The sequence below is a fragment of the Roseivirga seohaensis genome (assembly GCF_001592945.1).
GTDB lineage: Bacteria > Bacteroidota > Bacteroidia > Cytophagales > Cyclobacteriaceae > Roseivirga > Roseivirga seohaensis.
Window position 1 is genome coordinate 1 of record NZ_LRPB01000001.1, and the last position, 115,343, is coordinate 115,343.

97 protein-coding genes (1 of these 97 running past the window's edge) are annotated in these 115,343 nt (G+C 38.9%); 54 read left to right on the plus strand and 43 right to left on the minus strand.

Annotated elements, in window-relative coordinates:
• The 7 genes from AWW67_RS00005 to rpmH all read right to left on the minus strand — a co-directional run.
• A partial coding sequence (locus AWW67_RS00005) for a DUF2480 family protein (protein ID WP_062299343.1) occupies positions 1-480 on the minus strand: 480 nt, incomplete at its 3' end.
• Positions 480-1,166 (minus strand): tRNA (adenosine(37)-N6)-threonylcarbamoyltransferase complex dimerization subunit type 1 TsaB, encoded by a 687-nt coding sequence (gene tsaB, locus AWW67_RS00010; RefSeq protein ID WP_053222726.1) that lies wholly within the window; start codon positions 1,164-1,166, stop codon positions 480-482. The genes tsaB and AWW67_RS00005, both read right to left, overlap by 1 nt.
• A 33-nt stretch (positions 1,167-1,199) precedes the next feature.
• Complete coding sequence (locus AWW67_RS00015) at positions 1,200-2,003, minus strand: sulfite exporter TauE/SafE family protein (protein ID WP_176699969.1); 804 nt, start codon at positions 2,001-2,003, stop codon at positions 1,200-1,202.
• A gap of 48 nt (positions 2,004-2,051) precedes the next feature.
• A complete protein-coding gene (locus tag AWW67_RS00020; protein WP_062299347.1) occupies positions 2,052-3,707 on the minus strand; it encodes a S41 family peptidase in 1,656 nt (551 codons plus the stop codon).
• Positions 3,708-3,870: 163 nt separating this feature from the next.
• Complete coding sequence (locus AWW67_RS00025; protein ID WP_053222728.1) at positions 3,871-4,167, minus strand: YtxH domain-containing protein; 297 nt, start codon at positions 4,165-4,167, stop codon at positions 3,871-3,873.
• Positions 4,168-4,330: 163 nt separating this feature from the next.
• Positions 4,331-4,708, minus strand: a complete 378-nt coding sequence (rnpA, locus tag AWW67_RS00030) for a ribonuclease P protein component (RefSeq protein WP_062299349.1) — start codon at positions 4,706-4,708, stop codon at positions 4,331-4,333.
• 59 nt (positions 4,709-4,767) lie between these two features.
• Positions 4,768-4,926 (minus strand): 50S ribosomal protein L34, encoded by a 159-nt coding sequence (gene rpmH / locus AWW67_RS00035; protein WP_062299350.1) that lies wholly within the window; start codon positions 4,924-4,926, stop codon positions 4,768-4,770.
• 212 nt (positions 4,927-5,138) lie between these two features.
• Between rpmH and AWW67_RS00040 the strand changes: the two genes are divergently transcribed.
• From AWW67_RS00040 to AWW67_RS00060, 5 genes are all read left to right on the plus strand, one after another.
• Positions 5,139-6,809: a M61 family metallopeptidase gene (locus AWW67_RS00040; protein ID WP_062299352.1), complete on the plus strand. Its 1,671-nt coding sequence runs from the start codon at positions 5,139-5,141 to the stop codon at positions 6,807-6,809.
• 65 nt (positions 6,810-6,874) lie between these two features.
• Positions 6,875-7,741, plus strand: a complete 867-nt coding sequence (locus AWW67_RS00045; protein ID WP_062299353.1) for a cyanophycinase — start codon at positions 6,875-6,877, stop codon at positions 7,739-7,741.
• A gap of 72 nt (positions 7,742-7,813) precedes the next feature.
• On the plus strand, positions 7,814-8,431 hold the full coding sequence (locus AWW67_RS00050) for an IMPACT family protein (protein WP_062299355.1): 618 nt from the start codon (positions 7,814-7,816) through the stop codon (positions 8,429-8,431).
• A 144-nt stretch (positions 8,432-8,575) separates the two neighbouring features.
• Positions 8,576-10,795, plus strand: a complete 2,220-nt coding sequence (locus tag AWW67_RS00055; RefSeq protein WP_141655341.1) for a hypothetical protein — start codon at positions 8,576-8,578, stop codon at positions 10,793-10,795.
• 133 nt (positions 10,796-10,928) lie between these two features.
• Positions 10,929-11,516, plus strand: a complete 588-nt coding sequence (locus AWW67_RS00060; protein ID WP_053222734.1) for a hypothetical protein — start codon at positions 10,929-10,931, stop codon at positions 11,514-11,516.
• A gap of 108 nt (positions 11,517-11,624) precedes the next feature.
• On the opposite strand, the gene AWW67_RS00065 is transcribed toward AWW67_RS00060, so the two are convergent.
• The 7 genes from AWW67_RS00065 to AWW67_RS00095 all read right to left on the minus strand — a co-directional run bounded on the left by AWW67_RS00065 (position 11,625) and on the right by AWW67_RS00095 (position 20,992).
• Positions 11,625-13,991, minus strand: coding sequence for an ABC transporter permease (locus tag AWW67_RS00065; RefSeq protein WP_062299358.1), 2,367 nt, complete (start codon positions 13,989-13,991; stop codon positions 11,625-11,627).
• Positions 13,992-14,153: 162 nt separating this feature from the next.
• Positions 14,154-15,095, minus strand: coding sequence for a DUF4097 family beta strand repeat-containing protein (locus AWW67_RS00070; RefSeq protein WP_062299359.1), 942 nt, complete (start codon positions 15,093-15,095; stop codon positions 14,154-14,156).
• Between the two features lie 135 nt (positions 15,096-15,230).
• Positions 15,231-16,229 carry a hypothetical protein gene (locus AWW67_RS00075; protein WP_062299361.1) on the minus strand — a complete coding sequence of 333 codons (999 nt, stop codon included), beginning with the start codon at positions 16,227-16,229 and terminating at the stop codon, positions 15,231-15,233.
• Positions 16,230-16,341: 112 nt separating this feature from the next.
• Positions 16,342-18,228 (minus strand): AAA domain-containing protein, encoded by a 1,887-nt coding sequence (locus tag AWW67_RS00080; protein ID WP_071387019.1) that lies wholly within the window; start codon positions 18,226-18,228, stop codon positions 16,342-16,344.
• Between the two features lie 607 nt (positions 18,229-18,835).
• On the minus strand, positions 18,836-19,201 hold the full coding sequence (gene folB / locus AWW67_RS00085; RefSeq protein WP_260311176.1) for a dihydroneopterin aldolase: 366 nt from the start codon (positions 19,199-19,201) through the stop codon (positions 18,836-18,838).
• Between the two features lie 3 nt (positions 19,202-19,204).
• A complete protein-coding gene (locus tag AWW67_RS00090) occupies positions 19,205-20,068 on the minus strand; it encodes a DivIVA domain-containing protein (RefSeq protein ID WP_062299362.1) in 864 nt (287 codons plus the stop codon).
• Between the two features lie 12 nt (positions 20,069-20,080).
• Positions 20,081-20,992 carry a WD40 repeat domain-containing protein gene (locus AWW67_RS00095; protein ID WP_062299364.1) on the minus strand — a complete coding sequence of 304 codons (912 nt, stop codon included), beginning with the start codon at positions 20,990-20,992 and terminating at the stop codon, positions 20,081-20,083.
• Between the two features lie 73 nt (positions 20,993-21,065).
• Here AWW67_RS00095 and AWW67_RS00100 point away from each other — a divergent pair, with 73 nt between their 5' ends.
• From AWW67_RS00100 to AWW67_RS00130, 7 genes are all read left to right on the plus strand, one after another.
• On the plus strand, positions 21,066-21,686 hold the full coding sequence (locus AWW67_RS00100) for a 4'-phosphopantetheinyl transferase family protein (protein WP_062299366.1): 621 nt from the start codon (positions 21,066-21,068) through the stop codon (positions 21,684-21,686).
• Between the two features lie 102 nt (positions 21,687-21,788).
• Positions 21,789-22,142, plus strand: a complete 354-nt coding sequence (locus tag AWW67_RS00105; protein ID WP_062299368.1) for a hypothetical protein — start codon at positions 21,789-21,791, stop codon at positions 22,140-22,142.
• 32 nt (positions 22,143-22,174) lie between these two features.
• Positions 22,175-22,747, plus strand: coding sequence for a hypothetical protein (locus AWW67_RS00110; RefSeq protein ID WP_062299370.1), 573 nt, complete (start codon positions 22,175-22,177; stop codon positions 22,745-22,747).
• A 609-nt stretch (positions 22,748-23,356) separates the two neighbouring features.
• A complete protein-coding gene (locus AWW67_RS00115) occupies positions 23,357-23,881 on the plus strand; it encodes a DinB family protein (protein WP_062299371.1) in 525 nt (174 codons plus the stop codon).
• Between the two features lie 9 nt (positions 23,882-23,890).
• Positions 23,891-24,547 carry an HAD family hydrolase gene (locus AWW67_RS00120; protein ID WP_062299373.1) on the plus strand — a complete coding sequence of 219 codons (657 nt, stop codon included), beginning with the start codon at positions 23,891-23,893 and terminating at the stop codon, positions 24,545-24,547.
• A 160-nt stretch (positions 24,548-24,707) separates the two neighbouring features.
• Complete coding sequence (locus tag AWW67_RS00125) at positions 24,708-25,133, plus strand: hypothetical protein (RefSeq protein ID WP_062299375.1); 426 nt, start codon at positions 24,708-24,710, stop codon at positions 25,131-25,133.
• A 79-nt stretch (positions 25,134-25,212) separates the two neighbouring features.
• Positions 25,213-25,716 (plus strand): hypothetical protein, encoded by a 504-nt coding sequence (locus AWW67_RS00130; RefSeq protein ID WP_062299376.1) that lies wholly within the window; start codon positions 25,213-25,215, stop codon positions 25,714-25,716.
• An 80-nt stretch (positions 25,717-25,796) separates the two neighbouring features.
• On the opposite strand, the gene AWW67_RS00135 is transcribed toward AWW67_RS00130, so the two are convergent.
• Positions 25,797-27,248: an NADP-dependent isocitrate dehydrogenase gene (locus tag AWW67_RS00135; protein ID WP_053223836.1), complete on the minus strand. Its 1,452-nt coding sequence runs from the start codon at positions 27,246-27,248 to the stop codon at positions 25,797-25,799.
• A 185-nt stretch (positions 27,249-27,433) separates the two neighbouring features.
• Between AWW67_RS00135 and AWW67_RS00140 the strand changes: the two genes are divergently transcribed.
• The 16 genes from AWW67_RS00140 (at position 27,434) to AWW67_RS00215 (ending at position 48,897) form a co-directional block, all read left to right on the plus strand.
• Positions 27,434-28,219, plus strand: a complete 786-nt coding sequence (locus tag AWW67_RS00140) for an enoyl-CoA hydratase/isomerase family protein (RefSeq protein WP_053223835.1) — start codon at positions 27,434-27,436, stop codon at positions 28,217-28,219.
• Between the two features lie 116 nt (positions 28,220-28,335).
• Complete coding sequence (locus AWW67_RS00145) at positions 28,336-29,829, plus strand: lipopolysaccharide biosynthesis protein (RefSeq protein WP_062299378.1); 1,494 nt, start codon at positions 28,336-28,338, stop codon at positions 29,827-29,829.
• A gap of 138 nt (positions 29,830-29,967) precedes the next feature.
• A complete protein-coding gene (locus tag AWW67_RS00150; RefSeq protein ID WP_062299379.1) occupies positions 29,968-31,680 on the plus strand; it encodes a tetratricopeptide repeat protein in 1,713 nt (570 codons plus the stop codon).
• Entirely contained in the window at positions 31,658-32,431 is a 774-nt protein-coding gene (gene lolB1, locus AWW67_RS00155; RefSeq protein ID WP_053223832.1) for a lipoprotein insertase outer membrane protein LolB1, read from the plus strand. Before AWW67_RS00150 ends, lolB1 begins: the two co-directional genes overlap by 23 nt.
• On the plus strand, positions 32,418-33,602 hold the full coding sequence (locus AWW67_RS00160) for a murein hydrolase activator EnvC family protein (RefSeq protein ID WP_062299381.1): 1,185 nt from the start codon (positions 32,418-32,420) through the stop codon (positions 33,600-33,602). Before lolB1 ends, AWW67_RS00160 begins: the two co-directional genes overlap by 14 nt.
• A 148-nt stretch (positions 33,603-33,750) precedes the next feature.
• The gene (locus AWW67_RS00165) at positions 33,751-33,948 is read left to right on the plus strand and encodes a Sec-independent protein translocase subunit TatA/TatB (RefSeq protein WP_062299383.1); all 198 of its coding nucleotides are present in this window, start codon (positions 33,751-33,753) and stop codon (positions 33,946-33,948) included.
• Positions 33,949-33,960: 12 nt separating this feature from the next.
• On the plus strand, positions 33,961-35,385 hold the full coding sequence (gene gatA / locus AWW67_RS00170; RefSeq protein WP_062299384.1) for an Asp-tRNA(Asn)/Glu-tRNA(Gln) amidotransferase subunit GatA: 1,425 nt from the start codon (positions 33,961-33,963) through the stop codon (positions 35,383-35,385).
• 14 nt (positions 35,386-35,399) lie between these two features.
• Positions 35,400-36,761, plus strand: coding sequence for a lytic transglycosylase domain-containing protein (locus tag AWW67_RS00175; RefSeq protein WP_062299386.1), 1,362 nt, complete (start codon positions 35,400-35,402; stop codon positions 36,759-36,761).
• A gap of 89 nt (positions 36,762-36,850) precedes the next feature.
• Positions 36,851-37,957, plus strand: a complete 1,107-nt coding sequence (locus tag AWW67_RS00180) for a DUF4837 family protein (RefSeq protein WP_062299387.1) — start codon at positions 36,851-36,853, stop codon at positions 37,955-37,957.
• A 107-nt stretch (positions 37,958-38,064) separates the two neighbouring features.
• Positions 38,065-38,658 (plus strand): Holliday junction branch migration protein RuvA, encoded by a 594-nt coding sequence (gene ruvA / locus AWW67_RS00185; RefSeq protein WP_062299389.1) that lies wholly within the window; start codon positions 38,065-38,067, stop codon positions 38,656-38,658.
• A gap of 13 nt (positions 38,659-38,671) precedes the next feature.
• On the plus strand, positions 38,672-45,802 hold the full coding sequence (sov, locus tag AWW67_RS00190) for a T9SS outer membrane translocon Sov/SprA (RefSeq protein WP_089082010.1): 7,131 nt from the start codon (positions 38,672-38,674) through the stop codon (positions 45,800-45,802).
• A 54-nt stretch (positions 45,803-45,856) separates the two neighbouring features.
• Complete coding sequence (gene gcvH / locus AWW67_RS00195) at positions 45,857-46,237, plus strand: glycine cleavage system protein GcvH (protein WP_053223825.1); 381 nt, start codon at positions 45,857-45,859, stop codon at positions 46,235-46,237.
• A 14-nt stretch (positions 46,238-46,251) separates the two neighbouring features.
• On the plus strand, positions 46,252-46,620 hold the full coding sequence (locus AWW67_RS00200; RefSeq protein WP_062299391.1) for a VanZ family protein: 369 nt from the start codon (positions 46,252-46,254) through the stop codon (positions 46,618-46,620).
• Positions 46,621-46,673: 53 nt separating this feature from the next.
• Positions 46,674-47,348, plus strand: a complete 675-nt coding sequence (locus tag AWW67_RS00205; protein WP_053223823.1) for an energy transducer TonB — start codon at positions 46,674-46,676, stop codon at positions 47,346-47,348.
• A 148-nt stretch (positions 47,349-47,496) separates the two neighbouring features.
• Positions 47,497-48,165, plus strand: a complete 669-nt coding sequence (locus AWW67_RS00210; RefSeq protein WP_062299588.1) for an energy transducer TonB — start codon at positions 47,497-47,499, stop codon at positions 48,163-48,165.
• A 69-nt stretch (positions 48,166-48,234) separates the two neighbouring features.
• On the plus strand, positions 48,235-48,897 hold the full coding sequence (locus AWW67_RS00215; protein WP_062299392.1) for an energy transducer TonB: 663 nt from the start codon (positions 48,235-48,237) through the stop codon (positions 48,895-48,897).
• Between the two features lie 73 nt (positions 48,898-48,970).
• On the opposite strand, the gene AWW67_RS00220 is transcribed toward AWW67_RS00215, so the two are convergent.
• Genes AWW67_RS00220 through AWW67_RS00230 form a run of 3 tightly spaced genes read right to left on the minus strand, consistent with a single transcriptional unit; the run spans position 48,971 to position 54,252 of the window.
• Positions 48,971-49,852, minus strand: coding sequence for a YicC/YloC family endoribonuclease (locus tag AWW67_RS00220; RefSeq protein WP_071387014.1), 882 nt, complete (start codon positions 49,850-49,852; stop codon positions 48,971-48,973).
• Positions 49,853-49,911: 59 nt separating this feature from the next.
• Positions 49,912-53,175 carry a hypothetical protein gene (locus AWW67_RS00225; RefSeq protein ID WP_062299395.1) on the minus strand — a complete coding sequence of 1,088 codons (3,264 nt, stop codon included), beginning with the start codon at positions 53,173-53,175 and terminating at the stop codon, positions 49,912-49,914.
• 24 nt (positions 53,176-53,199) lie between these two features.
• Positions 53,200-54,252: an NAD(P)/FAD-dependent oxidoreductase gene (locus AWW67_RS00230; protein ID WP_062299396.1), complete on the minus strand. Its 1,053-nt coding sequence runs from the start codon at positions 54,250-54,252 to the stop codon at positions 53,200-53,202.
• A gap of 71 nt (positions 54,253-54,323) precedes the next feature.
• On the opposite strand from AWW67_RS00230, the gene AWW67_RS00235 reads away from it, so the two are divergent.
• The 5 genes from AWW67_RS00235 to AWW67_RS00255 are packed head-to-tail and all read left to right on the plus strand — an operon-like array spanning position 54,324 to position 61,546.
• Positions 54,324-54,971 carry an MBL fold metallo-hydrolase gene (locus tag AWW67_RS00235; RefSeq protein ID WP_062299398.1) on the plus strand — a complete coding sequence of 216 codons (648 nt, stop codon included), beginning with the start codon at positions 54,324-54,326 and terminating at the stop codon, positions 54,969-54,971.
• Positions 54,972-54,974: 3 nt separating this feature from the next.
• Positions 54,975-55,673 carry a CDP-diacylglycerol--serine O-phosphatidyltransferase gene (gene pssA, locus AWW67_RS00240; RefSeq protein WP_260311179.1) on the plus strand — a complete coding sequence of 233 codons (699 nt, stop codon included), beginning with the start codon at positions 54,975-54,977 and terminating at the stop codon, positions 55,671-55,673.
• A gap of 20 nt (positions 55,674-55,693) precedes the next feature.
• Entirely contained in the window at positions 55,694-59,089 is a 3,396-nt protein-coding gene (gene porU, locus AWW67_RS00245; RefSeq protein ID WP_082793941.1) for a type IX secretion system sortase PorU, read from the plus strand.
• 31 nt (positions 59,090-59,120) lie between these two features.
• Entirely contained in the window at positions 59,121-60,272 is a 1,152-nt protein-coding gene (gene porV / locus AWW67_RS00250; RefSeq protein ID WP_062299401.1) for a type IX secretion system outer membrane channel protein PorV, read from the plus strand.
• Between the two features lie 5 nt (positions 60,273-60,277).
• Positions 60,278-61,546 (plus strand): M16 family metallopeptidase, encoded by a 1,269-nt coding sequence (locus AWW67_RS00255; protein ID WP_062299403.1) that lies wholly within the window; start codon positions 60,278-60,280, stop codon positions 61,544-61,546.
• A gap of 40 nt (positions 61,547-61,586) precedes the next feature.
• Here AWW67_RS00255 and AWW67_RS00260 read toward each other — a convergent pair whose 3' ends face one another.
• Positions 61,587-62,051: a nuclear transport factor 2 family protein gene (locus tag AWW67_RS00260; RefSeq protein ID WP_062299592.1), complete on the minus strand. Its 465-nt coding sequence runs from the start codon at positions 62,049-62,051 to the stop codon at positions 61,587-61,589.
• A gap of 154 nt (positions 62,052-62,205) precedes the next feature.
• On the opposite strand from AWW67_RS00260, the gene gcvT reads away from it, so the two are divergent.
• Positions 62,206-63,300: a glycine cleavage system aminomethyltransferase GcvT gene (gene gcvT, locus AWW67_RS00265; protein ID WP_082793942.1), complete on the plus strand. Its 1,095-nt coding sequence runs from the start codon at positions 62,206-62,208 to the stop codon at positions 63,298-63,300.
• Positions 63,301-63,325: 25 nt separating this feature from the next.
• The gene (locus tag AWW67_RS00270; protein ID WP_062299404.1) at positions 63,326-64,024 is read left to right on the plus strand and encodes a 2-phosphosulfolactate phosphatase; all 699 of its coding nucleotides are present in this window, start codon (positions 63,326-63,328) and stop codon (positions 64,022-64,024) included.
• Between the two features lie 7 nt (positions 64,025-64,031).
• Here AWW67_RS00270 and AWW67_RS00275 read toward each other — a convergent pair whose 3' ends face one another.
• The 3 genes from AWW67_RS00275 to dtd form a co-directional block, all read right to left on the minus strand.
• Positions 64,032-64,832, minus strand: a complete 801-nt coding sequence (locus AWW67_RS00275; protein ID WP_062299406.1) for an aspartyl/asparaginyl beta-hydroxylase domain-containing protein — start codon at positions 64,830-64,832, stop codon at positions 64,032-64,034.
• Between the two features lie 119 nt (positions 64,833-64,951).
• Positions 64,952-65,296, minus strand: a complete 345-nt coding sequence (locus AWW67_RS00280) for a nucleotide pyrophosphohydrolase (protein WP_053223810.1) — start codon at positions 65,294-65,296, stop codon at positions 64,952-64,954.
• Positions 65,296-65,748 carry a D-aminoacyl-tRNA deacylase gene (dtd, locus tag AWW67_RS00285; protein ID WP_062299408.1) on the minus strand — a complete coding sequence of 151 codons (453 nt, stop codon included), beginning with the start codon at positions 65,746-65,748 and terminating at the stop codon, positions 65,296-65,298. The genes AWW67_RS00280 and dtd overlap by 1 nt, the downstream gene beginning before the upstream one ends.
• 61 nt (positions 65,749-65,809) lie before the next feature.
• Between dtd and AWW67_RS00290 the strand changes: the two genes are divergently transcribed.
• Complete coding sequence (locus tag AWW67_RS00290) at positions 65,810-66,997, plus strand: hypothetical protein (RefSeq protein ID WP_062299410.1); 1,188 nt, start codon at positions 65,810-65,812, stop codon at positions 66,995-66,997.
• A 410-nt stretch (positions 66,998-67,407) separates the two neighbouring features.
• Here AWW67_RS00290 and AWW67_RS00295 read toward each other — a convergent pair whose 3' ends face one another.
• From AWW67_RS00295 to AWW67_RS00320, 6 genes are all read right to left on the minus strand, one after another.
• Complete coding sequence (locus tag AWW67_RS00295; protein ID WP_062299411.1) at positions 67,408-67,929, minus strand: hypothetical protein; 522 nt, start codon at positions 67,927-67,929, stop codon at positions 67,408-67,410.
• A gap of 1 nt (position 67,930) precedes the next feature.
• Complete coding sequence (locus tag AWW67_RS00300; RefSeq protein ID WP_062299413.1) at positions 67,931-68,581, minus strand: oxidoreductase; 651 nt, start codon at positions 68,579-68,581, stop codon at positions 67,931-67,933.
• Complete coding sequence (locus AWW67_RS00305; protein WP_062299415.1) at positions 68,539-69,177, minus strand: thioredoxin family protein; 639 nt, start codon at positions 69,175-69,177, stop codon at positions 68,539-68,541. Before AWW67_RS00305 ends, AWW67_RS00300 begins: the two co-directional genes overlap by 43 nt.
• Positions 69,178-69,215: 38 nt before the next feature.
• Positions 69,216-69,638, minus strand: a complete 423-nt coding sequence (locus AWW67_RS00310) for a YkvA family protein (RefSeq protein ID WP_062299416.1) — start codon at positions 69,636-69,638, stop codon at positions 69,216-69,218.
• A 6-nt stretch (positions 69,639-69,644) separates the two neighbouring features.
• Positions 69,645-70,166, minus strand: a complete 522-nt coding sequence (locus AWW67_RS00315; RefSeq protein ID WP_062299595.1) for a DUF7935 family protein — start codon at positions 70,164-70,166, stop codon at positions 69,645-69,647.
• Between the two features lie 129 nt (positions 70,167-70,295).
• Positions 70,296-71,324: a glycosyltransferase family 2 protein gene (locus AWW67_RS00320; protein WP_071387020.1), complete on the minus strand. Its 1,029-nt coding sequence runs from the start codon at positions 71,322-71,324 to the stop codon at positions 70,296-70,298.
• A gap of 222 nt (positions 71,325-71,546) precedes the next feature.
• Here AWW67_RS00320 and AWW67_RS00325 point away from each other — a divergent pair, with 222 nt between their 5' ends.
• From AWW67_RS00325 to AWW67_RS00335, 3 genes are read left to right on the plus strand one after another with little or no spacing between them, the layout of a single operon-like run.
• Positions 71,547-71,852, plus strand: coding sequence for a HesB/IscA family protein (locus tag AWW67_RS00325; protein WP_176699975.1), 306 nt, complete (start codon positions 71,547-71,549; stop codon positions 71,850-71,852).
• Positions 71,853-71,912: 60 nt separating this feature from the next.
• Positions 71,913-72,389, plus strand: coding sequence for a hypothetical protein (locus AWW67_RS00330; protein WP_062299419.1), 477 nt, complete (start codon positions 71,913-71,915; stop codon positions 72,387-72,389).
• Positions 72,390-72,394: 5 nt separating this feature from the next.
• Positions 72,395-74,089 (plus strand): carbamoyltransferase family protein, encoded by a 1,695-nt coding sequence (locus tag AWW67_RS00335; RefSeq protein ID WP_062299421.1) that lies wholly within the window; start codon positions 72,395-72,397, stop codon positions 74,087-74,089.
• Here the strand turns inward: AWW67_RS00335 and AWW67_RS00340 are convergent.
• Positions 74,076-74,651 carry an aspartyl/asparaginyl beta-hydroxylase domain-containing protein gene (locus AWW67_RS00340; RefSeq protein ID WP_062299423.1) on the minus strand — a complete coding sequence of 192 codons (576 nt, stop codon included), beginning with the start codon at positions 74,649-74,651 and terminating at the stop codon, positions 74,076-74,078. The genes AWW67_RS00335 and AWW67_RS00340 overlap by 14 nt on opposite strands.
• A gap of 72 nt (positions 74,652-74,723) precedes the next feature.
• Between AWW67_RS00340 and AWW67_RS00345 the strand changes: the two genes are divergently transcribed.
• The 4 genes from AWW67_RS00345 (at position 74,724) to AWW67_RS00360 (ending at position 77,126) form a co-directional block, all read left to right on the plus strand.
• Positions 74,724-75,605 (plus strand): ATP-grasp domain-containing protein, encoded by an 882-nt coding sequence (locus tag AWW67_RS00345; RefSeq protein ID WP_082793943.1) that lies wholly within the window; start codon positions 74,724-74,726, stop codon positions 75,603-75,605.
• 99 nt (positions 75,606-75,704) lie between these two features.
• A complete protein-coding gene (locus tag AWW67_RS00350) occupies positions 75,705-76,283 on the plus strand; it encodes a peptidylprolyl isomerase (RefSeq protein ID WP_071387015.1) in 579 nt (192 codons plus the stop codon).
• Positions 76,284-76,453: 170 nt separating this feature from the next.
• On the plus strand, positions 76,454-76,954 hold the full coding sequence (locus tag AWW67_RS19130) for an ATPase (RefSeq protein ID WP_260311200.1): 501 nt from the start codon (positions 76,454-76,456) through the stop codon (positions 76,952-76,954).
• Positions 76,944-77,126, plus strand: coding sequence for a DUF8506 family protein (locus AWW67_RS00360; RefSeq protein ID WP_053223797.1), 183 nt, complete (start codon positions 76,944-76,946; stop codon positions 77,124-77,126). The genes AWW67_RS19130 and AWW67_RS00360 overlap by 11 nt, the downstream gene beginning before the upstream one ends.
• Positions 77,127-77,216: 90 nt before the next feature.
• On the opposite strand, the gene AWW67_RS00365 is transcribed toward AWW67_RS00360, so the two are convergent.
• From AWW67_RS00365 to AWW67_RS00380, 4 genes are read right to left on the minus strand one after another with little or no spacing between them, the layout of a single operon-like run.
• Positions 77,217-80,375 (minus strand): efflux RND transporter permease subunit, encoded by a 3,159-nt coding sequence (locus AWW67_RS00365; RefSeq protein ID WP_062299427.1) that lies wholly within the window; start codon positions 80,373-80,375, stop codon positions 77,217-77,219.
• A gap of 30 nt (positions 80,376-80,405) precedes the next feature.
• Positions 80,406-81,527 (minus strand): efflux RND transporter periplasmic adaptor subunit, encoded by a 1,122-nt coding sequence (locus tag AWW67_RS00370; RefSeq protein ID WP_062299429.1) that lies wholly within the window; start codon positions 81,525-81,527, stop codon positions 80,406-80,408.
• A 25-nt stretch (positions 81,528-81,552) separates the two neighbouring features.
• Entirely contained in the window at positions 81,553-82,878 is a 1,326-nt protein-coding gene (locus AWW67_RS00375; protein ID WP_062299430.1) for a TolC family protein, read from the minus strand.
• 51 nt (positions 82,879-82,929) lie between these two features.
• Positions 82,930-83,508 carry a TetR/AcrR family transcriptional regulator gene (locus AWW67_RS00380; RefSeq protein WP_053223793.1) on the minus strand — a complete coding sequence of 193 codons (579 nt, stop codon included), beginning with the start codon at positions 83,506-83,508 and terminating at the stop codon, positions 82,930-82,932.
• A gap of 204 nt (positions 83,509-83,712) precedes the next feature.
• On the opposite strand from AWW67_RS00380, the gene AWW67_RS00385 reads away from it, so the two are divergent.
• Complete coding sequence (locus AWW67_RS00385) at positions 83,713-84,300, plus strand: Crp/Fnr family transcriptional regulator (protein ID WP_062299432.1); 588 nt, start codon at positions 83,713-83,715, stop codon at positions 84,298-84,300.
• Between the two features lie 49 nt (positions 84,301-84,349).
• Positions 84,350-85,096 carry an SDR family oxidoreductase gene (locus AWW67_RS00390; protein WP_062299434.1) on the plus strand — a complete coding sequence of 249 codons (747 nt, stop codon included), beginning with the start codon at positions 84,350-84,352 and terminating at the stop codon, positions 85,094-85,096.
• Positions 85,097-85,131: 35 nt separating this feature from the next.
• On the opposite strand, the gene AWW67_RS00395 is transcribed toward AWW67_RS00390, so the two are convergent.
• From AWW67_RS00395 to AWW67_RS00405, 3 genes are all read right to left on the minus strand, one after another.
• The gene (locus AWW67_RS00395) at positions 85,132-86,052 is read right to left on the minus strand and encodes a proline iminopeptidase-family hydrolase (RefSeq protein ID WP_062299435.1); all 921 of its coding nucleotides are present in this window, start codon (positions 86,050-86,052) and stop codon (positions 85,132-85,134) included.
• Positions 86,053-86,180: 128 nt separating this feature from the next.
• Positions 86,181-86,534, minus strand: a complete 354-nt coding sequence (locus AWW67_RS00400) for a translation initiation factor (protein WP_062299437.1) — start codon at positions 86,532-86,534, stop codon at positions 86,181-86,183.
• A gap of 72 nt (positions 86,535-86,606) precedes the next feature.
• The gene (locus tag AWW67_RS00405) at positions 86,607-87,455 is read right to left on the minus strand and encodes a universal stress protein (RefSeq protein ID WP_062299439.1); all 849 of its coding nucleotides are present in this window, start codon (positions 87,453-87,455) and stop codon (positions 86,607-86,609) included.
• 276 nt (positions 87,456-87,731) lie between these two features.
• Between AWW67_RS00405 and AWW67_RS00410 the strand changes: the two genes are divergently transcribed.
• Together AWW67_RS00410 and AWW67_RS00415 are read left to right on the plus strand one after the other, a co-directional pair.
• Positions 87,732-88,955 carry an NAD(P)-dependent malic enzyme gene (locus AWW67_RS00410; protein WP_053223787.1) on the plus strand — a complete coding sequence of 408 codons (1,224 nt, stop codon included), beginning with the start codon at positions 87,732-87,734 and terminating at the stop codon, positions 88,953-88,955.
• Between the two features lie 139 nt (positions 88,956-89,094).
• A complete protein-coding gene (locus AWW67_RS00415; RefSeq protein WP_053223786.1) occupies positions 89,095-89,376 on the plus strand; it encodes a DUF427 domain-containing protein in 282 nt (93 codons plus the stop codon).
• Between the two features lie 48 nt (positions 89,377-89,424).
• Here AWW67_RS00415 and AWW67_RS00420 read toward each other — a convergent pair whose 3' ends face one another.
• Positions 89,425-90,078: a LytR/AlgR family response regulator transcription factor gene (locus AWW67_RS00420; protein WP_176699971.1), complete on the minus strand. Its 654-nt coding sequence runs from the start codon at positions 90,076-90,078 to the stop codon at positions 89,425-89,427.
• Between the two features lie 276 nt (positions 90,079-90,354).
• Here AWW67_RS00420 and AWW67_RS00425 point away from each other — a divergent pair, with 276 nt between their 5' ends.
• A complete protein-coding gene (locus AWW67_RS00425) occupies positions 90,355-90,732 on the plus strand; it encodes a MotA/TolQ/ExbB proton channel family protein (protein ID WP_062299442.1) in 378 nt (125 codons plus the stop codon).
• Between the two features lie 121 nt (positions 90,733-90,853).
• Complete coding sequence (locus AWW67_RS00430) at positions 90,854-92,005, plus strand: DUF4934 domain-containing protein (protein WP_062299444.1); 1,152 nt, start codon at positions 90,854-90,856, stop codon at positions 92,003-92,005.
• Between the two features lie 94 nt (positions 92,006-92,099).
• On the opposite strand, the gene AWW67_RS00435 is transcribed toward AWW67_RS00430, so the two are convergent.
• The 4 genes from AWW67_RS00435 to AWW67_RS00450 form a co-directional block, all read right to left on the minus strand.
• Positions 92,100-104,264, minus strand: coding sequence for an NHL domain-containing protein (locus AWW67_RS00435; RefSeq protein ID WP_062299445.1), 12,165 nt, complete (start codon positions 104,262-104,264; stop codon positions 92,100-92,102).
• Positions 104,265-104,529: 265 nt separating this feature from the next.
• Positions 104,530-105,285: a succinate dehydrogenase/fumarate reductase iron-sulfur subunit gene (locus AWW67_RS00440; protein ID WP_221404877.1), complete on the minus strand. Its 756-nt coding sequence runs from the start codon at positions 105,283-105,285 to the stop codon at positions 104,530-104,532.
• A 46-nt stretch (positions 105,286-105,331) separates the two neighbouring features.
• Positions 105,332-107,341: a fumarate reductase/succinate dehydrogenase flavoprotein subunit gene (locus AWW67_RS00445; protein WP_053223781.1), complete on the minus strand. Its 2,010-nt coding sequence runs from the start codon at positions 107,339-107,341 to the stop codon at positions 105,332-105,334.
• A 13-nt stretch (positions 107,342-107,354) separates the two neighbouring features.
• Positions 107,355-108,029 carry a succinate dehydrogenase cytochrome b subunit gene (locus tag AWW67_RS00450; RefSeq protein WP_062299447.1) on the minus strand — a complete coding sequence of 225 codons (675 nt, stop codon included), beginning with the start codon at positions 108,027-108,029 and terminating at the stop codon, positions 107,355-107,357.
• 183 nt (positions 108,030-108,212) lie between these two features.
• Here AWW67_RS00450 and AWW67_RS00455 point away from each other — a divergent pair, with 183 nt between their 5' ends.
• From AWW67_RS00455 to AWW67_RS00470, 4 genes are all read left to right on the plus strand, one after another.
• Positions 108,213-111,065, plus strand: coding sequence for a T9SS type B sorting domain-containing protein (locus AWW67_RS00455; RefSeq protein ID WP_062299449.1), 2,853 nt, complete (start codon positions 108,213-108,215; stop codon positions 111,063-111,065).
• A gap of 39 nt (positions 111,066-111,104) precedes the next feature.
• Positions 111,105-111,521, plus strand: a complete 417-nt coding sequence (locus AWW67_RS00460; protein ID WP_053223778.1) for a thiol-disulfide oxidoreductase DCC family protein — start codon at positions 111,105-111,107, stop codon at positions 111,519-111,521.
• Positions 111,522-111,602: 81 nt separating this feature from the next.
• Positions 111,603-112,475, plus strand: a complete 873-nt coding sequence (gene fabD / locus AWW67_RS00465; RefSeq protein ID WP_062299600.1) for an ACP S-malonyltransferase — start codon at positions 111,603-111,605, stop codon at positions 112,473-112,475.
• A gap of 154 nt (positions 112,476-112,629) precedes the next feature.
• On the plus strand, positions 112,630-113,355 hold the full coding sequence (locus AWW67_RS00470) for a hypothetical protein (protein ID WP_141655342.1): 726 nt from the start codon (positions 112,630-112,632) through the stop codon (positions 113,353-113,355).
• A 33-nt stretch (positions 113,356-113,388) separates the two neighbouring features.
• Here the strand turns inward: AWW67_RS00470 and folK are convergent, their stop codons facing one another.
• A complete protein-coding gene (gene folK / locus AWW67_RS00475) occupies positions 113,389-113,880 on the minus strand; it encodes a 2-amino-4-hydroxy-6-hydroxymethyldihydropteridine diphosphokinase (RefSeq protein ID WP_176699972.1) in 492 nt (163 codons plus the stop codon).
• A 75-nt stretch (positions 113,881-113,955) separates the two neighbouring features.
• On the opposite strand from folK, the gene bioB reads away from it, so the two are divergent.
• The gene (bioB, locus tag AWW67_RS00480; protein ID WP_062299453.1) at positions 113,956-115,059 is read left to right on the plus strand and encodes a biotin synthase BioB; all 1,104 of its coding nucleotides are present in this window, start codon (positions 113,956-113,958) and stop codon (positions 115,057-115,059) included.
• A gap of 64 nt (positions 115,060-115,123) precedes the next feature.
• Here bioB and AWW67_RS00485 read toward each other — a convergent pair whose 3' ends face one another.
• Positions 115,124-115,343, minus strand: partial view of an outer membrane beta-barrel protein gene (locus AWW67_RS00485; protein ID WP_062299456.1) — the end only. It continues 365 nt past the right edge of the window; the window shows 220 of its 585 coding nt (coding positions 366-585); its start codon lies off the right edge, out of view; its stop codon occupies positions 115,124-115,126.

Consider the following 115,343-nt stretch of genomic DNA (forward strand, 5'->3'; position numbering starts at 1 on the left):
ACATGCCTCTCCGTACATGAGTGACCTAACTACTGGCTGAAGTAAAGTAGTAAGTTCTATAAAAGCAGATTCTGGGATCGGTAAATCACCACAACCTTTTATCACTACGGGACGACTTTTCAATTCTTCAAGATTAATTTTTGAAAGCGCTTCTTTGAAAAGGGCATACTCAAGTACATCAAGTCCTCCAAATACGACTTTGTTGGCGTATGGCTGAAGTCTTGTTGTCAATAACATGTAGGCCCAAGTAGGTACGATTGCGTCTTCAGAACAAAACAACGCGATATTTTTCCCTTTATATAAAGACCAATCATGATCTTTAACAAAGACTCTAAAATCCTTCTCTTTTAAAATTAATCCTTGAAAGAGGTGTTGGGCAATATCATACCTCACTCTTTCTCCTTTATGATAGTAATCCTCAAGGTCGATGGTGACGATTGAACTATTTGCTACGCGATTAACAATTTCTTTTTCTTCCATTATAAAACTCTTTTTGGTTTGGTTGCCACAAAGTCTTTTAAGTAGAATGGCTCGAAATAAGCCACATCTTCGAAATCACCTTTGAGAAATGCTTGGTTTGCTAACATCCCTACGCTCCAGGCGGAAGGTGTTATGTTCTCTATAAAAACGGCATTCGACACATTATTTTTTAAGTCCTTGAACTTTCCAGCTCCATTTCCGAAGAACAACATTTGATTTTGCATCAGCGTTTCATGAAAAGAGTTTTCTTCAAGAATTTTAGCGGAAGTTTTTTTCAACTCATTGAGTTTCCCATCATACAAAGCCGTGTACACCTCCATTCTTCTGGCGTCAATCATTGGGCATAGCAATGCTCCGCTGTGATTTTGACGATTCACTTCATTGGCCATTGCCAACAATGTATTGACAGCTATAAGCGGTTTATCTAAAGCGTAACAAAGTCCTTTAGCGGTTGAAACTCCAATTCGTAACCCAGTATATGAACCTGGGCCCTTCGAGACGGCTATTGCATCCAACTCGGACATTTCCATTCCGACTTGTTTCATTATTTGCTCAATAACCACTGTTAGTAGAGTGGAGTGAGATTTTTCAAGAAACAGTTTCTGACTCGCCAAAGTGTTTCCATCAGTAGTTAAAGCTACTGAACATACGGTTGTAGACGTTTCTATGCTTAAAATTTTCGGCACGGATTCTTAGATAAAGTGATTATAAAGTGTTTTTCAGGAGAGAAGTTGAATCAACTTATCAATAATTACTACTCCTAAAAACGACACAAAGATATAACTGATGGTTCGATTGGAAAGCTTTCTGGCAATTCTTACTCCATAAGGAGAACCGATGACCACACCAAAAGACAGTACAAGTACCAAAGGCCAAACCACATACCCTATATTTTGCCCTTCAATATTTACGGTTGGTTGTGCTATTAAATTTGAGATCGTCATTACCATCGAAGTAATAAATATCACACCAAGGGAGATAGACTTGGCTTTTCTCATACTTTGCTTCAAGCGTAAGTTAAGAATTGGAATAATTACAACTCCCCCACCAAGCCCCGACAGGGCAGATATACTTCCTGCCAAAGCACCGGTTACTCCAAGTTGCCCGTTTGTTGACTTCTTTTCCTTATTCTCACTATCAGAAGTACGATTGCTCTTTAGTGTTCGGAACACGATAAAAGACATCAGTAGAATAATAACCATATTGAATTTATCGCGCTGATACCAATCCGTTTGAACAATGAACTGTAAAACCAAAAGTGAGATGACTGTACCGAAGAACCCGACTATCAAAACTTCCTTCCAAAAGAATTCCTTCTTTATGATAAGCGCTACATTTCCTGATAACGCAGCAAACATGGTTCCGACTAAAGAATTAGCAATGGTAAACTGAACTATTTCGGAATCTGGATACCCCATATTCACTAAGACATACGGTAACACAAGAATGTACATGACTCCTCCGCCAACTCCGATAAGGCCGGCCAAAAAGCCGCCCAGCAACCCCATTAAAAACAGGAGCATAAATTCAATCATTCAGTGGGGATATAATAAGAGGTGATTTATTTAAAGTTAGTTTCCTGCCAAGGTTCTTTCGTACAAGCTTTGGTTTGAAAGCAACTCAAGTGCCTTACTAAGATCGAGGTCATTTTCAAAAGAAGCGAGAAGACGCCCTTCTTCTAAGTATGTTCTCATGACAAATTCCTCTTTTAGCAATTGTTTAATTTCTGTTTTTGCCAGCTCGATATCGTTGGATCTACTGTGAGCCATTTTAGCCTCTAAAGCCGAAAGTTCAGTACTGATATTTTCCAGTCCTCCTGTTTCTTCAGCTACTTCCTTAAGTTTTCTAAGTTGGATTTCTAAAGGGCTAGAATAATCGAATTCTTGACTAGATGCCCAGTTTTTAAAATCATTAAAGATCTGGTCGGTAATTTTAAAATCTTTAATACTGGTTATGGAATCAAGTTTTACCGCGTAGGCATTTCCAAATTTGAGTAACAAATTTTCTGAAAGAATACCTTTGGTAACTGGAGCGTAGTCCTTTCTATCTACCAAAATATCAGGATCAATCCCTCCGCCATCATACACTGGCCTCCCATTTTTTGTACGAAAAAGAGTTTTTAGCGAGTCTGCTACCTTACCCACGCTTCCGTCTTCATTTCGATGTGTGTAGTCAAGTGCCTGTATACACCTACCGCTAGGTGTGTAGTATTTTGCAATTGTAACTTTCATTTGGGAATTGTATGAAAGCGGTAAGGTTTGCTGAACTAGGCCTTTTCCATAAGATTTTTGACCAATCACCACTCCTCTGTCATAATCTTGCATTACCCCAGCAACAATTTCAGCTGCCGAAGCACTCATGCTTGAAGTTAAAACCACCAAAGGGATTTCTTCATCCGTTGAGGTATTTAGTGTTTTATAGGTTGCGTTAGTTTCCTCGAGTTTACCTTTTGTTGTAACTACCAATTCACCTTTCGGAATGAATATATTAGAAATATTTACCGCTTCGCTTAGTAGACCGCCAGGATTACCTCGCAAGTCCAAGATGATTTTAGAAGCCCCTTGTTTCTTCAATTCCCTTAAGGCAGCTTTAACTTCTTTCGATGCATCAGGAGTAAAGCCTGTTTGTTTAATAAGCCCAACATCGGTACTGACCATTCCAAAATAAGGAACATTTGGCAAGTCTATTTTTTCCAAACCGACAGTAAAACTGAGTTTACCCACATTTTCGCGGAGCACCTCAATAGCTACCTTTTTTGAAGCCTGTCCTTTAATGTATTCACTAGCTCGGTCGAATTTCCCCTTTACATCCAGACCATCGATTGATATGATTTCATCACCACGTTTTAGGCCTGCTTTATCGGCAGAAAAGCCTTTATCTGGCATAACAATCATCACTTTTCCATCTAAAAAAACCACTTGCGCGCCTATACCACCATATTCACCTGTGTTTTCGGTGCGCACATCTTCAATCTCATCTTCAGAATAATAATTAGTATAGGGATCAAGCTTGGACAGCATACCATCAATTCCATTTCTCATAAAAGTATTGGGATTGATGTCATCTACATATTTAGCATTCACCTCCTTAAACATAGTGGCGAAAATGTCGAGGTTTTTAAGAATCTCGAAATACTTATCATTCTGAGGTGCAGTAAATGACCACAGACCGAAAACCATCACTGCTGAAAGTGCCAGATACCTTTTCTTAAACTTGACCTTTGCCATACACTGTTTTTGTTGATTTGCATTACAACGGAGAAATACTACTCTTGTTTATTCTAATTGCTTATTTGGCTGAATGCCTCAATATATGGCTTAGTGACTAGAAAGCATAAAAAAACCCAAGCGAAAGGCTAAGGTTTTATATGTGTATTAAAATCTTGATGGATTAGGCGTGAAGTGCTTTGCTTGCTTTATCTACACCATTTTTTGTTTTCTCCGCAGCAGTTTCTAGAGAAGCGTTATACTTTCCTTTTGCTGTTTCTAAAGTTTCAGCGTACTTCTCTTTTGCTTTATCTACTTGTTCAGATATTGCTTCATTGGCAGAAGAAGCCAGCTCCTTAGTTCCTTTTGCAATTTTTTTACGCGTTTTCTTTCCGCTATCTGGCGCCATCAAAACACCTGTAATTAATCCTGCCGCTGCACCTGCTACTACTCCCGTTATTATTTTTGCTGTATTATTCATGTTCTAAAAATTTAAGTTAAGTGTAATTGATTTTCGCTTAACTATATAGAGAATAACGTACCAATACTTAAAAAGCTCACTCAAGCCGATTAAACACCGATTTTAAATCAAAAAAGAAAATTAAGTGTGTATATACCTCTACACCACTGGGGAGTTTAGCGCACTAAATGTGTATTTTAGCGAGTTGAGCAATCAATTTCCTCATTCTGAAATCGATCATTTTTGAGTCGTGAATTTCTTTGCCCGTATATACTAGCCCAATCAATAACGAAGGAGTTGGCTGATCTTCGGTCTGAAAAAGACGGTGTTTATTTAAACGATAGGCCTCTTTTACCCTGCGTTTAATCAGATTTCTATCAACAGCATTTTTGAATCTTCGCTTAGCTACAGAAACCAAAAATTGATTGACAGGTTTTTCGGGGAGATAAGGCAAGTACATTACCTTAAAAGGGTACAAATAAAAAGAGGAGCCTTTTTCAAAAAGCTCCTGAATTAGTTTTTTGCTATGCAATCTTTCCTCTTTCGGGAAGTTGTATGTCAATTTGGTAGTTTCTATGACTTAGAGGTTCTAAATGAACAAAACCTCAACCTAGGAAAAGATTACCTCTTGCCCTTTTTCTCGTCAGAAACAGTCAGCTTATGTCTGCCTTTAGCTCTTCTGCTAGCTAAAACGCGTCTACCATTAGCCGATTCCATTCTTGCTCTGAAGCCGTGCTTGTTCTTTCTTTTTCTCTGCGAAGGTTGGAATGTTCTTTTCATTATATTTTAAATTCTTTTGATCTGTTCCAAAAAGGAATGCAAAGATAGGTAGCTTTTTTTGATTTGCCAACGTCAGTTTTAAATTGTTTGATATTAATGCTAATTCGCTTGACAAGGGGCAAAAGTAGCGATTCCATCGCTATTCACACCGATGTAGTAAAGTAAATCTAGGTTCAAATTGATATTATATTTAGGTACTTTATATTTCGGACATGCAATATTCAATCTCATACACCAACCCTAATCGGCATATCATTGACATTACACTCAAACTAAGTGAGGTCAACTGCGAAGAACTGAAACTATTCTTACCCTCATGGCGACCTGGGCGCTACACCATTCAAAACTTCGCGAAGCATATTCTTAACCTGAAAACTTATGATGAAAATGGTGTTGAATTAAGATGTGAGAAAGTAAAAAAAGACCAATGGCGTGTTGCAGCAGGTTCTTCAAAAACAGTTGAAGTAAAATACAGCTATTATGCATTTCAGATGGATGCAGGTAATTCATGGCTTGACGATGAGCAACTTTACCTCAACTTTATCAATTGCCTGATTTATGCCGAAGAGCGATTGAATGAAAAATGCGAATTGGAAATTCATGTTCCCATGGGTTACCAATTCGCTACGGGCTTGACGCAAATAGGAGCTCGGAAATTTGAGACTGACAGTTTCTATCATTTAGTGGATAGCCCGCTGGTGGCAGCCAAAAAGATCCGGAAAATTGAATACCAAGTTTCTTCGACTACATTCTATTTATGGATTATTGGCGAGCTGCCAAGAACAGATGATGAAGTGATTCGGGACTTCCGCAAGTTCACAGAGCTTCAAATTGAAGTAATGGGTGAATTCCCTTCTCCTGATTACCATTTCATTTATCAGTGTTTGCCCTACGAACATTACCACGGAGTAGAGCACTGGAATTCTACCATGATTACGATTGGTCCTGCCGCAGAATTAAAACACCGCGCTCTTTATAAAGAGTTTCTAGGCGTAAGCAGCCATGAGCTCTTTCATACATGGAATGTGATTAGGCTTCGACCTAAAGAAATGACGCCTTACGATTTTCAGCATGAAAATTACCATGAAACGGGTTTTATCACCGAAGGAGTGACTACCTACTATGGTGATTTGTTTTTAAAGCGAAGTGGAGTTTTTAGTCTCGAAGAATACCTTGGAGAACTGAACAAACTACTGGAGCGACATTACCTCAATGAAGGCAGAAATAACATGTCCGTAGCAAGCTCATCGTTCGACTTATGGCTAGACGGTTATGAGAAAGGTGTGCCTGGAAGAAAAGTATCTATATATAATGAAGGCGCTCTATTGGCTTTGATTCTCGACTTGAAGATTCGATTGCGTACTGGACACCAAAGGAGTTTGGATGATGTAATGCGTTTGATGTGGCAAAGGTTTGGGAAGAACCAAGCAGGGTACACTTACCAAGATTACCAAAATGTATGTGAGGAAGTTTACGGGGCTTCTCTTAAGGATTACTTTGAAAATTACGTTTCTGGCACCTCCCCTCTTGAAAATGAATTGAAGGAATTGCTTCCTCAGTTTGGATTGAACTTCAAACTAAAGCTTGCTGAAAAACTAGAAGAGAAAATCTACGGATTGAAATTAGTAGAACAAGATAGTCGGTATTTTATTGATGCTATTGCTGTAAATTCTCCGGCAGAGCAGGTTCTGAGTTTGAAAGATGAAGTTTTGAATTACAGCCCCGATTTATTCAAAAGTGAAAATAATATAGAAATTGACGTCAACCGGTTTGGAAGAAAACTGAAGGCAGAACTGAGTCCGAATGGTGCTAATTACTTGTCTGTTTACCAAGTAGAGAATATTAAAAGTAATGGTGAACTAACACGATGGCTGGGGAAATAAGCACAACAAACCGTTGGTAAAGGATTGATTGTTATGCAGCTAGGTTGACCCTACCTTTCATTCTTATGAAAAAAACCTACTCAGTATTACTCTTTAGTTTATTCATTTTTGCGCTTGGCGCTTGCTCCAAAACGGAGACAGCTTCTAAACCTGAAACCACATATTCTGGCGGAAAGCTCTTTATTATAGGTGGCGGCTCTCGACCTGCTTCACTAATTAATAGTATGATTGACGAATCGGGGCTTCGCGAAGGTGGTTATGCTTTGGTTTTGCCAATGGCTACTACATTACCCGACCGCGCTATAGAATCAGGAAAAAAGCAATTTACAGACAATGGTATTTCAGCCGTAGGCGCCATAAACTTTATTGAAGGCGAAACGCCTACTGAAGCTCAATTAGATTCCGTTCGGAACGCAAAACTGATTTATATTCCTGGTGGAAGTCAAAACCGCTTTATGGGTGTAGTGGCCGGTACGGAAATAGAAAAAGCGATTTGGGAAAGCTTTAACAAGGGAAATATGATTGCTGGCACCAGTGCTGGTGCGGCTGTGATGAGCGAAAAAATGATTACGGGCACGCAACTCTTACACCCTGACGATAGCGGATTCAAAGTAATAGAGCAGGGAAATACTGATTTGGCAGCTGGACTTGGCTTTATTAAAAATGCCATCATCGATCAGCACTTTGTAGTACGCAGTCGCTTTAATCGTTTACTGAGTTTGACTATGGAAAACCCGAATCTTAAATGTATTGGCATTGATGAATCCACAGCCATTGTGGTTTCGGGGAATAGCGCTAAAGTAGTTGGTTTGTCTCAAGTATTGGTGTTTGATGCACAAGGCCAAACTGCTCAATTACAAGGAACAAAGCTAGGCGCAAAGAATATCAATTTGAGTATCTATTTAAATGGAGACGAGTTCCGGCTGAACTAATTTTCTTAAGCTGACCAACTCTTTTTAGCCACTTTATTCAAGCAGACCAAAAATCTATTGCTAGTTTTGAGCATGAGTGCCGACTATTACAAAACCATATCTAAAACATCAGAAGCGCTTTATAAAGAAAAAGGCAGCAAGTTCTTGGCATTTGCTTTTCCCGTTCGGAACGAAGAAGAAGTGAAGGAAAACTTGGATGCCCTCCGCAAACAATATTATGATGCACGACACCATTGCTATGCCTATATATATGGTGTAAATGGAGAACATTACCGCGCCAATGACGATGGCGAACCCAACCATTCCGCTGGCGACCCTATTCTGGGCCAAATAAAATCGAAGGAGCTTACTAATACCTTGGTGGTAGTCGTTCGCTATTTTGGTGGCACCAAATTGGGAGTTGGCGGCTTGATTAGTGCTTATAAAATTGCTACTGCCGAAGCGCTAGATCTAAATGAAATCATCGAGAAGCCTATCACTCAAAGTTTCACTCTTTATTTTTCCTATGAAGAAATGAACGAGGTGCAACGTTTGGTTAAAGAGTTGGATTTAGAAATCGCCAAGCAGACCTTTGAAATTGCTTGTAGTATGGAAGTAGACGTACTTTTAAGCAAGGTTGAAATTTTCGAAAGTAAGGTCAAACTACTTCAAGACTTGAGTCATGATATTAAACTGACCTCAATCGATTAAAATCTTATCTGCCAATACCGCTTACAGCTTTTCGCTAAGCACAATAAAGTCAATCACTTATATTAAGTCCTAAGTTCGTTTTAAGCCTATTTTTCAGGTTGCTTAACTCAGAACGCAACAACCTTAGACTTTAAAATTTAGCGAATGGCATCCTTCTTCAATCGATTACGGTCAGTAAATCAATTACCAAAAGGCTCAAACTTATCTCAAACCCAACTCTTTATACGAGGCGCTTTTTACGGATTACTCCTGCTTTCACTGTCGTTCATGGTTATTGGTGGCCTATTTTTCAGAAATGGAATTTCGCCTTACCTGCAAATTCCAGTCTATATCATTGCTGGAATTTTAGGATTCTACCTTTTCCGATGGGTAGGCTCCGCTTTACACTTAATCGTGAAAGGTATTCCTACAATTGCCATTTCTTTGATTTTAGCCACCCTACTTACTTTTCACTTGGCCGATTACATGCGTTTTAGCTGGCCCGGAGCCTTGGTGCAAAATTCATTGATCATTGCCATTTTTGCCATGGTGCTTTTAGCGGGTTCGTTAATGAACCTCGTCCGAGGCAACCGTAACAAAGGTCTATATAGCCTTTTCGTCATAATTGCGCTGGCCATTATTGCTTATCCTGTCTACTTATTAATGGACGAAGGCTCGAACCCTCACCCTATAGACTTTGAGCAAACGAAAGTTCCTTTACTTTCAGAAATGGGAATTACTAACCCGGGAGAAAAAGGCACTTATGATTTCGATTATTTCACTTACGGAAACGGAACAGATGAGCGCAGGCCAGAATATGCGGAAGAAGTAAAATACAAAACAGAGACGGTTGATGCTTCGCTCATAATTCCAGAGTGGAAAGGAAAAAAAGCGAAATGGAGAAAGCGTTATTGGGGTTTTGGAATGAAGGAATTCCCCATCAATGGCCGCACATGGATGCCGAAAAAGAAAGGTAAGCTGCCTCTGGTTTTAATCGTTCACGGAAACCATGGCATGGAACATTACTCAGACCCTGGTTATGCTTATTTGGGTGAATTATTGGCCAGCAAAGGATTTATCACGGTTTCTGTAGATGAGAATTTCATCAACGGCACCTGGTCGGGTGATTTTGGAGGGAAAGAAATGCCAGCCAGGGCATGGTTGCTTTTGAAACACCTCAGCCAATGGAGGGCCTGGAACAGTAACGAAGCTTCTGACTTTTTCGAAAAAATCGACATGGACAACATCGTACTCATGGGCCACTCACGTGGTGGAGAGGCCGTTTCGATTGCTGCGGCTTACAACAAACTGAGTCACTTCCCAGATAACGCTTTGGTTGAATTCGATTTCAATTTTGGCATACAAGGTATTGTTGCCATTGCCCCTACCGATGCCCGCTATTTTAGAAGGTTGGATTTAGAAAACATCAACTTCCTTTCAATTCAAGGCGCTTATGATGCAGATGAAGCCAGTTTCTTTGGACTTCGTCAGTACCAACGCATTAGCTACACGGATTCTATTCATCGTATAAAAGTGGGTTTATATGCCAATCAGGCCAACCACGGTCAGTTCAACTCCATTTGGGGAAGACATGATTTTGGAGGAACTTCCAGCTGGTTTATGAATACGGCACCGCTCATTACGGGTGAAGAACAACGTCAAATTGCTAAAACCTATATTGGCGCGTTCACAGAATATGTTTTCAACCAAAAAACTGAATACGCTCCGCTATTTAATAATAGTGCGACTGCGAAAGACTGGTTGCCCGAAGTCGTTTATGTCAACAATTTTCAGGCTTCGGAAAACCAGATTTTGGTAGACTATGAAGAAGACATTGTTATGACTACGACCAAGAATGATATAGCTACTATTTCGGCTCAAAACTTAGACGTTTGGTACGAGCAAGATTTGAAAATGCGAGACAATGGTTTGCAAGGCACCAACGCAGCCATTATTGGTTGGAACAATGATTCTTGTACTGTTGAAAAGAGCTATACACTTAGCTTCAATGAACCAGTGTCGCTTGACTCCACTTCCACTTTGCTATTCTCATTTGCCCGGGCCGATGATAGCAAAATCAAAATGGAAGATAATGATGAGCTGAATTTCACCATTGAGCTTTTCAGCCAAAATGGAGATATGGTTTCTACTACACTTTCGGAACATAAAAAAATAGCACCAAAGATTAAGGTCAAATACATGAAGTTTAGGGCAATGAACGGCAGCTTTGGTAATAATTGGGAACTGGCCATGGAAACTTTCGAAATTCCTTTCTCAGACTTCTCCAACCTTGGTGATTTTGAATGGAGCAGCTTAAGACTGGTTTTCGATCAATCGTCTAAAGGCGTAATTGCAGTGGATAATATTGGTTACAGGGATAAATGAAAGAATGAATGAATGGTTTAAGGGATAAATGAACTAGGGGATTAAGGAAAGAATGGAGGAATTAATACATCAGGCAGTTAATGAGTTGGGGAAATGAATTAAATTCGCCCAAATAATATAACCTGATTTCAACATGAAATTAATCTTAACCCTAGGGTTTATGCTAATCCTGAATCTAGGCTTTAGTCAAAATGTAATAGAGTGGAGCCCAGAGTATAAGTTGAAGTTAACAGATTTTAAATCGCCAGAAACAGAAATCAATAATCAACTTAGTGGTTACACGTTATTCCCTGGTACGAATATCGATTTTTCTTTTCAGATGAGTTCTTATGCTTTTATGTTTAAGAAGAACTTCAACGATAAAGTGAGTACTACTTTCAATAGAGACTTAGGTGCAATTATAGCTCCCGATTCAACTATTGCAAACCAACTAGTGGAGTTTGGGCAATATAGCTTTGACTTAACCGAACTCTACTCCAGGAAGTTTAGAAAGGAGATTTATGAAAACAAAGGTGCTTTCTCCGATATCAGCTTTTATCAACCTATTCTTAAAAAACTTCAGCTAGAAATGGATGCTGAAAACTCTAGAATGTTAAAATCCACAGAGTTTGGTAAGGATTTAGAATTGTTAAAAATAGAACATAAGAAAGTGTTGCTCGAAATTGAGTCATTCGCTGATTTTTGCAAGGAATGCAAACCTCCAAAAAAGAGAAAGAAATAAAGGAACAGATTCGGTTTTACACCTTAACCCATTCCTTCACTTCTCTTCTCATTCCAACATTAATTCATTATTTCCTTCTTTTATTAATTCACTCATTCTCTCATTAGCTTACTCACTTCTCAATGATTTTACTGGGTTTGCCAAAGCTGCTCTTCTGGCTTGGTTAATGACTACTGCCAAAGCAAACAACAAGGCCACCACTCCGGTCAATACAAAAATCCACCAATCAATTGAAGTTCGAATTGGATAGCGCTGCAAATAACTATCGAGCAAGAAATAAGCAACAGGAGCCGCTACAGCAAAAGCAATAAGCACAAGCTTAGCAAAGTCGATAGACATCAATCCAACTAAATTACCCACCGAAGCACCTAAAACCTTTCTGATTCCAATTTCTTTAATGCGCTGTTCGGCAGTGTAGGAAGCCAATCCGAAAAGGCCAAGGCCTGTGATGAAAATTGTGAGACCCGCAAAAAGCATAGAAAGCTCTCTTGTGAGGTTGATTTCCGTATACTTTCTTTCAAAATCTACATCTACAAAACGTGATTCAAATGGGTAGGCAGGGTTGTGCTTTTCAAAAATCTCTTGCACTGTATTCATCGTTCCTGATAAATCATTGGTGGCACTTAACCGAACAGTTATGGCGCTAATCCATTCAGGATCCATTACCATGAACAATGGCCGCACCTCATCATAAGGTGAACCCATTAATACATTGTCAATTACCCCAATCAAGGTTCTTTTTCCACCCCATAAATCTAATTGTGTTCCAATAGGATCTTCAAGCTCCATCAAATCAAGTGCTGCTTTATTAACGATAATGGCGCTAGAGTCTGACGCAAACTCTCTCGAGAAATCTCTTCCATAAAGCATTTCGGCACCTATGGTTTTTGCATAATCATATTCCGTGGCAATGGTTACAAAAATCACCCTTTGACTTTCTGGTTTTCCCGGCCAACCTAAAAAGTTGTTTGAATTTATACTGGTTACATCACTATTTGAACGTGTAATGGACTCCACAACTCCAGAGGCCAACAAATCATTTTTCAGCACATCATAATTTTCTGCTAGGGCATCGGTATAAGGCACGGTAATTAGCCCTTCTTGATTGTAGCCCAAATCTCTATTCTTTGCCAAGTCAATCTGCTTTACAATTACAATGGTGCTGATGACCAAAATTACCGCAAAACCAAACTGCAGCATTACCAAAACCTTTCGTGGTGTGTTGGCATTCTTCCCAATATTCACTTTCCCTTTTAAGGTTTTAACAGGGTTGAAAGAAGATAAATATAAGGAGGGGTAACTTCCTGAAATCACACCAGTAAGAAATATTATGGCCAATGCAAAAAGCCAAAACTCTGAAGAAGCATAATCGATTGAAAGTTTCAGGTCGACCAAATTATTATAGGCAGGCAAGGCTAATTGCACTAAGAAAAGCGCCAACACGAAGGAGATCAATGAAATAACAAGCGATTCTCCATAAAACTGAAAAATCAGTTGCGATCGGGTGGAACCCAAGCTTTTCCGCACCCCAACTTCTTTTGCTCTTCTTTCGGAACGAGCAGTAGCCAAATTCATGAAGTTAATGCAAGCGATAATAATGATGAACAATGCGATCACCGTAAACAAAGTCACGTATTCGTGCATTCCACCCGATTCTTTCCCATTTTCGAAACTTGTGTGTAGCCTCCAGCGCAACATTGGGTGAAGAAAAAACGCACGGGGCATGTCGTCTTGTCCGTTTTCGGTGAGAATATCTTTAATACTGGCCTCCACTTTATCTTCAGAAGCAGCGTCTGTCAGTTCCACATATACCTGAAAAGAATAGTTTCCCCAGTTGGTTGTATTATTCCTTACCCATTCTTCTATGGCTTCTCTATGTTTCCATGGAATAATGTAATCGAATTGAAAGGAAGAGTTTTGAGGAACATCTTTAAACACCCCAGTTACTTTTAATGTACTGGCATCGTCTAACCGCACTAATTCTCCAATTGGGTCTGCACCTTTAAATAGCAGGTCCGACAGCTTTTCTGAAATTACTATAGAAGCAGGTTCATCCAAAACCTCAGTGCGATCACCCATGACCATTGGGAATTCGAACATTTCTAGAAATTCATTACTAGCGAAATAGCCACGCTGCATTAATCGGGTTTCGCCTACAGTCAAAAGCCTATTGCCTCCCCAGCCAGTAACTGCCGAATTAACAATATTAGCGTCCGCATTTTTCATGGCCTCATAGGTAGGCAATGGCACCGAGTTCCAACTATTGATGGTTCCGTTGAAATCGGCATTGACCCAAACCTGATAAAGGCGATCTGCTTTAGGAATGAATTTATTGAACGAGGTTTGGTTTTTCACCCAAAGTAGAATGAGAATGCTACAGGCAATACCAATTGAAAGACCAGAAATATTAATAAATGAGTAGAGGCTATTCCTACGCAAATTGCGCAGGGTAACCAAAATGAAGTTTTTGAGCATTTTGACCGTTGTTTTGAGGTAATGTTTGTTTAAAGACTTAAAAAGTAAGTGAGCGTTACACTTGGTCTTTATTTTTTTTGAAAATCGCCCAACCAAAGCGATTAAAATAAGAATTGAACCAACAATCCTTATTATCAGATTGTTGATTCAAATAATTTGATATTAGTCCCTCACTGCAGCTCTACCTGAGCCTGAGCTAATTTTAACTAATATGTTTTTGTTTCCTACTTTGGCTTCTTTCACGTAGCGTCTTCCTTTTTCAGAAGTTCTATCGAAGCTAAAAGGTGCTTGAATACTATTTTTGGAAGAAGCTTCCATTATAAATTCACCTGCAATTTGGCTACCATTGAAATCCAGTGTAGCATTTCCCGATCCTGTTCCAAGAGTTAAATCATAATCTAAAGCCGAAGAAAGTTCAACCTCTACATTACCAGAACCTGTGCTAAAGCGAGAAGCACCTTTGATCGCAGCACCTTCTACAATCACATTACCGCTACCCGAACTCATTTTAAATACCCCCGAAACATCTCTTAATCGAACATTTCCAGAACCAGTATTCATATCAGAATCACCTTCAGACCTGTCGACTCTAATGTTTCCAGAGCCTGTATTTCCATTGTGGGTGCCTTTGATATTTGAAAATTCCAGATTGCCAGAACCGGTATTTGAAGAAACTGTACCCTCCAAATCGCTGATGTTTATATTGCCTGAACCAGACTTGGCCGTTACGTTAATGTTCACGCCCGAAACTTCTATGTTTCCAGAGCCTGTTTTGAAATTCAAGTCAATTCCATTCGGAACCTCCAAAGTCCATCTAGCGTACCCTCTGTTCCAACGGCTTCTTTCAAATTTCTCTTCCACTCTTAAAGAAGATCCGTTTTGCTCGAAAATGGGCTTATAAATATCTTCATCGAAAGTGTATTCCACAGTAACGGTAACTTCATTATTGTCGCTTCTTTTTATGGTTCCATTTCCTGAGGCGGTAGAAAGGTTAACATTTTCAATTCCTGAAAAAGTTTTAGTGATTCTTTCTTGACCATAAGCCGCTGTAGTAAATACTAAAGCCAAAAAAGCTAAAATTGAGATTTTAAGTGATTTCATCATGTTTGTTGTTTGAGTTTTCCGAAAGACTACCTACTTATATGTGGGGTTGCACGAGATTAAAAAAATGATTCAAAAAAAATGAGACCACCCTATTGAGCGATCTCATTCTACATTGACCTGTATATTTTGAGTTAATTACTTGGCAGGGGCCGGAGCCACTTGTGAAGGAGCAGGAGTTGGTGGCACCGTTATAATTTGACCTAAGGCCGCGTCCACCTGATCTAAAACACTTTGAGGTACTTTATTAGCGATTAAAGTGGCTTTTAAAGCCAAAAGATTTTGTGCCGAAGTTGTCTTTAGTTGTTGCTCATTGGCCTGATTTTGCAAATCGAACTCTTGCTTTTTTTGAGCGATCATTTGATTGGCTGATCCTGTAAAAATAGATTCAACCGCAGAAATCAATCGGTTTAAAATTCGGTAAACCAAGCTAGCAGAAAAACCACCCAAAATGGCCAAAATTGGTTTCAGTAAATAAGTAGCTGAATCTAATGCCATTGTTGAATCCTTGGTTTGCTCATTTGGCCCAATAAACACTACGAATAACTCTGAAAGTAAAATACCAGCTACAATTCCCAGTACATATCTTGACCAATAAGTTGATGAATACTTGGTATCGAAGGTGCCTGCGCTGATGTAATTGTTCATTTCAAACAAGGCATAAAAGCCTGCCCCTACACTTGCCGCAGACATTAGAAATAAAAATCGTACAGCCTGACTCCAGCCCCCGCCTTGTAACATGCTCATTTGAATGTTATCGATGCTCACTAACCCAGACAAACTAGTGAGAATGAGGGATATCAGCGAAAGAATACAGAGCACCATAAACTGCCTTACAATGGGCAAAGGACCTAAAAACTTAAAGCGGTTGATGGAAGCTTTATTCTTAGCAAACAAAATTAAAGTACCGGGCAAAGCAGGCTTCACCTGTTCGGCCAAATAGTTATAGACTCCTATTAGCGTGGCACTATCTAAAGTCTTCTCATCTTGTTCTAATGGTGCTACCTGTTGCACATCGATTTGCTTGCCATTCTTCAAAACATAGTCGAACATTATTCGGCATTCATGATAAATTGAGCCTTTGAGGGTTTCGTTTTGGGGTACTGGAATGTCAGTAGATGGTTTTTCTGGTTCCATGGTTTTGGTTTTAGATTTGGTTGATTCTATAAATATAGAACATTAAACAATTCTACATATTATTATTCTGACCAAACATTAGAATAAAAAACCAAAATATGTATTTCAACCCTTAATTGTAAAGAAATTCGAAGGCACTTTTGTAGCCACCGATGCTTTGCACGTAATCAAGCACAGCATTATAGAAAGTATCCTTTCCCAAAGTGGCCGAATCGCCTACTACTACCAACTTTGATTTGGCTCGAGTGATGGCTACGTTCATTCTGCGGTACTCCTTCAAAAATCCGATTTCGTTTTTATCATTTGAACGAACCAAACTGATGAAAATCACATCGCGCTCTTGGCCTTGAAAAGCATCTACCGTATTTACCGAAATATCTTCTTTAAATGGATCTAGTAATTCTTCGGCATGAAGTAAATCGCGAAGTAACTCGATTTGTGCTTTATAAGGCGCAATAATTCCGATACGTTGTCCTTCTGTAACCGACTTACTCAAAAGCTGTATGACGAGTTTTGCTTCTTCTTCGTTATAAGTGCTAAGCGTTTCCTTCTTCACTTTTTCCGAAAAACCACAACCAGCGGTATCGATAAACTCAAACCTCGCTCCTTCCAACTCACTGTCTCGAAGCAAAATTTCTGGCGCTACTTCCAATTTGCCTTCATAAAAATAGTCGCTGGAGAATTTCATGATGTGCGGATGCATTCGGTATTGGGTTTCCAACATCACATCACTTTTTGTGCGTTCTATCGCCTTTTTGAAAAGCGTTTCTTCCAAACCATCTTTTCCAGCTTGAAGTGATTTCACTGTGGGAGGCAATTGTAAGTGATCTCCCGCCATAATTACGCGGTAGGATTTCAGAATTGGAATCCAACAGGCCGGCTCTAGCGCTTGACTGGCCTCATCAATGAATACAGATTTAAAAACCCGATCGCGCACTAGAGGGTGCGTAGACCCAACCAAAGTACAAGCCACCACTTCTGCCCGCCCCATCAGGTCTTCTGTAATTTGCGATTCAATTCTATCGGCATCTTGGCGAAGCAAACGTGATTCTTTCATGAGTAAATCACGCTGAAGTTTTTCCTCTCGCCCGAACTGGCGTTTATACTTAGTTCCTAGCTTTCTGTATTCTTCCGACTTCTTTCTTACCTCTCTTAATTCTTTAAAATAGTTGTGTTTGGAAATTTTCACATCCAAACTATTCTCAATTACTTCTGGAGTTAATCGGGCAGGATGCCCTAAGCGCAACACATCTAAACCGAGATTATCGAGTTTCTCTACGATCAAATCCACAGCTGCATTACTTTGTGCGCAAACCAATACTTGCCGCTCGGTTTTCACTACTTCTTTTATGGCATTAACCAAAGTAGTGGTTTTTCCCGTACCTGGAGGGCCGTGAATAATGGCTACATCGCGCGCATGAAAAATATTGGTAAGCGCTTCGTTTTGTTTGGCGTTTAGGTTTACCGACTGATATTCAAAGCCCGATTTGAATTCTGCAGGTTTAGCTCCATACATTACTTCTCGTAAGTCCGCCACTCTACCTGTTTCGGCTTTAAGCACTAACTCCAAAGCACGATTCATCTCGCGGTAAGAGCCTTCATCAAAAAGTAAGTTGACCCCGATTTTCCCTTGCTTCAACCAATCTGGAAGATCGCTTACGTTCAAGGCCACACGCATTTTTTCCCGCCTCAGAAAACTAATTACACCAGAAACCGCTTCGGCTTCATTTCCATGACCTGAAAAAACACTGACTACCGCCCCCACCTGAAAAGAGTGATTTTGATCTAAATGTGTAGTGCGATCAAGTTCTAACGTATAGCGTTCGCCAGTTCCTATGTAGCGATTCATCAACTGCACAGGGTACCAGGTTACGCCTTGTCTTCTACGTTCTTCGATGGATGTATTGAGCATTTTTCGCTCATATTGAGCGTAATCTTCATCTTTTTCAACCTTTAATAATTGTATCAGATGTTGAATGGATTTTTGGGCTTCGGTCAAAAGGATAAGCGTTTTGTTTGGGAGGGTAAAGTTAGCTGATTTAACCACAGAGGGCACAAAGCATAGCAAAGTTTAAGTATAATCGTCACTGCGAGAAACAAGTCAGGCGTTAGCCATGAGTTGTGACGAAGCAGTCTCTCATCTAGAAACTGTGAGATTGCTTCACGTTTATTTATTCACTTCGATAAACATTAGCAGGTTCGCAATGTCGGAGAGGTTTTAACCCCAGAGGGCACGAAGAAACGCAAAACGTAAAATAGGATCGTCACTGCGAAACTCAGGCCATGCGTTAGCAATGGGCTGTAACGAAGCAGTCTCTTCATAAAAAATTGTGAGATTGCTTCACGTTTATTTATTCACTTCGATAAACATTAGCAGGTTTGCAATGTCGGAGAGGTTTTAACCGCAAAGGGCACGAAGAAACGCAAAACGTAAAATAGGATCGTCACTGCGAGACGCAGGCCATGCGTTAGCAATGGGCTGTAACGAAGCAGTCTCTTCATTAAAAACTGTGAGATTGCTTCACGTTTATTTATTCACTTCGATAAACATTAGCAGGTCCGCAATGACGGAAACGAGGGGAATTTACTTCATACTGGCTAAACTACTAGCTTCTTGCTCTTTCCAAAGTAACTTTTGATTTGGCGCAGATACCGCCAAAAGGCGGATTGTGTTTGGCTACGCTTACTTTCACTTCTGAAACTGATGAAAATCGTTCAAAAATGTTCTCAATGATTTCTTGGCCTAGTTTTTCAAGTAGTTTGGCTGGAGTGGCCATCCTGTTTTTGACAATCTCATAAAGCTGAACGTAGTCAACGGTACCAGATAAATCATCTTGCTGAGCCGCCTTCTCAAAGTTGGTAGTCACCTCTATATCCACAGAATAACGATTCCCGATTTTGCGTTCTTCCTCATAAAAACCATGATAGGCATAGAACTCCATGCCCTCTAAGGCTACTTTATCGGTATTCACAGCTTAATCGTTTCGGTCGAAAAATGAGCCTTTCTTATCTTCTGTGGGGGCTGGCGCAGCGGCATTTTTAGGTGTTTCATCTTGATAAACATTAGCACCAAGAAAACCCTCTGCAGATTCGTTGGCCTCTTCTTCAAAATCTTCCGAAACATCAGCCAAATCTAGATTAGACAAATTTTCATCAATCGGTTCTTCTTCAACCTCCTCTATAACTACCTCAGCTGCTTTTTCAGGAGCTTTGGCCGCCATTGTTTCATTTACTGGTTTTTCTTCACCCCCGAAGCTTCGCGGGCTTTCGTTTACCTCTCTGCTAAATTTTTTGGCTTCCTTTAAAATCGGTTTAATGTCTGCCGGAAATTCCTCGTGTCTCTTAATCTTCTCGAGAATATCAGAAGTTAACATTTTTAACTCCGCCATCATTGAATTTTTATTGGCGCTCAGGCTCTTGAACACTTGTTCCAACTGTCGGATTTCATCCTCCATGTCTTCTACAATTTCACTGGCTCTGTTCTCAGCGTCTTCAATAATATTTTTAGCTCTACTTTTGGCTTCGCTCATTAAAGCGTCTGCTTTCATTTCAGTTTCCTTCATGTGTAGTTCAGCCGTTTTGGTGGCATGCTCTATCATGTTGGCGCCTGTGTCTTCTGCCGTTTTTAGGGTTTTGAAGAGTGAATTTTCCACTTCGCGAAGCTTCTGCACTTCTTTTTCAGCAGCCTCCAATTTATATTTTAGTTCCTTAGCTTGGTCTTGAAGTTTCTCCCACTCCACCGACAGGGATGTTAGAAAAGCAGTTACTTCATCTTTATCGTAACCGCGAAAATTCTTTTCGAAAACCTTTTGCCTAATTTCTAAGGGTGTAATGTTCATTGTTTGGAAAAATTAAAATTTGATGTCCCAGATGGAAATACTACGGTCATCACTGGCCGAAATTAATAGGTTGTTATGAGCAGTCCAAAGCAGCTTGTTTACAGAGGTTCCATGACCCGCATGCCGTGCTTTGTCTATAACTTTTAGAAGTTGGTAAGTCGAGGCATCCCAGACCTTTATAGACTTATCCATGCTACAAGTTACAAAATGTTTGTTATCAGGACTAAATTCAATATGGTTTATTGCATACATATGGGCTGCAACGGACTCCTTAAGGGTATAACCGTCTATAACATCCCAAATTTTCAACTTCGCATCCCTACTTCCACTGATTAAGAAACGTTCATCGGGGCTGTATCGTACCGAAAAAACCGAAATTTTGTGTGCATCAATTTCATGCACCAATTTCCAATCTCTTAATGAAAACACCCTTATTTTATTGTCGCTATAACCAACAGCCAAATGACCACTGAGTTCTGAAACGGCTAGCGTTCGTGCGCTTTTTTCTGAATTACGAATGACATGTATGGTCTCAAGAGTTTTGATGTCTAGAATATGCACTTCGCCATTTCCTTGGGCTACAATGATTCTGTCTTTCAATACCTTTATATCGAAAATTGCCGCTGCGGAAAGTTTGATCGAACCCAATTCCTTTTTATTCTCCCAGTCAATAATGTGCAAGCCATCCATATTTTGACCAACGATAAGCGCATTTCTTTCTGGGTAATAACACAACGCATACACCGAATTAGGCACTTTGGCAATCATTCGACCTGTTTCCATATCATTCAAATCCCAGAGCGCTACTACGCCATCTGCTCCAGCTGAGAAAAACTGGTGTGATTCAGGACCAGGCGCCAGTGTATAAACACAGTCTTGGTGTCCGCCTACGGTATTCAGTTTTTTGACGCTTACTTGTGTCATAGGTTTTTAAAACAATTATCTTTCGCGTTGATACAAAACTAAGTATTCAACCTGCTAAGCCAATTAATAATTCATGCCTTTATTTCTAAAAGCAAATATTACAGAAGAAGTTTGCTTCGCGATATGGAAAATTGAAGAATCGGAAGCCGAACTGACCCAGCTTTACCAACCCAGCGTAGCAGAAAGCGAAGTATTGGCCAGTTTCAAAGTAGAGATAAAAAGAAAAGAATGGCTTTCTGCCCGCTTGGCATTAAAAGCACTTTTCCCCGATCAAGACTATGAAGTGAACAAAGATTCCTTCGGCAAACCGCACATTAGTCTAGAAGGCGTTGAAATTTCAATTTCCCATGCAAAAGGTTATGGTGCTGCGGCCTTTAGTTCAACAGGTCCAATTGGTATTGACATTGAACACGACCGCGATCAGATTACCCGCATTGCCCATAAATTCCTCCACCCTACTGAAAAGCCGTGGGCTGAAAACCGAGTAGATAAGCTGACCCAAATTTGGTGCGCTAAAGAGGCTTTATACAAGCTGCATGGCCGTACTCAACTTATTTTTGCCGACCAATTGGTGGTAGGTCAACCCAATTTACAGCAGCAAGCCAGTGGGCAAATTATAGAAAGTGGTATTAGTTCAGTGTTTAATGTTCAATGGTTAAAAGAAGCTGACTTGAATTGCTGTTTGGCTTATTGAAAGGAGAAGGAATTCTATTGCTATAAATAATAGCATAATATTCCCTACATTAGTCATTCTGAACTTGTTTCAGAATCCGTCCATTCAAAAGCATAAAGCCTTATGAAAAACCAAAGCATCTCAAACCTCAAAAGCACACTCGCCATTCCTTTGGCACTGATTACAGTACTTGTCCCTTTCTCACTATTTATTAGCTGGAACATGGCCAGCATGGTTGTTTTTTGGTTTGTAGTAATTCCTTTGGTAAGCCATCTGATTCCGAGAAAAGTTTTTAAAAGCACTAACCCAATGAAGGAATCCATTATTGGGCTGACCATTTTTTATACTCTTATGAGCTTTATGATTTACGAGCACAGCGACTTTTTACAGCTGATGCTGATCAGCTTTGTGGTTAATCTATTGGCCCTCTTTTTTATTCAGCTTGATAAAAAAGTGAATAGAGAGGTTGTGGGGTAGGTTTGGAGTAGTTTTCACACAAGTTTAGAATCATGGCACAATGTAAATTATGTCTTCAAGACAGGGAATTAAAAAGGTCGCATATAGTTCCAGAATTTATGTACCTAGGAATATATGACAAAACTCCTAGGAGATTCTATGAAATGAAAAATAGTGGCAAAGAAATTAAAAGTAGAATTGAACAAAAAGGCAAACGAGAATACCTTTTATGTGAAGAGTGTGAGTCAAAATTGAGTAAATACGAAAAATATGCAGACGAAAACCTATATGGTAAAAATCAAAATGGAAAAGCCGCTCTAATAAAACAGTCAATGACATCAGATGGTCGAACTTTCCTTTATGAATTTGAGCGCTTTGAATATCATTCAATGAAATTGTTCTTAGATTCCTTACTCTGGCGACTTTTGGTTTCTAAGTCATTTCCCACTCCCGAATATTCACCAGACCTAAAGGAAAAACTTCGATTATCCATTTATGACGAAATTCCATTAGAGGAGAATGAGAACCCTTGTTTAATCCAGTCAGTTATGACTGCCTCAGGTAAAATACTCAAGGGGTTTATTTTATCTCCAATAGAAAAAAAAGTGACGAACGAACAATTTTAAGTATTCTAATTGATGGTTTTGAATACAATTTTTATATCTCCGATAGAATACCCAAAGATGAAATAAATCCATTTCTTCAAAAAAACGGTAACTTAAAGATTATTGGGAGATTAATATATGATATGCCTGATCTTATTAAAATAATCAAAGAAATGATGTATCATTTACGAGAACGATTAAAAGAATAAATGTCACCTTCCGCAGGTTCTCCGATTCTCCGATTTATCTGCCCTTAGGCAGCACCTGTAACACCATATGACCGCAAGGACTCTGTTCGTTTTATTAAGAGCCATTCCCTTATCTGCTCTACTGAAAAACCCCGAAGTCTCGGAGCCTACGGAATGACTTAACGCTGGCTTGAGTGTATAAATAAATGAACTAAGAAAGGTTTAGTCTATTTGCCGTTTTGTTTTTGGTGTAATGCGGACAGGGCCTCCTAGGGATCATAGTAAGCCGCAAATTTGGAAAACCTGCGGCAGTTGACAATAAATAATGCCTAAGTTAATAGCCTAACATTACTTAAATTCGCCTCAATCGTCCTGTCTCCTTCAATGAGTTCTATTAATTTGGAGGGAGGGGAAATTCAACCTGAGTAAAAGGATCATAAAAATGGAATTCGATTTAGAGAAGACAATAAGTATTTTATCCCAGACCCCTTCTACTTTAGCAGCTATGCTAAATGAACTACCAGACGAATGGCTACAAAAAAATGAAGGCGGAGATTCATGGAGTCCTATTAATGTAATTTCTCACCTGATACATGGTGAACAAACAGATTGGATAGAAAGGGTTAAGATTATTTTATCTGATGAAAAAGAAAAGAACTTTAAAACCTTTGATAGAGCAGCTTCGATACAATCAAATGGTGATAAATCTATAAAAGAACTCACTGCTGAGTTTAACTATCAAAGAAACCAAAGTTTAGACTACATTAAGTCACTTCATTTGAGCGATAAAGATTTTTTAAAAACCGGAGTCCATCCTGAGTTTGGTGAGGTTACTTTAAAACAACTCCTTGCCACATGGGCTGTACATGATTTAGGACATATTGCACAAATATCTCGAGTTATGGCAAAACAATACACACACGAAGTAGGCCCTTGGATTAACTACTTAAGCATTTTAACAAGGTAATATAATCACATGAAAGCGATTATTTTTGATATGGATGGGGTCATTGTTGATTCTGAAAAACTTTGGTCTCAAGCAGAAAGAGAAGTATTTGGTTCATTAGGAGTTCAGGTTACCAATGACTTAAGTATACTTACACAAAGCATGACCACTACTGAGGTTACCAAATTTTGGTACGAACGATTTCCTTGGCTGCACAAAAGCGAGGAAGAGGTGGAACAAATGGTAATAGCCAGAGTAATACAACTCATTAACGAAGAAGACTGTGTTATTTCAGGTATCAAAAATTTCATGGAGAAAATCACAAAAGAAGGCTTCAAAATTGGTGTAGCAACCAACTCTCCCTATAGTATAATTCCCGCAGTATTAAGAAAAGCCAACATCTCACATTTGGTTGATACCATTTCTTCTGCGGAGTTTGAAGAAAATGGCAAGCCACAACCAGATGTATATCTTAATGCTTTGAAAAAGCTGAACTTAACTGCCGATCAATGTATTGCTATAGAAGACTCTAATTCAGGCATAAGAGCCGCCAAAACAGCTGGATTAAAAGTAATTGCCTTCAGTAAATATAGCAGTATGATTGTAGAAGAAACATATCTTGAAGTTCAATCATTTGAAGACATTGATTTCAAACTATTACCGAGCAGCAGCCCTGCCAGAACGTAACGTTCATCATTAAGTATGCTAAGCAAGGCTTAGCAATTTTACTTTGGTATACTCCGGAGAGAGTCCTAGGGATCGCTTTTATCATTCTCAATTTCTGACCATATGATTTTGATAAACTAAAAGGCTATTATTTCTTTGCCCAAAACAAAAAACCAGCTTTATGTTTAAGAAGCAACTACTATCTATCTTTACAATATTTATTCTATTTAGCTCCTGTACTTCAGATGACGACCCAAGGGACAATTACCCTCAAACCAGAGATATTTCAATGTCCGTGTTTTCAACAGACGATGAAAGAATGTCCGACATTACCTTCAGCATAAATGGTAGTGGAATAGAAATCTCTGACTTTTCAAGCAGTGATTCCCACTTACCTTTCAGTAGGAATTACCGCAATAAAACTATCCCTTTTTTCACAAAATTAAATATCACCTATCGTGACAATTCAGGTGGAGCTGTGGGTGTTCCTTTTGAGCCTTATAACATTACCCTTCAGATTCGTGTAGATTCTGAGGTCAAAGTTGAGAAAGAGATTACCATTACCGAGTCGGGCACTGTTGATTATGTAGACTTTACCTTTAACTGATCTGGGTTAATAAGATAATTAAAAGCCATTGATAATTGTACTAGCCAACCTTATTCAGCCCCCTCGTGTCTAAACAGGCATGAAGAAGCTACTTGCAATAACACTACTCGTTTCAATTCTTTTTTCATGTGGAAAGGTAACCCCATCTAGAGTGTATAGGGAGTTTAAAGAAGAAAGTAAACTGGATTTTATAGCACATCACCCTGGAGACCCGCAAATACCTGTAGTTTCAGAGGGAGAAAATCTGGTATTTAAATACACCTATGTACACGAAGAAGATGAGGATATTGCCGATGATGAATTGTTTGAGTATTTCTATTTAGAAATACCCAAGGGCAGTACTTCATTTGCCTATAACAGTACTCATCCAGAAGAGAATAAAGTGATTAATGTAGCTTATCGAAGATCTTGTTTTTGCGGTTTAAGTGAATACACTTTAGAGAAAGCGATTGTCTCAGCTTCAAAAACTGATGATAACCACTGGCAGATTTCTTTTGATGTCATCTTTAAGGATGAAAACGATCAAGAGTATTCATTAAAAGACAGTGGAAAATACACTCTTAATACTGATGAGTATTTTTGATAAATAAGAATTCAAAAAAAATGTCCTGAACCAAAAGTAGGTCCAAGACATTCGTGAAAATTAATCAAGATAAAATCTTCTTATTCACCTTGGCTTAAAGAGTAACCTCTTTCACCATCGAAGTGATATAAATGTTCTGTTTTGATAAAGTCGAAACCCGCTTCATGAATTTTTTTAATCAACTCAATTACATCCGAATTATTTACAATTTCATTGTTTGGATTTGTATATCGACATCTCCAGTGGTCGGTTTTGAAAATTTCTGGAGAGCCTTCAGGATACACCAAAACACCTCTATTAGAGATTAATTTCAGTTTCAGTCTGTCAGTAGAGCCTTCATTTAACAAAGCATCGCCAATCACATTCGGATCTCTGTCAGATGCACGCCAATCGATAAATACATCTACGCCCACAAGCTCCTTTTTCTTAGCTGGTTTTTCGGGAACATTCACCGAAACTTTTACGCCATTTCTATACTCTACTGGTTTTAATTTTTCAGGCTTTTTCCCAAGTCGCTCAATAACTGCATCAGCAAATTCTTTGGTACCCACTTTCTTTACACTTCGGTTAGCTCGGTAAATGTCTCCTGTATGAATTCCATCTTCCAAAGTTCTTAACCAAGCGTTTTGAATCAACTCTGCTTTATCTGCTTTGCCTAAATGAACCAACATCATAAATGCGCCATTTAATAAACCAGAAGGATTAGCAATGTTTTGTCCGGCAATATCAGGGGCAGACCCGTGAATAGCCTCAAACATTCCATGGCTAATTCCAGTATTGGCCGAACCTGCCATACCCACTGAGCCCGCTACTTCGGCAGCAATATCTGAAATGATATCTCCGTATAGATTCAAGGTTACTACTACGTCCAATGATTCTGGACGAGCCGCAACTACAGCCGACCCAATATCAATAATCCAGTGATCCGACTCAATATCTGGGTATTCTAACTTTACTTCATTAAATATTCTGTGGAACATACCATCAGTATGTTTCATAATATTGTCCTTTGTCATACAGGTCACTTTCTTTCTACCGTATGCTCTGGCATATTCAAATGCGTATCTTATAATCTTTTCAGAACCCGGTTCCGAAATCAATTTCAAGGTTTGAACCACCTCGCTTGTTTGCTGATGTTCAATTCCAGCATACAAATCTTCTTCATTTTCACGAACAATCACCAAATCCATATGAGGAAAATGTGACGGCACAAATGGCGGGTAAGCTCTGAATGGTCTTACATTGGCAAACAAACCAAGCGATTTTCTGATGGTTACATTCAAGCTTTTGTATCCTCCACCCTGAGGTGTGGTGATAGGCGCTTTAAGTAATACTTTATTTCTGCGAAGTATTTCCCAAGACTCAGGGCTTATGCCTGATTTATGCCCTGCTTTATAAACTTTTTCACCTATTTCAATCACATCATAGGCTAAACCAACATTGGCGGCATCCATAATACGAATGGTGGCGTCCATAATTTCTGGACCAATTCCATCTCCATAAGCGACTGTAATTCTATTTTGTGTTCCCATAAGTGATTGAATGTGTTTTTTCTTGAATTGGCTGCAAAGGTATCAAAGGAAGCCTTTAAAATGAATTAAAAGCCAAATTTATCGTCTTCCACTCATCAGATATTTTGAGCCAAGTACTTAACCTTGCTTTAGCCTTTTTAGTTTTCTTACATTGCTACTATCTTTGCAGCTTACTCAACTTAGCAATGGACTCATACCAGAATATAAAATTCGAAAATAAAAACGGAGTCGTACACCTTACCATTAATAGGCCCGACAAGTTAAATGCACTCAACACTAGAACTGTTGAAGAAATTGGCGAGGCCTTCCAAGTTATTTATGACTCTACCGATGTAAGAGCGGTAATCATTACTGGTGAAGGTGAAAAGGCTTTTGTGGCTGGCGCTGACATTTCCGAAATCGCAGAACTTTCAGAGTTAAATTCAAGAAAATTTTCAGAACAAGGCCAAGAGGTTTTTGCCAGTATAGAAAACTGCCACAAACCTGTTATTGCTTTGGTAAATGGCTTTGCCCTTGGTGGCGGCTGTGAATTGGCCATGGCTTGTCACATTCGTATCGCTACTGAAAATGCAAAATTTGGGCTTCCAGAAGTAAACCTTGGAATTATCCCTGGTTTTGGAGGAACGCAAAGACTGACGCAATTGGTAGGCAAAGGAAAAGCCTTTGAATTGGCGATGTCTGGTGATATGGTAAAAGCTGACGAGGCAAAAGCCTTGGGCTTAGTAAACCATGTAGCTGAAAACAAAGCTGAGGGTCTTCAAAAAGCAGAAGAACTATTGGGCAGAATTACCAGCAAAGCGCCTCTAGCTGTGGGCATGGTAATCGAATGTATCAACGCGGTGTATACCAACGACATTGACGGCTATCAGGCCGAAGCTAATAGTTTTGCCAATTGCGTAAAAACTGAGGATTTCAATGAAGGTACAAGAGCTTTCTTAGAAAAAAGAAAACCTGATTTTAAAGGAGAATAAGAGGCTAACTTCAAAGGATTTAACGGCAGGCCATAACATTGAACATGGTTTGGCGTTAAATCGAAAATCGAAAATTCATCTATGGCTCAAAGCATAAATACTTGTAGCTTCGCTTTATGAGTCAAATCAAAAAATTGGCGAGCCAAACGGCTTATTATGGCATCAGCAGCATTTTGGGCAGAGTGCTCAATTTTGCGTTGGTGCCATTCTATACCCGAATCCTTCCTGAAGAGGAATATGGAGTCGTTATTCACCTTTATGGTATCGCTGCTTTTCTTAACATTATTTACACTTATGGTTTAGAGACTTCTTTTTTTAGGTTCACCACAAAAAACAAGTCTATTGATGCCTACCATTATACGGCCACCGCAATTCTATTCACCAGTATTCTTTTCTCTGGTTTTATTTATTTGGATGCCGCCTCGTTGGCCAATTTTACTGCCGCCTCAGAGCACCCCGAATATTTACAGTATTTGGCGGCCATTGTATTTATTGATGCCATCGTTTCCATACCCTTTGCAAAACTTCGGTTGGACGATCGGCCTATAAAATTCGCGTTAATCCGACTTACTGTAATTGCAGTTACCATTGGTTTGAACTTATTGTTCCTTTTGGCTTTTCCGGCCATTACCAATGGAGAATACCTAAGCGTACTTCAACCTTGGGTTCAGAAAATTTATAATCCAGAAATAGGCGTTGGCTATATTTTCATAGCTAATCTTATTGCGAATAGCTTATACATTCCAATGTTATTTAAGGAATTAGGGCAAATTCGAATTAGATTCAAATGGTCGGCATTCAAGCCTATTTTAGCTTATTCCTTCCCTATTTTTTTAATGGGTTTAGCGGCCATGTTCAACGATCAGGGCTACACCATTTTATTTAACTTTCTTTTCGATGATCCAGAAAAAGAGCTCGGGGTATACGGAAGTGCATTTAAGCTGAGTGTATTGATGATGCTCGGAATTCAGGCCTTCCGCTATGCGGGCGAACCTTTCTTTTTCTCTCATGCTGAAAATAAAGAAGCACCGTCTCTATTCGCCAAAGTGATGCACTATTTCGTTGTATTTAACATCGCTATTATGGTGGCCATTGCAGTAAATATTGAATTAATAGCCGATGTTTTCTTAGGCCGACCGGGCTACAAAGCTGCGCTGTATGTGTTGCCAGTATTGTTAATAGGAAAGCTGTTTTTTGGAGTTTATGTAAACCTGAGTGTATGGTTCAAAATTAAAGACAAAACAATCTACGGCACTTATTTTACGGCTATCGGAGCACTTATTACACTAGTAGGCCACTTGTGGTTGGTAAGAATTCCTTCAATTGGTTATTTCGGGTCGGCCATTTCGGCCTTGGTTTGTTATGCTGTAATGTGTGCCTTATGTTATTATAAGGGCAGAAAAATCTTTCCTGTACCTTACAATTTCAAAAAACTCTTCTTGTATTTAATCATTGCGGTGGGAGTAATTTATGGATCAAACCTTATTTCGATTTCCAACGCTTATGTTCAATACGGAATTGATTTGTTTGTCACGGCAGTCTTTTTTGTAGCCATTTATCTTTTAGAAGGACGTGGATTTAAGTACAAAACCGTTGAAAAACGCCAATAACATAACTCTATTTACACTCATCAGAAAGCTTAAACATAGCCCACATAAAATGTGTTTCTTGATATAATTGAAGAACCGGTGAAGAAATACCTCCAACTATCCCTTTTCATTTTTTCTTTTCTGCTGTTTTGCAGCAGCATGGAAGCTATTGCCCAAGAAAAAACCGAAAAGAAGGAAAAAGAGAGTAATGAAGTTTCGAAATACGACAGGGCCAATGCTGAATATTTAATGATCGATGCCCAAAAATTCTACTTGTTAGAAGACTACGAAAGGGCTATCGCTTTTCTAGAGCAATCTTTAGAAGTTGACAAAAACAATCACGCGGCTTATTTCAAATTAGGGGAAATCTATTTGATACAGAGGAAGTATGACAAAGGACTAAAGTCGATTAAGAAGGCACAAGAAATTAAGCCCTACAATAAATTCTATTATATACTTGCTGCACAACTTCACAAGTCGCAAAGTAATCTACAGGCAGCTGCTTCGGAATATGAGTTAATGCTTAAAAACTCCACAGACTATCGTGAGTATTTACTGGATATCGCTGATGTATATGTGGGTTTGGGTAATTACGATCGAGCAATCAAAATGCTCGAGCTAACGGAAGAAAAATACAACTCTCCCCATAAATTCACTACCCAGAAAAAGGAATTACTACTTCAGGCCGGAAAGAAAAAAGAAGCGCTCGACATGCTGAAAAAGCTAACTGAGGATTTCCCTACGAATGAAAACTACAAACTAGAATACGCTGATTTACTCGCTTCAACAGGGCAGAAAACCGAAGCCGCAGACATTCTTAAATCTACAAATACTTCAGCCTCCTCTAACTTCTTATTAATCAACTTAAAATTAGAAGAAGGCGACTTTGAAGCTGCTAAACCAATGATTTCTGAAATCATGACCAATAAGGAAGCAGACCTTAGCTCAAAGCTTGAGTTAATGACTAATTTATCGGCTGCTGGATCAGACAAAATTCCTCTCTCCTTTTTAGATCAGCAGCAAAAAATGCTGTACTCCATATACCCTAACGATGTAGAAGTGATTAAAACAGGAGAAAAAGTTTATAGCGCCTTGGCCGAAAAAGCAAGTCCAGAAAATAAATCAGCCTATGAAAGCCAAGTGCTTACCGCATTAAATCAACTCAAAGATCTTAATCCATCTGACTACGAAGTATGGAATCAACTGTTGACGAGGGCTTACAATCAAAAATCTTGGGAAAGCCTGCTCACTAATAGCGAAGATGCTCTGAGCTATTTCCCTAACCAAGGTCTATTCTATTATTACTACGGAAATGCCCAGCTTTACAGCAGCCAAGGCGATAAAGAAGAAGCCAATTCCGCTTTCGATCAGGCTTTAAAGCTTGCCAGAAATGATGAGGCTTTGGCAAGCAAGATTCGAACAAAGAAATTGGAATTTGCTTTGGAAGAAGGCAATGTGAAAGAAATTGAGGAATATACGCCTCCCAAAACTACATCTGGCAAAGTAGATGATGGTGCAGTTCAAATGTTTTTGCGATACCTAAATGCTAATAGCGATCAAGAAATCATAGAAGGTTTAAATAAATCATTGGATCGTTTAGTCAAAGAATATCCATCGGACAGTGATTTATTTCATGTGAAAGCAAAGGTTTTGTTTCAATTAGGTAGATTTGCAGAAGCGAAACAGTTGATAGAGAATTTCTTGAAGCAAAAATCAGCCAGTATTACGGGTGGGCTTTTAGAGGTTTATGGTGATAACCTTTATATGCTAAACCAAATTGACGCAGCTGTTGAGCAGTGGAAAAAAGCAAAAAACACGGGGAACACTTCCGATAAAATAGATCAAAAAATTGCAGACAAAAAGTACTACTAGTAGAGCAAAACTGCTCATCCTCATTGTTTTTTCGGCTTTCTTTTTAGAGTCATGTAAAAGCACTTTCTTAGGAACAAATACACGCGTAAAAGAAGAGTTTCAAGTGGCAGAAATTCCTTTCGAGTACTTCTCTACCAAAACAAAATTTAAGTTTAAAGATGGGGAATCGAAGACCAAAGCTACTGCTGATATTCGGGTAAGAAAAGATAGTTTAATCTGGTTTAGACTTACGCCAGGCTTGGGTATTGAAGGAGCTAGAGGAATAATCACCCAAGATTCACTCTTAATGATTGACAGGGTGAACAAATCTTATTACGCCTATAGCTTTCAAGGGCTTAGCGAAAAATTCAACTTCGAATTAAATTTTGATCTTTTTCAATCGGTACTTATTGGAGATATGCCAATTGCACAAACCGCAGAAGATGACATTGTAGCACAAGCCAATCAGTTTACAATTGTTCAAAGAGTTGGAGACCTGACTATTATGAACCAAATTGGCAATAAAACGAAGAAGCTGGAGAAACTCACTGCCAACACAATCAAGAGCAAAAACACATTAGAGTTAAAGTACACTGATTTCAATATGCTCGAACAATTTGTGTTTGCCTTTAAAGCAGATATGATTTTACAGTATTTCCAAGACAATAAAAAAGGTGAAATTACGATAGATATTGAGCATAACAGAGCCAGAATTGAAGACGAACCACTTACATTTCCTTTTAGTATTCCCAACAACTATGAGCGTAAATAGGGCAATAGTCCTTTCCTTATTCTTTTTATTAGTGGGTTTTGACGGTACGGCTCAAAATCAAAGGAAGACTTTAGAAAATCAGAAAAATGAGATTCTAAAGAAAATTCAAGAAACGGAACGTATTCTCTCTCAAACTTCTACCAAGAAAAACAGCAGTATTGGCCGTTTAAAGGCACTGAATGAGCAAATCCAAACCCGTTCTTCTTTGATTAGTGCCATTAAGAGTGAAGTAAACCTACTGGACAGCGAAATCTCGGAAAACCTTTCCATTATTCAAGCCATGGAAAATGACTTAACTCAGCTAAAAAAGGAGTATGCTGAAATGGTTTACACCACTCAGAAAACCAGCAAAGGTTTTAGTGAAATGACTTTCCTATTTGCCTCATCTACTTTCAATCAGCTGTTTATGAGAATGAAATACATTAAGCAGTATTCTGAGGCACGAAAAAAACAAGCCGAACAAATCAAGATTGTTCAAAGTAGCATTGGTTTGCAAATTGCTGAAATTGAAGCCCAAAGAAAAAGCAAACAATCGTTACTGAATGATGAACTCACTGAAAACAATAAGCTTGAAGAGCTTAGGGGTGACCAACGAGAGTTAATCACCAAGCTTACCCAAGACGAACAAAGAATCAAGAAAGAATTAGAAGAACAGAGAAAGGCAGAAAAGCAACTTTCTGAACGTATTGAAGCGATTATCGAAGAAGAAAGAAAGGCTGCCTTGCTAGGCTCTGTTGATATGACTAAGCTAACCGAGGCATTTGCTAAAGAAAAAGGCAAATTACCTTGGCCTGTAGATGAAGGCTTTGTCTCTTCTAAATTTGGAGAACACCGCCACCCTACTATTAAAACCATTACAGTAAATAATCTTGGGGTTGACATTCAAACATCAGAAAATGCCACCATAAAGGCTGTATTTCCAGGGAAAGTAAGTAGTGTAATGTCTGTTCCGGGTTTAGGAAACAGTGTGTTGATTCAGCATGGAGAATACTTTACGGTATACTCAAAGTTAAAAACTGTGGTTGTGAAAAAAGGAGATCAAGTTCAGGTTGGTCAAGCATTAGGGCAAGTACTTACCGATAAAGACAATATTTCTCAGGTCAAGTTTAGGGTTCATTTCGAAAAGTCAACATTGAACCCAGAACTATGGCTTCAAAAACGATCGAAATAAAAGAGAGCATGGGCTTTATTCTATAAAAATAAGTCTAGTAGATTTTAACCCTAGCGTACAAATTCCGTTGACAGAACAAAATCGAATCAATTGACTTCATGGTTAGATTTTAGTTATCTTTGAAGTCTAAATTTAAATTTGAGAAATCATGCAGACAATATTTGCAATAGGAATGCCTGGGGGGATGGAACTGTTTGTGATTGTTTTTATAGTTCTTCTTCTTTTCGGTGCCAAGAAAATACCTGATCTCGCAAGAGGAATGGGAAAAGGCATTAGAGAATTTAAAGACGCTACCAAAGAAATTAAGAAAGAGGTAGACGAAGCAGGTAAAGAAATTGATAAATAAGCTAATTAACCATTGAAGTCTTATCACACACTCGATGAGATTCAAAGAGATATTAGACTTGAGGTAACTTCTTGCAGAGCACTTGTAGAACACTATTTACGTAACATTAAGTCGCATTCAGAGCTTAATGCTTTTGTAGAAGTTTATAGTGCAGAAGCTTTGCAAAAGGCAGATATTATAGATCGTAAGATCAAAGAAAACAAAGCCGGCAAACTTGCCGGCTTAATTTTTGGCATCAAAGATTTAATCTGCTACCAAGACCACAAAGTCAGTGGTGCGAGTAAAATTCTTCAAAATTTTGAATCTCAATTTTCAGCTACGGCCGTTGAAAAACTGCTTCAAGAAGACGCCATTTTAATAGGTCGCCAAAACTGTGATGAATTTGGAATGGGATCATCCAATGAAAATTCATTTTATGGCCCTGTTAAAAATGCGCTAGATCATAATAAAGTAGCTGGAGGTTCATCAGGCGGATCTGCTGTTGCCGTTCAAGCCGATATGTGCCAAATTTCTCTCGGTACAGACACAGGAGGATCGGTAAGACAGCCTGCTGCTTTTTGCGGAATTGTTGGCCTTAAACCTACTTACTCTAGAATTTCAAGATGGGGCTTACTGGCTTACGCCTCTTCATTCGATAGTATTGGAATTTTCTCCAAAAGTATTGAAGACAATGCTCGTGTATTAGAAGTTATTGCTGGAAAAGATGATAAAGACTCCACTTCTTCTTCAAAAGCAGTACCCATTTACAGTCAAAGCTTAGAGCAAAAAAACACCTATAAAGTAGCTTATTTACAAGAAGCGCTTGATACTGAAGCACTACAGCCAGAGATTAAAGCAGCTTTCGAGAATCAGATTACAGAGCTACAAAAAGCTGGGCATACTGTGGAAGCAGTGAACTTTCCATTACTTGATTACATATTGCCTACCTATTATATTCTTACCACTGCAGAAGTTAGTTCTAACTTAAGTCGATACGATGGAATTCGGTATGGTCATAGAAGTTCAGAGGTCACCAATTTAGAATCGCTTTATAAGAATTCTAGAACCGAAGGCTTTGAAGCAGAAGCCAGAAGAAGAATTATGCTAGGGACTTTTGTGTTAAGTGCCGATTATTATGACGCCTATTTTACCAAAGCACAAAAGGCGCGAAAGCTTATAAAAGAGGCCACCGAAAAAATTCTTTCGGAATATGATTTTATTATCATACCAACAACGCCAACCACAGCGTTCGATTTGGGAGAACATTCTAAAAGTCCGATTGAAGTTTATATGGCCGATTTATTTACTGTACAAGCCTCCATTTCTGGGCTTCCAGCGATTTCCGTTCCTGTTGGAAAAGATGACAACGGAATGCCAATTGGACTACAAATTATATCCGCGGCTTTTCAAGAAGCTAAACTTTTTGCATTTTCGAGAAACTTGATTCAAAACATTTGAACAGACGCTATACAATGAAGCGATTACACTGGGCATTATTACTTGTATTTACCTCGTTTTCCTTTATTCAACAAGGGCATGCAACCAACGATACAATACCAGAAGAGTTTAAGCCAAGCTACGATTACGCACCAGACTTTTCTTATGAAGAATTGCAGGCTCGTTATGACAAGCTAGACCTTGAAATCGACATTTCTTTCAATGATCAGGTTAAGGCATTTATAAATTATTTTACGGTTAGAAATAGAGACTATACACGTGAAATGATTAGACGCAGAGAAGTATACTTCCCGATTTTCGAGAAATACCTTAAAGAATACGACCTACCCGAAGAACTAAAATATTTACCAATTATTGAATCAGGCTTAAACCCAGGTGCCGTTTCTGGCCCTAAAGCCGTTGGTTTATGGCAATTTATGTCGCCAACAGCAAAGCAACAAGGCTTACAAATAGACTGGTACATTGATGAACGAATGGATCCTGAAAAATCTACCGAAGCTGCCTGCCAATACATTAAGTGGCTTTATGGAATTTTAGGAGACTGGAAAATGACGCTTGCTGCTTACAATAGTGGAATAGGAAATGTTCAAAGGGCTATGCGAAGATCTAATAAAGATGACTTCTGGGAAGTTTATAGGTACCTACCAAGAGAAACCCGCTCATATGTACCTCAGTTCGCTGCCATTCTTTATGCAATGGAATATGCTGACGAACACAACCTTTTTGTTGATGACCTTCAATACCCTATCGACTTTGAAGAAATTGAAGTAAATCAGTTTGTATACCTCAAAGCCTTTGCAGATGAAAGCGGAATGGATTTAGGCACGCTTGAAAAATTGAACCCAGCCATTAAAAAAGGAGCGCTTCCGGCTAATGCCAAGGGCTTTAAATTAAGAATACCGAAAGATGGAATGGCTTTATATGAAACCAATCGTGAAAACATTTTGGCCAAGGCAGAAGAAGGCAGAAAAGAATTCGAGAAAATGGCCACTAACATGCCGGGCAGTACTTTCGGAAAAGAAAAAGTAGTTTATCGAGTAGTGAGTGGCGATGTATTAGGAACAATTGCTAGAAAACATCAGGTAAGAATTGAAGACCTTAGGGCTTGGAACAATATTAAAGGATCAATGATAAAAGTAGGTCAAAGATTGAACATCTACACAGGCCCCGATTTCCTTTCAGACAATACAATTGTTACTGCCAAAAAAGTATTAAACCAGCCTATTCCTAGTTCTAAAGAATATATTGTTGAGCCGGGAGATACATTATGGGATATCTCAAGAATGTATGAAGGCTTAACAATTGAGCGCATTAAGGAGTTAAACGATCTGAACTCTACCAGTCTAAAACCAGGGATGAAATTGAAAATTGGTTAAAAAAACTTACAACTAATTTTTTAGTAGATAATGCTTGCAAATCAATTTCATATTACCTTTCTTGACATAAATAACTAAACTAATAGTTTATGAAGAAGCTCTTATTTCTAGCCATGATTTTACTTTCCATATCAAGTTGCGGCAGCAAATCAGAAAAGGAAGGTGAAGAATCAACAAAAATGAACCCTAACCTTCTACCTGATGCTACTGGACAATCGGGAGAGTTAGTGATTGTAATGAACAAAGAGAAATGGGACGGCCCTCTCGGTGAAGCATTGAAAGAAGTTTTTCACGCATCGGTGCCTGGCTTAAACCGAACCGAACCCTCATTCACTACTCGTGTTATAGAGCCATTTCAGTATAATAGAATTTTTCAACTATCCAGAAATGTGGTGTACATAACTACATTGGATGGCACCACCCCAGCCGACAACTATCTCAAGGGCATTCTTCCTGATAGTTTTAAAGAGAGGATTCAAAATGAACCCGACTTATTTATGAATACTTCTGATGACCAGTATGCAAAAGGCCAGAAGATACTCAACCTATTTGGTAAAAATGATCAGGATTTAATCAATCACTTGAAAGAAAACGGAGCCATAATAAGAAACTATTTTAATATGGCAGAACGAGAAAGGCTTGCTACTGATATTCGTGCTTCGGTAGACTCAAGAGCTATATCAGACAGAATTAAAGATAAGTTTGGCTATTATATTAAAATCCCTGTTGGATTTGAGTTGGCTACTACTTCTGATGACTTTATGTGGTCGCGCTATTTACCTGCAAGAGGCCCCAGCAAAAACATTTTTGTCTACTTTAAAGACTATGAATCACAAGACGAATTCACTCATGAAAACGTAATAAAGCTAAGGAATGAGGTTGGAAAAAAATACATTTATGGCGATCCAGAAAACAAAGAGTCGTACATGATAACGGAAACGGAATTCATGCGACCTGTTTTTAGAGATATTACATTTGATGGCAAATACACCGTAGAAATGCGTGGTGCATGGAAAACCAACAACTACTCAGTGGGCGGCACTTTTATCAGCTACACTTTCGTAGATGAAAAAACAAATAGGCTTTATTACATCGAAGGCTTTATTATTCACCCTAATGAAGAACATAGGGAGCTAATTCGCCAGATGGAATCGATACTAACCACCTTTAGAGCAGTAGATAACCCACCATCTTAAATCTGCTATTTTAAAGTTACAGACATTGATTTTACTCGAATATTCTTAAATTTAAGCGAAGGCAAGTTCAACTTGCCTTTTTTTATACTCAAGTACAATCAGAATTTATGTTTGCATACGTAAAAGGTAAACTAGCTTATAAAGATCCGACTTTTGTAATCATTGATATTCAAGGAGTTGGGTATGAAATAAAAATATCACTGAATACTTACTCCAAAATCAAGGATGAAGAGCAATGCAAACTCTTTACTTACTTCCATGTAAAAGAAGACATTCAAGTGCTCTATGGTTTTGCTGATGAGGCAGAAAAAAAACTTTTCACACTACTGATTTCGATTTCAGGTATCGGCCCTTCTATTGGCCTTATGTTCTTGTCATCGCTAAGTCCTTCTGAAATTATAAACGCCATTGCCACTGAAAATGTAGCCACCATTCAAGGAGTGAAAGGCGTAGGTGCAAAAACTGCTCAAAGAGTTATTTTAGAGCTTAAAGATAAAGTTGGAAAAGAGTCTGCTGATATGGCAGGAGGAAATATTACCTCTTCCTCCATTAATACTATAAGAAACGAAGCCTTAGCTGCGTTAGTAACTCTAGGCATCAACAAGGCAGCTGCACAAAAAAGTATTGACAAAATTTTGAAAAATTCTGAAGGGCAAATTTCACTAGAAGAATTGATCAAATTGGCACTAAAAGCGGCCTGATTTTTAGGAAGACTTGATCAACCAAACCATCAAAATATTACTCCTGATTTGCATAGGGTTCACCTTTTTTGGTGGAGCTACTAAAGCCTATGCCTATGAACAGCAACAGGATTCTACTAGAATTAGCTCAGACACTACTGAATATATAAAAACCACCTACCCCAACTTTGGACTGAGGTACCGCGTTGGCGACCCTCTCACAAACAGACGGTTAAAATCACCTTTACTTTTCAATAACCTAAACTTCTTTAATCAAGAATATAGATTGGATACAAGTAAATCTTTGGTGTATAGCGAAAAATTTGGAAGTCAATTTCTCGGCCCTCCTACCAGAATCCCCTTTAATGCAGCCCTTCAACAAAGAGAAGAGCAAGGCAACCGAGAGTTTCTGGCCGAAAAAGCCAAAGCACAAGATGGAGAAAGCGCTGTAAGTAACCGGGGTCAACTTATCCCTCCTATTGCTTTAAGTCCATTTTTTGATAGACTCTTTGGTGGTGATGAAATCAATATCCAAACCAGCGGCTTTGTTCAATTAGATTTTGGTGGGCAATTTCAACGTGTAGATAATCCTGCAATCCCCATTAGACAACAGCGAACGGGTGGTTTTGAATTTGACCAGAATATTCAAATGAGTTTGCAAGGTAGCATTGGATCCAAATTAAAAATCGGAGCCAACTTTGATAACAGCAACTCTTTCGATTTTGAGAACCAACTTAAAGTAGAATTCGGTGGCTTAGAATCAGACATTATAAAAACGATTGAACTAGGAGACGTGAGCTTACCAGTAGCTAATAGTCTGATCAGTGGTGCTCAAAACCTTTTTGGCTTTAAAACTCAATTACAATTTGGGAGACTTTACGTTACTGCCTTGGCAGCCACTCAGCGTGGGCAATCTCAATCTATTGAAGTTGAAGGAGGAATTCAAAGAAACGAATTCGAAATCAGAGCCTCTGATTATGACGAAAATAGACACTTTTTCCTAGGTCAGTTTTTCAGAGACAATTATGAAAACTGGCTCAGAAGTATTCCTTCAGTTATTTCAGGTTTACAAGTAACAAGGGTAGAAGTTTATGTACTTAACAGAACCAACAATACCCAAACACTTAGAAATTTTGCGGCCTTTATGGATTTAGGTGAAGGCGACAAAATTTATAGAGAAAACAATGCCTTTATAGGAAATGGCACACCCAATTCACCTACTGCTAACAATGCAAATAACCTCTATCAAAACTTAGTGAATGATCCGCGCTTACGACAAGCAGACCAACTGAGTTCTATTTTAGAAGATGAAAAAGGCTTAGAGAAAGCCCTCGATTTTGAAAAAGTAACAGGCGCTCGAAAACTTGACCCATCGGAATATTACTTCAACAGCCAACTCGGATTTATCTCATTAAGTAGGCAATTACAAAGCGATGAAGTGTTAGCCGTATCATACGAATATAGCTACCAAGGAAGACGGTTTAAAGTAGGAGAGCTTACAGAAGATTATCAAAACAGAACTGAAAGTGAAGCCATTTTCTTGAAATTACTTCGGCCAAGTAAAATCAATACCCAAGTACCTACTTGGGATTTGATGATGAAAAACATTTACAACCTAAATGCTTCAAACATTAGCAAAGAAGCCTTTCAACTGAGAGTAATTTACAGAGATGACAAAACAGGGATAGACAACCCAAGTTTGCACGAAGGAGAAAACACCAAAGATGTTCCACTTATTAGAATTTTTGGGTTGGACAAATTAAACCAAAGTGGAGACCCACAACCCGATGCTAACTTCGATTTTGTTGAAGACGTAACCATTAACACCGAGCGTGGCTACATGCTTTTCCCTGTACTTGAACCCTTTGGGCAAACCCTAGAGAATAAATTTGCTGCGAGAGAACAGTTTTTAGTCGATAAATACGTTTTCGATACACTCTACCGTACAACAAAAGCCGATGCCGAATTGGTGTCACGGCTCAATAAATTTTATATCAAAGGAAGTTTACAATCAGGCTCTTCTAATGAAATCAACCTTAATGCCTATCAAATATCGCCAGGTAGTGTGCAAGTATTAGCAGGAAACACTCCTCTTATTGAAGGCTCTGACTACACGGTTGATTATTCTTTGGGCAAAGTGAATATCATTAATCCTTCAATTCTAAATTCAGGAAAAAAAATCAGAGTAAATTATGAAAAAGCCGACCTATTTAATTTCCAATCGCGCACATTAGTTGGAACACGCTTAGACTATGTGTTAAACCCTAAAACAAATTTCGGATTCACATTTTTAAACCTAAACGAACGTCCGCAACTCACCCGTGTAGGCATTGGCAATGAACCAGTAAACAATACGGTTTGGGGGCTCGATGTAAACTATAGTGATGAATCTCGCTTTATTACTAAAATGGTGGACGCACTTCCATTTATTGACACCAAGGCGCCTTCTACTGTTACTTTTAGTGGAGAAATGGCACATCTTATACCTGGCACTTCCAACAAAGTAGATGGAGTAGGCACCTCTTATATAGATGACTTTGAATCAACGGTTACCCCTTTTAGCTTAAATAACCCCATCAGCTGGAAGTTTGGAGCCACCCCAAAAACTGACGATAACAAATTCGATAAAAGTAATGAAACAACCGACAGGCTTGGAGCAAACTACAAAAGAGCCAAACTAGCTTGGTACACCATCGACAACGTTATTTATAGAAACACAGGAAGATCGAGACCAGAAAATATTACAGCAACTGATTTAGAAAACCATTACGTTCGTTCTGTTGGCCAAAACGAAGTAATTAAAAGAGATGCCCAGCAAATAATTGTAAACGAGCCTTCGTTCGACTTGGCTTATTACCCATCAGAAAGAGGTATTTACAACTATAACCCAAACCTAACACCAGAAGGTTTTTTACCTAATCCAAAATCTAATTTCGGAGCCATTACTCGTGCCATTTCAAATGAAGTCGATTTTGATAAAACCAATATTGAGTACATCGAATTTTGGATGATGGATCCATTTATCAATACAACCAACGGAACACCCAACAACCCAAGGGGGCTCATAGATGATGGTATTAATACCCCAAAAGCAAACACCACAGGGGGAAAGTTTATTCTGAACCTTGGTAGTATTTCTGAAGATTTAATGAAAGATGAAAGGCATGCTTTCGAGCAAGGGCTGCCTGCCGATGGCGACCCAAGTATTGAAAATGTAGTAGAAAACGAATGGGGTCGGGTAACTCGTCAACCATATCTAAATCCTGCATTTGATAACTCTGGAGATGCTCGGGCTAATCAAGATGTTGGGCTTGATGGATTAAAATCTTCTGATGAGCTTACCTTTTTCGCTAATTATTTGAGTTCGCTTAACGTAAATGCCACTGCCAGACAACAAATTGAAGCCGACCCTTCAGGAGATAATTTTCAATACTATTTGGGAGACGATTTAGATATAAAAGATGCTAAAGTTTTAGAGCGATACAAAAACTTCAATGGTTTAGAAGGGAACAGCCCAATAAATAATGGCAACCAACTTTACACGCCTTCATCTACCAACTTACCAGACAATGAGGATTTAAACCGAGATAACACACTGAACGACCTCGAGGAATACTATGAATACGAATTGAATTTAAAACCAGGTCAACTCGAAGTAGGTAAAAACAACATTGTCGATCAGGTTTCAAACCCTATTGGCGACAGTGGAGATATTGTAAACTGGTATCTATTCCGTATTCCTGTAAGAAAACCCGATCGTGTTCAAGGAAATATCAATGGCTTCAAATCTATTCGCTACATGCGTACTTATTTCACTGACTTTGAAGAGCCAGTGGTGCTTAGGCTCGTAAATTTCAGATTGGTTGGAAGCCAGTGGAGAACATTCCAAGAAAGCCTGTTCGAAAAAGGTTTGAACGAAATTCCAGAACCTTCAGACCCGAACTTTACGGTTTCTGTAGTTAGTATCGAAGAAAACAGTCAAGGTAGCCAAGGCAGACCGCCATATGTTTTACCACCAGGAATAGAACGTGATAGAGATAATACTTCGGCCGTAGAAAGAAGACGCAATGAGCAATCGCTACAACTTTGTGTAGACGACTTGAGAGATAAAGATGCCCGTGCTGTATTTAAAAATGTAAGTCAGGACATGGTGAACTACGGAAGAATCAAAATGTTTCTTCATGCCGATAGTCAAGATAATCTCGCTCCAGGAGAAGTAACTGCTTTCCTAAGGCTTGGTACAGATTTCACTGAAAACTATTACGAAATTGAAGTACCATTGACCATGACTCCATCGGGATTATTATCTCCAGAAGACATTTGGCCAGAAGAAAATGAAATCGACCTAGCTTTCAGTAGTTTGTACGAAGTTAAATCTAGACGAAATGCGAGTAATGCCAACCTCAGTTTACCTTATACCGAAACCGTTGATCGCTATAATATCACGGTGGTTGGAAGACCAGACCTAAGTACTGTTCAAACCCTTATGATTGGGGTGAGAAACCCAAGCTCACCAGATTTAGAGCCAAAAAGTTTCTGTATTTGGGCCAACGAACTTCGCGTAACCGATTTCGATTCAAACTCTGGAATTGCTGCCAACGCTAGGCTCGATGCCCAATTAGCAGATTTAGGAAACGTATCGGCTTCTTTAAGGCATTCAGGTATTGGTTTTGGAGGAATTGCCGACAAAATTTCTGATAGAAACAGAGAAAAAACTACACAGTATGATATTTCTACCAGCTTAAAATTGGGCAAGTTTTTCCCAGAAAATTGGGGCATTGAACTCCCCGCTTATTTTAGCTTAGAAAATTCCCGATCAATCCCTCAGTACGATCCACTCGATCCCGATTTACCATTGGAAGATGTACTTAACTCATTCGAAACAAAAGAAGAACGTAAAGCCTACTATGATAAAGTTGTAGATCAATCGAAACGCAGAAGTTTCAACTTTTCTAATGTGCGAAAAAGAAGAGTTAACGCAGATGCTCCAAAACGCATTTACGACATAGAAAACTTGAGCTTTACTTATGCCTATAACGAAATCACCAGAAGCAACATTAACACCGCCTCTTATGATTACAAAAATTACAGAGGGGCAATAACTTATAGTTACCAACCCAAAGAATGGTTTATTGAACCTTTCAAAAACATAGGTTTCTTAGGTTCAAAATGGCTTCAAATTATCAAAGACATCAACTTCAACTTAGTACCTAACTCAATTACTATTAACGGTAATGTAAACCGAAGTTTCTTAAAAACTCAATTAAGAAATTCAGACCTTGGCACCGAAGGAATAGACCCCTACTATGAAAAGTCGTTCACCTTCGACAGAAGCTATGCAGTAAATTGGAACCTGACCAAAGCACTAACACTAGATTACTTCGCAAACGTAAATGCTATTATTGACGAACCCGAAGGGGATATCAATACCGATATAAAAAGAGATTCGGTTTGGACCAACTTTAAAAACTTTGGCCGAATAAAGAATTACACCCACACCATTAATTCTAGCTACACCCTACCCTTTGAAAAAATTCCTGCTACGAATTGGCTAAATTCTACGGTAAGTTATGCCTCCACTTACAACTGGAAAGCAGGCGCTATCGGCCAAGCCGATAGTTTAGGAAATTACGCAGGCAATACACGCATAGTAAAGGTCAATGGTAAGATTGATATGCAAAAGATCTATAACAATATTGGATTACTGAAGAAAATCAATTCGCCCACCCGTAGTAGGACTCGACCAACAGGAATAGCAGCAAACGACACAACCAAACAACGAAAAACCATTGATCAAATGCCAGCCTTAAAGGCCTTGTTAAGAGCCGTTATGATGGTAAGAAGCGCTACTTTCGATTACTCTATTGCACAAGGAACCGTACTGCCAGGTTATATGCCCGATGTTTTCCTTTTTGGGCTCGATGAAGATATGAAAAACCCAAGCTTGGGCTTTATTGTCGGTAGCCAAAATGCGGCAATACGCAGGCAACTGGCCTATGATGGGCTTTATGCGCAAAGCACCTTCCTAACCGCCCCGTTTACACAAGACAAAAACATGAGCTTTAATTACTCAACAGTGTTAGAACCGTTTGGCGATTTTAGAGTAACCCTAACAGGAAGAAAAACGCACTCTGAGAATTATCAAGAAATATTCAGACGAGATGATGTTGCTGGCGATTACTTAAGCATTAACCCTACCCGAACCGGTACTTATATAGTATCATTCAACATGATAAAAACCGCTTTCGAAAAGGACGATAGCAATGACAACTCTCCTCTATTTGCCAATTTTGAAACCTACAGAAATATCTTAAAATCTAGATTAGATCAGTCGAATGATGCAGGAACATATGACCTTAACTCTCAAGATGTAGTGATCCCAGCATTTTTGGCAGCCTATTCAGGCCAAAGCCCAGATGAGATTAAAACCTCAGCATTCCCACGTCTTCCTATACCGGGCTGGTCCTTAAATTATCGAGGATTAACAAAGATTGATGCCGTTAAAGAGTTATTTAGTACGGTGAGTATCAGCCATGCTTACAGCAGTCAGTACAGTGTAAGTAATTATATCAACTCGGCTTTATATACCTCAAACCTCACTTTAGATAATCAACTTAATGATTATGGTTTGGCAGATCAGTTTAATGAAGACGGCAATTTGGTGCCAATATTTACTTCTCAGCAAGTAGTTCTTTCAGAGAAATTTTCTCCACTAGTAGGCATAAACCTGAAAACAACCAGTAGTTGGAACCTTGATCTCAACTATTCTAAGGAAAGAAACATAGCCCTCAACTTGTCTAATATCCAAGTAACCGAACGGTCGGCAAACGATATTAGCATGACTTTAGGCTATACCAAAGCAGGAGTTAAAATTCCGTTTAGAATAAGAGGCAGAAAAGAAACCCTACCAAATGAATTACGCTTTAACATGACTTTTAGCCTAAGAGATAACAAAACCGTTCAGCGAAGAATTGACGAATCGAGCATTGTTACAGAAGGGATTAAAATTTTCCAATTGAATCCAACAGTAGAGTATAATATAAGCGATGCCCTTCAGGTAGCATTCTATTTTGAGAAGAATATAAACGAGCCAAGAGTGACCACAAGCTTCTTAAATGCCAGAACTGCCTTTGGTGGAAGAATTAGGTTCAGTTTGTCTCAATAAACACTTATTTTTCGCAAAAATCCGTTTATTTTTGGTCGAATTTATTTTAAAGAAATGAACATACCAGAAAACTTATTGTATACCAAAGATCACGAGTGGATTAAGGTTGAAGGCGAAGAGGCAACAGTTGGAATTACTGATTTTGCTCAAAGCGAGCTTGGCGATATCGTATATGTTGAAATTGAAACAGAAGGAGATTCGCTTGACAAAGAAGAGGTATTCGGCACCGTTGAAGCTGTAAAAACCGTTTCGGATCTATTTATGCCCCTTTCGGGTGAAGTAAAAGAATTTAACAGCCAGCTTGAAGATGCACCAGAGACAGTGAATTCTGACCCTTATGGAGAAGGTTGGATGATCAAAATCACAATGAGTGATCCTTCAGAAGTAGATGGTCTTATGGATGCTGCTGCTTACAAAGCATTGATCGGTCAGTAGATCCAATTTACCCATTGCGCTCGTTTATTAAACAATATTGGGCCAGTGTATTATGGGCCATAGTATTGGCAGTATTAATGCTATTGCCTCAAGATTCTTTTCCAGAGTCTAAATTACTTTCTTATGACAAACTAGCCCACTTGGGTGTTTTTGGAATTCTGAGTTTTTTAGTACTTCTAGGAAAAAGAAATAAAGAAGACAAAGTACGGCTTGAAAACAAATCCTTAATAAGGGCGTTAACTATATGCATAGTTTACGGACTGGTTTTGGAATCATTGCAGTCCGTTGTACCTGGTAGAATGACAGATATTTATGATTTGCTCTCAAATACAATTGGAGCTATTGCAGGTGTCGTAGTTTTTTCTACTTTTATAAAATATTAGTTTGCGAATACCAAACTAATAGCATAGTTTTAAAAGTGTAACTAAAAGAGATTATGGAAGCTAAAAAGACTCCGTCAGCAGACTTGAACAAAAAGTCTAGCCTATTCTTAGCAATAGGTCTGCTAGTGAGCCTTGGTATTACATTCGCTGCCTTTGAATGGAAGAAAACTGAAAAGGGTGAGTTAATGGACCTAGGTATGGCAACTGACGATTTTGAAGATTTAATTGAAATCCCACCAACCGAGCAACCACCACCACCACCGCCTGTAAAACAGCAGCCTCAAATTATTGAGATTCCTGATGAAGAGGAGATCGAAGAGGAAATCGAGATCAATTTGGATGTGGAAATCACTGAAGAGCAAGAGGTTGAGGAAATTGTTTTTGAAGAAGAACCTGAAGAGGAAGTAGGAGATGAAATATTCCTTATTGTTGAGGAAAACGCTGAATTCCCTGGAGGTGATGCTGAGTGGAACAAATTCTTACAAAAGAACCTAAAATACCCTCGTTCAGCTCAAAGAATGGGAATTGAAGGTGCTGTATTTTTATCTTTTGTAGTTGATAAAGAAGGTAAAATTTCTGACATCACTGTAACTAGAGGAATTGGAGGCGGCTGCGATGATGAAGCAGTTAGAGTTTTGGAGTCATCTCCAAGATGGACCCCAGGAAAGCAAAGAGGTAGAGCCGTTAAGTCAAGAATGGCCATCCGAATTCTTTTCAAACTTAAGTAATTTTAGAAAGCCCAATTAAGTTGGGCTTTTTTTAGTACTACATTAACTAGTTTTTTAGTTTTATATTGAGTATGTTTAGTTAATGATTCTGCAAACGAAAAAAAAGAAAGAATCAATAATCATATTTCTAACCTTAAATGATAAAACTATGGAAGCTAAGAAATCTCCAGCGGCTGATATAAACAGAAAGTCAAGTCTGTTTTTAGCCATCGGCTTATTAGCAAGTCTAGGTATCACTTTTGCTGCTTTTGAATGGAAGCAACATGAAAGAGGTGACCTAATGGACTTAGGTATGGCACTCAACGATTTTGATGATTTAATAGAAATCCCGCCAACAGAGCAGCCACCTCCAAAAGCCCCTCCTATTCAACAACCAAAAATTATATCAATACCAGATGATGAGGAAATTGATACGGATATAGAAATCAATATTGATGTGGATATATCGGAAGATACAGAAATAGCCGATCTTGTTTTTGAAGATGAGCCCGATGAAGTGGTATCAGATGAACCATTCCTGATTGTAGAAGAGATGGCTAAATTTCCTGGAGATGGCTGGAATAAGTTCCTAAACGATAACTTAAAGTATCCGCGCCAGGCTCAACGGATGGGGATTGATGGTGCAGTAGACCTTTCCTTTGTGGTAGACGCTAATGGTATAATTTCAGATATTGAAGTAACCCGAGGCATTGGAGGCGGTTGCGATGAAGAAGCGATTCGTGTGCTTAAATCTTCGCCAAAATGGATTCCAGGAAAACAACGAGGTGTTGCTGTAAAATCAAGAATGGCCATCAGAATTAAATTTAGGCTTAAATAGAAGAATGCCCAACCCAGTTGGGCTTTTTTGGTACCTTTACAACTAATTAATTAGTTTAAATACAAAATCATGGAAACTAAAAAGAATACTCAAGTAGATATTGAAGGGAAAAGACCTCTTTTTCTCTTCATTGGTTTAACCGTTAGTTTGGGCATAAGTCTAGCAGCTTTTGAATACAAAACTCTACCAGTAGAACCATTTGTATTACCCTATGATTCACAAGATCACAGAAGCTTTGACGAGCCTCCTATTACAATCCACGAGCCACCAAAGCCTATTCAACAGCCTGTACTTATAGAAGTTCCTAATGTAGAAGAGCTTAATGAAATCGTTGATTTTACCTTTGAAATAGAACCCAATAACATTGAAAATATGGTATTGGATGAAATCATTACAGAAAAAGCCGAAAAAGCTGAAGACCCATTCATCGTTTTGGAAAAAGAGGCTTCCTTTCCCGGAGGCAATGAAGCTTGGGCTAAATTTCTAAATAAGAACTTTAGGTATCCAAGAAATGCCCAGAAAATGGGGATTGAAGGTAAGGTAATTCTCACTTTCAATGTTGCTGCCAATGGCGAAATTTCAGATTTGAAAGTCGTAAGAGGTATTAGTAAAGATTGCGATGCAGAAGCCATTCGAGTACTTAGTAAATCTCCGAGGTGGAATCCAGGTGAGCAGCGGGGAATTCCAGTGAAATCGCCAAGACAAGTGACTATTCATTTTAAACTCAATTAATTCATACAACGCAAGAAGCCTGCTTTAAAGGCAGGCCTCTTATTTATTTCGTGAAGATCGAATTCAAGCAAGCTTAAATCACATTTAAAAGCTGCTCTTTAATCTTTTCTAACTCGTCCTTCATACACACTACAAAACGCTGCATAGGCGCGTAATTAGCTTTAGAACCAATTGTATTTATTTCCCTTCCTATTTCTTGAGAAATGAAATTCAGTTTCTTTCCTTGCGAGTTTGTCTCTTTCAAAATTTCTAAGAAGTAATCAAGGTGAGCACTCAAACGAACGAACTCTTCACTTACATCTAGCTTCTCAATAAAGTAGATCATTTCCTGTTCGAATCTATTCACATCAAACTGATCAGATCCTAGTAAATCTTTTTGATGACCTTCTATTCGTTCTCTTATAGATACTAACCTCTCTCCTTCTACTGCCTTAATATCATTTAGGTAATTCTCAATATTTTGAATATAAGATTCAAGCTCAGATTGAAGTTTTGCTCCTTCTTGCTCTCTAAACTCATTACAGTGAGCGATAGCGGCAATTAAATTTTCTTTGGTGAATTCCCATTGTTGGGTAATCACCTCCTCATTTATACCCGATCCCGACATTACTTCTGGGCTGTGTAGAGCCAACCTAAAAAGATCTCTCTTTTCGGCCCCCACCTCAGTAGCAAGTTGATCATACTCATTATAATACGACTTGAATAATGCATGATTCACTTCCTGTTTTGAAGCTTCGGCATCGTCTGAGCTCATCTCGATACTTACCGCTACTTTACCTCTCACCAACTCAGAGTTCAATATATTTCTGATCTCAAGTTCTTTGTCTTGTAGGTGTCTTGGCAGACGAATTTGAGCGTCAAGAAATTTAGAATTGAGAGAGCGAATTTCAACAGAAACTTGCATTGCGCCTTTCTGCGCTTTAGATAGGCCGTAGCCCGTCATTGATTTAAGCATGTAAATTGGTTTTAAACAACTTGCGAAGTTAAGCCTATTCAGCCAATCTCAAAAAGTAATTAAAAATCGTACCCAATTGATATTTGAAGTTTTGGATTTCCAACATTGAAATCTTGTATAGGCCAAGCTAAGTCGAGCCTAGAGAAAAAACCAAAGAGCATGGTTCTCATTCCTACTCCAGCGCTCTGTAGCCATGGATTACTAAAATCATTAATTACACCAGAAAAAGGAGAGCCAGGGACTACAATTTCCTCCGTATTCACATCATTTCGGGCTTGAAAAGCCGAAATCTCATACCAAGCAGAACCTATATCGTAAAACCCAAGAAACTGAAGATTTCTAATAAAGCTAGATTTGGTATCGGCCGTAGCCAAAAACTGATTTACTGGTAACCTAAGTTCACCAGACAAGGTCAGTACCGTACTTCCCTGAAAAGTATTATATGAATAACCTCTAAGGTTAGTGAACTGATTGAATAAAATATCACTGTTGTCATTTAAGGTTTGTAAAAGGAAAGGATCAGGTTCAGAACCTTCTACGGCCTCCCTCTTATTAAAGGCCCAATTATCCACCCCTCCTAATAAATAGGATTTTGGTGCTTTTCCTCCATAATGCCCAAAAAACACCCTGCCTGCTAAGTAAACACCTTTGGTGACTCTTTGATAATGCCTAATATCTGCTTCAATTTTATTAAATCCGACCGCATTTTTATTCAACTTTGAATGTGACTCAAAAGTCAATTTAGCTCTAGTTCCTTCATGAATATTGGTTCCGCCAGTCAAGCTGTTATCAAAAACAACACTTGTATTCAGGCCTAAATAATTAGCCGTTTTTTCTGCCACTATTCCCGAGGGTGCATTAAGTAGTAACAAGTAATCTAAATCAATATATCGGGTTTGCTCGAAGAAGGGACTCACCTCAAGCCTTAGGTAAGGACTAAATGGGAAGGCCGCCCCCAACTCAAATCGATTCAGGTTATATCGCTGAGATTGTGTTGTTGTATTGTCTCTTAATAAAATTGACTTACGAAAGTACTTCGCTTTTATGTCGATAGCTTCTTTAAGATATTCGTACTCCAAAAAAACATCAAAACCACTATTGAAATTATAGGGCACTAATGCGCCTCCATGCAGTCTATGGTTTTCCAAATAATCATTCATCTGAATTTCCAACAACTGGGAAAAAGATCTCAGTTCGTCTATTACGAATGATGTTACTACATTATTGGTCTGGAAACGAGGTTCGTATGCATTCGGTCCTTCTATTGTATTTTTTAGACCTCTATTTTGATAAAGGCTTAAGAATGACCTATTGGCCCCTTCATCAGAAACTGGTGCTTCAAACTTATAGTCTTTAGAGTTTACCTTCGATTCATTCTTAAACACATAATTCTCAGTATCAATAGCACCTAATTTTAAAGAATCAATCTTTGGTTGTTTTGGTACTTCAGTTATTTTTTTGGCTTTGGTTAGACTATCTGTGTTTTCGGTATCCAACAATCTCTTTCTTCTAATTTCACTTAGTATTCTGATACTTTCAAGCTCCCTTCGTGGTGTAGCTGTCGTAAATATGTGTTGAATATTCCCCAAACTCTCGAGGTAAATAACATCCTTAGAGTCGAGTGTAGATATAAAAGCTATTCGATTATGGTTCTGGTCGATAGTAAACTCTTTGATTCCAAAACTGTAATTACTCATTTGCTTACTGATTGAGTCATTTACAGTATGTAGATAAACATTATTTACGCCCTGTTGATCGCTCAAGTAATAAATTTCATTCAGATTTTTTGCAATGGGGTTAGATTCTACTGAAAGAGAGTTTGTTAGTTTTCCGTATACGCTATCGACTAAGTCTAAATCGTAGGTATAAAGATTAAACTGGTTAGAACTTACATCTTTTAAATCAATTGGCCCTTCTACATAAACACTGTCTGTTGGTCGGTTAGAAGAAAATAAAACGACATTGGACTCTGGTAAAAAGCTAATATCTCGATCATCATAACTATCATTTGAAATCCTTCTGATCGTTCCTCTATTTACTAAGTACAAATAAGCATCGCTTTTTCCGTTTACAACTCCTGTTAATGCTGCTAACCTACCACCTTGCTTAAACTCAAAACTCTGAATCTGGCTTACGGTAGGAATGGCCAATACCTGCTCTCCTTTTGCTCCAACTCTCTTAATGGTTACTGTGTTTCTTCCTTCAGAGTAGGCAACAATTCCCAAAGTAAATTCATCTACCCAGCTTAAAAGGGGATAATTACTATTCACTTCCTGTGCCAATAACTTAATTCCGCCTTTGTAAAGCACCATTTCTTCTCGAGAGTCCATGTTAATTACTCTCACTTCGTACTTCCCATTATCAAACACAGTGTAGGCTAGCAAAGAGCCTTCTGCATTAAATTTTAAATGGCCGATTGTAGATGTTTTTGATCTACTTCCAGAAATTATCTGTGATTCAGGAAGCCTCTTATAACTCTCCATTATACGGAGGTTCATTTGGGAGTAAAAGGCTTTCCATCCCTCCATGAAGTCTTTATAAGGAACTCCCAGCGTTTTGGAAATACTGCTCTCCTCATCTTTAACAATTCTAGCTAAGTTCAGAATATTTGAAATATCTCTCTTTCCGTAGGTTTGGGCAATGTAATTCCAAATTGACTGACCTAATAGAAGATTAGCTTCTTTGCTTAGTTTCGAAAATTTGGCAGGCTGTTCTTGCAACACATAATCTCTTGCCATATCATCCATCTCTTTGTTCCATCCGTAGGCTACATAAGCAGAAACACCATCGATAAACCAATTGGGAATTGGCGATGAAAAGGTTGACTGAAACATTTCAGCTATGTTTCCACCAAACCACATTTCCTCAACCAACATTTTGGTGAAATTGAAAACGAGTTCCTCTTTAAACGAAGCGTAATCTCCAGAAAAAGCTACTTCAACTTGAGATTTAACGAAGTCGGTTTGACCTCCGATTGTAAAGTCATCTCCTTTAACACCTACATTACTCTGCTGCTTTTCGGCTATAGAGTTGTATAAAAATATTCTAGTTTTAGAATATGGAAAGAATCCAATTGTTTCGGTTACCCTGCTAAATTCAGATTCTAAATAACCAATTGATTTCTTTGCCAAATCTTCTCCACCATCATAATAGTAAACTTCAAAATTGTTCGATTTTAAGTATTTCCAATTAAAGTATTTGTACTGAATTCTATTCTGACCGTATTCTTCACGATATACCTGCGCCTCAGAAGAAAAAGGGATAGATAAAAAACCAATGGCTGCAATGGCTATTATGAATGGGTAACGTAGAGATTTAAACATATATCTTCTTTACAGAAAAGACTTTTAATATAACGAAAAAAATCGCTCAATATTGACCTCACTATCTATGCCGTTTTCGTCTGTTAAAAACTCTGTTAACTGCTTAGCGTAATAAGGAACGAGAGAAACTCCCTTGGTGCCAAATCCATTAAAAGAAATAAGACTTTTAAATTTTGGATGCTGCCCAATAATGGGTTTTCTATCTTTTGTTGCGGGCCTTACACCAGCCAACTGATATTCAATTTCATACGGAAATTTAACCAGCTCGTTTAATTTATGTACTAACACGTTTTTTGCTTCAATGGTTGGCTTTTCATCCAAATTTTGATGATCATAAGTAGAGCCAACTTTGCAAAGTCCGTTTCCTAAAGGAATTACAAAAACACCTCTGTTGTGGATTACCCTTAAATTTTCTTTTGTGTTGATTATCAAGAGTTCACCCTTTACAGGCCTTAACGGAATCCAACCGAAATATTGTTCCTCTAGCGATTTATGACCGTTGCAAAAAACTACCGACTTACATTTTATACCCTGATAACTGGCAAAACCCTCTTCTAATTTTAAGTGAGCCGGATTAAAATACCCCTTTGTCAAACTTTTTCTCTCGACTAGAAACTTTGCAGAAACCTCCAAAAGCTTACCGGTATCTACAAAACCAGATTGATTTAACAGAATTCCACCAAAATCATCACTCACTTGACTTCCATAAGCCGAACTATTATGTACGGCCTGTACATACCTAGAGTAATCGATATCGGCACTTTTCCCCATCCATTCATTTAGTTCTTCTGGAGAAATAAACGGTCGATAAATAGGAATATCATTGACAAAATCGGCCTCTAACTGTTGTTGAAGTTTAGGATAATAATCCGTCAGGTAACCAAATAAGTTATCTGCATTCCAAGTTTTGACCATTTTACGACCAGTCACAGGATTATAGAGACCACCCGCAATTTTTGAGGAATTGGAAAGCAACGGATCATCAAAAACCATTACACTGCAACCCGCATTTATCAAGTGATTGGCCAAGATACTTCCTGCCAACCCCTGCCCCACTAGAATATAATCCACTAACATTGGCCGAATTTAAACCAACATTTTTTGAATAATGGCTATTATTAAATGAAATTTGAGCAAAACAGTAATTTATGATCAAGATTAAGCCTTTCACTTTTAACCCTTTTATGGAAAACACCTATATTTTGTTTGACGAAACAAAAGAAGCGGTAATCATAGACCCCGGATGTTATGAGAGGGAAGAACAAGATGAACTGGTTAAATTTATTGAAAGTGAAAGTCTTATGGTGAAATCACTCCTAAACACCCACGGTCATATCGACCATGTTTTGGGTAATGATTTTGTGAAGCGAAAGTTCAACGTTGACCTAATTATTGGTGAACACGATGAAGAAACACTTCGATCTGTAGGCGCTTATGCAGCTAATTATGGTTTTCAGAATTATACGCCTGCTCAACCTAACAAATTTTTAAAGGAAGGCGACACTGTGAAATTTGGCAACAGCGCACTAAAAGTTTATTTCACCCCAGGCCATGCACCGGGCCATATTATTTTTGTAAACGAAGAAGAAAACGTTTGCATTGGAGGCGATGTACTCTTTGAAGGCAGTATTGGAAGAACAGATTTACCCGGTGGCGATTTTGATACTTTAATTAAAAGTATTCATAATAAACTCTTTAAGTTTAATGATGAGATGATAGTTTACCCTGGGCATGGCGGCCCTACAACTATTGGAGACGAAAAAGCCACTAACCCATTTTGTGCTCTTAAAAAATAACCTTTGGAACCCATCAAAAAAGCCATCCCAAACCTGTTTACCTTAGCGAATTTAAGCTGTGGAACAGTCGGTATAATTCTTTCTTTTCAGGGGGAAATAGCAACAGCATGCTACCTTATTTGGTTGGCGGCTGGCTTCGATTTCCTCGATGGTTTTTTAGCGAGAATCCTCAAAGCACAATCCGAAATAGGTAAGCAACTGGATTCATTAGCTGATTTGATCACTTTCGGTTTGCTACCCGCTATTCTTTATTATCATATGCTTGTGGGTAAAATAGATTCGCCACTTGAGTATGCCGGAGTACTCATTGCTGTTTTTTCTGCCTTACGCTTGGCAAAATTCAACATTGACGAAAATCAAACCACAAGTTTCACGGGTTTGACCACCACGGCAAATGGAATTTTCACCAGTACACTTCCTTTAATTATTGTTGGAGATACATTTATGAGCGACTTTCTAGCCAACGAATGGGTGCTTTTTACTTGTGTTATAGTATTTTCACTGTTGATGGTTGCGCCTGTCACTTTGCTGTCATTTAAGTTTTCAAACTTTACTGCAAAAGATAACTGGCAGCGTTTTTTACTGATTCTGGTAAGCATCATTTTAATTGTGATTTTCAAAACTACCGCAGTTCCTTTAATCATTGTTGTTTATCTTTTGCTTTCGCTGCTCACCCAGCCAGCAGATAAGAAAATTGTTTAAATAACGTTGAGCTTCAAGACATGGCCAGTCGATTACGATCAAAACATATCTTGCTCATCGCCTTCTTTATTCAGGTATTTATTGGCGTTGCTACTGCCCAAAACTCAAGTGTTTTAGCTACTGGCAAATGGGTAAAAATGAGCTTCGACAAAGAAGGGGTTTATCGGATTAACCAAAACACCCTAAGCCAAATGGGGTTTGATATCGGCTCCATTAATCCGCAGAACATTGCCATTTACGGAAGTAAGGGAGGAATGCTTCCACAAGCCATTTCAACAGCTAGAGATGGGCTTCGAGAAACCGCCATATTCGTTTCTGGAGAATCTGATGCTACTTTCAACTCTGAGGATTACATTCTATTTTATGTAGATAGAGTGAATGAACTAGAATTCGACCCTTTGACTAATACTTTTGAGTCTATTCAAAACCTCTATGCAGATGAGGTTCATTACTTCATTACAGTAAAAAACAATAAAGGATTACGTATTGAAAATCTACAAAATTTAGGCACCAACTTACCTGAGGTAAATACTTTCAACAAAATTATTCGGTACGAAAAGGACGTAAAAAATATTCTTGGCTCTGGAAGAAAGTGGTTTGGAGAAAGTTTCAATACTAATAATGAATTGAGTTTCGATTTTCCGCTTACCAACCTAGCCACCAACGAAACAATCAAATTTCGGCTTAATGCTTTAAGTCAGGCATTCAATAATACATCACTTACCGCAAGCCTCAATGGTCAATCCATTGGTCAGCTAGATTTTTCTGCCATTCCAGATACACGATATGGCGTTAAGGGAAACGAATCCTCGGGCTTATTCCAAGTCAACTCAACCACCTTTTCTAGTGCAAATCAGCTCAATCTAAAATTAACTTTCGACCAAGCTGGCTCCAATAATGCGGTGGCCTATCTTGATGGTTTTCTATTAAACATACCCACCAAACTTCAATACGGAGGCAGTTCAATTAACTTCCGAAGTATAAAATCACTTGATCAACCGATAAGCACATTTAAATTAACAGAGGCCAACCAAAACCTAATGGTTTGGGACATCACTAATCCGTTAAATGCGAAAAATCAAACCTATAATTTAAGTGGATCAGAGTTACGCTTTGGTGCTTTTTCAGATGAACTTCACGAATACGTTGTTTTTGAAGCTGCACTTCAGCCTCTTCCTACAAAATTTGAATCCTTGACCAATCAGGATTTAAAAGGGAGTGTAACACCAGACATGGTGATTATATCTGCACCAGAATTTTTAACCGAAGCCGAAAGATTAGCTGCTTTCAGAAGAAACGAAGATCAGCTTTCTGTATTGGTAGTTACTCCTCAACAAGTGTACAATGAATTTTCTGCTGGAAGACAAGATGTAACGGCCATTCGTGATTTCATTCGTCACTTGAAACTAAAAAGTGATCAGCTAAAGTATTTACTGCTTTTCGGCAAGGGGTCATATGATTACAAAAACAGAGTTGAAAACAACACCAACTTTGTTCCTACCTATGAGTCCAGAAGCTCAATTCATCCATTGACCTCCTATTCATCTGATGATTATTTTGGTTTTTTAGAAGATGATGAAGGCGAATGGGAAGAAAATACAGTTGGCGACCACACTTTGGATATTGGCATTGGGCGTATTCCAAGTACAACTTTGGCGCAAGCCAAGAGCGCAGTCGACAAAATCATCAATTACCGAACTAGCCCAGAAAGCATTGGAGACTGGAGACGCAGATTGGTTTTTGTAGCCGATGATGGTGATAACAACTTGCATCAGCGCGATGCTGATCAGTTAGCTACTCTGGTCGACACTACATATTCGGGCTTTAACGTGAGAAAAATTTACCTCGATGCGTACGAGCAAATCCGATCCCCTAATGGTGAATCTTCTCCAGAAGCAGAACAAGCTTTGCTTGACGCTGTTGAACAAGGCGTTTTGATTATGAACTTCACAGGCCATGGTGCAGAAACCGGCTGGATGCAAGAGCGAATTCTCACTACCGAATCTATTGACGATTGGAAAAACATAAACCGACTCCCACTATTAGTTACCGCCACCTGTGAGTTTGCCAGAAACGATGACCCCACAATTTTTTCTGGTGCCGAAAAAATAATGTTCAAACCAGATGGAGGCGCAATTGCTCTGGTGGCCACCGCGCGTCCCGTATTTTCCTCTTCCAATTATGCCTTAAACCTAGCGCTCTACAAAACCATTCTAGAGCAGCCTAATGGTAACTTCCAGCGGCTTGGCGACATCATTCGCTATACCAAAAACAATGCGCTGAATGGCGCTAACAACAGAAATTTCATCCTTTTAGGAGATCCAAGTATGCGCTTGGCTTACCCCAAAAATGAAATCACAATCAGCAGTATCAACGGTAAATCACCATTGGCTCAAGCAGATACCTTGAGTGCGTTAGAAAAAGTGAACATCATAGGTCAAATTGAATCTAACGGCCAACGCATAGAAAACTTTAATGGCGAAGTCACATTTAGTCTTTTTGACAAACGTAGTGTGCTGCAAACTATCGGAACAGAAAGCGAAAAGTTTGAGTACTTAGAGCGCAACAGTCAGCTTTTTAATGGCAAAGCATCTGTAACAGATGGTGTGTTTATGATAGATTTTGTAGTGCCTAAAAACATCAACTATCAATTTGGAAGTGGTAAAATGAGCATGTACGCCTTGAATAACAGCTTAGAAGACGCATTCGGAGCCAAAATAGATTTTATTCTCGGAGGCACGGCTCAAAACATTTCTGAGGATAGAACTCCACCAAGCATTAGCATTTTTATTAATGATTCTACCCGAGTAGCTACCCCTGTGGTAAAACCTGATGCTACACTCATGCTCAAATTATTCGATGAAAGTGGAATCAATATTTCAGAAAATGGAATCGGCCAAAACCTATCGGCCACGTTAAACGACTCTATTACTTATAATTTAAATGGTTTTTATAATGCTAAAAAAGATAATTTCAGAAAAGGGGAAGCATTGTTTCCTTTGCGCAATTTACCTCTGGGAATCAACACTTTAGAAATTAGAGCTTGGGATAATTTCAACAACTTAGCAAAGAGCAGTTTTGATTTTGAGGTTACCGATGAAAATTCTATGGTTATCACAAAAATAAACAGCTATCCTAATCCGTTGGTAGAGCATACTACTTTTAATATTTCGCATAATAGCGCAGGAGAGCCTTTAGAATTGACGATTGATATCATAAATGCACAAGGTGAAAATGTAGTTTCGTTACATTCAGAAATTGAAAGAGGTTCGAATACTGAAAGCATTACATGGAACGGTTTAGACAGTTCAGGAGTTAAGTTGGGCAAAGGAATTTATGTTTACAATGTGATCTTGATGTCTAAAAACAACGGAAAAACGCACACCAAGCGCGATAAACTTATTATTTCATATTAGTTTTATAATAGTATCTTTGAAAAAAAATTACATGAAAATTAATATTAGGATCGTAGCAATCCTGGTTTTAGCCGTCATTTTTTCGTTTCCTTCCGTGGCCCAGAATTCTGGTACAATCTCAGGACAGGATACAGACAAGAACGTAATCACTACTGCTGTTCCCTTCCTGACTATTGCGCCAGACCCAATCTCAGGAGCCATGGGTGATGTAGGAGCAGCCACAGCGCCTAATGCCAACAGTATTCACTGGAACCCTGCAAAACTCGCTTACCTAAACAACGATTATGGCTTCGCATTTTCTTACACACCATGGCTAAGCAAGTTTGTAGACGACATGTCGATTTCCTATTTATCAGGCTACAAAAAAATTGATGACAGTCAGGCTTTTGGATTGGCCATGACTTACTTTGATTTGGGAGATATTCAACTTACTGATGGAGTAGGTAATAACCTTCAGATGATTAATCCTCGTGAATTCTCAATTGCGGGAACCTACTCACGAAAACTGAGCAATGATTTGAGTATTGGTGTAACAGGTAAATTTATTCATTCCAATCTTTCAGGAAACATCACTACTAGTCCTGTAATGGATCCTAAGCCAGGCACTAGTATTGCGGCCGACATTGGAGTGTATTATAAAACAGAAATGAATGTATTGGACAAACAAAGTCAGCTTTCATTTGGAGGTATTATTTCGAACATCGGTGCTAAAATCTCATACAATACTGCCGATGAAGAAGACTTTATTCCAACGAATTTAAGGTTAGGAGCTGCTTTGGCCAGTTTCCTCGACCCGTACAACAAAATTACCTTCGCCTTAGATTTCAATAAATTGATGGTTCCGACCCCTCAAGAAGACGGTAGCCACAGAGACAAATCTTTAATAGGCGGTATTTTTGGTTCCTTTGCCGATGCACCAAACGGCTTTAATGAAGAGCTTCAAGAAATCATGATTTCTTTTGGAACCGAATATGAATACAAAGAGACCTTTGCGATTAGAGCTGGGTATTTTTCGGAACACCAAAACAAAGGAAACAGAAAATACTTTACAGCTGGTGTAGGCTTTAAAGTTAAAAAATTAGGAATTGATTTCGCATATCTGGTTCCTACACTTCAAGAACATCCACTGGCCGAAACTTTACGTTTTGGACTTACTTACAACCTTGACAAAAAAGCCAAGTAAAACGAATGCTCGATAGAACAATCGCCCCTGGGTTTAAACCCATCAAAAAAGTTACTATTCCTCAAGTTCATTCAACAGTACTTTCAAACGGAAGGAAAGTTTTCTTTTTGAATGATCCAGCGGTAGAGGTATTTAAAATTGATTTGGTAATTCCTTGTGGAAGTTGGTTTACTGAGAACTATAACCTGATTTCATTCGCGCTAAAAATGTTGAATGAAGGCACCACTAATCGTAATGCTCATCAGTTGGCCGAAGCCATTGATTTTATTGGAAGTTTTGCCGAATTCTCACCAGGTTTCGATCAGAGTACAATTTCATTCTACGGTCTTTCTAGGTTTTTCGATAAGAATTTAGCCCTGCTTTCCGAAGTAATAAGCAACCCTAGTTTTGACGAACAACAGTTTGAAACCTTAAAGAAAAAAGAGATTCAGCGGTTAAAACTAAATCTAGAAAAAAGCAGCTATTTATCTTCTGTAGCCTTAAGGAGCTCTCTTTTTGGACTCGATCACCCTTATGGAAAAAGTAATAGCGTAGAAAAAATACAGGCGGTTCAACTTTCAGAAGTAAAAGCCTTTTTTGCTTCAAACTTTAGTGACTTCGATATTATGGTTTCTGGGAAATTACCAGATAACTTTGTTGATAGCCTTGAGTTGAATTTCGGCAAAAGCCAAGTAAAAAAAGTAAGCTTGCCAGAATACGAAATTGCAAAAACCGTAGCTCACTTAAACGAAATCCGTAAGCCTACATTTGTTCAGTCGTCTATAAAAATAGGCAAAGTACTCTTCAATCGTGCTCACTCTGATTATATGAAGTTCACCGTGACAAATGAACTTTTAGGTGGTTTTTTTGGCTCGCGCTTGATGAAAAACATTCGTGAGGACAAAGGTTTTACCTATGGAATTCATTCACATCTCTATTCCCTTAATCAGGAAGGATACTTCAGCATTGGTACTGATGTGAATAGCGAAAACGAACAAGCCACTATTGACGAAGTTTTTAAAGAAATTACTAAGCTTCAACAAGAATCTGTTGGAGAAAATGAGTTAGAAACCGTAAAAAACTACATGGCGGGTTCATTTGCTGGCTCGGTAAATTCGCCTTTTGCCATCATGGAGAAATTCAAAGCAGTGTATTTTCAGGGAATGGATATGAGCTTTTACGAGCAGTACTTAAGTGCTGTATACCAAGTCACCAGCGAAGACATCATTCAAATGGTAAATATTCATCTTCAACCTGAGAGTTTTTACACTTGTATTGCTGGGCCAGAAAAGTAGTAAAAATCCCGAACCTATACAGATTCGGGATTTACATCTCCTAATGTTGGTTATAGACTTTTGCAACAATACGCCAGCCACTCTCAAACTTCAATAAACTCAGGTAATCTGTATACACTTGTTTGCCTTGGTTAAAAAGCTCTATTTTCACTTGGGCAGCACCGCCTGTAACATCAACCGAAGCAAACTTATGTTCCCATTTGTTCTTCGGGTCCTTAGCATCATAATTATTAGCTTTTCTTTTTGCAACACCATCTGCCCAAACAGCAATGGGGTATTTGCTAATACTTTCGCCTTTGGCAGAATAGATGGCAAAGTCTTCATGAAAACCCTTTTTCATGGCTTCTGCGTCCAGTTCATTGAACGCCCCATGCACATAAGATTTTAATACTAAATCTTTAATAGCCTCTTCTTCAGCCTTGTTCTTTCCTTCATGATGAATAAAAGCAAAAGAAGAAAACCCCAATAGGCAAATGATGACCAGTAAGTAATGACCTTTTTTCATAATTTTCATTTGTGTTAGCAATTACATAAAGATAACTGATTTTTTAGTTTTAGGTTACAGAATACCCACATCATCTTTAGGTGCCGATACCTTCACACCAAGGCGTTGTTTTTATGATCTAATTGTTACTTTTGCCTACAAATTAAATCACCCTATGGAAATGGAATTGAAAAAAGTAGCCCTTAATGACCTCCACGAAAAACTTGGAGCTAAAATGGTACCCTTTGCAGGTTATAACATGCCTGTTCGCTATTCATCTGATTTAGAAGAACACAACACGGTAAGAAATGGCGTTGGAGTTTTTGACGTTTCGCATATGGGTGAATTTGTTATAGAAGGGCCCGAAGCCCTTGACCTTATTCAGCGAGTAACAAGTAACGATGCCTCAAAGCTAGTAGATGGCCAAGCGCAATATTCTTACCTACCAAATGAAGATGGTGGTGTAGTAGACGATTTGCTAGTATACAAATTCAAAGAAGAGAAGTATATGCTTGTAGTGAATGCTTCCAATATTGAAAAAGATTGGAACTGGATTAGCAAGTACAATACGAAAGGCGCCATTATGAAAAACGTTTCGGACAGCCATTCTCTTTTTGCTGTTCAAGGCCCTAAAGCTGTAGAAGCACTTCAATCACTTACTTCAGTAAATCTATCTGACATTAAATTCTACAACTTCGTAGTAGGGCCTTTTGCAGGCGTAGAATACGTAATCATTTCAGCAACGGGTTATACCGGTGCTGGTGGTTTTGAAATCTACGTAAGCAATGAGCATGCTGAACAAGTTTGGAATGCCATTTTCGAAGCAGGTGCGACCTTTGATATTAAGCCTATTGGCTTAGGCGCCAGAGATACGCTACGTTTAGAAATGGGGTACTGCCTTTACGGAAATGATATTACTGACGAAACTTCGCCATTAGAGGCAGGCTTAGGTTGGGTAACTAAATTCACCAAAGAATTCACTAATTCTAAAAACCTTCAAGCAGAAAAAGAAGCGGGTGTAAAACGTAAACTTGTTGCCTTTAAAATGATTGACAAGGGTATTCCAAGAAGCCATTATGCGTTAGAAGATGCTAGCGAAAACACTATAGGTGAAGTAACTTCTGGTACCATGTCACCTTCACTGGGTTATGGAATAGGTTTAGGCTATGTAACTATTGAAAACGCTAAAATAGGAACTGAAATCTATGTGGCTGTAAGAAATAGAAAGCTTAAAGCCGAAGTGGTTAAACTTCCTTTTTATAAAGCTTAATTAAAGCACCATATAGCGCCAATACATGAAAATAGACGTTTGTTATACCCCCGAACTTATCCATCAGTTTGAGGTTGAAAATAAAACCGTAGTAGTGATTGATATTCTCAGGGCTACTTCGTGTATGGTTGCCGGATTGGGTTCGGGTATACAATCTATTACACCAGTAGCCACCGTTGAAGAATGTGAGGCACTTGGCGCACAAGGTTACATTATGGCGGGTGAACGAGGTGGGGAAAAGGTAGAGCAGTTCCATATTGGTAACTCTCCATTCGACTACATGAAACCTGAAATGAAAGGTAAAAAAGTAGCCACCACCACCACCAATGGTACACAAGCCATTGAGCTTTCGAAAAATGCAAAAGAAGTGATTATAGGCGCTTTTCTTAATCTAAGTGCAGTAGTAAATCATCTGATGAAGTCAGAAAACGATGTGTTGCTATTCTGTGCAGGCTGGAAAGGAAAGTATAATTTAGAGGATAGCCTTTTTGCCGGGGCAGTTTGTAATGCGCTAAAGCAAAATACTGAATTAGAAAGTGATTCAGCATTATGTGCTTTTTTCTTATATCAATCAATGGCTAGCGATCTGGCCTATTACATCAATAGGAGTAATCACGCAGCAAGACTTTCTAAATTCAATGTAAAAGAAGACATTGAATATTGTGCACGACTGAATGAGTTTAATGTAGTTCCTAAATTAGTGGGTTCAGAACTTACCGTTTAATGTTATTTTAAGCCTGCTTAGCTAAAGGCTTCTCAATTTCCTCAGGATCAAGATCAACTTGAACTTCGGCATTCTTGAGTACATTTTTTAGCCTTTTACTCTTTTCTCTTAAACCATATACCCAACGGTTCATGGGCTGAAAAATCTTTGGTAGGTCAGTTCTGAATACATCGCAAAACAACACCACTCTCGTTTCATTGGTTTTATTCCAAACTGCGTGTTGGAAAGTATCATCGAAAAGCACGTCCTCTCCCTCTTTCCAATCATAGCGCTGGCCACCATCAATAATATAGCACTCACCTTCTTTAGGAATAATTAAACCTAAATGGTACCGCCAAACGCCCTTGTAAAAACCATTGTGAGGAGGGATATGTTTTCTAGGTCCAATAATTGAAAACATGGCAGTAGTAATACCCGGAACTTGCTTTAAAAGTGCGGTGGTTTTTGGCGCCTTTGCACAATTAGCATCCTGCCAATTGTCGTAAGCTTTGAACATAAAAACACGCCAAGCCGATTTATCCTTATCTGAAATAAATCGTTGAATCTTATCTACCTCATGGAATTTAGGAATATCATTCTCATTTTTCAGAACTTCAATCAACTCTTCTTGAATAACCCTCCAATTATCTTTTAGTATTTTATGCTGAGGAAAAAATTCGTCCACATCTACAATAGGGGGATTCTTCTTGAAGATTCGTAATACCAGAGAAAAAGTAATTGCTATTAGACTTGGCTCAACAAAGTAGAGAATCACATTCAGCAAAATAAAAGCTAGGAGAATTACACCTAAAATCTCTAAAATGATCATAACAGCGCGGTGATTTTAATTAAAAAAGGTGTTTAAAGTTGCTAAAAATTTAATCTATTGACATTCATAGAACACAAAAAGTTCAACCTAATTTCTCCTAAAATTGTTTAAGCTTCGAATTACGGATTTAACTTCTCATTATTCTTATGTCTTTCCTTATCTCTTTGTGTTTTTTTAGCCATCTTCATGTCCCAAGCGGCTTGTAAATCCGTCCCTGTTTGATTGGCCAAGCAAACCACCACAAACATTACATCGGCCAGCTCTTCACCCAAATCTTTATTTTTATCTGATTCTTTTTCAGACTGTTCACCATACCTACGCGCAATAATACGAGCAACTTCCCCCACTTCTTCTGTCAACTGTGCCATGTTGGTAAGCTCATTGAAATAGCGAACGCCAAACTCCTTTATCCAATTGTCCACTTCCTTTTGAACGGCAGTTATTCCTTTCGATTGCTCAGTCATTATTTTTTGTCTTTAGTATCAATTATTATGGTTACTGGCCCATCATTTACCAAGGCCACTTTCATGTCTGCACCAAACTCGCCTGAGCCAATGGCTTTCCCCAAATCCATTGCCAATTGCTCTTTAAACGCTTCGTATAGAGGAATGGCTACATCGGGTTTAGCTGCTTTAATGTATGAGGGTCGATTTCCCTTTTTAGTGCTCGCGTGTAGTGTGAACTGGCTAATCACCAAAACTTCGCCATCTACATCAATCACGCTTTTATTCATTACGCCCTCTTCGTCTTCGAAAATACGCATATTCACTATTTTACGGCTCAGCCACTCAATATCTTCATGATTATCGGCTTCTTCTATGCCAATTAAAATCATTAAACCTCTGCCAATAGCAGCCTTCACTTGGCCGTCTATGGTTACCGATGACTCGGAAACATGTTGTAACACTGCGATCATATCAATGCAAAAAACCCCATTAATAAAATAGGATTCAAGTAATTTAGCTAAATTTCAAACTATGCGAATTAGGTTATTTTGGCTGGCCATTTTTTTAAGCATCACTGTGGCTGCCTTCCTTTTCTATAAAAACACTCAAGCGCCTATTACTTATGGTTTAGCGCCTGCTTTTGACGGAAATGACTACACGCATATTTACCACTATTTTGTGGGTTTAGAAGAAAATTATCAAGTTCCTTTTCCTTTTAACGGACGAATTTTAGTGCCTTGGCTGGCTGCTCAAATCGACTCGGGGAATATGATTCAGGATTTTCAATGGGTGAACCTGTTTTTCACCTTAGCCTCTATAATCGCTCTATTTGTGCTTTGGAGGCAAATGGGTTTTGAACTGAAATGGTTTATGGCTGGCTTTTTCTGGCTGCTCTTTCATTGGACAGGCATCATTCGCCTAAATGCCTTCGATCCGGTTACGGTTGATCTTCCAGTCTACCTTTTTCAGGCCTTACTATTACTCATTATTCTGAAAAGAAAATTCGTATGGTTACTGATTCTAGCTCCAATGGCCACCGCTCAAAAAGAATCATTTTTAGCCTTAGTCATCATTCTTACTGTTTATGGCATTTGGCACAATCGTAAAACCGAAGAAGGCTATTATCCAATTCCATTATTAATTTCGGCTGTTGCACTTTCACTCATTACGAAATTCTTTATAGCACACTATTTTTCTCCTATAGAAGAAGGAAAAGGAGCCATCATCACCTTACTCTACCACGCAAAAGAAACCATCCTCCACCCTTTTGAAATTGTGCGCTGGTTGGTAGCCATGTTTGTGGCATTTGGGCCTGCTTTGTTTTTGGCTGGAAGAAAATACGTATTGGCAAATCGTTATGACAACACACGAAATGTGCTTCTGATTTTTACGCTTACCTATCTGGCTTTCGGTATTTTGGCGGGTGGCGATATGACGCGCATTATCTATCTCGGTTTCCCCTTTATTGCCACTTGGATAATGTATGAGCTGCGCGAAATGAGAACCAAGCCCTTATTTATTCTTGGGCTTTTGTCACTTCCGCTTATGATGCTGCACCATCATCTTCCTGACCCTGCTTTTCAAATGGAACTATGGAAAAGTTGGTATCCTGAGTTTGCCAATACCAACATTGTGTTGATGTATTTGGCTTATGGGGGCATTGCGACATTAATTGCTTACCGTGTTAATCAGGCCGCTCCTACGGAGCTCAAAAACTAATATTTAAATTTATTAGTCTACAAACAGGGCGTCCCGATGGGACTTCTCACAATACAGTAGAAATCAATATGGCACTTAAGTTTACTATTCAATAGCTCAACCCAATAACCCCAGAGGCGTACCCTGTTGGTAGGCAAACAGAGGATTAAAAACATAAGCCCCAGCGGGGCGAATGTCTTTACACCATATTTACGACCAAACACAGGCCGCTCCTACGGAGCTCTAAAACTAACATTTAAATCTTACTACAAACAGGTCGTCCCGCTGGGACTCTTGGAAATGTAGTTAGACTCAAGACAGCTTTCAAACTCATGATTATAACGAGATTCAATCCGTCAAACCCCAGAGGGGTGTCCTGTTTGTAGACAATAGTGAAAAGATATACAAAGCCCCAGCGGGGCGACCTGTTCTCACTCCATATCCCTACGAGAAAGCCAAAACAGTCTCCCAAAAAGTCCAATGAAGCTCATAATCAGTCCGAAATAAAGCCAAACCGTCCAAACCCCTTGAAGGAACATATCACCCAAAACACCCAGTTTATCTTGAAAACTCAGACTCGAAAAAGGGGCGTAAAGAATCCATTCTCCGTCATTCTCAAAACCTTTGTTCACTCCGTCAGCTGGTAAAGCTTGATGAAGCAAATAAATTGAAAGTCCGATAAAGAGTGTAAGGAAAATAACTTGGACTGCATTTTTGAATTTACTGACAAATGCACGCATAATAAAAGTCCAACTGCCAATGGCCGCATAAACCAGAAAAAAGAAGACTGAGGTTTCTGCAATAAAATAAGTGTCGCCAATTCCGAAAGAGGTATCACCAAACACCGATGTTACTTTAAAGAAAGTAAAAACAAGCAATAATGAGAAAATTGCGCTCAGCAACAACCAAAGCAATTCAGAAAGCCAGAGTTTCGATTTAAGTAAATCCTTCATTTCACATCTTCTGCATAATTTCTGACTGGTAATAATAACAACCCTTATCGTCTTGTTGGGCTACTTTCATCATAGCATCTGCCACTTTATCGGCATGAATGGGGCGATACTTTTTCAATGGACCAATAAACGGAATAATACGGGTAACGATTTGCGCAAACTTTTCACCTGGCCGACTTTCACTACGGTTTCCACGCAACAAGCTCGGTTTAAAAATATAGATGGTTCGGTAAGCGAGAAATGAGAGTTTGTCTTCCAGCTCCCCTTTCACCCTGTTATAAAAATACCTTGAGTTTTTATCTGAGCCCATGGCCGACACTAAGAAATACCTTTCTGCACCAGACTTCAATGCCCTTTCTGCCAAATTGTAGCAGTAGGTAAAGTCCACCTTATAAAAAGCTTCTTTCGATCCTGCCTTTTTAATAGTTGTTCCCAAGCAGCAGAAAATGTCATCTGCTTTCGGGAAGTCTTCCATACTTTCTAGCTGATCGAAATCAACGCTGAGTTCGGCATATTTCTGATGCGAAATACCCAAGGGTTTTCTAACCAGTGCTATGACCTTAGCATACTGGTTGCTGTTCAATAAATTTTGAGTGAGTGACCGACCAATCAGTCCGCTTGCACCGGCAACGATTGCTGTTTTTTGTTCCATAACTCTAATTTAGCTAAAAATTCATTCTGTAGAGTTATGCCTTTATCTTGGGCGTACCACAAGTGTAAATACACTACAAACTCGGTTGCGGTGCGCTCTTGTGTCTTTTTATTTTCTAAAAACTCGTTTTGAATTTCGGTAGGCCTTGGGCCCCAATCACCTAAAACAGTTAAACTTTCAGGATCAAGGCCAATGATTTTTGGAATAGAGCGTCCACCATTAGTTAGGAACTGATCTATTACTTCGGGATGCTCATCGCGCAAAATCACTTTCATTTCTAAAAGTGGATTCAGCTGCGTCATTTTATAAATGAAGGGCAGGTTTTGGGCGGCATCGCCACACCAGCCTTCGGTTATTACTAATAATGTGAGCGGAGATGTAATGTTGAGTAAACGCTCTTGAATTTCGGGAGTTAACTTTCCAATTTTCGTCCATTTTTTCATGCGCTTATCGTTCATTCGCGCATAATTCAACATGGCCTCCGACTGATTCTCTCCAGTCGTTTTTTCCTCCATTAATAAGCCACTAAGCAAGCTTAAATATTGCTCATAGCTCATAGCGTTTTCAAGTAATTCTTTGGTAATAACAGCTTCCATAAGTCATGATTTTTGAATGACAATATGGAAACCAAAGGCTATTCAGAATCGTTCGATTCTTCCCATTTTTTGAAGCGATCCACATCGCTTCTGAAGCTTTTTCCCAACCAAACCAGAACGGTAGCATCATCTATAAGTCCGGCAACGGGAATAAAGTCAGGAATGGCATCGATTGGAGTAACAAAATAGATTAAGCCTGCCACAAACATGATAATGGTTTGCCAAGGCGTTTCAGTATAAACACCTTTCAAATAACTTGAAATCATGCGCATAATCAAGGATAGAAACTCAACGATTTTTGCTTTAAGAGAGTCATCACTACTACTGGCTTCCATCTTTTTTTGTGTATCGGCCAATAGCTCTTTGAGCTTTACGCGGTCATTCACAATTTTACCCGCCTTGGCTTTCATTTTGCCAAAAAATTGCTCTTCTCTTTCGTTTAAATCCTTCTCCTTACTCATACACGATTAAAAAACTTGTCTAATTTCATTTTTTACAAAAGAGAGCGTATCACCAATGGGGTCACTCTCGAGCTTCATCATCTTATCAAAAATTGTCTGAGATAAATCTATAGCATTATTTTCGGCCTTCATTTCTTGAGAGGCATCTTGAATAACGGCAATAATTATGTTCACCGTATCTCTAACTCGCTGCCATGCCTCATCGCTCATATAAACCTGCTGCGAAAGGTTATGGTTTAGTTCTTCACCAATTTCGTTCAATAACAAGTGTTGAAATTCGAAAGCGTTTATACTAGGGTTACTCAACCGAAGCAGCATATTATTGGGCGAAATGCGCTCCAGCAACAAACAGATGCGCTCGTAGGCTTGAAGTCGAATGGGCAAAACAGTGTCAGTAGTTTTCATTTTGAGCCCAATCAATTGAGCATCGAACTGCTTTTGCAAAAAATTTCTGACAACTAAATACACAGCATAAAGCACTAGCCCCGCTGGAATTAAAATTTGAATTAAATCGGTAAGGTATTCCATGTTCATTTTTAATACGACATTCTGCTAGACTGTCGGAAATTGTGAGTGAAAATAATGAGATTATTGGCCAAAGCCATTGATCTAACTAGATTTTCATTTTTTCATTGTTTGAAAAGAAGGGCAATCATGTCATAGAAAAAACCAGAAGTCGATTACTGGCTGCTTTTTATAGTCTGCTAATCGCTTTCTTATCTGCTCTTTCCCCTTTGGCGATGCCACAACCACCATAATTTGCGGGTTTTCCAATTCTTGTATAAAGCTTACATGCCTCATTAGCACATTGTACACTTCTAAACCAATTTTCTTTTGATTATTGCATACCCAATAAAACGACTGATTTCTTTCCTGAAGAAGTTTGGCCATTTCCTTTCCATTAGTGCCAGCTCCCCAAAGCACCAAAGGTCTTGATTCATCACGATCGAGCTCGAAAAAATAGCGCAATTTCAAATCGAAGTAGCGATTGTCTTTATACACTTTAAGCGTTCTTGAAATCCTATCTGGCCTGTCGCGCCAATGGTTAAGCACTTTGTTTAAGCCCACTATCTTTAACCCATGCTTATAAACCCGAAAACAGAGATCGTAATCTTCTGGATAAACCTCAGGGTTGAAAGCCCCAACAGCATCAAAATCGTCTTTGTGCATTAACCAGCACTGAGAAGGAATAGAACACTCTTTATAAATTTCTTCATAGTGATTATCATCGGTGGCTATTTCATTTAACCAGCGGTCGTAACGTAAAAAACCTTCACCCACTTCGCCTTCATCTACAAAATGGGCTGTGCCTCCTGCCACTACCGTTCCCTTTCCATACTTCTGCCATTCCTCCACCAGCACTTGTAGTTTATCTGGCGGCATTATATCATCCGAATCCATTCTATTGATTAATTCACCTTGGGCAAAAGCATAACCATGTTTTAAAGTAGGAATCAGGAAATTGCGTTCGCTATGATACAGCTTAATGCGTTTATCTTTTTGAGTATAGGCCTTCAAAATCTCAGGGGTCTCATCTGTAGAATGGTCATTCACGGCAATCAATTCCCAATGGGGATAAGACTGAGCAATAATAGAATCTAGGCATTCGTGCAAATAAGGTGCAGTATCTTTTGCGGCCATAATAATGGACACCAATGGCGATGCGCCAGAGCTATTTGAGTTCATAGAATGCATGTTAATTTTCAGCGGGTTTTATAAGTGCCGAATTCAAGAAATTTGAAATTACCGAAATAAAGGGGCAAAAGCATTGATATTCACATATTCCGAACCCAATTAATAGAGAAGCCCCTCAAGTTTAAAAGATATTCAACAACTTAAGCGGAAGGAATGGAACATTCTCAATTCTGACTAAGTTTACAACTCAAACAAAGTAGTGATATGTCGCAAGTGTTAGAACCAGTAACCATTACACCAAAAGCCTTGGAAGAGGTGAAAAGCATTATGTCCAACAAAAGTATTCCTGAAGGATATGGTTTAAGAATTGGCGTAAAAGGTGGTTCTGGCTGCGGTGGAATGGGCTACTTACTGGGCTTCGACAAACCCAAAGAAGGTGACATTACTTATCAAGTAGACGGAGTAAATGTACACGTTGAAAAGCGGCAAACCATGTATTTATTGGGCTTAGAAGTCGATTTTCATGAAGGAGCAGATGCAAGAGGTTTTACTTTCGTAAACCCCGACAAGGAAGAATAAGCTTTAAAAGCGCCAACAAAACTCCTATAATTCTTATATTTTGCCGAGCAAATAAACATTATGCTTGACAATACTCATCTAATTAACGCGATTACCAAATTTTTAGAACAAATTGGTATTCCTATTCAGTACACATCAATTCAGGAATCAACTTTTTTACCTGGTATTAATATAGATAAAGGAGTGCTTTTTATTGACCAAGGTAAGCTGAAATACCCTGGTGACTTACTTCACGAGGCGGGTCATATTGCCGTAATGACGCCTAAAGAACGAGCTAGTATTTCTGGTAATATTGAGGAGCACAAACCCGAGGGAGAAAGTGATGAAATGGCGGCTATTTTATGGTCGTATGCTGCACTAAAGCATTTAAATCTAGCCCCTCAAATTGTGTTTCATCCCGAAGGCTACAAAAACGATTCAGAATGGTTGATCGAAAACTTTGAAAACGGTCAATACATAGGCCTTCCCCTATTGGAATGGATGGGGCTAACGGATTCAGATAGTTTTCCAAAAATGAAATACTGGCTAAGGCAATAAGGAACATGCTTAAAGACATTTACGTTTTGGGTACTGGCTTATCGCATGATGGTTCGGCTGTAATTCTAAAAAATGGTGAGGTAGCCATTGCCATAGAAAAGGAAAGGCTAAGCCGAATCAAACATGATGGAGGCAATGATAACCTTGCTATTCAATATTGCCTAGATGCACTCAGAATTACAATGGATGACATTGCACTTACTGTACAATGTGAGAATTTTGTAGTTCCAGAACGCAACCGATTTCAGGGAGAAAGGATTTTTAAAGGTTATCCCAAAACACCCCTCCACTCTATTTCTCACCATTTGGCACATGCATACAGCACTATTGGCACTAGCCCTTTTTCGGCATTCAATATCTTGGTGATTGATGGTTGTGGCAGTCCTTATCAACAATGTACCGAAGATTTACACCCTTCACTGGAAGAATTAGGGCTTTCTGAAAACGGACTTAGTGGCCTCATATGTGAAAAAGATAGCTTCTACCATTATGATGGAAAAAAGCTTCAAGTTCTTTTCAAGGACTTTAGCAAAATGGACATACCAAAAGGGAATACGGTTCAGATGCCCACTACCAAACATTCAATTGGTGGATTTTATGCTTACATAAGCCAATATTGCTTCGGAAACATGAGCGATGCCGGTAAATTGATGGGCTTGGCTCCTTTCGGAAATAAGAACGTGTATACGCAAGAAGCTTTTAGTTTTGAAAATGGAAGGGTGTTTGTTCGTGAAGAATGGAAAACAAGCCTAAAAACCCCAGCCTTAGATTACTCTACTTTTCAGAAGAATTTTCAATACTATGCAGATATCGCTTTTTGGGCACAGAAAGAAGTAGAAAAAGCCATCATTTATATAGTCGAAAGTAGAACTTCATTAAACGGTAATCAGCCTTTATGTTACTCTGGAGGCGTGGCATTAAACGCAGTGGCAAATGCCAAAATGATTCAAAAGGGACTTGTTAACCAACTTTACATTGAACCTGCAGCAGCAGATAATGGACTGGCTTTGGGCTGTGCTTACTATGGTTGGTTAGAATTATTAAAAGGAAAAAGAAAGCAGCATAACGGAAACACTTGCTTTGGTATTTCTTATTCCGATGAAGATGTAGCTGAAACACTAAAAGATTCGTTTCCGAACTTAAACGTAACGCATTATCAAAACCGTAGTGAGTTTCTAAGCTCTACAGCAAAACTTATTTCTGAAGGAAAAACAATTGGTTGGTTTCAGGGTAGATGTGAGTTTGGCCCAAGGGCATTGGGAAGTAGATCAATATTGGCCTGTCCATTTAATGAAAGAATGCAGCTCCATATCAATCAAAACATCAAATTTCGTGAAGACTTTAGACCTTTCGCTCCTGCTGTGCTTGCAAAAGATGTTCACCTTTATTTCAAACATGGCTTTGAAAGCCCCTATATGATTTTAGTTGATGAAGTTAAAGAAGAGTGGATCAATAAATTAAAAGCCGTTTCCCATGTTAACGGTTCCGCCAGAGTACAAACTGTGGGTGGTATTTGGAACAAACCTTTCTATGAACTATTATTAGAGTTAAAAAACATAAGTGGGCATGGAATGGTGCTTAACACCTCTTTTAATAAAAAAGGCCAGCCCATAGTTGAAACACCTCAGCAGGCCATCGAGCTTTTCAACGAATCCGAATTAGATGTTTTAGCCATTGAAAACTACATTATTCAGAAATAGCCTCTGGCAATAATTGATCTTTAAGCCAGCCATTTAACTCCATATCTAACACCATATGAACGCGATCTTCAGTGCCACGATTATGAACCGAATGAGGATCAGAGAGTCGACAATACCAACATTCACCTGCCTTCATAATTACTCGTTTTTTGTTTAGATAGAACTCTACGTTGTCATTAGTCACTACAGGAACATGGAGCCTTACAATTCCATTTTCTTCATCCAAATCATAATCCCGATGCTCCTTAATTTCCGAGCCTGCACCAAGCTTCATTAGTCTAACACTTGTTATTTTGGTTTTAAATGTTCCAATTACTTGTCTAAAATACTCACAGTTCGCTAAAAAAGGGGTGTCTTCAAATTCTGTAACACCGGGAGCAGAAAAAATCATGAGGATAGGATGAGTTGCTCCTTTTGGCCCTCTGAGTGGAATCACACTCCAATCTCCAGAATAGTTATCCTTCACAAAATGTTCGGTCCAATCTCCATATATTTTGTTAAGATCATTAACCAATAAGGATTTATCAAAATGAAATGGAAGGCGTACTTTTTCTGGCAACATAGGCCTACAATTTACAGTAGAAAAAACTTTTGTGTGTAAGGAATGAAATTATATTTGCCTCAAATAGTCACTATGGTTCAATTCGATATAGTAATCGCAACCTGCGATAAGTATGTAGCTCCAGAAAAGATCACTCCTTATGTGCAGAATGTTCTCACAGAAGATCAAATCATACTTTCTGCTTTGGAAAAGAAAGGGCTTAAAGCAGTTCGTAAATCATGGTCAGACCCTGATTTTGATTGGAGTAGCACAGATAAAGTACTAATCAGAACTACTTGGGATTACTTTGAGCGCTTTGAAGAATGGCAGTTGTGGCTAGATTTGGTTTCAGAGAAAAGCACCTTGATTAACGCCATAGACTTGGTGCGCTGGAATATGGACAAGCATTATTTGGGCGATCTAGAAAAGCGCGGCATTAACATTCCCAAAACCCATTATATAGAAAAAGGCACTACCACTTCTTTGAAAGAACTACATACACTAACAGGTTGGGAAGAAACCATTTTAAAGCCTTGCGTATCGGGGGCATCGCGCCACACTTACAAGTTAAATGCAGATAATATTGAAGCACACGAGGCCATTTTTCAAAAATTAATTCAGAACGAAGCCTTTATGCTTCAGCCTTTTCAGAAGAATATTTTTAAAGGTGAAATTTCCTTAATGGTGATGGGTGGCCAATTTACTCATGCGGTATTAAAAGTGGCCAAACCGGGTGATTTCCGTGTGCAGGATGATTTTGGTGGAAGCGTCCACGACTATCAACCTACTCAAGCAGAAATGGATTTCGCTGAAAAAGCAGTGTCGGTTTGCAGCCCAAGTCCTTCTTTGGCTCGAGTAGATATTATTCGGGATAACAATGATGAACTGGCCATTATCGAGTTAGAAATGATTGAACCAGAACTTTGGTTTAGGTTGAACCCAAAGGCTGCTGATGTTTTGGCGGATTGTATTTAAGTTTCTTCGCCATTCAAATGGCCGAGTGAGTAGTTGACCAAATTCTTAGGCAGGTTAATTATTAAAAAACATATCTTTCATACTATCAAACGATTTGCTATGAAAAGAACATTCCTCTTCACATTGCTGCTTCTGACTTCATTTTTCGGTCTTAAAGCCCAAGTGATAAATATTGAAATAAAAACCGAATTGGGTTCCATTATGGCCGAACTTAACCCAGATAAGGCGCCTATTACTGTAGCAAATTTCATTAAGTACATTGAGAACCATAAGTTTGATAGCGCCAGTTTTTACCGTACAGTAAGAATGGACAATCAACCCAATAATGAGGTGAAGATTGAAGTGATTCAAGGTGGAATTTCCTATAACCGTTCGGTGACTTCTTATCCGCCTATTGAACATGAAACCACCGAGAAAACTGGAATTTTACACAAAGACGGTGTTTTATCTATGGCTCGTGTTGGGCCGGGCACGGCTACTGCTGAATTTTTCATCTGTATCGGAGACCAACCTTCACTGGATTTCGGAGGAAAGAGAAACCCTGATGGGCAAGGTTTCGCCACCTTTGGTAAGGTGACCAAAGGAATGGATATCGTTAAAAAAATTCAGCAACGAGAAGACAAAAATCAATACCTAGTAGAGAAGGTTAAGATTTACTCGATTAGTATTTTGAAGTAAGCTTAAATCATAATTAAAGAAAGTCACTAAATGGAAGGCTTAACTTGTTGAAAGGGCTTCTACAATAACTAGGATAAGAAATCCTATATTTGTGATGTGAAGAGAATGTACATCATAGCAGGGCCAATGGAGCTGGAAAGACAACTCTTTCCTACACAATTCTTCCAGAAATATTTGACTGTGACGAATTCGTAAACGCAGATGAAATAGCGAAAGGGATTTCTCCTTTAAACCCAGAGAAAGCTGGCATCAGAGCTGGCAGATTAATGCTTCTAAGGATCAAAGAACTGGTAAACAATGAAGAATCATTTGCGTTTGAAACAACGTTATCAACAAAGTCTTATCAAGGGTTTGTTAAAATGACAAGAGTACGTGATTACGAAGTTATACTGCTTTTCTTAGCACTTGACTCCGTTGGCTTGGCAATTCATAGAGTTGAAACAAGAGTTAAAGAAGGAGGGCATAACATTCCAGTTACAACAATTGAAAGAAGATACTTTAACGGTTTAGTAAACTTCTTTAAAATCTATAAATCCATTGTGGATAAATGGATTTTGGTGGACAACTCGTCTGAAAATTTTGAGTTTATTGCTCAAGGATCGGGTTCTGAAGTGGTTATAAAAAATGAAAAAATTTGGTCTGATTTAAACAGAAAGTATAATGGACATTAAAGACGAATTAAAAGAATTAGAGCAAAAAGTAAGCTTGGGACTTAAGGAGGCTTACAGAAAAATGGTTGAGTTCAAGAAAAGGAACAATAGTCCTTTAATCGTTTCTCGCAACGGAAAAGTAATTGAAATAGCTCCGAAAGACATACCTCTTACTACGAATTCCAAGAACTAATTTCATTTGAAATAATTCAACTTCCCATAAAAAAACCGACTCGAAATAAATCAAGCCGGTTTCCATACATCAACAACTAACAACTATTTTCTATTCCTCTTCAGGAACATAACTGGCTTCTAATGCTGCCAATTCTTTTTTACCGTACGCAATTCTTGTGATCACTACATACAATACTGGCACAAAGAAAATGGCCAAGAATGTAGCGGCAAGCATACCTCCAATCACTGTCCAGCCAATGGTTTGACGTGCTACCGCTCCTGCACCATGCGCCATTGCCAAAGGCACAACGCCCAAAATAAAGGCCAATGATGTCATGATAATCGGACGTAACCTCAGTTTCACTGCATCTAAAGTAGCCGCCACTAATGGCACACCTCTATCCACACGCTCTTTGGCAAATTCCACAATTAGAATAGCGTTTTTGGCAGCCAAACCAATCAGCGTAATCAAACCAATTTGAGCATATACATTATTGTCTAATTTCGGCAAGAAAGTAAGGGCTACAATGGCTCCAAAAGCACCCAATGGCAAAGCCAAAAGCACTGAGAAAGGCACCGACCAGCTTTCGTATAAAGCAGCCAATAACAATGACACCAAGACAATCGCCAAAGCGAAAATCATAATCGTGCTATTGCCAGACGACAATTCTTCCTTACTCAAGCCGGAGAAATCGTAACCATAGCCTGCAGGTAGTACTTCCGCAGCCACTTCTTCTAAAGCCGCTAAAGCTTGACCAGAACTATAGCCTGGGGCAGCATTACCATTAATTTCTAAAGAACGGAAAAGGTTGTAGTGAGAAATCACTGGTGCGTTTTCTACAACTTTGTAACTGATTAAAGCACTCAACGGTACCGCTCCACCTTGTCGGCTTTGCACATAAAACTGATTTAAATCCTCAATTCTAGTTCTGTACGAAGTATCTGCTTGGGCTACTACCCTAAAGTTTCTTCCGTAGCGTGTGAAATCGTTGATGTAGCTACTTCCCATGTAATTCGACATGGTGGCAAATACATCCGAAATATTCACCCCAAGTTTCTTCGCTTTTTCACGGTCTACTTCAACATTATAGCCTGGAGTTTTTGCGGTAAAGAAACTATAGGCCATAGCAATTTCAGGCCTCTGATTGGCCGCCATTAAGAACTGCCCCATCACTTGTTCCAATTCTTTGATGTCGCCACCAGCTTTTTGTTCTAGCATAAAACTAAATCCACCTGTTTGACCTAAACCAGGAATGGCTGGCGGTGGAATTACCACAATATTGGCTTCTTTAATCACTCCAAATTTCTGAGTTAACTGACCAATAAGGCCAAATAACTGCTGAGAAGGTTCTTTTCTTTGTTCCCAAGGATCCATTTGAAGGAAGAAAGTACCTGAGTTTGGCTTAAACGAGAAGTTAATCGCATTCAATCCACCAATACCTGTGGCATTGTTTATGCCCTCGGTGTCATTTATGATTTGCGCCATTTCATCCATTACCGCTCTTGTTCTGGCGCTAGACGCACCTTCTGGCAACTCTAATGAAATGAACAAACGTCCTTCATCTTCAGTAGGAATAAAACCGGTTGGCTTTGACTGGAATAAACCGATGGTTCCTGCGAAAATACAGGCCAATAGAATCAATACCAGTGGAGCTCCTTTAATACTTCTTTTCACTCCATTTGAGTAAGAAGAAGTTACTCTTTCGAACCAATTATTGAATTTGAAGAAGAACTTATTAATGCCTTTTCCATTTTCATTCACTTTAGACGGACGCAACAATAAACTACACAATGCCGGAGTAAGTGTTAAAGCCACAAAAGCCGAAATCAATACTGAAATGGCAATAGTGATGGCAAATTGCTGGTACATTCTACCTACAATACCCGGAATAAAACCAACTGGTATAAATACCGCAGCCAAAATTAAAGCGATAGCAATTACTGGTGCAGTAATGTCTTTCATAGCCCGCATGGTTGCCTCTTTGGCTGAAAGCTTATAACGATCGATGTAATGCTGAGCAGCTTCTACCACCACAATGGCATCATCTACCACAATACCAATGGCCAATACGAAGCCAAACATGGTTAATGTGTTGATGGTAAAACCAAGCGGCACAAAGAAAATGAAGGTTCCGATAATAGAAACTGGAATCGCCAAGATTGGTACTAAAGTAGCCCTCCAACTTTGCAGGAAGAGGAACACAACGATAATTACCAAAAGCAATGCTTCAGCAAAAGTGGTCAGTACTTCATTGATGGAAACCTGCACCACTGAAACCGCCTCGAACGGCACGATATAATCCATATCGGCAGGAAAAGCCGCTTTCAGCTCATCCATCGCCTCATAAATTCCTTCGGCAGTATCTATAGCGTTACTGCCCGGTGCTTGGTACACCAACAAAATAGTAGCGTCTTTCTGGTTGATAATCGACTGACGACCATAACTGAACTGACCCAATTCTACCCTGGCTACATCTTTCAAATACACTAAAGAACCATCAACATCAGTTCTCAGAACAATGTCTTCGAACTCAGCCTCATTTTCCAATCTACCATTCACGGTAATTGGGTATTCAAAAGCCTGTGATTGATACTGAGGCATTCCACCCACAGTTCCGGCAGCTACTTGTAAGTTTTGCTCTCTAATGGCAGCCGTTACTTCTGCAGAAGAAATTCCATACTGAGCAAGTTTGTCTGGTTTCAACCAAACCCTCATACTGAAATCTTGACCTATAGAAACAATGTCTCCTACCCCTTTTACCCTCAATAGCGCATCGCGCACATAGATGTTGGCGTAATTGGAAAGAAACTTAGTATCGTGAGAACCTTCTGGCGAATACAAGCCAATTACCATCATGATACTTGGGTTACGCTTTCTTACTGTTACACCCAAACGCTGAACAGCCTCTGGCAAAGTAGGTTCAGCAATACTCACACGGTTTTGCACGTCCAAAGTGGCAATATTAATGTCGGTACCTACTTCAAAGGTTACGTTCATTTGCATTTGGCCAGTGCTTGTGTTGTTCGAGCTAATGTAAGCCATGCCCGGAGTACCGTTAATCTGCGTTTCGATAGGTGTAGCTACCGTTTGCTCCACCGTTTTAGCATCTGCGCCAGTATAATTGGCCGAAACAGAAACCACTGGCGGTGTAATATCTGGGTATTGGGTAACCGGCAAATTGAGTGCTGCCAAAGCCCCTACCAGCACAATCACAATGGAAATTACCATTGCCATGACTGGCCGTTTTATAAAAGTTTGTGATATCATTCTTTTTAATTTTTGAAGATGGAATTGATATTACAATTGAGAAGGAAGCATTTCAGGTGCTACTTTGGCGCCCTGTCTAAGTTTCTGAATTCCTTCAAAAACAATTTTCTCTCCTGGCTTTAAACCACTGCGCACCGCTATGTTTGCGCCTAGTAAACTCCCCAATTCTAGCTTGCGCTGACTCACCGTATTTTCATTGTCGATTACATAGACAAAGTATTCTCCCATTTGCTCGGTTACGGCTTTGTAAGGAATGATTACTTGCTGACCATAATCTTGGTTGATTACGCGCATAGAAACCGTCATTCCTGAAATAAGGTCACGATTCGGATTGTCGAATTTCACTCTCAAACTGATCGTTCCTGATTGTCTTCCAACAGCGCGATCTATTGTTACTAATTCACCCACAAACGGGTAAACTGATCCATCGTGAAAAGAGATAGTGAAAAGTGAATCTGGATTATCGTTTCCTTTCATCAAGCGATTGAACCTAGGAATTTCGCGCTCACTTATCGAGAAGTTCACCAAAATTGGGTTGTCTGACGACAAGGTGTTCAGCAATGGCTGACCCGGTGAAACTTGAGCTCCTAAACGTACTTGCGAAATACCGATGGTACCATCGAACGGAGCTGTTACTAAAGTGTAGCTCAAATCGGTTTTTGAGCTTTCTAATTGTGCTTTAGCCGCAGTAAGCTGCGACTGTGCTGTAAGCAAATCGGCTTTAGCATAATCTACTTGCTGCTTTGCAATAGCATCTTTTTCAATCAATCGTTCATAACGCTCTACATCTTTTGTGATTCGAGCCAAATTAGATTCCGCAATAGCAACAGCCGCTTCTGCTTGCTGTTTTGCTGCTACATATTTACTTCGATCGATCTCATAAAGCTTCTGCCCCTTCTTAACAGTTTGCCCATCTTGAATAAAAATATTGGTAATTGTACCACTAATTTGAGGTCTTAATTCTACCTCGTTTTTAGGTACTACTGTGGAAGGATATTCATCTATTGCAGTTACCTGTTTTTGTTCTACCGTAATAGCTTTTACCGCCACAGCCGGAGGTGCAGCTTGTTGTACAGTGGCCTCTGATTTGCTGCATGATGAAATGCCAAATAGCATTACAGCCAAGGTCAATATTGTAGCTTGTGTTCTCATTATTTTGAAATAGTTATTTGCTTGATCAATTGATTTCTATGTATCCTAAAGCCTTTTTCAGGTCGAGCTTGCTGGCTAAAACCTTATAAAGTGCATTGTAGTGGTTGAGTTGTGAAGTTCTTAGTTCGGTTTCTGCCACAATAAGATCCACGTAGGCTTTGATACCTTCATCATATTGTAACTTGATAATGTTGTACACCTCTTCAGCCAATTCCATGTTTTCTTTTACCGACTCCCATTCATAGAGATTACTTTTGTACGAAGCCAAAGCCGTTTCGTATTCGGTGTTGATTTGGCTTTCTAAATTGGTTTTGCTTAACTGAAGACGCTCTTCATTGAGTTCGGCAATCTTAATCTGTTGAGTTCTTTTTCCACCTTGAAAGATTGGTATGCCCACAGAAACACCCACCACAGAAGTAGGGTAATTTTTTCGGTACAGATCGGAAAATTCATTATTAAAAAACAACATATTATAATTATAATAGGCCGAAACCTTAGGGATGTATGACCACTTTTGATACTTGGTTTGCAATCCAAATAAGGAGAGTTGCGTTTCCATTTGTTGATGCTCAATTCGGTTTTGCACCATTAATTCCTCAGTAGTATCCATCACGGTTTCCTTTTCCATGGCCGCATAATCAAAATCTAAATTCAAATCATTGGGCAATGGAAAACCCATTAACTGTTTTAAATAAGCAAACTTAGCATCCAAAGAAGTAGCTACTCGGTTTCTATCGCTTTTAAGATTAGAAAGTGATATACCAGCCCTTTGATAGTCCGTTTTATCTACCAAGCCAGATTCGTAACGGCTTTTAGCATCCTGATACTGTTTTTGCAAACGGTTCAGGTTTTCATCTAAAATTTCGAGTTGCTCGTAAGTCAATAAAATATCGTAGTATGCTTTGCTTACCATCACCACCGTATTCATCTTATTTCCTTCAGTGCTCTGATCGAGTTGCGAACGCACCAAGTCTTTTGTTTGTGAAGCAAAAAACTGGTCGCGATTAAATAATGTCTGATTTACCTGAAAAAGCAGGTTTGAATTATAATTCTGCCCAAAAGTGATTAGCTGATCTCCAATGACCTGAGTTTGGCGCTTAATATTATGCGAAGCACCAAAATCGGCAGTCACCTGAGGCAACCAACCCGATAAACTTGATTTAATTTCATGTTCCCCAATTTCTTCATCCAGCAACGATTGCTGAATCATGGGGCTATTTTCTAAGGCGTAATCCAAAATCTGGTCTAAGCTGAGTTTGGTATTCATTGGTTGATTTTCTTGTCCAATTGTTAGTTTGGGCACTAGAAAAACCAATAGGCCATAAAGCAAGAATTGCTTAATTCCTCTCATAATAATCTATCTGTTTTAAAGGTTTATGTTTATTCTTTTGTGGGGAAAATCTTACTGTTTCCTAATCGCGTCCCAGGTCATTTCTGCGAGTTGATTAAGATCGATTCCTCTTTCTGCAACTTTTTCACTAAAATTCTGCCTGACTTTCGACATGGAATTGACACTTCCGATCACCATGATAAAGAGAATGTCGGGCGAAAGATTTCTTAAAATCCCCTTGTCAATTCCTTCTTGAAAGAAGTTACTATTCCAATCATGCCATGGAGAATCTGCATTCTGAATTTCACGGGTATTGAAAGGTGAAATCATAAATTGTTCAAAGAAGCTCTGTATTTCTGGGCGGTCTAAATAGAGCTCACTTAAGTTATTCCAGTAGTTAAAAAATCGTGTTTTAAAATCCAACGAAGGATCATCGCTTCCGCTTACATGGTTAAAAATTATACTCTTTGCGTAAAAGAATAGCTCACCAATCAAGTCATCTTTGCTATCGAAATAGGTATAAATGGTGCCTGCTGCCACTCCTGCATTTTTCGCCATCATGCTCATTGGGCAACCATGAAAACCATGATCTTTAATAAGCGCTAAGGCACTTTCTAAAATGAGTTTTTTCTTTTCTGCTATGGGTTCCATAATGGATTTACTTAAACTGAATGAACGTTCAATCAGTATAACGATTGATTAGTTCCCGCGTTGTTGAAAAATTTCAACATTATTTTTCAGAACCAGAGTTAAGGAAGAGTTTTCATGCCTAGATGGTTCCTCTGATTCAGTATTTTTCTCTTGAAAAGAGTAAATTAGACCCTTGTACTCCTTCTTAAATACCAGTATAAACCAATGACTATTAACCCCGCTACAGAAAAAGTAATCCAAAGTCCATGGTTTAGTGGAGTGCCATCTTCTGAAACTCAGCGATTCTTATCTTTGACAAAACTGGTTCAATTGAAGAAAGGCGATCGTTTTATTGAAGCCGGAGAAACACCCAAGATTTTTGGCTTTGTTACAAAAGGCCTGTTCCGTTTTCTTTATACCGACCAAGAGGGAAAAGAATACACCAAAGTTTTTATGCCCGAACATAGCTTTGTAAGTGCTTATTCGGCCATGGTATTGAACCAAGCTTCGTACTTTTCTATCGAGGCACTGGAAGATTCGGAAGTACTGACCATCAGTTATGTAAGCTGGCTCCGATTGAAAGAAAGCCACCCCTGCTGGAATGAGTTATTGATTAAAGTATTGGAAAAGGCATTCATTATGAAAGAAGCTCGCGAACGGGAATTTTTGTTCTTGGATGCAGAAAGCCGTTACCAAGTTTTTCTAGAGCGTTTCCCAAATCTAGAACACAGATTGAAGCAGCATATGATTGCATCCTATTTAGGAATAGCCCCAGAATCTTTAAGCCGCGTAAGAAAAAAAGAGCTATCTTAACCTAGGTCAATGTTTTGAGTTTTCACGGAGTCTAGTTTTGTCAAAAAAGATGAAACTTGAAAACAACACCGTATTAATTACCGGAGGAAGTTCAGGCGTTGGACTGGAACTTGCCCAAAGGTTAATCCAACTCAACAATAAAGTATTGATCTGTGGCAGCTCACTAGAAAAATTAAAGCGCACAAAAGCTCAAATGCCTTCTATCGATTATTTGGCTTGCGATTTATCTGAAGAAGAAGGCCCTACAAAACTCTTTGATTGGGTCAAGGAAAAACACCCTACCTGTAATGTTTTGGTGAACAATGCAGCCATTACTCATACCCTCAATTTTCATGATACGCCCGATATTCTAGAAGTAGCGAAAAAGGAAATTCAGGTCAATCTAATGGCTCCAATTGCTCTGACAAAACTTTTCTCTCCGCTGTTAGAACAAAATCCAAATCCCGCAGTGATTAACATTACATCTGGTTTGGTCTATTCGCCCCGAGCTGTTTACCCGTTTTATAGTGCGACTAAAGCTGCTTTACATTCATTTACTCAAGTGCTCAGAATTCAGTCTTCGAAACGAAACCTTGAAATAATTGAAATATTATTGCCAGTAGTAAATACGCCATGGCACAAAGGAAATCCACCTAAAATTGCCATTACGGTAGAAAAAGCGGTAGAAGGAATGCTCAAAGGATTGAGAAAAGGTCAAACTGAAATTAAGGTAGCAGGAGTGAAAATTCTTTATGCGCTTTTCAGAATAGCCCCCAGTTTTGCGCTAAAGAAAATCAACAGTTTGGGTTCGAAATAAAATAGAACTACCAACTTTTGGAGGGCCGCTTGATATTATTTTTCTAAAAAGGATTGAATGGTTGCGAAAAACTGCTTTTCATTTTCTACAAAAGGAAAGTGACCAGATTTTTGAATGATGGACAGTTGACCGTTAGGGAAGCTATCCGTCATTCTTTCGGCATGAAGGCTTGCGGCAGGTTCTTCACTGCCATAGATAATCAACGTAGGGCAGGTGATTTTCTTCAAGTCAGAATAAAGGTCGAAATCCGCTAAATCGGGTCCCAATAAGCCAAAAACCTGACTGCGCTGCATATAATCTTGTGGCACAAAGAGCTTGAGCTTACTCAAGTTCGTGGTATCGTACATTTGAGGTCGGAATGATATGCGTAAGAGCTTTTCAATTGCTTTAGAGGGGTTTAAAGTTTGCAATGCCCCAGACTCCATAATGGCTTGGCGGTCTTCGCGATCTTTATTCGTAGCCCTTTCTGAAACACGACCACCTTCTAATTGCCAATCGGCTACACTTGGTGCAATGGAGTTGGAGAGTATGAGGTGATTTAAATTTTCAGGATACTTGATTCCGTATTTCATGGCCAGTAATCCACCCCAAGAATGGCCGAACAAATTAATCTTCTCTAGCTTCAGTGCTTGTCTGATTTGCTCTATGTCGTCTACGAAACCTGCTAAGTTCATGGTCTCGACTTGTACCTCTACGGAAGATTGTCCGCAAGCCCTTTGATCGTAAAAGATAAGCTGGTAGTCTTTGGCGAGTTCTTCAAAATGAGGGAGAAAATAGGAATGCTCCATCACAGGGCCGCCATGGACAATCACCAGAGGATCGCCCTGCCCCATGGTTTTATAATACACTTGAGAACCGTTGATTTCTAGAAAACCTGAGGTGGTCGGAATTTCCTTTTCACTGAACTGGCAACCAAGCAATACGGAACAAATGGTGAGTAAAAGTAGGGTTCTCATAAGTTCTAATGTTGATTAAAAACTTCTCGTTTCTATATCCTTCGTGCCTCAGAATGAAAAGCGGTGAGCGCAAACTTCCTGTATTTCATTCTGGCTATTGGATGATCTTTTAACGGAGCAGTATTCCTTTATCCTCCTACCCTTTTGACATTGTAACCTTCCGATTGGAGCAACTGAAGTATTTTATCTCTAAAGTCTCCTTGAATTAGAATCTCTCCGTCTTTAGCCGACCCACCTACACCACATTTCTGCTTGAGTAGTTTACCCAGTTCTTTCAAGTCGTCATCCGTACCCACAAAACCTTCCACAAGGGTTACTTGCTTACCTCCACGGCTTTTTTTATCCAACATCACCTTCAACTTTTGAGCACTAGGCACTAGCGTCTCTTGGGTGAAATCGTTTTCATATTCGTATTGAAAATCATCGCTGGTAGAATAGACTACTCCAGAACGTCCCTTATCTCGATTACTTTTCTTGGCCATTTTCAAAAATAAGAAAGCCCGAGCAATTTCGGGCTTTCTGTATTGAAATTCTGATTTTGGATCTATCGATCCTTATTTCTTCCTAGAGAGTGTCCAAACTGGAATTTGAGAATGATTCACCAAATCTTCAGCAATACTTCCACTCAATAAATGAAGCAAGCCGGTTCGACCGTGTGTTCCAATGGCAATCATATCGGCATTAACATCTTCGGCATAAGCCAAAATCCCCTCTTCTTCAGAAGTCTCATTATAAATTGCCGTATGCACATTGGCCAATTGATGGTCGTTGATATACCTCACAAACTCATCTTGCATTTGACGCTGGGTATGGAAATCGTTGGTGGTATTTATTTTTACCAAATGCAATTTAGCTCCAGTTAATGCTTGTAATTTTTTAAGCTCTACAAAAAGTATCGATTGTTCTTCACGTAAATTGGTGGCCAACACTATATTCTGAATGGTATTCAATTTTACTTCTGACTTGATAGTAATTACAGGACATTTGGCATGACGCACAACTTTTTCAGTATTCGAGCCAATTAACACTTCATCAATCCCACTTACACCTTTAGAACCCATCACAACCAAATCAGCCTGATGATCGGCAATGGCCTTTGAGATACTCTGATACGGATTCCCTATCTCTACAGAACCTATAATATTAATTCCTGCATAAGCCTTACTTTCCACAAGGTTGCGCATGTTTTCTTTGGTCTTCTCAAGCAGTTGCTTTAAGAAAAAATAGTCCTCCGATTCATTGGCAATACCATCACCCATAGTATTGAAAGTATGGTTTTGGGGGCCTTCAATAATATGAATAGCTTGAATTTGAAGTTTGCCTTTTTCGGCCAATTGAGCAGCAAAATTCAAAGCATATTTAGACTGTTCAGAAAAATCTATGGGTACGAGGATGGTTTTCATGGTTTTAGCTTTTTAGTGATTTCATATTTTCAACCATGAATTACCGAAAATGGTTAGATAATTTTAATGATGTACGTCATGTTTTTTAAGCTACCAGCTTTAAAAAGAAAGTTTAGTCCTCCAAATATAATGGCTAGAATAGACACCCAGGCAATCGTCAATCGCCAACATTTAGTGATTTGAGAAAGAATATTTGGCTGCTAATAGCGATGATATCCCTAACTTTACGGCCGTTTACCCAATGGGGGTAAAGAATTGAAAAGCGGAACTACGAATATGAAAGAAGTATATAAAAAGTCTATCGACCTACATAACAACCTTAAAGGGAAAATCGAAATCACCAATAAAATGGATGTAAACAGTAAGGAAGACCTTTCTTTGCTGTATTCTCCGGGAGTTGCCCAACCTTGTTTAGAAATAGAGAAAAATCCAGAGCTGGCCTACGACATGACCATTAAGGGCAATACTATTGCCGTGATTACAAATGGAACAGCCGTTTTAGGTTTAGGCAATATTGGGGCTTTAGCATCTCTACCGGTAATGGAAGGAAAAGCCATGCTCTTTAAAAAATTTGCAGGGGTTAATGCCTTTCCTATTTGTTTGGATTGCGATGATACTGACGATATCATAGATACTATTAGAAGAATTGCTCCAGTTTTTGGAGGTATTAACCTTGAAGATATTAAGGCGCCTGAAAGCTTTATTATCGAAGAAAAGCTACAAGACCTTGGTATTCCTGTTTTTCATGATGATCAACACGGAACCGCCATTGTAACCCTTGCGGCTTTGATTAATGCAGCCAAAGTAGTAGGCAAAAAAGTAGAAGACATGAAAGTAGTAATCAATGGGGCTGGTGCTGCCGGAATTGCCATTGCCAAGCTTTTACGTTGCTACAATGTAGAATCTGAACTTTGTGTTTCAATTAAACAATTGATCGTTGCCGATAGTCAGGGCGCTATTCATAGAAGAAGGTACGACTTAAATTCAGCCAAAACTGAACTTTTAAAGTACTCAAACTTCCAAGATGTAGAAGGCGATATTCATGAGATCATCAAAGGAGCCGATGTGTTTATTGGAGTGAGCAAGGGAGATGTACTAACCAAGGCAGATATTCAGAACATGGCCAAAGATCCAATCATTTTCGCTATGGCCAACCCAGAACCTGAAATTCACCCAGAAGAAGCTTTTGAAGGAGGTGCTGCGATTGTAGGCACTGGTAGAAGCGATTACCCTAATCAGATCAATAATGTTTTGGCCTTCCCTGGTATTTTCAAAGGTGCTCTGAAAGCTCGTGCAAAAACCATCAGTACGGAAATGAAACTAGCCGCTGCCTTTGCTATTGCAAAGAGCGTTGAGCACCCTACCAAAGATCAGGTGATTCCTTCGGCATTAGATACCTCTTTGGCTGACATTGTAGCTAATGCAGTAGAACAAGCGGTATATCATGAAAGAGAATTAGAAGCAGAAATAGAAAGAGAAGAGGCCAAACTGAAAGGCTAAATTTATGTAGTCTAATTATCCAATTGTTCACTGTCCGACATTTGATAAATAAACTTTGAACCAGCAAGCAGTATGCTCGGTTAAATTGAGGTAAGCTTCCTAAAACAGGAATAGTTTACCTCAATTTTAATTTTAAGCCATGAAAGCCATTTGGAACGAAGAAGTAATTGCAGAAAGTAACGACACCATTGTGATTGAAGGAAACCACTATTTCCCTCACGATTCGATCAAAAAAGAATACTTCACAAAAACAGACACGCACACCACCTGCCCATGGAAAGGCGTAGCCAGTTATTATACCATTGAAGTAAACGGTAGCGAAAACCCAGATGCCGCTTGGTTCTACCCCGAAACCAAAGAAATGGCCAAAGGCATCAAAAACTATGTCGCTTTTTGGAGAGGAGTGAAAGTTGAAGAGTAAACTTTAGAACTGCTAAAAAACGTGTATGGTTTTGAAAACCTGAAACGTTTAAGACGTCAATTCTTTGTTATTATTTATTCTTTCCAAAGCCTCCTTTTTATACTTTCTACCCACAGGAAGTTGTTGGGCTTGAACTTTAACATAATCATGGCCGAAGGCTTCCACTTTATTTTTGTTCACTAGGTAAGACCGATGAATACGAATAAACCATTCTGGAAGCATTTTCTCTAAACCACTTATTTTTTCTTTGGTAATGACGACCCCAGTAAGCGTGTTGATTTTAACATAATCGGCAAGGCTTTCTATATAAAGAATATCATCAACTGAAATTGAAACGGCCTCACGATTCGACCTTACTGTGATGGTTTGTAATAGGTTTTTCTGATTTGCTTCCTCCAAAGCAGCAATCCTAGCATCTCGTTCAAGGTTCGATCGGTATACCCGAATGAAAGAGAATAAAATGGCTACAAAATAGATGATGACCCCTAATTGCAGTATATCGCCAGCCACAGGGCTCATCCGATTCCAATTGAAGTCGGTGAGAAAAACAAATGCTGCCATGGCGATTAGCCCAGATAAAAAAACCGAAACCACCACGGTGTAAAAAGTATAAAGCGCAAACCAGAAGTATCTTTTTGCTTCTAGATATTGTGGAACCAGAAAAAGATTGAAAAAATATGAAGTAGCAATTGCTACTGGCATAAGCATGGATGTGAAGTAAAAGGAATCGAGATAATTACTCCATTTCAAACCGAATAACAGGTTCAAAAAAGCAAATACAAATACCCAAAATATAACTTGACGAGAATGCTTGATCATTATTCAAGATTAAGTAAAACGTTAACTAATTCCGCTCCTTTCTTACTATTTTAACCCGAATATCGACTAACGACAGGTATACAGATGGATATGACTTACACATTGCAAAGCTTCCTTAATAGCTTTGAAAGCAAGTTCTAACCCTTAAATATTCAAATTATGCTAGAGTTATTTTTTTTAGGAAGTAAGTTGTTCATGGGCATTCAAACTATCATTGCCGTAATCATGATCGTTTTGTCGGTTTTTAGTGCTAAAGCTGTTTTAGCCAATCAGGTGAATAAGAATTCACAACGAAAGATAAACCTAATAAAAGAGGTAGGCCTGTTTGCCTTTATTATAGGCATACTCGCCAGCGCTCTTGATTTAACAAGTGCATTTCAGGCCATTGAGGCGGCAGGAGATATTCACCCAGCTGTATTGGCTGGAGGTTTGAAACTCACTTTCATCCCGACTATCTACGGATTGATGATTTACGCTTTGTCATTACTCATATATTTTGTCCTAAGGGCGCAGGCCAATAAAGTACCCACTGAATAATAGATCATGCTCACTGTTTATTAACCCGCCATTGGACTTTTCAAAACAATCAATCCGATGTTATTTTTTGTCACTCAATTTTTAGTCGATCTTATAAAGCCATAATTCTTAATGTAAATCCATGAAGTATACCATATATGTTTTCGCAATATCTGTTCTGCTGAGTTCTTGCTCGGGAGGACAAGAAAGTCATTCGTCAAAAGAAACAAACATTCCTTCTGATGATTTTAAATCGATCCCAATCAACCTTGATGCAGTAGAGGTTAAATTGGCTTCGGCCATTGAAGCAGTAGAAATAATGCAGCTTGAAGAAGGGAGCGATGGCTTCATGAGCATCATCTATAAATTAAGCGAATCTGCAGAGCACTATGTAATTGTGGATTCAAAGGAGCCCAATATTTTCCGTTATAATAAAAAAGGTAAGTTTGAAGGAGCATTTAACCACAATGGAAATGGACCCGAGGAATATCAGGGCATTACAGACATATGGCAAGAAGGTGATCATATTGTGGTTTACAGCAGTGCGAATAATAGAGTTTTGAACTACGATCATGAAGGAAATTTTATTTCTTCTTTCAAAATGGAGTATCCCTACACTAATGTCTTCCCTCAAAAGAATGGCTATGTCGCAAACCTCAATACGGATGACCTAGATGGCAGGCTCGTATTTCTGGATGAAAATTTCAAAAGGAGATCCACTGCCCTTCCTCATTTTGCGAGACAAGATTTCATGCAAATGACTTTCAATACTTTCAACGAATATAAAGAGGGCGCAGATTACAGAACGGTATTAAGTGATACTATTTTTATGATAGAAGGCGATCAAGCTAGGCCTTTGATTAAATTGGATTATGGCGATAACTGGCTTTGGAAAGACCCCGCCTTATTAGGCGACTATGAGAAAGCCATGGGACTCCTTAACACCACGGAAAAAGTATGGATGCTTTGGTCTCATTTGGTGGGTGAAAGGTATTTATATCTTATGTCAGAGCTTGGTTTCAGAGGTGGCGCACTCAGGAGTATAGTCGATCGGGAAACTGGCGCTCAGTTTACTTTGAATATTTCTAAAGCAGAAACGGAATTCTATACGTTTACTCCTATAAAATGGGAAGGTGACAGGCTATTGGCCTCTATGGCATCTTATGATGCTGTTGAGATCATTGAGAAATTAGCACCAGGGCAAGTTGAATATAGAACAAGAACAACACTTGAAGGGCTGGAGTCAAATGAAAACCCAGTTTTAATGTGGGTGAAGTTTAAGGACTTCAACTAGAGCGCGATAAATACAATACAGACATCATTATGATACAACAAAAATCCCCAGCCTATTGCTAGACTGGGGATTGACTTTTTGATTTCTATTCAACTTATCGTTGAATCAGGATTTTCTTGCGGGCAAGTTTGGCTCCATCCTGAACAACGATGGTATGCACACCTTCTGGCATTTTTCGCACATCAATTGTTAGTTTATTTGTAGCTTCTGTCAAAACTTGTGATACCAGTTGTTTTCCAGAATTATCTACCATTTGAACTTTTGTTCCTTTTCTCAAGGTTTCGTCAAATTCTAAATAGACGTAGTCTGAACTTGGAACTGGATAAACATTCACCGCCAAAGTGTACAATTTGTCTTCGATGCCTGTAATGATCACCTCTTCTGCTACTGAGGTGGCTGAACAGTTGTTCGTATTGTTTATGACAACGCTATAGTTACCCGATTCTGTCGGGCTAAAGCTATTGGCAGTTGCTCCATCAATACTCACCCCATCTTTCATCCATTGGTAGCTAAGCCCAGTAACAGCGGTTACAGAAAGTACATTGTCTGTGTTTGTAATTACTGGCGCAGTCAAGGCATCAAATACCGTTGCACTGACTGGCACTCTGAGTTTCGATTCTGTCCCGCTAACCACTCCTGCTACATAAAATATTGATGATGTTTGAAGATCAACTGTATAAGTTGCTTCGCTAGAAAGAGAACTTCCACCCAGTGGTGCGACATACCATTTATAACTATCGGCTCCTGTTGCTGATACGCTCACAGAACCAGGCCCACAATTACTTCCACTAGTGACAGTAACATTTGGCGCCAACACCTTGATTGGAATGTCAATCGTTTTGGTATCTACTCCTCCATTGGCTGTACCTCCGTCATCTTTAACCGTTACCTGAATTGCTCCAAAACCCTCCTGATCTGTCTCTGTTTCAAAAGTCAATAGAGCTGTGGTTTTATCAGCACTTAAAGTCACGCTATTTGACTTGATTACACCAGACTTTGCCGATGTAATGGAGATGGTTTGATTTACGTCCCCCCCTGCGCTCAAGCCTGTGAGGGTAATAGTCAGGCTTCCCAAGTTTTTCACCACCTGTATTTCAGCATAAGCATCAATTGTTGGCGCTTCGTTTACATCTGTTACAGTAACCATAAACTCCTTTTGATAGGTCGCATTATGGTTATCAGTAACAAGTACAGTAACCGTATAGCTGGCCTTTTCCTCAAAGTTGAAGCTACTGCTGGCATATAGTTTAGCATCTGTAATGGTAAACGAATCATTGTCGGTGGTGCCTGTTGGCAAACTATACTGATGTGTATCCGTTGGGTTTTGGTCGGTTACTGATAGCTCACCAATCAAAGTAGCTTCGGCTGAATTTTCAAAAACTGTATTGGCGGAAAGCGCCATTGCCTCTGGAGCAATATTTATAATGGCCAGTTCAGCAGTAGCTACTTTGGCATAGTTACGCTCATCGATGGTAGCCTCTAAAGCATAAGTTCCTACGGCAGATGGCGCACTCGTTTGTTCCGCATAGGTAAGTGTAAAATTAAGACCTGATGGCACTGTAGTAACCGTGACAGGTTTTGCTTCTCCGGTGTTAATGAAACTCAATGTTCCGAACTCGATGGTTGCTTCTGCCTTGGTGATATTCACCTCGAAACTTGTAGTAACCGTCCCTCCTCTTGTGTCCGTTGCTTTTAAAGTTAAAGTGGTAGTTCCTGCATTAACCACAGATAGTTTAAGAAGGCCATCTGCTGAATTGATAACTGAAGTAGTTACAACAGAATTATCCGAGTTAGTAACCACTTCATAAGTCAGCTCTGAATCTGAATTTTCCGCATCAGAGAAGTAATCGAACAAAGCAATATCCTTGGTTTTACCTACCGCAAAGGTTTCTTCAACAGTTGGTATGGTAGATACTGTAGGTAGTGTGTTTGGTGCAATTACTTTAATCGTAATCTCCTCTTCTATAATTCCATTCTTACCATCAGAAATACGAAGAGTGAACTTGTGCTCTCCAACATCCGACAGTTGAGGTGTTCCTGAGATTTTTGGAGTGGAGTAAGCAAGGCGTTTGATTTTGCTTGATTCACTCAGTAAAATATCACCGTTTTCTAATTCAAGTAAATCCAAAACATCACCTAAGGCAGCCTCCTTAGCAATACCGAAATCATTACCAAAATATCCCTTTCCAGCAATCGTAGATACTTTATCTTCTTTAAAATCTAGTACCCTCAATGCATAATTATCATTATCCATTATCAGGATTTCACCTGAATTTAATAAGATAGAGGCCGAAAACCCACCATACCTAGCGTTTTCAATATTTCCATCATGGTAACCAAAGCCATCAACTCCCGAAATGGTTTCAACGTACCCATTAGAGAGTCTTCGTACCGTACCAGCATAATGATCAAAAATCAATAAAGAATCTTCTTTAAGAGGGACAATAGAGGTTGCATAATGGATTCCAGCATCTAAAGCATTCCCATCCCAGTAGCCCCCATAGTTACTGCCAGGTTTACCCGCTATAGTTTTGTAATAGCCAGAAACATCATACTTACCTACAGAATAGTATTCACTAGTATAAATATTGCCAACTTCATCCTGGGCTAAACGTCCAATCCAGAAAGGTTTTGCCACATCCTTATAGCCATTTCTTCCAACGAAATTAATTGTATTAATTAATCGGTCTCCACCTACCAATGTAGAAACTATTCCATCTAAGGTTATTTTCCTAAGTGCAGTGTTATATAAATCACCAACGATAAGGTTATCATCTTTATCAAAAAGTATCGAACGAGGCCTATAAAATTCAGCTTCCAGTCTGTTACCGTCTTTATAGCCATTGTTCCCTTTTCCGGCATAGAGTTCAAACTCACCATTCGATAAAAGTTTATGCACTTTATTTCTAGAAGAGCTAACAGTATAAATATCACCACTTTGATTTATTGCCATTGCAGAGATACTGACTTTATTTTTAATAGAATCAGGTAGGTTTTTAGAATAAGCCAAATCAATAAACGACTGTAGCATCCTTACCGAATCGGCTTGTACCCATGTAGGCCAGGTTGACGAAGTATAGGTCAGTACATCCTTATCAGGATCAGTCCCCTCAAAATTCAGATTGAACTCTTCTCCAGCTACTACTTCAATTACCTTTTGAGTCGTCAATACTGGGAGGTCATTTACAGGCTTCGGAACAAGGATCACTGTTTTAACAGTATCCAATTCTCCACCTGCTTTGCTAAATCTAAACTTCAAAGTTTCGTCTTCAAACGAATCAGAAAAAGCATTGAGCATACCGAGTTGACTGTTCAAGTCAGCAGCCTGCCCCTGTAATACCCATCCTTTCTTTTCATTATCGAAAGGAATCAATTCTGTTGAAGTAGTGCCAATTGAAATTGAAGACGAATTCATAGTAGAAATAAAGACTTCAAAGGAATTATCATTGGAATCGACAATCTCAAATTTTTGTAGCTCTACTGCGCCATCCTTTTCTCCAAACAGAAGGAGAGTGTCTTGCCCTAGAACATTAGGTCTGTCATTTGCTTTTACAAGTACTTTAAAGTCAAAGTTTGTCTCCAAGTCCTCAGTATCCTTGATGGTTGCTTGAATAATATTCTCACCAATATCGGAAATCGAAGGTCTGCCAGAAATAAAGTATTGATCGAGCTTGACTCTTTTGATTAAGCTAGGATATGATTCTGCAAAAATCAATTCATTGCCTCTTACTAGTAAATTTCCTTGCGTATTAAAAATTAGTGAATTGTCTATCCCCCTAAGCGTTGAAACATTTAGGTCTTTTGAAATTTTTCTCAAGACTGTTCCAAGTTGATCAGCGATAAAGATATTTCCTTTATCATCCTCAACTATGCCTTGAACATAAGAAAACGAGGCTATGGTATGATCTCCATCCTGATTACCATAATTTCCACTACCAATTATATGAATCAATTGCCCTTCAAAAGTATATCGAGCAACATAATTAAAGCTACCAATGAGGATATCTCCATTTTTAGCCAAGCTCAATGAACGAAGTGCATTTTCCTCCAATTGAATAGGTAAAGTAGAAACCACCTTAGACTGCAAATCTAAAACCCTAATACTCCTTCCTTCTCCTATATACAAGAGCCCTTTCTCTTCTGACAATGCTAACTTTGTAGGGTTGTTAAATGCGGCATATTGAGCTACTCCATCCCATGTTTCTTTTCTACCTGAGCCTGCAATCGTAGAGACTTCTCCATCAGACGAAATCTTCTTTATTAAATTATTATAAGTATCGGCAACATACATTATCCCATCCGAATCAACCGCCAAACCTGAGGGGTTATAAAACTGAGCTTTATCACGAGACCCATCAATATTGCCCGATCGGAGTGAGCCTGCATAAAGTGTAAGCTGTCCATTCTGATCTAATTTGAAAATGGAATTCAGACCTCTATCTGAAATGTATAAATTCCTCTGGCCATCTTCAGCAACATATTGAGGCTGTGTAAGAATTGAGGATTGGGCATTCCCAAGTTTTAATCCTTTTGTACCCAGTCTTCCTGCAATGATTTCGCTTTGTATTTCGGCCTTCTGTATTTTCAGCCAGTCAGGCTTAACAATATTCGTTAAACTAACATCTTTCCCATCTTCATAATCAAAGATATCGAGTAATATGTTGAGGCTATCGCCCACAAAGGCTACCGTATCTGAGAGACCTCTAATTTGGGGAGCATCGTTTACCCCAGTAACGCTTAAAGGAATCTTAAAATCAGATGACAGGTTCCCTCCAATTTGGATGAAATTAAAATCAATAGAAGAGTTTAAGTCATTGTTTAAACCTGGTTGATAATTAATGGTGCTCAGAATTTCATTCAACTCTGCCGCATTACCCTTAATTTCATAAACACCAGAGTGCAATGAGTTTAATAAATCAAAACTGTTTGAAATGAGAGAGCCAAACCGTTCTCCTCCTAGATCAATCCTAACTTTAAATTCTTTGCTCTCATCTTGTGATTCGATGGTAATAGGGTCGAGAGGAAATGGTGTTGCATCTTCTGTATAACTAAAATTTTGTGGAAAGCCAGTAACTTTAGGGTTATCAGGCGAAGCTACATTCAAAGCGATTTGATAGGTAACCTCTTCCCCTATACCATCATTCAATTTAAAAGTAAGCGCTGTAGTCCCTTCACTGCCTTCTGGTGGAGTTCCATCTAGGCTATAGTTAAATTTATAGGTAATGGTTCTTATGTCCCCCGCAGCACGATCCAACAAATAAAAGCTATTCGGGGATGCCCTTATCACTTGGGAAACACTTGACCATTGAAACTCATTCTCTTTCCCATCTGAAACTTGATAAGTCGCTAGATTACGAGCATTTATATATTCCTTCAAACCTACAGTGGTATCATAGAGGTAGATATAATTCGAATTAAATAAGAAGACATTTCCAAGCTTATCTATATCGTATTGAACTGGAGAAAATGAGTGTGACCCAAAAGGAAAAATAATTTCGATAACTCCGTCTTTATACTTACAAAGCTTCCGTTGAGATTTTAACCCGAAAAGTAAGCCTCCATCATCGTCCAATTGTAAATGAGTAATGCCATACAAAGGTATCTCTAAGGCATTTCCACCTTCTGACATCTGTCCATAATCACCTGTCCCGGCAACAGTGGAAACAAAACCCTTTTCATCAACATGACGGATTTTATAGGTATCCGCAACATAAAACCCTCCTTCACCATCTGATACAAAATCGCTGATGCTAGAGAAACCTGCCTCGGCACCAATACCATCTTTGTCTATTCTTGAATCTCCACCTGCAACAAGCAAAAGCTCTCCGTTATCTACACGGAAAATTGCAGTTTCATTGCTCACAAAGACTTCATCATTTACTACCTGAACTGCCCTTAAATAATCAGATCTTAGAGTACCATCATCTTGTGCTAGAGTTTCAACTTTTCCATTTTTTAATCTTTGTAAGCGGTTGTGATTTGTAAAGTAAACCAAGCCTTGACTATCTATTGAAAGGCCTCGAATACCTGATGCGTACATTTTGACATCCGAAACCAGCCCATCTCCAATTTCAGAAATGGAAGACGTAGGCTCCATATCAGCCATGGTACCTACTTCGAAAACAGCTTCTATTTTTAATTGAAGCCAATCAGGCAACCCATTTATCTTTAAATCAACTGGGTCTAAATCCGCATCTGCAATTGGTATTTCTAGCTGCATTGGCAGATCCACCATGGCATCAATCTGAGTAAATTCATTAATCTCAGGAAGTCCATTATCTCGCTCTACTAAAATTGAAAATTTCTCCTCTCTCGTAAACATCCCATGAAGTCTTCGAGTCGCAACTTTAACCGCAACTTTCCCATGGAATTCGGCAGTAGGATGAAACTGAAGCGCTTCCAAAACTTGATTAATTTGAGTTTGCTTAGACTTGATTGTCCATTTACCATTTACCGGATCGAATGATGATCCTTGTTCCTCATTGTAGTCGAATGACCCAGCCTTTGGGTTAGAAAGCGTAAAAGAAAGAATCACCGAATCTGATTCTACTTTACTCAACGCAATTCCCGAAAGAGGAATATCGATATCGTTTTCTTTCCCAATATAGGTTTGATTCACGCCACTAATAATCGGCTTGTCATTATCTATAACCTCAATATTAGCTGTGTAAGAATGTTCCTGCTGAAAATTATCAGTGACTGAATATTTAACAATGTTCCCTCCTAAATCATTGACACTTGGGGTACCTTCAATTTTCCCATTGGTATTATAAATTCTTCTAATGATATGCCTGTTCTTTTCAGAAAGAAAAACATTCTTACCTACCAATACAATACCCGAAATACTTGAAAAATCCGCCTCTTCTGCCGGCCCTTCTTGAAACTCATTAGATGAATGAGAAACACCAATTCCTTGCGTAACTCCATTTAATGGATCAACCTTCATATACCACCTGCTGGTAACCATATGAATCAATCCATTTTCATCGATAGCAATTGCATTCAAATCATTGAATGAGACCTCACTATTGGATGTTGTTCCGTTAATTGGTATTGAACAGCATTGCTCTTTTCCAATTATCAATTCAACTTGGTTAGTCGCTAGATTTAGCTTTCTAATCGTATTAATATCAGCAATAATGAGGTTTCCTTCATGGTCCACTTTAATATCTGTTAGGCTAGTAAAAGGAACTTCCAATGAAGACCCCTCTCCTATACCATACTCACCATTTCCTGCAATTTTGATAACTTGTCCAGCATTGTCCAGCTTTTTCACAAACTGTCCATCTAAAATATAAATACTGCCATCGGGAGCTATATCAATTCCTCGAAGACCTAAAAATGAAGCTTCTAAAGCTGGCCCATTTTCATCTCCATATTGACCACTACCCGCAATTGTGGTTACTTCTCCAGTGATGTCAATTTTTCTAATTCTTCTATTATTGGCATCCGCTATATATGCATTGCCAGACTGGTCGAAAACAATACCAGTGATATAATCAAACCTTGCTTCATCTATGTCTCCATCTAAGTAGCCGCCTGAATGGCTGAGGTAAGTGCTTACTATACCTTCAGGTGTAATTTTTCTAACGTAATTATTTTGAATGACATAGAGGTTGCCTTCATAGTCTTTCGAAATTTTTCGAGGTGACTGGAACCTTGCTAAATCCAAATCTCCATTGACTGTGCTACCCCAGTAATCCCATTTACCCGAAAAAGTCTCTATCCATGATTCTTCGCTATATGTGAGCCAATCAGGGTAAGAGTTTATTTTAAATCCAAAAAAGTAACTATCTGGATCCTCTACTTCAAACTCATATAGATAAGGTATTTCCGCATAGGCCTTGTCTGTTAGCTCGGTTCGCAATCTTGGAATATCAGCTATAGGAGTTACCTTAAAGTTGATCTTGCCTTTATTCGGCACTCCGCCAGCGGCATTGACTACCACTACTTCAGCTTCAAAGTCAGTATCCCAGTCTGAGGTGGGGATTAAAGCGATGGAAGCTAAGGCCGAGTTGACCGCTGCTTGGCTTCCTGTCATTGTCCAGGTGCCTGTAGCGGCATCAAAGGTTTCATCATTACCTGAACCCGTTGTTAGCAGTCCTGCATTTATAGGCATCAATTTGATAGTGACCAGAGCCTTTTCATTGTTCTGAAGCCCACTAAGGACTATATCATCCAAATCAACCGAGGGAGAGTCTTCTTCAAAAGTGATTGTTTGATTAAGGTTTGTAGCTTCAATTTTGTTGTTTTCTCTAACTTCAACAATCACCGTTTTGGTCGAAGTATTGCCTTGAAAGTCTTTCGCTGTAATTGTTACAGTGTGTTCTCCTATGTCCTCAACTCGAGCAACACCTTTAATAGAGTCTAAATCAGGCCTGAGCAGAGCTATAAATTTATATCGAGTATTATATTTAATTGCGTCAGTCGATACCACCGACATAAAGACCCCCTTTCCATTTACCCCATTGAGTGCATATATGTATGGTCCATCATTAACATACCCGAATTCTTCCGCTAAGGCATTGTCTTTAAATTCTTTGGTATTTACACCAGTTAAAATTTCATAACTTTCGTTGCTTAAACTCATCCTTACCAGTTTACTAATTTGTTGCTGATAAACTAACAAGTGACTATCTCCATCCAAACCCAAATAAACATCACGTGGTGCAGAGAGAACCGCCTCACCTAAATCAATTGCACTAACATTGCCATCAGTTGAAATTTTCCTCACCCATCCTCTATTGGAAAAATAAATAACTCCTTCTTGGGTCACTTCCATGTCGTTAATTGCACCAATAGGAACACTATTTTTTGGCCCTTCACCACTCATATCAGTTGTCCAATCAATGTCTGCCCCAGCATAGAGTTCATGTTCTCCAGACGGATTTATTTTGTAAATTCGATGGTATTGAGAACTTTCATGAGACACAAACAGATTTCCTTGCTTGTCAACACCTCCATGACGCAGCCAAGGATTTGCTAATAAATCATTTGCATCGAAAAATGTAGTTACATTAGAATACCTATCTATTTTCCTAATAGACTCATTACCGAGATCTGACACATAGATATAGTCTGAAATTGGGTCGTAAGCTAGAACCACATTAGGTCCAAATTGGGCATATTTACCAACTCCATCTCTGTTTCCCTGTTCATCTCCTCCAGCAATTGTGGAAACCACACCTTGAGGTGATAACTTCTTAATGGCATATCCATCGGAATAAATTAGATTCCCTTCCTTATCAATTATAGCTGAGAAAAACACATCCACCTTTGCCTCTGACAAAAGTCCGTTTTCTGAGGTTGTGTATTCATTCATTAACTGAGTAATACGCTTTATTCTATTCCTATTATCAATGCTCAACCATTCAGCATCAGAGCTGCCCAGAGCACTATAATACTCCTGATCATCCGATATTGTGTAATCTAGGTTAAACGGGTAATCTGTATATGCTACAAACCGATCTGCAACATCTATAAGGGGTGCAGTTTCTTGAGGAAGATAGGTAAACTGAACATCTTGGCCATACCACATTTCCCCATCTGATAAATTTACAGAGATAATTGAAGTACCCACAGCTCCATTAATAGGGGTTACTCTCAACTGGGCATTTCCTGTAGTCTTGTTATGATCAATGCTTATTTGCTCTTGTGGTATCACGCCTTCATTAGAACTTACTATGGAAAAATGTAAATCCTCATCTTCATTCGGCCCATCAGAAACCCCTGTTATATCAATAATATATGCTTGACCAGTAGATTGGACAGGTACAGGGTCAGGTATGAAGTCGAAAGTAGGCTTATCATTAACAGCTTGAACATTAAAGTACAAATCATAAATACTATCGCTTTCTTTAGCACCATCTGTTGCCTTTAACCTAAGACCGAGTATTTTCCCATATTCATTAGTGGGTGGCTGCCAAAAAAGTGAAGCTCTTACAGAAGAAAAATTAACAGGGAGTACCAAATCCTCCGCATTCTCACCATTCCCATTCAATAACTTACCATTGACAACTTCTACTATTTTAAAATGAATCGAATGACCTTCAGCATCATTCATCTCTAAATAATCTGAGAACTTATCATGACCGTTAAAGAAAACATACCTCAACTGGTCTTCATTAGCTGAGAGGGTATCTATATGAGTTACTTGTGGAGCCGTGTTGCCAAGGAGGTCGAATTGAATTATAACCTCTTCTTCAGATTCAGACTTACTATTATAGAGCTTAACCTTAAATGCATCAACAATACCAGTACCAAAAGGAGCTTCCCAAAAAAGTTCATTACTTCCTGAATAACTATAAATGAAATCCATTGAGGTCACTACATCACCTTTATACCTAAGTGTCCCGTTTAACACTTCAGTGATTTTTATTCTATTTGGATCATTATCTTGGCCAGAGGATTGAATGATCTTGAATAACTCAGGTTCATTCATATCAAAACCAAAACCTTCGTAAACACCAATTACAGGAGAAACACTTTCAATCACAGGCCTCTTTACGACATTGGATGAAACCGCTTGTGTACCACCACTGTGTAATCCATCTGAATAATCAATTGAAATGGATAAATACCCAAAGTCATTTTCTGATAAAACAATCTCCAATTCATAAATTAAAGTATCTCCTAAAGTCCCTATTTGATTAAGACTTACACTTTCTGGCTCTACAAATGACTGACCATAGTAATCTAATTTTGGTGTTAGTTCTACATAATCTTGGTCAGAATCAAACACCTTATAAGTTGTCCTTAATGTACTCCCTGCATCCAAAATTATTGGAAGTGGATCTTCATTAAATAATAAAGGCCGATTATTAAAAGGCTTAGTAAACATACTTACTTCACCGTTTATATCGATCGCTCTTAAGTAGTATTCTTCACTACCTTCATGTGGTAAATCTATCTCCATATCTGAATCATAGACCCCCTTTGGTATTAATCGATAGTCATTTTGGGCATCCAGTAGGTAGACCTCGTAAGAATTATATAATTGATGCCCAGCTTCATTCATTCTTAAACTCACCTCATCAATAAATTCATTAGCACCCCTACTTCTTGAAAAAGAGAAGAAAGGAGTAATGGTCATGTTAGTGTTTATTGGGGCAGTCAGTGGAGAACTGAAATCAACAATTCCTCCAGTTCGTTCAACAGGGCCTCCACCACTCCCGTCAGGTAAATGATGGATTCTTTCCTCTAATGAGATCAAATCCGTAATTCCATCAAAAAAATTATTCCTAGCGTCAACCTCGCTTCCGCTTAAAGTATAAATAAAGTTGATGCTCTTACTCGCTTCTATAATATCATTCCCATTAAAAATAGTTTCACCAACCATGTATGCCTGAAGAGGAAGTTCAATTCGATAAAAAGTATTGTTTGTGATTGAACTTTCCGCACCAACTCGAGAGAAATCGGTAAGTGAAACACCATAAAACCTATTGAACCCATCCAGATAACAACCACTCATTACTAATTGATTCACATTAATAAACAAACTAGTTCCTGATGATGGATTTGACCTTAATGAATTATTATCTGCAAAAAACCTTGAGTTTCGAATGGTGAGCTTTGTATGTGCTCCGTAAATTGGTGAATTTATAAACTCAGACTCTTCAATAAGTGACTCACTTAAAGGACTACCAATTACTACCTCATTACTTTTTGTTGAAATATTTGAAAAAACAAATAAGTTCCGCTTCAAATTGTAACCAGTGTTTCCCTTAAAAGTCCATAGATACGCTTTTTGAAACTTGCTGTCTTCAATATTAATTTGATTACCCTCCTCTCTAAGATTAAAGGAGGTATTAAAGAAGAGAGAATTTGAGATACTTAAACCACTAGATGACGTAGTATTGGTAACCCTTAAAAATTCATTCCTATAATTTACTTGCCCTTGCCCTTCAACTTTCACGTACTTAAAGAAACTCAATGCTGTATTAGCTCCAGAGAAGGTTATAAACCCCCTTTCTTGTTCTGGCACCTCAAAGTTGATACTATCAGTTTGGCTTCCTATCGCTATAATGCGTGCAGTATTATTATTCAAGGAAATCTGAAAAGCCCCAGTCGACCTCACTGTAACACCAGGCTCCAAACTTAGCTTAATCCCTGGATTTACATTAATATCTCCCACCAAAACATAAGGAGAGTTGGCCTTAGTCCAGGTTGTATTTGATGTAATGGCTCCTGAAACATTGGTCTGAGCATAAGTAAAAACAGAAAAGAAGATTCCAATTAGACAGATTAGGAAGGGTCTCATAAGTTGATTTGAAAATGAAAAGTTAAATTAAACTAAGTTTTTAATTACTCAATAGATAACAGTATAAAAACATAACTTTAAATGTAAATAATTGTGGCAGGAGGCCTTCAGACTTCATAAATTGATTTAAACTATTGCTACTCATAAAGAGAAATGTAATGGTTAGGAGTTATTTAAAACTATTGCAGGGTTGACTCCATGTGTGCCCAACAAAAATCCCCAGCCTATTGCTAGACTGGGGATTGATTATTAAGTCAAATTATTTTTACTTTTTATCAGCTGTAAAGCTGGCACTCAAGTATTCACGGTTCATACGTGCTATATTATCTAAGCTAATTCCTTTAGGACATTCCACTTCGCATGCTCCTGTGTTAGAGCAGTTACCAAAACCTTCATCATCCATTTGTTGCACCATATTGAGTACACGCTCTTTAGCTTCTACTTTACCTTGAGGAAGTAGTGCGAACTGCGATACTTTGGCAGAAACAAATAGCATGGCCGAAGAGTTTTTGCAAGAAGCTACACAGGCTCCACAGCCAATACAAGTAGCTGCATCAAAAGCCTTATCTGCATCTGCTTTTGGAATTGGAATAGCGTTAGCATCTTGAGTGTTTCCTGAAGTGTTCACACTCACAAAACCACCAGCCGCCATTATGCGATCAAAAGCACCTCTGTCTACTACCAAATCCTTAATTACAGGGAATGCTTTAGCTCTCCATGGCTCGATGTATATCGTTTCACCATTTTTAAACTCACGCATATGCAATTGGCAAGTAGTGATTTCTCTACCCGGCCCATGAGCTTCTCCATTAATATACATTGAGCAGCTACCACAAATACCCTCTCTACAGTCATGATCAAAAGCAACTGGGTCTCCCCCTTCGTTGATCAATTTTTCATTGAGAATATCCATCATTTCAAGGAAAGAGCTATCTGGCGAAATATCAGATACCTGATAGGTTTCCATTTGGCCTTTCACTTTATCGTTCTTTTGTCTCCAAACTTTCAGTGTAAGATTCAATCCGTTTGCTGTTGACATATTTTCTGATTCTTAAATTCTCAATTAATTATTTGTATGAACGGGTCTTGAGCTCGATGTTCTCGTAGTTTAAAGGCTCTTTATGCAACACAGCATCTGCTGGTTCTCCTTTATACTCCCAAGCCGAAACATGCGTAAAGTGTTCATCATCACGCATGGCTTCACCTTCTTCAGTGCTATATTCTTCACGATAATGACCTCCGCAAGATTCTTCTCTCAAAAGGGCATCTCTAGCAAACAGCTCACCCAATTCAAGGAAATCGGCCACACGACCTGCTTTCTCTAATTCAGGGTTCATACTATCAGCACTACCCGGCACTTTTACTTCTTTCCAGAATTCCTCACGGATTTCTTTGATTTCAGCAATTGCTTCGGTTAAGCCTTTGGCGTTTCTGGCCATACCTACTTTGTTCCACATTACTTTACCCAAGCGCTTGTGGAAGTAGTCTACCGATTTTGTTCCTTTATTATTGATAAAGAAATTAATTCTATCGGTTACCTCTTTTTCTGCCGCTACAAACTCTGGTAAGTCGGTAGAAATTTCACCTGTTCTAATATCGTTGGCTAAATAATCACCAATCGTGTATGGCAATACAAAGTAACCATCGGCCAAACCTTGCATTAGAGCAGAAGCTCCAAGTCGGTTGGCACCGTGATCTGAGAAGTTTGCCTCACCTATAGCATAGCAACCTTCAATCGTGGTCATTAAGTTATAATCAACCCAAACACCGCCCATGGTATAGTGCACGGCTGGGTAAATTTTCATTGGTGTTTTGTATGGATCATCGGCAGTAATCTTCTCATACATTTGGAAAAGGTTGCCGTATTTCTTTTCAATTATATCAACTCCTAACTCTCTGATTTTGGCTTCAGATGCATTATGGATATGTTGAATATTCGCTTGTTCTTTTCCGTAACGCATAATTGCAGAAGAGAAATCCAAGTAAACTGCCTCACCCGTTTCGTTTGTTCCTACACCATAACCCGCATCACAACGTTCTTTCGCTGCTCTTGAGGCTACATCTCTTGGCACTAGGTTACCGAATGACGGGTACCTTCTTTCTAAGTAGTAATCTCTATCTTCTTCAGCAATCTGTGTTGGTTTCAATTTACCAGCTCGAATGGCTTCAGCATCTTCTTTCTTTTTCGGAACCCAAATTCTCCCATCGTTTCTCAACGATTCTGACATCAATGTAAGCTTAGACTGCTGATCTCCGTGTTGAGGAATACAAGTAGGGTGAATTTGAGTATAGCAAGGGTTAGCAAAGAACGCCCCTTTTTTGTGTACTTTCCAGCCTGCCGAAACGTTTGACCCCATTGCATTGGTAGAAAGGAAAAATACGTTTCCGTAACCACCTGATGCAATAACCACAGCATGAGCAGAATGTCTTTCGATTTCTCCTGTCACTAAGTTTCTAGCAATAATACCTCTGGCTTTTCCGTCTACTTTCACAATGTCCAACATCTCATGACGGTTGTACATTTTGATTTTTCCTTTACCAATTTGGCGCGACATGGCTGAATAGCAACCCAAAAGCAATTGTTGACCTGTTTGCCCTTTGGCGTAGAATGTTCTTGAAACTTGAACGCCACCAAAAGATCGGTTATCAAGCAACCCTCCGTAATCTCTTGCAAAAGGAACACCTTGGGCCACACATTGGTCAATAATATTGGCAGAAACTTCTGCTAAACGATATACGTTGGCTTCTCTCGATCTGTAATCGCCTCCTTTAACGGTATCGTAAAACAATCGGTAAGTAGAGTCACCATCGCCTTGATAGTTTTTAGCTGCATTAATACCACCCTGAGCTGCAATAGAGTGCGCTCTTCTAGGTGAATCTTGGTAGCAGAATGCTTTTACATTGTAACCCAACTCGGCCAAACTTGCAGCAGCAGAACCACCAGCAAGTCCCGTTCCTACCACGATTACATCAATAGCACGTTTGTTCGCAGGGTTTACAAGCTTAATATGATTTTTATAGTTAGTCCATTTGTCTTGAATAGGACCTTCTGGAATCTTTGAATCTAATTTCGTCATGGCTACTTATGAATTAAAGAGCAGTTAGATGATGATACAGCGCAATGAAAATAAAACCCGCAGGAATTATGATAGCGTATAGCGTACCCAATTTTTTAATGGCAGGCGTGTACTTGCTATGCCTTGCTCCTACAGACTGAAATGCCGATTGGAAACCGTGCATTAAGTGAAGAGACAAAAACACGAAACTTAAAGCGTATAATCCTACTCTCAGAGGGTCATGGAATTTCTCTACCATTTCGCCAAAGTATCTTGTAGAGTCTTCTGGCAACACCTCGATATATTTATGCGATATTTCCGGAATCCAGAAATCGTAGAAGTGAAGACACAAAAAGAGTAAAATCACAAAACCTGAGTAAATCATGTTTCTCGAAAACCATGTAGAGTTTTCGCTTCCTTTGTTCATAGCATACTTAATAGCACGTGCATTTCTGTTTTTGATCTCCAAAACAAACCCCATTACGAAGTGATAAATCACACCGAAAATAAGTACGGGCTGAAGAGCGAACTGCACCAACACGTTAGTTCCCATGAAATGAGAAATTTCATTAAAAGTTTTTTCACTCAGTACTGAGGTAAAATTGATAATGAAGTGTTGAAGTAAGAAGATAACTAGAAAAAGGGCTGAGAGTGCCATGGCAAACTTTCTGCCTATGGAACTCGTAAAGGTTTGTTTTAACCAGCTCATTAATTTATTAAAGATTAAATTTGGTAGCCAAAGTTAAGTTTGCAATCGTTAGTAATCAAATGGCTCTTTTATTTGAATACATTCTAAATTAGAAACTCGCGGGGTAAACAGATTGTAAAGTTTTTTTGTTTAGAAGTATAAGTAATTATTGATATTGCGTTAATACAGAAACCAAAGTATTGCATGGGGTTACAGAGAAAAACATTCCTTATCATTTCGTTTTTATTATTAGCCTGTGTTCAAGCTTGGGCTACTCACATAAGGGCAGGTGAAATCACAGCGGTTAGAATTTCACAAACAAGCCTTAAATTCAGGTTCACCATAGTTGTTTATTCTGATACTGGCTCTCCAATACAAGTTGCCGATGGTGGTATTATCAATTTTGGCCAAGGCAGAACCATAGGATCTTTACAAGGAGGAAACCGCCAAACAATTGAAGACGCTTCAGTCAACTTTGAAGAAAGGTCTATTGGCAATGAGACTGCCATGACAATAATAGAAATTGAACATACTTTTGATGGGCCAGGAGTTTATGTGGTTAGTTACACTGAGCAAAACCGGAACGATGGTATTCTGAATATCAATGGAGGAAGCTCTAAGCAAGTCCCTTTTCATATTGAAACAGTACTGAGAATTGACCCAGGATTGGATGTTAATGCTACCCCCCAATTAACTATTCCACCAATCGACCGAGGATGTATTGGTGCTAGGTTCACACATAATCCGGGAGCATATGACCCCGATGGAGATAGTCTTGCTTACAGAATGGTAAACCTATTGCAAGACAGAGGCGTGGAAGTTAGTGGTTATGTACCATTGAATGACCCTTCGATAACAACATTAAGAGAGGATGGAGGAAGTCCTGCCAAATTCGAAATCGATCCGATTACAGGCACGTTTACTTGGGATGCTCCCATGGTTGCGGGAGAATACAACGCTGCCTTTATAGTTGAGGAATGGCGCTTTTCAGAAGTTACAGGGAAGTATGAATTACTAGGCTATGTAACTCGTGATATGCAGATTCTGATTGAAGACTGCGACAATGAAAGACCAGAATTAGAAATACCAGCCGACACTTGTATTGAAGCAGGCGCCATTTTAGAGGCTATGATTAGAGGAACAGACCCTGACAATAATAAAGTATTGGTAGAAGCATTTGGCGGTGTTTTCGATTTAAACCCAAATGCCGCGCAGTTTACCCCTGAACCATCATTCAGGCAACAACCAGCCGAACATACTTTTAGCTGGCAAACCGACATTTCTCATGTAAGAAGAAGACCTTACGAAATTCAATTTAAAGTGTCAGACCAACCAACAGACCCTGATGCTCCTTCGCTAACAGAATTTGCCACTTGGTATGTAACAGTTGTTGCGCCAGCGCCTACGGGCTTAAATTCTGCAATTGCCAATGCCCGCTCTATTCAGCTAACATGGGATGACTACATTGGAAGAAACTATAACCCAGTAATGAAAATATACAGGAGAGTCGACAGTTTCGACTTCGACCCTGAAAACTGTAACCTCGGAATACCTGATGGGTCGGGCTATGAATTAATAGACCAAGTGCCTATCAATCAAACCAATTATGTCGACACAAATGATGTAAGACCTGGTGTGAATTATTGTTATAGAATTGTAGCAGAATTTCCGCTTCCAAAGGGCGGAACAAGTTATGCTTCTATAGAAACCTGTGCACTAATACCCTTGGATGTACCTGCAATTACAAATATTTCCGTAGAAGAAACGGACATTACAAATGGAGAAATGTTTGTAAAGTGGACATCACCTCTCGAAATAGACCAAGTGCTTTTCCCTCCTCCATTTAGGTATGAATTAATTAGATACCAAGGATTTACCGGAACTGCCGGACGGACATTAGTGACATCAACTACCGATACAACTTATACTGACACAGGACTGAACACGCAAGAAATTCCGTATCATTATCAAGTTCGTTTTTACGATTCTGGTGATAACTTAATCGATAGCTCTTCTGTAGCATCTTCAGTTTGGCTTAGTGCTTTAGGTTTGGTTCAAGCCGTTGAGTTGAAATGGGAGGCCAATGTACCTTGGACGAATAAAGTACAGGAGTACCCCTATCACTATATTATGCGAAACCGTACCGATGCTGCGGCCACTGATGAGAATAATTTTGTGCTAATTGATAGTGTTAAAGTAACCAATAGTGGATTTATCTATTTTGACGATGGCAGTTTTAATAATACTCCTTTATTTGACGATCGAGAGTACTGCTATATTGTAACCACACAAGGAAGCTATGGGAATGACCTTATTCCTTCACCATTGATTAACGATTCTCAAAAACTATGTATTCAGCCTAATGACAACGTAGCGCCTGAAGAACCAGAAATAGAGATTCCAGATGGTGCAGAAGAAATTGACGGCTTAATTGTATTAGATAGCCCTAACTGTGGCAACTTGGAAAATCTTGGGTGTGCATTCAGTAATTTCTCTAATACACTCACATGGACAGCCGATGACATTGATGGAGACATAGCCAGTTATAATATTTACTTCTCGCCTTCAGGTGCCGAAGGAACATTCACTTTGGTCGGAAATTCAAGAGACGCTAGCTTTACACATACGGGGCTTAGTTCATATAAAGGTTGCTATAGAGTAAGCTCTGTAGACCGATCTAACAATGAAAGTAGCTTAAGTGCACCTATATGTTTTGACAACTGCCCTAATTATGAATTACCAAACACCTTCACTCCAAATGGTGATGGCCTTAACGATACCTTCAGGGCTTTTGACAGACCAAATGGAAAATGTCCTCGTTTTGTAAAAAACATTGAATTTAAAGTTTTCAACCGTTGGGGTGGACAAGAGATTTATAGTTACAGTACTCAAAGCGCAGTTGAGCCTAATTATTTTATTGATTGGGATGGAAGAGACAATAGTGGTAAAGAATTACCGGAAGGCACCTATTACTATCAAGCGATAGTTACATTCGATGTCTTCAATCCTAAAAAAGAGACCATGGAATTTAAAAACTGGGTCAAAATTGTAAGGTAATCGCTGAAACTTTAATAGACTTCAAACTGTCTCATTAGTATGCAAACCTCTTCAGAAAATAAAACTCATGATATTTTGCTCTTTGATGGCGTTTGTAACCTCTGTAATAGCTCTGTCAATTTTATAATTGACAGAGACCCTAAAAAGCATTTTAAGTTTGCTGCACTTCAATCCGATTTTGGCCAATCAAAGTTGAAAGAGCTGGGATTTAATCAAGAAGAATTCGACAGTTTGGTATTGCTCAGCAAAGGTAAGGTTTATCGAAAAAGTTCAGCCGCACTGCGCATTGCCAAAAAGCTGAATGGGCTATGGCCATTGCTCTATATTTTCATTCTCATTCCTCCTTTTATCCGACATGGCATTTATGACATTATCGGCAAAAACCGGTATAAATGGTTCGGAAAGCAGGATTCCTGCCGAATGCCTACTCCTGAATTAAAGCAAAGGTTTATTTAAACCTAGCTGCTTAATTACCTCAACTTTTGGTTGACAAGCAAAGTAGAATTAGTTTTGCCTTCTCAAAAAATCAGATCATTCATGAATGCATATGTTTTTCCTGGTCAAGGAGCCCAATTCCCTGGAATGGCCAAAGACCTTTATAACTCTTCAGAAAAAGCCAAAGCACTGTTAGAATCTGCTAACGAAATACTTGGTTTTAGAATTACCGATATTATGTTTGACGGTACGGCTGAAGAGCTGAAAGAGACCAAAGTAACGCAACCAGCTGTTTTTTTACACTCTGTTGTATTGGCGCTTATTTCGGATGATTTTAAGCCAGATATGGTGGCAGGTCACTCTTTAGGCGAATTTTCTGCCTTAGTTGCCAATGGCGTCTTATCGTTCGAAGATGGACTAAAGCTTGTTTCGCAAAGGGCCTTAGCAATGCAGAAGGCTTGTGAAATTAACCCTTCCACCATGGCCGCTATTCTTGGTTTAGAAGACGAAAAAGTTGAAGAAATATGTGCGTCAATAGACGAAGTAGTGGTAGCCGCAAACTACAACTGCCCTGGTCAATTGGTAATTTCAGGTTCACATAAAGGAATTGAACTTGCCTGTATTGCTGCCCTTGAAGCAGGGGCAAAAAGAGCACTCCCACTTCCTGTTGGAGGAGCATTCCACTCTCCATTAATGGAACCCGCTCGTGAAGAGTTAGAGAAAGCGATAGACGCAACGCAGTTTAACCCAGCTAAGTGCCCTATCTATCAAAATGTAACAGCAAAAGCCTCTTCTGACCTCAACGAAATCAAAGAGAATCTAAAAATTCAACTGACTGCACCAGTACGTTGGACCCAATCTGTACAAGCTATGGTAGCTGATGGAGCTACTCACTTTACAGAATCTGGTCCAGGAAAAGTGCTTCAAGGTTTGGTGAAAAAAATCCACAGAGAAGCCGAGGTGTCAAGCATTTAGTAAAACACACCATAAAAGCTTTAGAGCCATATAAAAGCCTTCATTATGGTAATGAAGGCTTTTATCGTTTAAACACCTGTGCGTCAAATACTTTCCAAAGCCAATGCTTTTGTTTAGATTAGATAAGAAATCACAATATCTAAATATTACGGCCATGTCAAAGTATTTACTAACGCTCTCAATTATATGTTTATCGTTTGGCGCTAATGCGCAATACACATCAGAAGTTAAGGCCGTACAGATTCAAAACACGCTGATTTCACAACAAAATGCCGCACTAAAAGGTCAGAAACTAATTGGAATGACACTGTATGATTTAGATTTTGAAAGAAGTCCACTAGTCTACCCAAATTGGCAACTAGGTGCAATTAACTTTAAAACAGATCAGCGGGCCGATTCTATGCTGTTAAATATCGATGCTAGTATAAATGCATTGGTTTTCAAGCTTAGTAAAGAATACAATCCATTTAGAATTGACAATGATGAAATAGCGGGCTTTATTCTATATGGCTCAGAAAACAGGTTTTTTGCAAGAAAATATACGAGTGATTTTAAGGAGTTAAAAAATGAACTTTCGTTTTTCGAAATACTATTTGAAAATGAGAACTTTTCTTTAATAAAACAGGAAACGAAGCGAATTGTACCTGCTGATAGTCAACTAAGATACACCTCTGTTCCTGAAGACAAATACAGGGTAGAAGTCAATTATTTTTTCAGAAAAGGTACAAACTTATATGAGGACATCCCCCTTAATAAGAAAGGTTTTAAAACGATGGCCTCGGACAAGCAATACGATCAAATTCAAGACTTCGTGAAAAAGAACAAACTCAAATGGGGCGATGAGTCCGATATGATTAAAGTGTTTAAGGAGTTCTTTTAAAGACTTTACCTGTTTTCAAACCAGATTTATGTATTAAACCTCGGCCTGAAAAACTTCGGCCCTTAAATTATCTGGGCAATCCTTCAGCATTTCCAATTGCGTTTTACCACTAATAGGATGTTTGAAATTTGGAGCTAATTCAACCAAAGGAGCTAAAGTAAATCTTCTATTCTGAATTTCAGGATGAGGAATTTTCAACCTTGGTTTATCCACCACCATATCACGATAATAGAGAATATCAATATCGATTAAGCGCTGCGCCCACTTTTCATTCCGCACTCGCCCCATTAAGCCTTCAATAATATTGATGATAATCAATATGCGTTCGGGGTTTTTATCGCTATCTACAATCACCACTTGATTTAAAAAACTAGGTTGATCTTCAATGCCCCAAGCAGCCGTCTCATAAATAGACGATTCCTTCTTGATCGTTAATTGATGAGCAGTCAGTTGCTCTTTCGCTATCTGTAAGTTATTTTCTCGATCGCCCAAATTGGTACCCAACAATAAGTAGATGTCGCCCATAGCTGGCAAATATACTATTTGCTTATTGGAGTTGATAGTGAACCTCCTTAATTTGCCAACTCATAAATTTGCAGAATGAGCGAAATCAGAAACGACTGGACGAAAGAGGAGATTATTGAAATATACAACAAGCCTTTGCTTGAATTAGTATATGAGGCCGCAACAGTTCATAGAAAATACCATAACCCAAGAGAAGTACAGATCAGTACTTTACTTTCTATCAAAACGGGTGGTTGCCCAGAGGATTGTGCTTATTGCCCACAGGCAGCGCGTTACCACACAGATATTGAAACCAATGATTTGATGACCGTAAGCCAAGTAAAAGCTCAAGCTTTAAGGGCCAAAGCTACGGGGTCGTCAAGGGTATGTATGGGGGCAGCTTGGAGAAATGTGGAAGACGGGCCAGAGTTTGAGCAAGTGCTTGACATGGTACGCACCATCAATACATTAGACATGGAGGTGTGTTGCACCTTAGGAATGCTTACCGAAAACCAAGCACAACGCTTAGCCGAAGCAGGTCTATATGCCTATAACCACAACCTTGATTCTTCAGAAGAATATTATAAAGAAATTATTTCGTCTAGAGGTTTTGACGACCGTTTGCAAACATTAAAAAATGTGCGAAAAACGAATGTTACTGTTTGTTCTGGTGGAATTATAGGTATGGGCGAATCCATTGAGGACAGAGCAGGAATGCTCATCGCTCTGGCTTCGTTGAGTCCACAGCCAGAGTCAGTTCCAATTAACGCGTTGGTTGCAGTAGAAGGCACTCCCTTAGAAGAACAGGAAGTAATTCCTATTTGGGATATGATTAGAATGGTAGCAACGACTAGAATTGTATTGCCATCAACCACGGTTCGTCTTTCTGCGGGAAGAACAGAAATGAGCAAAGAAGGTCAGGCTTTCTGTTTCTTGGCTGGAGCTGGTTCTATTTTCGCTGGTGATAAATTATTAACTACTCCTAATCCTGATGTAAATGAGGACATGGAACTGTTTAATATTTTAGGATTAACTCCAATGAAGCCTTATGCCAAAGGGGCTAAACCAACCCCTGTAAACCCTGATGAAATGACGCCATCGGATGCTGAAAAGGCTAAATGGTCGCGGCCAGGACACAGAATTGAAAAGAACGTTGAGGCCACTAAAAAGGCCAACAAAAAAAGGAAGGAAGCTTTATAGCCTCCTTCCTTTTCACTTTTATTCCCTAAGTGAAGCTTAGGATTTATTTCAAATCAATACTCGTTTAGAACAACTTGAATCCAACAGCGAATACCCATTGGTTCATGCGCTGGTCAACATTGAAGCCTTGACCTTCTTCTGCAAAGCTATCTAAGCTGCCTTCATATTTAAGATCAAATACGAATTTCAATAAATCAATACCCAAACCTGCTTGGTAACCTACAGTTGAATCTTTATAGTTATTTTTCACATCGGTGGTTACACCAGCTAAATCAGACTCTGCA

Bases quoted from the DNA above. Each gene is read 5' to 3' on its own strand.
- AWW67_RS00310 (WP_062299416.1), bottom strand. From the start codon at position 69,638: ATGAGTAAGGAGAAGGATTTAAACGAAAGAGAAGAGCAATTTTTTGGC.
- ruvA (WP_062299389.1), top strand. From the start codon at position 38,065: ATGTTTGCATACGTAAAAGGTAAACTAGCTTATAAAGATCCGACTTTT.
- AWW67_RS00360 (WP_053223797.1), top strand. From the start codon at position 76,944: ATGGACATTAAAGACGAATTAAAAGAATTAGAGCAAAAAGTAAGCTTG.
- AWW67_RS00390 (WP_062299434.1), top strand. From the start codon at position 84,350: ATGAAACTTGAAAACAACACCGTATTAATTACCGGAGGAAGTTCAGGC.
- AWW67_RS00255 (WP_062299403.1), top strand. From the start codon at position 60,278: ATGCTCGATAGAACAATCGCCCCTGGGTTTAAACCCATCAAAAAAGTT.
- AWW67_RS00065 (WP_062299358.1), bottom strand. From the start codon at position 13,991: ATGCTCAAAAACTTCATTTTGGTTACCCTGCGCAATTTGCGTAGGAAT.
- AWW67_RS00090 (WP_062299362.1), bottom strand. From the start codon at position 20,068: ATGAACATTACACCCTTAGAAATTAGGCAAAAGGTTTTCGAAAAGAAT.
- rpmH (WP_062299350.1), bottom strand. From the start codon at position 4,926: ATGAAAAGAACATTCCAACCTTCGCAGAGAAAAAGAAAGAACAAGCAC.
- AWW67_RS00430 (WP_062299444.1), top strand. From the start codon at position 90,854: ATGAAGTATACCATATATGTTTTCGCAATATCTGTTCTGCTGAGTTCT.
- AWW67_RS00210 (WP_062299588.1), top strand. From the start codon at position 47,497: ATGGAAGCTAAGAAATCTCCAGCGGCTGATATAAACAGAAAGTCAAGT.
- AWW67_RS00345 (WP_082793943.1), top strand. From the start codon at position 74,724: ATGGTTCAATTCGATATAGTAATCGCAACCTGCGATAAGTATGTAGCT.
- AWW67_RS00385 (WP_062299432.1), top strand. From the start codon at position 83,713: ATGACTATTAACCCCGCTACAGAAAAAGTAATCCAAAGTCCATGGTTT.
- AWW67_RS00305 (WP_062299415.1), bottom strand. From the start codon at position 69,177: ATGGAAGCTGTTATTACCAAAGAATTACTTGAAAACGCTATGAGCTAT.
- AWW67_RS00415 (WP_053223786.1), top strand. From the start codon at position 89,095: ATGAAAGCCATTTGGAACGAAGAAGTAATTGCAGAAAGTAACGACACC.
- AWW67_RS00435 (WP_062299445.1), bottom strand. From the start codon at position 104,264: ATGAGACCCTTCCTAATCTGTCTAATTGGAATCTTCTTTTCTGTTTTT.
- AWW67_RS00335 (WP_062299421.1), top strand. From the start codon at position 72,395: ATGCTTAAAGACATTTACGTTTTGGGTACTGGCTTATCGCATGATGGT.
- AWW67_RS00145 (WP_062299378.1), top strand. From the start codon at position 28,336: ATGAGTCAAATCAAAAAATTGGCGAGCCAAACGGCTTATTATGGCATC.
- AWW67_RS00220 (WP_071387014.1), bottom strand. From the start codon at position 49,852: ATGCTTAAATCAATGACGGGCTACGGCCTATCTAAAGCGCAGAAAGGC.
- AWW67_RS00105 (WP_062299368.1), top strand. From the start codon at position 21,789: ATGAAAAACCAAAGCATCTCAAACCTCAAAAGCACACTCGCCATTCCT.
- AWW67_RS00040 (WP_062299352.1), top strand. From the start codon at position 5,139: ATGCAATATTCAATCTCATACACCAACCCTAATCGGCATATCATTGAC.
- gcvT (WP_082793942.1), top strand. From the start codon at position 62,206: ATGGAAATGGAATTGAAAAAAGTAGCCCTTAATGACCTCCACGAAAAA.
- AWW67_RS00180 (WP_062299387.1), top strand. From the start codon at position 36,851: ATGAAGAAGCTCTTATTTCTAGCCATGATTTTACTTTCCATATCAAGT.
- AWW67_RS00260 (WP_062299592.1), bottom strand. From the start codon at position 62,051: ATGAAAAAAGGTCATTACTTACTGGTCATCATTTGCCTATTGGGGTTT.
- dtd (WP_062299408.1), bottom strand. From the start codon at position 65,748: ATGATCGCAGTGTTACAACATGTTTCCGAGTCATCGGTAACCATAGAC.
- AWW67_RS00405 (WP_062299439.1), bottom strand. From the start codon at position 87,455: ATGAAAACCATCCTCGTACCCATAGATTTTTCTGAACAGTCTAAATAT.
- AWW67_RS00375 (WP_062299430.1), bottom strand. From the start codon at position 82,878: ATGAGAGGAATTAAGCAATTCTTGCTTTATGGCCTATTGGTTTTTCTA.
- AWW67_RS00175 (WP_062299386.1), top strand. From the start codon at position 35,400: ATGAAGCGATTACACTGGGCATTATTACTTGTATTTACCTCGTTTTCC.
- AWW67_RS00470 (WP_141655342.1), top strand. From the start codon at position 112,630: ATGTCAAAGTATTTACTAACGCTCTCAATTATATGTTTATCGTTTGGC.
- AWW67_RS00135 (WP_053223836.1), bottom strand. From the start codon at position 27,248: ATGGGAACACAAAATAGAATTACAGTCGCTTATGGAGATGGAATTGGT.
- AWW67_RS00370 (WP_062299429.1), bottom strand. From the start codon at position 81,527: ATGAGAACACAAGCTACAATATTGACCTTGGCTGTAATGCTATTTGGC.
- AWW67_RS00365 (WP_062299427.1), bottom strand. From the start codon at position 80,375: ATGATATCACAAACTTTTATAAAACGGCCAGTCATGGCAATGGTAATT.
- fabD (WP_062299600.1), top strand. From the start codon at position 111,603: ATGAATGCATATGTTTTTCCTGGTCAAGGAGCCCAATTCCCTGGAATG.
- AWW67_RS00460 (WP_053223778.1), top strand. From the start codon at position 111,105: ATGCAAACCTCTTCAGAAAATAAAACTCATGATATTTTGCTCTTTGAT.
- AWW67_RS00215 (WP_062299392.1), top strand. From the start codon at position 48,235: ATGGAAACTAAAAAGAATACTCAAGTAGATATTGAAGGGAAAAGACCT.
- porU (WP_082793941.1), top strand. From the start codon at position 55,694: ATGGCCAGTCGATTACGATCAAAACATATCTTGCTCATCGCCTTCTTT.
- AWW67_RS00055 (WP_141655341.1), top strand. From the start codon at position 8,576: ATGGCATCCTTCTTCAATCGATTACGGTCAGTAAATCAATTACCAAAA.
- AWW67_RS00455 (WP_062299449.1), top strand. From the start codon at position 108,213: ATGGGGTTACAGAGAAAAACATTCCTTATCATTTCGTTTTTATTATTA.
- AWW67_RS00050 (WP_062299355.1), top strand. From the start codon at position 7,814: ATGAGTGCCGACTATTACAAAACCATATCTAAAACATCAGAAGCGCTT.
- AWW67_RS00075 (WP_062299361.1), bottom strand. From the start codon at position 16,229: ATGGAACCAGAAAAACCATCTACTGACATTCCAGTACCCCAAAACGAA.
- AWW67_RS00025 (WP_053222728.1), bottom strand. From the start codon at position 4,167: ATGAATAATACAGCAAAAATAATAACGGGAGTAGTAGCAGGTGCAGCG.
- AWW67_RS00395 (WP_062299435.1), bottom strand. From the start codon at position 86,052: ATGAGAACCCTACTTTTACTCACCATTTGTTCCGTATTGCTTGGTTGC.
- AWW67_RS00350 (WP_071387015.1), top strand. From the start codon at position 75,705: ATGAAAAGAACATTCCTCTTCACATTGCTGCTTCTGACTTCATTTTTC.
- AWW67_RS00160 (WP_062299381.1), top strand. From the start codon at position 32,418: ATGAGCGTAAATAGGGCAATAGTCCTTTCCTTATTCTTTTTATTAGTG.
- AWW67_RS00410 (WP_053223787.1), top strand. From the start codon at position 87,732: ATGAAAGAAGTATATAAAAAGTCTATCGACCTACATAACAACCTTAAA.
- AWW67_RS00165 (WP_062299383.1), top strand. From the start codon at position 33,751: ATGCAGACAATATTTGCAATAGGAATGCCTGGGGGGATGGAACTGTTT.
- folK (WP_176699972.1), bottom strand. From the start codon at position 113,880: ATGGGCGACATCTACTTATTGTTGGGTACCAATTTGGGCGATCGAGAA.
- AWW67_RS00140 (WP_053223835.1), top strand. From the start codon at position 27,434: ATGGACTCATACCAGAATATAAAATTCGAAAATAAAAACGGAGTCGTA.
- AWW67_RS00130 (WP_062299376.1), top strand. From the start codon at position 25,213: ATGAAGAAGCTACTTGCAATAACACTACTCGTTTCAATTCTTTTTTCA.
- AWW67_RS00290 (WP_062299410.1), top strand. From the start codon at position 65,810: ATGCGAATTAGGTTATTTTGGCTGGCCATTTTTTTAAGCATCACTGTG.
- AWW67_RS00300 (WP_062299413.1), bottom strand. From the start codon at position 68,581: ATGGAACAAAAAACAGCAATCGTTGCCGGTGCAAGCGGACTGATTGGT.
- AWW67_RS00425 (WP_062299442.1), top strand. From the start codon at position 90,355: ATGCTAGAGTTATTTTTTTTAGGAAGTAAGTTGTTCATGGGCATTCAA.
- AWW67_RS00060 (WP_053222734.1), top strand. From the start codon at position 10,929: ATGAAATTAATCTTAACCCTAGGGTTTATGCTAATCCTGAATCTAGGC.
- bioB (WP_062299453.1), top strand. From the start codon at position 113,956: ATGAGCGAAATCAGAAACGACTGGACGAAAGAGGAGATTATTGAAATA.
- AWW67_RS00095 (WP_062299364.1), bottom strand. From the start codon at position 20,992: ATGACACAAGTAAGCGTCAAAAAACTGAATACCGTAGGCGGACACCAA.
- AWW67_RS00225 (WP_062299395.1), bottom strand. From the start codon at position 53,175: ATGTTTAAATCTCTACGTTACCCATTCATAATAGCCATTGCAGCCATT.
- gcvH (WP_053223825.1), top strand. From the start codon at position 45,857: ATGAACATACCAGAAAACTTATTGTATACCAAAGATCACGAGTGGATT.
- AWW67_RS00045 (WP_062299353.1), top strand. From the start codon at position 6,875: ATGAAAAAAACCTACTCAGTATTACTCTTTAGTTTATTCATTTTTGCG.
- AWW67_RS00380 (WP_053223793.1), bottom strand. From the start codon at position 83,508: ATGGAACCCATAGCAGAAAAGAAAAAACTCATTTTAGAAAGTGCCTTA.
- AWW67_RS00295 (WP_062299411.1), bottom strand. From the start codon at position 67,929: ATGAAGGATTTACTTAAATCGAAACTCTGGCTTTCTGAATTGCTTTGG.
- AWW67_RS00120 (WP_062299373.1), top strand. From the start codon at position 23,891: ATGAAAGCGATTATTTTTGATATGGATGGGGTCATTGTTGATTCTGAA.
- AWW67_RS00230 (WP_062299396.1), bottom strand. From the start codon at position 54,252: ATGTTAGTGGATTATATTCTAGTGGGGCAGGGGTTGGCAGGAAGTATC.
- AWW67_RS00275 (WP_062299406.1), bottom strand. From the start codon at position 64,832: ATGATCATTTTAGAGATTTTAGGTGTAATTCTCCTAGCTTTTATTTTG.
- AWW67_RS00015 (WP_176699969.1), bottom strand. From the start codon at position 2,003: ATGCTCCTGTTTTTAATGGGGTTGCTGGGCGGCTTTTTGGCCGGCCTT.
- AWW67_RS00125 (WP_062299375.1), top strand. From the start codon at position 24,708: ATGTTTAAGAAGCAACTACTATCTATCTTTACAATATTTATTCTATTT.
- porV (WP_062299401.1), top strand. From the start codon at position 59,121: ATGAAAATTAATATTAGGATCGTAGCAATCCTGGTTTTAGCCGTCATT.
- AWW67_RS00315 (WP_062299595.1), bottom strand. From the start codon at position 70,166: ATGGAATACCTTACCGATTTAATTCAAATTTTAATTCCAGCGGGGCTA.
- AWW67_RS00150 (WP_062299379.1), top strand. From the start codon at position 29,968: ATGGAAGCTATTGCCCAAGAAAAAACCGAAAAGAAGGAAAAAGAGAGT.
- AWW67_RS00280 (WP_053223810.1), bottom strand. From the start codon at position 65,296: ATGACTGAGCAATCGAAAGGAATAACTGCCGTTCAAAAGGAAGTGGAC.
- AWW67_RS00450 (WP_062299447.1), bottom strand. From the start codon at position 108,029: ATGAGCTGGTTAAAACAAACCTTTACGAGTTCCATAGGCAGAAAGTTT.
- AWW67_RS00340 (WP_062299423.1), bottom strand. From the start codon at position 74,651: ATGTTGCCAGAAAAAGTACGCCTTCCATTTCATTTTGATAAATCCTTA.
- AWW67_RS00070 (WP_062299359.1), bottom strand. From the start codon at position 15,095: ATGATGAAATCACTTAAAATCTCAATTTTAGCTTTTTTGGCTTTAGTA.
- AWW67_RS00420 (WP_176699971.1), bottom strand. From the start codon at position 90,078: ATGCCAGTAGCAATTGCTACTTCATATTTTTTCAATCTTTTTCTGGTT.
- AWW67_RS00270 (WP_062299404.1), top strand. From the start codon at position 63,326: ATGAAAATAGACGTTTGTTATACCCCCGAACTTATCCATCAGTTTGAG.
- AWW67_RS00235 (WP_062299398.1), top strand. From the start codon at position 54,324: ATGATCAAGATTAAGCCTTTCACTTTTAACCCTTTTATGGAAAACACC.
- AWW67_RS00400 (WP_062299437.1), bottom strand. From the start codon at position 86,534: ATGGCCAAGAAAAGTAATCGAGATAAGGGACGTTCTGGAGTAGTCTAT.
- AWW67_RS00110 (WP_062299370.1), top strand. From the start codon at position 22,175: ATGGCACAATGTAAATTATGTCTTCAAGACAGGGAATTAAAAAGGTCG.
- AWW67_RS00020 (WP_062299347.1), bottom strand. From the start codon at position 3,707: ATGGCAAAGGTCAAGTTTAAGAAAAGGTATCTGGCACTTTCAGCAGTG.
- AWW67_RS00100 (WP_062299366.1), top strand. From the start codon at position 21,066: ATGCCTTTATTTCTAAAAGCAAATATTACAGAAGAAGTTTGCTTCGCG.
- AWW67_RS00330 (WP_062299419.1), top strand. From the start codon at position 71,913: ATGCTTGACAATACTCATCTAATTAACGCGATTACCAAATTTTTAGAA.
- AWW67_RS00205 (WP_053223823.1), top strand. From the start codon at position 46,674: ATGGAAGCTAAAAAGACTCCGTCAGCAGACTTGAACAAAAAGTCTAGC.
- AWW67_RS00445 (WP_053223781.1), bottom strand. From the start codon at position 107,341: ATGACGAAATTAGATTCAAAGATTCCAGAAGGTCCTATTCAAGACAAA.
- AWW67_RS00115 (WP_062299371.1), top strand. From the start codon at position 23,357: ATGGAATTCGATTTAGAGAAGACAATAAGTATTTTATCCCAGACCCCT.
- AWW67_RS00320 (WP_071387020.1), bottom strand. From the start codon at position 71,324: ATGAACTCAAATAGCTCTGGCGCATCGCCATTGGTGTCCATTATTATG.